The sequence below is a fragment of the Marinobacter sp. genome (assembly GCF_048259445.1).
Taxonomy (GTDB): Bacteria; Pseudomonadota; Gammaproteobacteria; order Pseudomonadales; family Oleiphilaceae; genus Marinobacter.
This window is the reverse complement of record NZ_JBLXHQ010000021.1, coordinates 1-84,482: the sequence shown is the minus strand read 5'-3', so window position 1 is coordinate 84,482 and position 84,482 is coordinate 1. Positions and strand designations below refer to the sequence as shown.

Annotated in this window: 80 protein-coding genes and 3 tRNA genes; 68 read left to right on the top strand and 15 right to left on the bottom strand. The window is 53.7% G+C overall.

Annotation, left to right across the window (positions count from 1 at the left end):
- The 21 genes from ACN0RL_RS14890 to nadA all read left to right on the top strand — a co-directional run bounded on the left by ACN0RL_RS14890 (position 1) and on the right by nadA (position 17,457).
- Positions 1–76: transfer RNA gene (locus tag ACN0RL_RS14890), tRNA-Lys, on the top strand.
- Between the two features lie 72 nt (positions 77–148).
- Positions 149–224: transfer RNA gene (locus tag ACN0RL_RS14885), tRNA-Lys, on the top strand.
- A gap of 282 nt (positions 225–506) precedes the next feature.
- On the top strand, positions 507–869 hold the full coding sequence (gene eutS, locus ACN0RL_RS14880) for an ethanolamine utilization microcompartment protein EutS (protein ID WP_417518156.1): 363 nt from the start codon (positions 507–509) through the stop codon (positions 867–869).
- Positions 848–1,402: a EutP/PduV family microcompartment system protein gene (locus ACN0RL_RS14875; protein WP_417518154.1), complete on the top strand. Its 555-nt coding sequence runs from the start codon at positions 848–850 to the stop codon at positions 1,400–1,402. The genes eutS and ACN0RL_RS14875 overlap by 22 nt, the downstream gene beginning before the upstream one ends.
- Before the next feature lie 24 nt (positions 1,403–1,426).
- On the top strand, positions 1,427–2,125 hold the full coding sequence (gene eutQ / locus ACN0RL_RS14870) for an ethanolamine utilization acetate kinase EutQ (RefSeq protein WP_417518152.1): 699 nt from the start codon (positions 1,427–1,429) through the stop codon (positions 2,123–2,125).
- Positions 2,126–2,139: 14 nt separating this feature from the next.
- Positions 2,140–2,964: an ethanolamine utilization cob(I)yrinic acid a,c-diamide adenosyltransferase EutT gene (eutT, locus tag ACN0RL_RS14865; RefSeq protein WP_417518150.1), complete on the top strand. Its 825-nt coding sequence runs from the start codon at positions 2,140–2,142 to the stop codon at positions 2,962–2,964.
- Entirely contained in the window at positions 2,961–3,944 is a 984-nt protein-coding gene (gene pta / locus ACN0RL_RS14860) for a phosphate acetyltransferase (RefSeq protein WP_417518148.1), read from the top strand. The genes eutT and pta overlap by 4 nt, the downstream gene beginning before the upstream one ends.
- Positions 3,945–3,967: 23 nt before the next feature.
- Positions 3,968–4,267: an ethanolamine utilization microcompartment protein EutM gene (gene eutM, locus ACN0RL_RS14855; protein WP_417518146.1), complete on the top strand. Its 300-nt coding sequence runs from the start codon at positions 3,968–3,970 to the stop codon at positions 4,265–4,267.
- A 90-nt stretch (positions 4,268–4,357) separates the two neighbouring features.
- Positions 4,358–4,678 carry an ethanolamine utilization microcompartment protein EutM gene (eutM, locus tag ACN0RL_RS14850; protein WP_417518160.1) on the top strand — a complete coding sequence of 107 codons (321 nt, stop codon included), beginning with the start codon at positions 4,358–4,360 and terminating at the stop codon, positions 4,676–4,678.
- 31 nt (positions 4,679–4,709) lie between these two features.
- Positions 4,710–5,015: a EutN/CcmL family microcompartment protein gene (locus tag ACN0RL_RS14845; RefSeq protein WP_417518144.1), complete on the top strand. Its 306-nt coding sequence runs from the start codon at positions 4,710–4,712 to the stop codon at positions 5,013–5,015.
- 60 nt (positions 5,016–5,075) lie between these two features.
- On the top strand, positions 5,076–6,467 hold the full coding sequence (locus ACN0RL_RS14840) for an aldehyde dehydrogenase family protein (protein WP_417518142.1): 1,392 nt from the start codon (positions 5,076–5,078) through the stop codon (positions 6,465–6,467).
- A 13-nt stretch (positions 6,468–6,480) separates the two neighbouring features.
- The gene (gene eutJ, locus ACN0RL_RS14835) at positions 6,481–7,326 is read left to right on the top strand and encodes an ethanolamine utilization protein EutJ (RefSeq protein ID WP_417518140.1); all 846 of its coding nucleotides are present in this window, start codon (positions 6,481–6,483) and stop codon (positions 7,324–7,326) included.
- Position 7,327: 1 nt separating this feature from the next.
- Positions 7,328–8,575: an iron-containing alcohol dehydrogenase family protein gene (locus tag ACN0RL_RS14830; RefSeq protein ID WP_417518138.1), complete on the top strand. Its 1,248-nt coding sequence runs from the start codon at positions 7,328–7,330 to the stop codon at positions 8,573–8,575.
- A gap of 33 nt (positions 8,576–8,608) precedes the next feature.
- Positions 8,609–9,907, top strand: a complete 1,299-nt coding sequence (gene eutH / locus ACN0RL_RS14825; protein ID WP_417518136.1) for an ethanolamine utilization protein EutH — start codon at positions 8,609–8,611, stop codon at positions 9,905–9,907.
- Positions 9,904–11,337, top strand: coding sequence for an ethanolamine ammonia-lyase reactivating factor EutA (locus tag ACN0RL_RS14820; RefSeq protein ID WP_417518134.1), 1,434 nt, complete (start codon positions 9,904–9,906; stop codon positions 11,335–11,337). Before eutH ends, ACN0RL_RS14820 begins: the two co-directional genes overlap by 4 nt.
- Before the next feature lie 15 nt (positions 11,338–11,352).
- Positions 11,353–12,717, top strand: a complete 1,365-nt coding sequence (locus ACN0RL_RS14815; RefSeq protein ID WP_417518132.1) for an ethanolamine ammonia-lyase subunit EutB — start codon at positions 11,353–11,355, stop codon at positions 12,715–12,717.
- Positions 12,718–12,727: 10 nt separating this feature from the next.
- Positions 12,728–13,672, top strand: coding sequence for an ethanolamine ammonia-lyase subunit EutC (eutC, locus tag ACN0RL_RS14810; RefSeq protein WP_417518130.1), 945 nt, complete (start codon positions 12,728–12,730; stop codon positions 13,670–13,672).
- Between the two features lie 73 nt (positions 13,673–13,745).
- A complete protein-coding gene (eutL, locus tag ACN0RL_RS14805; RefSeq protein ID WP_417518128.1) occupies positions 13,746–14,402 on the top strand; it encodes an ethanolamine utilization microcompartment protein EutL in 657 nt (218 codons plus the stop codon).
- On the top strand, positions 14,399–15,748 hold the full coding sequence (locus ACN0RL_RS14800) for a 4Fe-4S dicluster domain-containing protein (protein WP_417518126.1): 1,350 nt from the start codon (positions 14,399–14,401) through the stop codon (positions 15,746–15,748). The genes eutL and ACN0RL_RS14800 overlap by 4 nt, the downstream gene beginning before the upstream one ends.
- Before the next feature lie 24 nt (positions 15,749–15,772).
- A complete protein-coding gene (locus tag ACN0RL_RS14795) occupies positions 15,773–16,327 on the top strand; it encodes a BMC domain-containing protein (RefSeq protein ID WP_417518124.1) in 555 nt (184 codons plus the stop codon).
- Positions 16,328–16,395: 68 nt separating this feature from the next.
- The gene (gene nadA / locus ACN0RL_RS14790; RefSeq protein WP_417518122.1) at positions 16,396–17,457 is read left to right on the top strand and encodes a quinolinate synthase NadA; all 1,062 of its coding nucleotides are present in this window, start codon (positions 16,396–16,398) and stop codon (positions 17,455–17,457) included.
- Positions 17,458–17,459: 2 nt separating this feature from the next.
- Here the strand turns inward: nadA and ACN0RL_RS14785 are convergent, their stop codons facing one another.
- Positions 17,460–18,863, bottom strand: a complete 1,404-nt coding sequence (locus ACN0RL_RS14785; protein ID WP_417518158.1) for a M48 family metalloprotease — start codon at positions 18,861–18,863, stop codon at positions 17,460–17,462.
- A 243-nt stretch (positions 18,864–19,106) separates the two neighbouring features.
- Here ACN0RL_RS14785 and ACN0RL_RS14780 point away from each other — a divergent pair, with 243 nt between their 5' ends.
- Positions 19,107–19,334 carry a sulfurtransferase TusA family protein gene (locus ACN0RL_RS14780; protein WP_417518120.1) on the top strand — a complete coding sequence of 76 codons (228 nt, stop codon included), beginning with the start codon at positions 19,107–19,109 and terminating at the stop codon, positions 19,332–19,334.
- Between the two features lie 15 nt (positions 19,335–19,349).
- Complete coding sequence (locus ACN0RL_RS14775; RefSeq protein ID WP_417518118.1) at positions 19,350–20,429, top strand: AI-2E family transporter; 1,080 nt, start codon at positions 19,350–19,352, stop codon at positions 20,427–20,429.
- Between the two features lie 12 nt (positions 20,430–20,441).
- On the opposite strand, the gene ACN0RL_RS14770 is transcribed toward ACN0RL_RS14775, so the two are convergent.
- Positions 20,442–20,909 carry a peroxiredoxin gene (locus tag ACN0RL_RS14770; protein ID WP_417518116.1) on the bottom strand — a complete coding sequence of 156 codons (468 nt, stop codon included), beginning with the start codon at positions 20,907–20,909 and terminating at the stop codon, positions 20,442–20,444.
- 74 nt (positions 20,910–20,983) lie between these two features.
- On the opposite strand from ACN0RL_RS14770, the gene dapA reads away from it, so the two are divergent.
- Genes dapA through ACN0RL_RS14745 form a run of 5 tightly spaced genes read left to right on the top strand, consistent with a single transcriptional unit; the run spans position 20,984 to position 25,616 of the window.
- Positions 20,984–21,862, top strand: a complete 879-nt coding sequence (gene dapA / locus ACN0RL_RS14765) for a 4-hydroxy-tetrahydrodipicolinate synthase (RefSeq protein WP_417518114.1) — start codon at positions 20,984–20,986, stop codon at positions 21,860–21,862.
- Between the two features lie 47 nt (positions 21,863–21,909).
- Entirely contained in the window at positions 21,910–23,025 is a 1,116-nt protein-coding gene (gene bamC, locus ACN0RL_RS14760) for an outer membrane protein assembly factor BamC (RefSeq protein WP_417518112.1), read from the top strand.
- A 47-nt stretch (positions 23,026–23,072) separates the two neighbouring features.
- Entirely contained in the window at positions 23,073–23,789 is a 717-nt protein-coding gene (gene purC, locus ACN0RL_RS14755; RefSeq protein WP_417518110.1) for a phosphoribosylaminoimidazolesuccinocarboxamide synthase, read from the top strand.
- Positions 23,790–23,831: 42 nt separating this feature from the next.
- Positions 23,832–24,557, top strand: coding sequence for a TIGR04219 family outer membrane beta-barrel protein (locus tag ACN0RL_RS14750; RefSeq protein WP_417518108.1), 726 nt, complete (start codon positions 23,832–23,834; stop codon positions 24,555–24,557).
- Positions 24,558–24,608: 51 nt separating this feature from the next.
- Positions 24,609–25,616 (top strand): NAD-dependent epimerase, encoded by a 1,008-nt coding sequence (locus ACN0RL_RS14745; protein ID WP_417518106.1) that lies wholly within the window; start codon positions 24,609–24,611, stop codon positions 25,614–25,616.
- 44 nt (positions 25,617–25,660) lie between these two features.
- On the opposite strand, the gene ACN0RL_RS14740 is transcribed toward ACN0RL_RS14745, so the two are convergent.
- On the bottom strand, positions 25,661–26,341 hold the full coding sequence (locus ACN0RL_RS14740; RefSeq protein ID WP_417518104.1) for a Tic22 family protein: 681 nt from the start codon (positions 26,339–26,341) through the stop codon (positions 25,661–25,663).
- A 276-nt stretch (positions 26,342–26,617) separates the two neighbouring features.
- Between ACN0RL_RS14740 and ACN0RL_RS14735 the strand changes: the two genes are divergently transcribed.
- Entirely contained in the window at positions 26,618–27,403 is a 786-nt protein-coding gene (locus tag ACN0RL_RS14735) for a DUF1194 domain-containing protein (RefSeq protein ID WP_417518102.1), read from the top strand.
- Positions 27,404–27,536: 133 nt separating this feature from the next.
- Here ACN0RL_RS14735 and ACN0RL_RS14730 read toward each other — a convergent pair whose 3' ends face one another.
- On the bottom strand, positions 27,537–27,932 hold the full coding sequence (locus ACN0RL_RS14730; protein ID WP_417518100.1) for a glutaredoxin family protein: 396 nt from the start codon (positions 27,930–27,932) through the stop codon (positions 27,537–27,539).
- A 124-nt stretch (positions 27,933–28,056) separates the two neighbouring features.
- Here ACN0RL_RS14730 and ACN0RL_RS14725 point away from each other — a divergent pair, with 124 nt between their 5' ends.
- Complete coding sequence (locus ACN0RL_RS14725; RefSeq protein ID WP_417518098.1) at positions 28,057–28,740, top strand: cytochrome b/b6 domain-containing protein; 684 nt, start codon at positions 28,057–28,059, stop codon at positions 28,738–28,740.
- A gap of 44 nt (positions 28,741–28,784) precedes the next feature.
- Here the strand turns inward: ACN0RL_RS14725 and ACN0RL_RS14720 are convergent, their stop codons facing one another.
- The 7 genes from ACN0RL_RS14720 to ACN0RL_RS14690 form a co-directional block, all read right to left on the bottom strand.
- A complete protein-coding gene (locus tag ACN0RL_RS14720) occupies positions 28,785–29,252 on the bottom strand; it encodes a c-type cytochrome (protein WP_417518096.1) in 468 nt (155 codons plus the stop codon).
- A gap of 291 nt (positions 29,253–29,543) precedes the next feature.
- Positions 29,544–29,620: transfer RNA gene (locus ACN0RL_RS14715), tRNA-Val, on the bottom strand.
- A 54-nt stretch (positions 29,621–29,674) separates the two neighbouring features.
- Complete coding sequence (locus ACN0RL_RS14710; RefSeq protein WP_417518094.1) at positions 29,675–30,625, bottom strand: DMT family transporter; 951 nt, start codon at positions 30,623–30,625, stop codon at positions 29,675–29,677.
- 120 nt (positions 30,626–30,745) lie between these two features.
- Positions 30,746–31,834 (bottom strand): hypothetical protein, encoded by a 1,089-nt coding sequence (locus ACN0RL_RS14705; protein WP_417518092.1) that lies wholly within the window; start codon positions 31,832–31,834, stop codon positions 30,746–30,748.
- Between the two features lie 48 nt (positions 31,835–31,882).
- Positions 31,883–32,956 (bottom strand): hypothetical protein, encoded by a 1,074-nt coding sequence (locus tag ACN0RL_RS14700; protein WP_417518090.1) that lies wholly within the window; start codon positions 32,954–32,956, stop codon positions 31,883–31,885.
- Positions 32,957–33,081: 125 nt separating this feature from the next.
- Entirely contained in the window at positions 33,082–33,699 is a 618-nt protein-coding gene (locus ACN0RL_RS14695; protein WP_417518088.1) for a YceI family protein, read from the bottom strand.
- Entirely contained in the window at positions 33,686–34,426 is a 741-nt protein-coding gene (locus tag ACN0RL_RS14690) for a CDP-alcohol phosphatidyltransferase family protein (RefSeq protein WP_417518086.1), read from the bottom strand. Before ACN0RL_RS14690 ends, ACN0RL_RS14695 begins: the two co-directional genes overlap by 14 nt.
- 169 nt (positions 34,427–34,595) lie before the next feature.
- On the opposite strand from ACN0RL_RS14690, the gene ACN0RL_RS14685 reads away from it, so the two are divergent.
- From ACN0RL_RS14685 to ACN0RL_RS14670, 4 genes are read left to right on the top strand one after another with little or no spacing between them, the layout of a single operon-like run.
- Positions 34,596–35,603, top strand: coding sequence for a zinc-dependent alcohol dehydrogenase (locus ACN0RL_RS14685; RefSeq protein WP_417518084.1), 1,008 nt, complete (start codon positions 34,596–34,598; stop codon positions 35,601–35,603).
- Between the two features lie 10 nt (positions 35,604–35,613).
- Entirely contained in the window at positions 35,614–36,012 is a 399-nt protein-coding gene (locus tag ACN0RL_RS14680) for a 6-pyruvoyl trahydropterin synthase family protein (RefSeq protein ID WP_417518082.1), read from the top strand.
- A complete protein-coding gene (locus tag ACN0RL_RS14675) occupies positions 35,999–37,936 on the top strand; it encodes a glycosyltransferase (protein WP_417518080.1) in 1,938 nt (645 codons plus the stop codon). Before ACN0RL_RS14680 ends, ACN0RL_RS14675 begins: the two co-directional genes overlap by 14 nt.
- The gene (locus ACN0RL_RS14670; protein ID WP_417518078.1) at positions 37,867–38,883 is read left to right on the top strand and encodes a lysylphosphatidylglycerol synthase transmembrane domain-containing protein; all 1,017 of its coding nucleotides are present in this window, start codon (positions 37,867–37,869) and stop codon (positions 38,881–38,883) included. Before ACN0RL_RS14675 ends, ACN0RL_RS14670 begins: the two co-directional genes overlap by 70 nt.
- On the opposite strand, the gene ACN0RL_RS14665 is transcribed toward ACN0RL_RS14670, so the two are convergent.
- Positions 38,858–39,736 carry a RibD family protein gene (locus ACN0RL_RS14665; RefSeq protein ID WP_417518076.1) on the bottom strand — a complete coding sequence of 293 codons (879 nt, stop codon included), beginning with the start codon at positions 39,734–39,736 and terminating at the stop codon, positions 38,858–38,860. The genes ACN0RL_RS14670 and ACN0RL_RS14665 overlap by 26 nt on opposite strands.
- A 116-nt stretch (positions 39,737–39,852) precedes the next feature.
- Between ACN0RL_RS14665 and ACN0RL_RS14660 the strand changes: the two genes are divergently transcribed.
- Complete coding sequence (locus tag ACN0RL_RS14660) at positions 39,853–40,269, top strand: XRE family transcriptional regulator (RefSeq protein WP_417518074.1); 417 nt, start codon at positions 39,853–39,855, stop codon at positions 40,267–40,269.
- Between the two features lie 27 nt (positions 40,270–40,296).
- Here the strand turns inward: ACN0RL_RS14660 and galU are convergent, their stop codons facing one another.
- Positions 40,297–41,136 (bottom strand): UTP--glucose-1-phosphate uridylyltransferase GalU, encoded by an 840-nt coding sequence (gene galU, locus ACN0RL_RS14655; protein ID WP_417518072.1) that lies wholly within the window; start codon positions 41,134–41,136, stop codon positions 40,297–40,299.
- A gap of 315 nt (positions 41,137–41,451) precedes the next feature.
- Between galU and ACN0RL_RS14650 the strand changes: the two genes are divergently transcribed.
- The 11 genes from ACN0RL_RS14650 to prpD all read left to right on the top strand — a co-directional run bounded on the left by ACN0RL_RS14650 (position 41,452) and on the right by prpD (position 56,999).
- Positions 41,452–42,606, top strand: coding sequence for a ShlB/FhaC/HecB family hemolysin secretion/activation protein (locus ACN0RL_RS14650; protein WP_417518070.1), 1,155 nt, complete (start codon positions 41,452–41,454; stop codon positions 42,604–42,606).
- 115 nt (positions 42,607–42,721) lie between these two features.
- Positions 42,722–44,299 (top strand): glucan biosynthesis protein G, encoded by a 1,578-nt coding sequence (locus ACN0RL_RS14645; protein WP_417518068.1) that lies wholly within the window; start codon positions 42,722–42,724, stop codon positions 44,297–44,299.
- Between the two features lie 28 nt (positions 44,300–44,327).
- Positions 44,328–44,597, top strand: a complete 270-nt coding sequence (locus ACN0RL_RS14640) for a hypothetical protein (RefSeq protein ID WP_417518066.1) — start codon at positions 44,328–44,330, stop codon at positions 44,595–44,597.
- A gap of 1 nt (position 44,598) precedes the next feature.
- A complete protein-coding gene (gene mdoH / locus ACN0RL_RS14635) occupies positions 44,599–46,695 on the top strand; it encodes a glucans biosynthesis glucosyltransferase MdoH (protein ID WP_417518064.1) in 2,097 nt (698 codons plus the stop codon).
- Between the two features lie 44 nt (positions 46,696–46,739).
- Positions 46,740–48,326 (top strand): glucan biosynthesis protein, encoded by a 1,587-nt coding sequence (locus ACN0RL_RS14630; RefSeq protein ID WP_417518062.1) that lies wholly within the window; start codon positions 46,740–46,742, stop codon positions 48,324–48,326.
- A gap of 122 nt (positions 48,327–48,448) precedes the next feature.
- Complete coding sequence (locus tag ACN0RL_RS14625) at positions 48,449–49,129, top strand: GntR family transcriptional regulator (RefSeq protein ID WP_417518060.1); 681 nt, start codon at positions 48,449–48,451, stop codon at positions 49,127–49,129.
- A 32-nt stretch (positions 49,130–49,161) separates the two neighbouring features.
- Positions 49,162–50,052 carry a methylisocitrate lyase gene (prpB, locus tag ACN0RL_RS14620; protein WP_417518058.1) on the top strand — a complete coding sequence of 297 codons (891 nt, stop codon included), beginning with the start codon at positions 49,162–49,164 and terminating at the stop codon, positions 50,050–50,052.
- Positions 50,053–50,145: 93 nt separating this feature from the next.
- Entirely contained in the window at positions 50,146–51,276 is a 1,131-nt protein-coding gene (gene prpC, locus ACN0RL_RS14615) for a bifunctional 2-methylcitrate synthase/citrate synthase (protein ID WP_417518056.1), read from the top strand.
- 132 nt (positions 51,277–51,408) lie between these two features.
- Positions 51,409–54,021, top strand: coding sequence for a Fe/S-dependent 2-methylisocitrate dehydratase AcnD (acnD, locus tag ACN0RL_RS14610; protein WP_417518054.1), 2,613 nt, complete (start codon positions 51,409–51,411; stop codon positions 54,019–54,021).
- Positions 54,022–54,220: 199 nt separating this feature from the next.
- Positions 54,221–55,402, top strand: a complete 1,182-nt coding sequence (prpF, locus tag ACN0RL_RS14605; protein ID WP_417518052.1) for a 2-methylaconitate cis-trans isomerase PrpF — start codon at positions 54,221–54,223, stop codon at positions 55,400–55,402.
- A 112-nt stretch (positions 55,403–55,514) separates the two neighbouring features.
- Positions 55,515–56,999 (top strand): 2-methylcitrate dehydratase, encoded by a 1,485-nt coding sequence (gene prpD / locus ACN0RL_RS14600; protein ID WP_417518050.1) that lies wholly within the window; start codon positions 55,515–55,517, stop codon positions 56,997–56,999.
- A gap of 18 nt (positions 57,000–57,017) precedes the next feature.
- Here the strand turns inward: prpD and ACN0RL_RS14595 are convergent, their stop codons facing one another.
- Entirely contained in the window at positions 57,018–58,061 is a 1,044-nt protein-coding gene (locus tag ACN0RL_RS14595; RefSeq protein WP_417518048.1) for an ExeA family protein, read from the bottom strand.
- Positions 58,062–58,092: 31 nt separating this feature from the next.
- Complete coding sequence (locus ACN0RL_RS14590; RefSeq protein WP_417518046.1) at positions 58,093–59,001, bottom strand: XrtA system polysaccharide deacetylase; 909 nt, start codon at positions 58,999–59,001, stop codon at positions 58,093–58,095.
- 326 nt (positions 59,002–59,327) lie between these two features.
- On the opposite strand from ACN0RL_RS14590, the gene ACN0RL_RS14585 reads away from it, so the two are divergent.
- The 22 genes from ACN0RL_RS14585 to ACN0RL_RS14480 form a co-directional block, all read left to right on the top strand.
- Positions 59,328–60,734: a TIGR03013 family XrtA/PEP-CTERM system glycosyltransferase gene (locus ACN0RL_RS14585; protein ID WP_417518044.1), complete on the top strand. Its 1,407-nt coding sequence runs from the start codon at positions 59,328–59,330 to the stop codon at positions 60,732–60,734.
- A gap of 39 nt (positions 60,735–60,773) precedes the next feature.
- Positions 60,774–61,412, top strand: a complete 639-nt coding sequence (locus ACN0RL_RS14580) for an XrtA/PEP-CTERM system exopolysaccharide export protein (RefSeq protein WP_417518042.1) — start codon at positions 60,774–60,776, stop codon at positions 61,410–61,412.
- Entirely contained in the window at positions 61,412–63,001 is a 1,590-nt protein-coding gene (locus ACN0RL_RS14575) for an XrtA system polysaccharide chain length determinant (protein WP_417518040.1), read from the top strand. Before ACN0RL_RS14580 ends, ACN0RL_RS14575 begins: the two co-directional genes overlap by 1 nt.
- Positions 63,001–63,876: a polysaccharide biosynthesis protein gene (locus ACN0RL_RS14570; RefSeq protein WP_417518038.1), complete on the top strand. Its 876-nt coding sequence runs from the start codon at positions 63,001–63,003 to the stop codon at positions 63,874–63,876. Before ACN0RL_RS14575 ends, ACN0RL_RS14570 begins: the two co-directional genes overlap by 1 nt.
- 4 nt (positions 63,877–63,880) lie before the next feature.
- A complete protein-coding gene (locus ACN0RL_RS14565; RefSeq protein WP_417518036.1) occupies positions 63,881–65,236 on the top strand; it encodes a hypothetical protein in 1,356 nt (451 codons plus the stop codon).
- Between the two features lie 44 nt (positions 65,237–65,280).
- On the top strand, positions 65,281–66,276 hold the full coding sequence (locus ACN0RL_RS14560) for a polysaccharide deacetylase family protein (protein WP_417518034.1): 996 nt from the start codon (positions 65,281–65,283) through the stop codon (positions 66,274–66,276).
- Positions 66,273–68,099 carry a carbamoyltransferase gene (locus ACN0RL_RS14555; RefSeq protein ID WP_417518032.1) on the top strand — a complete coding sequence of 609 codons (1,827 nt, stop codon included), beginning with the start codon at positions 66,273–66,275 and terminating at the stop codon, positions 68,097–68,099. Before ACN0RL_RS14560 ends, ACN0RL_RS14555 begins: the two co-directional genes overlap by 4 nt.
- Positions 68,100–68,120: 21 nt before the next feature.
- Complete coding sequence (locus ACN0RL_RS14550; RefSeq protein ID WP_417518030.1) at positions 68,121–69,248, top strand: GNAT family N-acetyltransferase; 1,128 nt, start codon at positions 68,121–68,123, stop codon at positions 69,246–69,248.
- On the top strand, positions 69,238–70,353 hold the full coding sequence (locus ACN0RL_RS14545) for a FemAB family XrtA/PEP-CTERM system-associated protein (protein ID WP_417518028.1): 1,116 nt from the start codon (positions 69,238–69,240) through the stop codon (positions 70,351–70,353). The genes ACN0RL_RS14550 and ACN0RL_RS14545 overlap by 11 nt, the downstream gene beginning before the upstream one ends.
- A complete protein-coding gene (locus tag ACN0RL_RS14540; RefSeq protein ID WP_417518026.1) occupies positions 70,350–71,615 on the top strand; it encodes a glycosyltransferase family 2 protein in 1,266 nt (421 codons plus the stop codon). The genes ACN0RL_RS14545 and ACN0RL_RS14540 overlap by 4 nt, the downstream gene beginning before the upstream one ends.
- 35 nt (positions 71,616–71,650) lie before the next feature.
- On the top strand, positions 71,651–73,021 hold the full coding sequence (locus tag ACN0RL_RS14535) for an O-antigen ligase family protein (protein WP_417518024.1): 1,371 nt from the start codon (positions 71,651–71,653) through the stop codon (positions 73,019–73,021).
- Positions 73,021–74,175: a glycosyltransferase family 4 protein gene (locus tag ACN0RL_RS14530; RefSeq protein WP_417518022.1), complete on the top strand. Its 1,155-nt coding sequence runs from the start codon at positions 73,021–73,023 to the stop codon at positions 74,173–74,175. Before ACN0RL_RS14535 ends, ACN0RL_RS14530 begins: the two co-directional genes overlap by 1 nt.
- Before the next feature lie 2 nt (positions 74,176–74,177).
- The gene (gene asnB, locus ACN0RL_RS14525) at positions 74,178–76,067 is read left to right on the top strand and encodes an asparagine synthase (glutamine-hydrolyzing) (protein WP_417518020.1); all 1,890 of its coding nucleotides are present in this window, start codon (positions 74,178–74,180) and stop codon (positions 76,065–76,067) included.
- A gap of 17 nt (positions 76,068–76,084) precedes the next feature.
- The gene (locus tag ACN0RL_RS14520; protein WP_417518018.1) at positions 76,085–76,972 is read left to right on the top strand and encodes a hypothetical protein; all 888 of its coding nucleotides are present in this window, start codon (positions 76,085–76,087) and stop codon (positions 76,970–76,972) included.
- Positions 76,972–78,099, top strand: coding sequence for a glycosyltransferase (locus tag ACN0RL_RS14515; protein ID WP_417518016.1), 1,128 nt, complete (start codon positions 76,972–76,974; stop codon positions 78,097–78,099). Before ACN0RL_RS14520 ends, ACN0RL_RS14515 begins: the two co-directional genes overlap by 1 nt.
- On the top strand, positions 78,077–79,525 hold the full coding sequence (locus tag ACN0RL_RS14510) for an oligosaccharide flippase family protein (protein ID WP_417518014.1): 1,449 nt from the start codon (positions 78,077–78,079) through the stop codon (positions 79,523–79,525). The genes ACN0RL_RS14515 and ACN0RL_RS14510 overlap by 23 nt, the downstream gene beginning before the upstream one ends.
- A 60-nt stretch (positions 79,526–79,585) precedes the next feature.
- Positions 79,586–80,752 (top strand): glycosyltransferase family 4 protein, encoded by a 1,167-nt coding sequence (locus ACN0RL_RS14505; RefSeq protein WP_417518012.1) that lies wholly within the window; start codon positions 79,586–79,588, stop codon positions 80,750–80,752.
- An 18-nt stretch (positions 80,753–80,770) separates the two neighbouring features.
- Complete coding sequence (locus ACN0RL_RS14500; protein ID WP_417518010.1) at positions 80,771–81,706, top strand: glycosyltransferase family 2 protein; 936 nt, start codon at positions 80,771–80,773, stop codon at positions 81,704–81,706.
- Between the two features lie 692 nt (positions 81,707–82,398).
- On the top strand, positions 82,399–83,193 hold the full coding sequence (locus ACN0RL_RS14495; RefSeq protein WP_417518008.1) for a hypothetical protein: 795 nt from the start codon (positions 82,399–82,401) through the stop codon (positions 83,191–83,193).
- Positions 83,194–83,301: 108 nt separating this feature from the next.
- Positions 83,302–83,805 carry a transposase gene (locus tag ACN0RL_RS14490; protein ID WP_417518006.1) on the top strand — a complete coding sequence of 168 codons (504 nt, stop codon included), beginning with the start codon at positions 83,302–83,304 and terminating at the stop codon, positions 83,803–83,805.
- Positions 83,763–84,164: a transposase gene (locus ACN0RL_RS14485; protein WP_417518004.1), complete on the top strand. Its 402-nt coding sequence runs from the start codon at positions 83,763–83,765 to the stop codon at positions 84,162–84,164. The genes ACN0RL_RS14490 and ACN0RL_RS14485 overlap by 43 nt, the downstream gene beginning before the upstream one ends.
- Positions 84,165–84,300: 136 nt before the next feature.
- A partial coding sequence (locus tag ACN0RL_RS14480) for a hypothetical protein (RefSeq protein WP_417518002.1) occupies positions 84,301–84,482 on the top strand: 182 nt, incomplete at its 3' end.

Sequence of the window (84,482 nt, the reverse complement as noted above, 5' to 3'; positions counted from 1 at the left end):
GGGTCGTTAGCTCAGTTGGTAGAGCAGTTGGCTTTTAACCAATTGGTCGATGGTTCGAATCCATCACGACCCACCATATTCGATATTTCGGGGCAGTTTCTGAGCCACTCCGAAATCGATCAGGGTCCAGGCACTGGTCACAAGTTTTGGGTCGTTAGCTCAGTTGGTAGAGCAGTTGGCTTTTAACCAATTGGTCGATGGTTCGAATCCATCACGACCCACCATTTTTGAAGTACGAAACGGTTTAATTTAAAGGACTGCAGAAATGCGGTCCTTTTTTTTGCTCTGGATATTCCGGTAATCGCCCCTCCCTGAGTGATCCCTTCCTCCCCGTTCTTGAAAGAACATGCTGCCTGCACCGATATATTGATCAGTATCAATTCCTTAACTTGTTGCTTGCACACTGGCTGGCAATTAATCAATTGTAGACTACGATGAACGTATGTTCAGGTTCTACCTTGAGCGAATCAAACGTTCGAGCACCCTAAGAAGCGGGGCATTTTATAGTGTCTGCGAGCAGTTCTGGCGGATCAGCCGATATTGAACGCATTATTCAGGAGTATGTCCCGGGTAAGCAGGTAACCCTGGCACATTTGCTCGCGAATCCCACTGAGGATTTGTGTCAGAAGGTTGGTGTCGAACACGCAGAGGCGATTGGTATTCTTACCCTGACTCCCGGGGAAACAGCCATTATTGCCGGCGACGTCGCAACCAAGTTTGCATCGGTAAAAATTGGATTTCTGGATCGTTTTTCGGGAGCGCTCGTCCTTACCGGCAGTATCGGGTCAGTTGAGGAAGCATTGAGCGCCATTCTTTCTACGTTGGAGTCGTCGTTGGGATACAGAGTATGTCAGGCAACCCGGACGTAAATAGAAACGCACCGCACCCCGATCTGGCGAATTTTGTGCTGGTGGGTGATGTCGGAAGCGGAAAAACGGCGCTTACCCTGGCACTGCTCGAATCCAGTGATCAGGTCCTGAAAACCCAGGCTGTTGAGTTTCATCCCAGCCACGTTGTAGACACACCGGGAGAATTCATCAGTCGCCCCGCATACTATGGCGCATTGCTCTCCACCATCTCCGATATCAGTACGATCGTGTATCTGCAGCCTGCAAACAGCAGGTCATTCTCATTACCTCCGGGGTTGTTGCACGTTTACCCCGGCAAGCGGGTTGTCGGGGTAGTCAGTAAAACCGATTTACCAGACGCCGACTCGGAAGCTGCCTGTCGAATAATGGCAGATCACAATATTTCCCCGCCATATTTTCTGACTTCAACAGCAACGGGTGAAGGTGTTGATGCCTTGAGGTCTTTTCTGATCAGTTTGCAAGTACCGGATGCCAGTACAGGTGCCAACGAAGCGTGCGCTGAAAGCGCAGGCGTGGGCGAAAACGAATTTTGATACGAATCTGATAGGGGCCGGAATATGAAATCTCTGTTAACGGCTGAGACGATCAAGGAGCTTCACCGGAACGGGCAGACATCGGTGGAGATTACGCCGCAGCGAACCATTATTACACCGGAAGCCCGTGATGTTGCTAAAAAACTGGGTTTGAAAATCGTTGACGTTCCGGTCGGTAGCGAGCGGAAAAAGGACAGCACGTCGTTGGCGGGCAATAACCGCCACGATAGCCTGCAAGCGATCAAAAAGGCCGTCAGGGAAAAGCTGCCGGCCGCGCATCAGAACTCCAGCCTGTTGGATCAGTTGATTGAAAAAGCTCTGAAAGATCTGCAGCACCAGGAAGAGGAGGGCTCTTCCTGTGATCGAGAGAAGGCATCCAATGGTGTTGTTCTTGTGCGTGGAAGCTCTGTTAAACCCGGAAAGTTCGATGGTGCGGGTGGAAAACCCATCGGGCTGACCGATGTGATCGGTGCTGCCGACAACAGCTCCATCGCGGCCGGTTATATGCAGTGGGAAAACTGCAGCTTTCCATGGACCCTGAACTACGACGAAATTGATGTGGTGCTGGAGGGTGAGCTCCACATTACCTGTGGAAACAAGACACACATAGGTAAGCCCGGCGATGTGTTCTTCATACCCAAGGGTGCGGCTATCGAATTCGGGTCTCCCGGAAAAGTGCGGTTTGTGTATGTGACCTATCCGGCGGACTGGTCAGCGCAATAAAAGGGGTTGTATCGATGCCATCCTGGATTACCGAAACCAGTTTGCGAGCCGAGCATGGTCTGGCCCATGGCAGTGAAGTGCACCTGCCTGAAGGAGCCCGGCTGACCCCGTCGGCGAGTCAGCTTCTGGCCGAGCGCAAGATTCGCATCAAGTATATCGGTGAGGACGGTCGGGTATTCCTTCCTGATGAGGCTGAATCGGGCACTAGCCAGAAAGCCTCAGTGCACCCACTCACCAGCGCGAATGCGCGTCCGGGCAACCTTTGTTCTGTGTGCCACAGCCAGGTCGAAAAGAAAACCGAGTTGCTGACGTTGCTGGATAGCGAAAGGCTTGTACCTAAGACACATCCCAGAATCGCCCTGCGTGGAAAGCTTGATACGCTGATTTCCCAGACCGTGTGGGTACAGACCCAGTTTGCTGTGAGCTTTGAGAAGTATCCGGTATTGCGCCATGCGCTTGGAGATCTCCGTTCGTTTATGGGGAACCTTCTGCGAAGCGAGGTTACCGGCGAAGTTCAGACCGAGATCAGCATGGGCGAGCTGGGCGACGATAGCATTCACCGCATTTCCCATAACCCACTGAAATATCTCGGCCATGACCACATTGTTCCGGAGCTGAAGCACGGTGCGAATGTGTCCTTGCTGAATGTACTCAGGGCCATGGCCCGGGAGGCAGAAGTCGAGGCCTGTCATACCTTCCAGACGGACAGTTTTGATCTTACGCGTCCGGATATCGTTCAAGGCCTGAACCGGCTGAGCAGTGCCCTTTACGTTCTGATGCTTATGACTCTGGTGGTTGAATCAACCGGATCACTCCCTGAACTGGGAGGGATTTCATGATCAGAATGATGGAGCAGTGTCGGAACGCCTGTCGCAAAGCCCCCAAGCGCATCGTTTTCCCTGATGCACTTGATGTGCGGGTTCTGCACGCGGCAAACGAACTGCAGCAGCGGGGTCTGGCTGAGCCCATTTTTCTGTGTAACCCGTTTGAGCTCCGTGATTACGCTCACGATGCCGGCGTGGCGGTACCCTGTTTTTCTATTGTGGATCCGATGCGATCGCCCTGGATGGACTCGTTTATCAGCGCATACCTTGATGAAAACAAGGGAGCAGACAGCGATGAAGCCCGCAAGCTCCTGAGTGAACCATTGTATTTCGGCGCCATGATGGTGAAGCATGCAAAGGCGGATATCTGCATCGCCGGAAACGTGTCCACCAGTGGTGACGTTATCCGTGCAGCGATCAAAATCATTGGCGTCGAAGGCGGCCATAAAACCGTGTCCTCGTTTTTCCTGATGGCCTCTGCCGATGGTAGCGATTTCCGATTGTTCGCAGACGCCGGTGTGATTCCCGAGCCCACTGTAGAGCAGCTTTCGGACATCGCCATCGATTCGGCCCGCAGCTTCGAGATACTCACAGGCGAGAAAGCGCGGGTAGCGCTGCTGTCGTTTTCAACCAAGGGCAGCTCGCAGCATCCGGCAGCCCAGCGGGTAAGGGATGCGTTTGAGCTGGCGCACAGCCGCGATCCGTCTCTTATTATTGATGGTGAATTACAGTTTGATGCCGCAGTGGTGCCGTCGGTTGCCCTTAAAAAGGCACCCGAAAGCCCTTTGAAAGGTAACTCGAATGTTCTTATATTTCCGTCACTGGATGCTGGAAATATTGCGTACAAGGTTGCCCAGCGCTTGTGTAATTACATGGCGCTGGGGCCGATGTTGGAAGGTTTGGCAAAACCTATGCATGACCTGTCACGTGGCTGTACGGCCGACGATATTGTCGACATAGCCATCGTGGCGTCATGCCTGGTAAACAAAGAGTAGTAACACCCTGAGGAGAATTAACCATGAACGAAGCACTTGGAATTATTGAAACAAAAGGTCTGACAGCTCTGATTGAAGCCTCTGACGCGATGGTCAAGGCTGCCAGGGTTGAACTTGTTGGTTACAAACAGATTGGCAGTGGTCTTGTCACTGCGATGGTCCGAGGTGATGTGGCCGCCTGTAAGGCAGCAACCGATGCCGGTGCTGCGGCAGCGCAGAGATTGGGCGAGCTGGTGGCGGTGCACGTGATCCCACGTCCGCACGGAGACCTTGAGGCTATCTTCCCGATCAACCCTGCTGTGAAGTCTTTATCCGGTTCCTGAGTAAGTCAGGGGCCCTGACATAGGTTCATTCCGATGAATGCAGTCTGGAAGCAGGCTTCAGAACAGGCCACAAGGCATGAGGGTACGAACATGATGGAAGCATTGGGGATTATCGAAACGAAAGGTCTGACGGCTCTGATAGAAGCCTCTGACGCCATGGTCAAGGCCGCCAGGGTAGAACTTGTAGGCTATGAGCAAATTGGCCATGGCTACGTCAGTGCTTTCGTCAGGGGTGATGTTGCCGCCTGTAAGGCAGCAACGGACGCAGGAGCGGCAGCAGCACAAAGGCTCGGAGAGCTGATAGCAGTCCATGTAATCCCAAGGCCACACGCAGATCTGGAGACTATTTTTCCGATCAGGCCGAGAAAGGCGGCCGAGCCGGGAAAGCCGGTTCAGGGGAAGAAAACATAGGGCTAGGGTCAACTGATTTGGAAGATATCCCATGAGACTTGCAAAGGTTATCGGTCAAGTCGTTGCTACTGTCCGCAGCGAGCGTTTGGGGATGGATAAGCTGGCTTTGGTCAAGTTTATCGATCAGGACGGTAAGGAAGAAAGCTCAGTCATGGTGGCAGCTGACCGGCTGGGCGCGGGAGAAGGTGAGTGGGTGCTTGTGGTCAGCGGCAGCTCTGCCCGGATGTCTGTAGATGGCACCGGCCAGACACCTGTCGATCTGAGTATCGTGGGTATTATCGATGAAGTGACCGGGGGGTCGAACACCTGGTTTCAGAAATACCAGCGAAACTATTAGGCCACCTTTATCGGGCTGTTACCGGTATTCGGACAGCCTGGGGGGAGATGGAAGATGCAAATGGATGCTCAGCAAATTGAGTCCATCGTACGCCGCGTTATTGAGCAGTTGCACTCTCCGCAGCGTGACGGGGAAAGCTATGGCGTATTCAAAACGCTTGAGGATGCCGTAGCGGAGGCTCAGGGCGCCTGCAGGAAGATAAGATCGATGGCGCAGAGAGAAGCGATCATCGCCGCTATCCGGCGCACGGGAAGCGAACACGTCCAGGAATTGTCTGAACTTGCAGTCCATGAGACGGGTTATGGTCGGGTAGAGGATAAAATACGCAAACACCGGTTGGTTCTTGATAAAACCCCGGGAATTGAAGCTATTGTTCCTACAGCGGTTACCGGTGATCACGGCCTTTCACTTATCGAGAACGCTCCCTGGGGTGTAATAGCGTCCGTTACGCCTTCAACCAACCCGTCTGCAACCATACTGAACAACGCTATCAGCATGATTGCGGCCGGAAATGCCGTGGTGTTTTCGCCACACCCCTCAGCCAAGGCAGTCTCCCAGCGTGCTATTCAACTGATTAACCGTGCCTCTGTCAGCGCAGGAGGGCCAGCAAACCTCGTGACCTGTGTGGAGAATCCTACGATTGAAGCAGCCACCCGGCTTTTCAGTTTCCCGGGAATCCACCTGCTTACGATTACAGGCGGAGAGGCGGTAGTGAATGCTGCACGCAAAGTCACCGACAAGCGCCTGATCGCTGCGGGGCCGGGTAACCCGCCGGTTGTGGTAGATGAAACAGCAGACATAGAACGGGCCGCGATAAGTATCGTTCAGGGCGCCTCGTTTGATAACAACATCATCTGCGTCGATGAGAAAGAAATTATTGCCGTAGAGTCGATTGCGTCCGGCTTGAAAGAAGCCATGTGCCGGCACGGGGCTGCGGAGATCAATGCTGAGCAGGCCGATGCTGTGGCAAGGCTTGTTCTGGCCGGTTACCCGGGGCCGAATCCACGCCCTAAACCTGAATGGGTGGGGCGCGATGCTGAAAAAATTGCCGCCGCCGCAGGCTTCAACGTTCCGGCAGGCACCCGCCTGCTTGTTGTCGAAACCGGGCGGGATCACGCGTTCGCCACAACTGAGATGATGCTTCCGGTTATCTCGCTGATACGCGCCCGGGATGCGGACCAGGCTATTGACTGGGCTGTGGAGCTGGAGGCCGGCAACCGCCATACCGCAGCCATGCATTCGCGGAATATCGACAACCTTTCCCGCATGGCACTGGAAATCAACTGCAGCCTGTTTGTAAAAAATGGTCCTTGCCTCGCAGGCCTCGGCGCCGGTGGGGAAGGATGGACATCCATGACGATATCCACACCCACCGGTGAAGGCGTTACGAACGCCAGTACGTTTGTGCGCAAACGGCGCTGCACCCTGGTTGATTCGTTCAGGATCGTCTGACAAGGAGAGCGTAATGAGCAAGACAATGGCCGACGTTAACCGATTGCTGAAGAAGACTGCCGGCCTGATCAACAAGGACACCGAGAGCCCCTTTCAGGGAGAGTTCAGGGTTGGTGTCGACCTGGGTACCGCTGACATCCAGACGATTGTGCTGGACGCAGCCGGTAATCCCCTGGCGGGCTTTATGGACTGGGCCAATGTCGTCCGCGACGGTGTGGTGGTGGACTTCTTTGGTGCCAGCCAGATTGTCCGGGAACAGATCCGACGCGCCAGCGCTAAGCTGGGCATTCAGATTGAACAGGTCACTACGTCTTTCCCTCCCGGCACTGATTCACGCATCTCAACCAACGTTATTGAAGCTGCTGGCCTCGAAGTAGCAGGCGTTATCGATGAGCCAAGCAGCGTTGCCCGGCTGCTGCAGCTTGATCATGCTGCGGTGGTGGATATTGGCGGTGGAACCACAGGAACAGCGATTATTGAACAGGGGCAGGTGGTCTGCTCCAGAGACGACGCGACAGGTGGTCGGCATATCACATTGGCTCTGGCGGGGCACTTCGGCATGCCTTATGAAGAAGCCGAAGAGATGAAACGCACCAGCAAAGATCTCGCGCTGTGCAGGCTGGCATCGCCGGTCATCGCCAAAATGGCGGATATCGTGCACGGCCATATTGCTGACCACAAAGTGCCCGCTATTTATCTGACCGGTGGTTCTTGTGCTTTGCCTGGGTTCCTTGAGGTATTTGCGGCGGAGTTTCCAGGTGTTGATGTTGTGCTCCCGTCGCATCCGCTTTATCTGACGCCGCTGGCCATTGCCAGCTACTCAGAGGTGATTCAGGCCAGAGCGGCGAGGGTCGGATGATATGAACTCTACCGGACAGTCACAGGGAAACGCGTTGATTGAGGACATCGTCACCCGCACGGTAGACGAGCTCACGCCCCGAGGTCTGTTCAACTTTAACGCCCCGCGCCAGACATTGATGGGCGAGGGTGCAATTCTGAAAATTGGCGAGATGCTCAGCCAGCTGAGTGTATCTCATGTGCTGGTGATCGCCGACCGGATAGTTCATGAAAAAGGCCTGATGCGGAGTATGCAGCGGAGCCTGGAACGCGCAGGCGTTGCCTGCACGATCTATCCCGTTATTAATCAGGAGCCTGACGAGACAGTGGTGGCTAACGCCACTGAACTGCTTACTCGCAATCACGTCGACTTTGTACTGGGTTTTGGTGGCGGCTCCGCGCTTGACGCGGCCAAGGCTATTGCGCTGGCGGGAAGCTGCCAGAGCAGTTTGCAGCAAATGGCAGAGCCCGGTTTCAAGGGCCGCAGGGTTATCGGGTTAGGTGCTGTGCCCACAACTGCCGGCACAGGTTCGGAAGTTACCGACATCAGCGTGATCATGCGTGCAGACCGGAAGCATAAGTACGTGATCAAACAGGTCGACCTGATGCCGGATCTCGCCATTGTTGACCCAGGCCTTATGCTGAATTTGCCGCCTCTGGTCACAGCGGCTACCGGCATTGATGCGCTTACCCATGCCATAGAGGCTTATGCTGCACGCAGTTCCCATCCACTGGCAAAAGCCTTAGCTATATGCGCAGTACAGAGTATTGCTGAGGCCCTTCCGATAGTCGTAGGCAACGGCGGTGATGTCGCCGCGCGCCTGACCATGGCTACCGCGGCCTATAAAGCAGGGCTGGCATTCAGCAATTCCGGGCTTGGCCTGGTTCATGCCATATCCCACCAGATTGGAGCCCGCTACCGCCTGGCCCACGGTATTGCCAACGGAATACTCCTGCCCTATGTCATGCGGTTTAACGCCCTGGTATGCCAGCGGGATTACGCCGCAATTGCCCACATGCTGGGTGTGACCCGCACAGGCATGACAGAGCGGGAGCAATGCATGGCGTCCATCGATGCCGTCAGGCAATTGCTTTCCGGCATCGGATTGCCCGGAAACCTTGCGGGAACGAACATCAACCGGGATGACTTTGGAGCCATCGCAGCTGAAGCGCTGGAGGATGTATGTATCCGGGACAATCCGAGAGACGTTACTGAAGCCGACATAGTGCAGTTACTGGAAGACGCTTGCAGAACAACAACGAACGAATGATTTAATCCTTTGCTAGAAGGTGGAGAGACGAATATGGAAATGTTAAACCAGATCATTCTTTATATCATGATGACCTTCATGGTCATCGGCGCGCTGGACCGGGTCTTCATGCAGTTTGGTGGCTCCGGACTGGTTCTTGGCAAAGTCGGGCTTGGCCGGGTGGGGAAATCCATCTCCGGCGCCGGCAACGAGTTTGAGGAAGGCTTCCAGGCGATGGGAGCCCTGGCTCTTGCCATGGTGGGCATTATTGCCATGGCGCCGGTACTGGCCAAAATTCTGTCTCCGGTCGTTGTGCCTATCTATACCTTCCTGGGAGCGGATCCCGCGATGTTTGCCACTACGCTGCTGGCTAACGATATGGGTGGGTACTTTCTGGCGAAGGAAATGGCCACGGCAGTCGACGGCAGCATTAATTATGGTGCCTGGATGTACGCAGGCCTGATTCTCGGCGCCATGATGGGCCCGACCATTGTATTCACCATTCCCGTCGCCGTCGGCATCATCAAAGAACAGGATCGTCCTTATCTGGCATCTGGTGTGCTTGCGGGCATCGTGACCATTCCTATCGGCTGTATTGCTGGTGGTCTCGCTGCCATGGCGTCCACAGTTCTGATACCCGGCACTGAAGAGGCAATACAGTTCAACATGCCGCTGATCTTCATGAACCTGATTCCGGTCATTATTGTGTCTGCTCTGATTGCAGCGGGCCTGTGGTTTATGCCAGACAAGATGATCAACGGGTTTTCAATTTTCGCAAAATTTCTGGTCGCCTTTATCACCATCGGTCTTGCGGCCGCTGTGCTGAAGCAGACCCTGGGCATTACCCTCATCCCCGGAATGGATCCGATATTCATGGTTCCAGGCGACGAGCCGGGTATCGATATGCGAGCCATAGAAGTCATCGGTTCCATCGCCATCATTCTGTTGGGTGCCTACCCCATGGTTCTGCTGCTGACCCGCTGGTTCGAAAAGCCATTGCTGAAGATGGGTGGTGTGCTGAACGTAAATCCGACGGCGGCAACCGGCCTGATTGCCACCCTGGCCAACAATATCCCGATGTTCCAGGTAATGAAGGACATGGACAGCCGCGGCAAGATTCTATGTTCGGCTTTTGCTGTGAGCGCTGCGTTTACCTTCGGTGATCACCTCGGTTTCACCGCCGCCAATAAGCCAGACATGATCATGGCTGTCATCATCGGCAAGCTTGTAGGTGGCATCACAGCCGTTCTTTTTGCCATGTTTCTCGCAGACAGAATGATTGCGTCCATTGAAAAGAACGGCAAGCCGGGCGCAGACCTGCCCATCTCAGAGGAAGCGGAAGCGCAACCGTGAACAGAAAAACCGTACACAGTGTCGGTATCGATATCGGCACTACCACAACCCAGGTGATCTTTTCACGGCTCACCATGGTCAACCGGGCGCCTGTTACCCAGGTGCCCCGGTATGAGTTTGTGGAGCGGGAGATCTTTTTTCAAAGCCCCGTTAGCCCGACGCCCCTGCAGGAAGATGGAACGGTGAATGTGATCATGCTGCAGGAGTTCATCGATGATCAGTTTACGGCTGCTGGTATCGCACTCAGCGATATCGAAACCGGCGCCATCATCATCACTGGCGAAACCTCCAAAGTGAAGAACGCCAAAGATACGGTTATGGGGCTGGCTGAGCGGCTGGGTGATTTCGTGGTCGCGACTGCTGGCCCGAACCTGGAATCTGTAATTGCGGGTCGGGGTAGTGGTGCCGGGGACTACTCAAAACGCAACCATGCCCGGGTACTGAACATTGATATCGGCGGTGGCACCAGTAATTACGTGGTGTTTAACAGTGGGCGCGTAGAGGACACCGCGTGTCTCAATATTGGTGGAAACCTGATCAAAACCGATCGATCAGGAGCGGTAACCAAAATCCGTGAGCCGGCAAAACACGTTATTGAATCCCTGTTCGGCGAGGCACTTACCGAAGCCCGGATAAGCGCAGATCATCTTAAAAAGATCGTAAACTGCATGGCGCAGCTGGTAGTCGATGTCATTGTCGGAAACAGCTCAGAGCTGTGCCAAAAACTGATGATGACACCTTATCTGAAAGAGCCTGGTGAATTCGACGCTGTCTTCATAAGCGGCGGCGTAGGTACCAGCTACTACACCCTGAAAACCGGAGAGCTGGAACCGTTCCAATGGCAAGACATTGGCATATTGCTCGGCGGTGCATTACTGAATCATCCCACGCTGGCAGCCATGAACGTCCGGGTGCCTGCGCAGACCCAGCAGGCCACCGTCATCGGTGCGGGCGCCTATTCCATGTCGCTCTCCGGAAGTTCTATCTGGCTGAATGTTGATTCGCTGCCGATCCGCAACATACCGGTTGTAGAACCGCAGATCGACTGGCAGGCCACCGATTTGCCCCCGGTTTGCCAACAGATTATCGAAGCCGCGGAGCTTATGGATTTGCGCCTTCGAGAAGACAGCTACGCCATTAGCCTGGGCCAGGACATGCCCATGCTCTATCGGGTGGTGCACCACACAGCAAAAGAGATTGCAGAATATTATCAGCAGCATGGCAACCGCCAGGCGCCTGCAATCATCGTGACTGAAAACGATCTGGGCAAGGTGCTGGGGATGGAGCTACAACCCCTGATCGACCCTCAGAAACTACTGGTTATTGATGAAGTGCGTGCCGTTGCCGGTGATTACATCGATGTCGGCGAAAGTTTTTTTGGCGGGGAAGTTGTGCCATTAACCATCAAATCTCTGGCATTTCCTGCCTAGAGGGGGAGGTTTTTCATGAACTTGAAGACAACACTGTTCGGACAGGTTTATCAGTTCCGGGACGTAAAGGATGTACTCGCAAAAGCCAACGAGCTGCGCTCGGGAGATGTGTTAGCGGGTGTCGCCGCCGAAAGTGCCCAGCAGCGAGTCGCTGCCAAGCAGGTACTGAGCGAAATGCGCCTGGAAGTTCTGCGCGAGAACCCGGTTGTTCCTTACGAAGAAGACGCCGTAACCCGAGTGATTCAGGATGGCATAAACAGAGCGGCTTATGAGGATATCAAGCACTGGACTGTCAGTGAGCTGAGGGAATACATACTGTCGGATGTACCCAGCCGTGAAGACTATGAGCGGATGCGTAAGGGCCTGACTGCCGAAATGGTTGCGGCCGTTTGCAAGATATGCTCGAACGGTGATCTCATGGTCGGCGCCAAAAAGCTTTATGTGATTTCCAAGGCTAACTGCACCATCGGCACCCCCGGAACCTTCTCGGCCCGTTTGCAACCAAACGACACCCGGGATGATATCGACAGCATCATGGTTCAGATATACGAAGGACTGTCCTATGGCTGCGGTGATGCGGTTATCGGCGTCAACCCGGTTACTGAGTCGGTAGAGAACACCTTACGCATTCTCAGCGCCATCAAGGAAACCACCGACAAATGGAATATCCCGACCCAGGGTTGTGTACTTGCCCATATATCCAACCAGATGGCGGCGCTTGAAAAAGGTGCACCCGGTGGCCTGCTTTTCCAGAGCCTGTCAGGCACTGAAAAAGGCCTCAGCGAGTTTGGTGTCACCGTTGAGCTGCTGGATGAAGCCTATGAGATGGGCAAGCATTACTGCAAGCTCGCCGGTTCCAGCATGATGTATTTTGAAACCGGCCAGGGCACAGCGTTATCTGCAAATGCTCACCACGGTGCCGATCAGTTAACCATCGAAGCTCGCAACTATGGTCTGGCAAGGCGTTACAAGCCGCACATGGTGAACACGGTGGTGGGCTTTATCGGGCCCGAATATCTGTTCAATCACCAGCAAATTACCCGGGCAGCGTTGGAAGACCATTTCATGGGAAAACTGACCGGCATCTCCATGGGCTGTGACGCCTGTTACACAAATCACGCTGATACCGATCAGAACTCCAACGAAAACCTCACGGTGTTATTGGCCGCTGCGGGCTGTAACTTTGTGATGTCGCTCCCCTTGGGCGATGACATCATGCTGAATTACCAGACCACAGGCTTCCATGATGTTGCGACCGCCCGCCAGCTACTGGGCTACCGTCCGGCTCCTGAGTTTGAAGCCTGGATGGAGACAATGGGTCTGATGGAAAACGGCAAGCTTACCGCCCGTGCGGGCGACCCATCCATCTTCTTTGATTGAGGTGACAACCATGGACGAGCAAACAATTCAGAGTATCGTCAATTCGGTGTTGCGTGAGTTGGGTGAGAAGTCTGTCCCGGCCGGCCAGGTGACCCGTGTGCAGCCTGAAAGCGACAGTTCAAAGCAGAAAAATCCACCGGCCTACAAGCCTTCGGAAGCTGCTGGCGCCCAGTCCGCTGGCAATAGCCAGGGCGACGGCCTTGAAGACCTGAGCCTGGAAAAATTCGTTCACTGGAATGGTATTGAAAACGCCCATAATGCCTCTGTAAATAGTGATATGGTCAAGCAGACGGCAGCACGGGTCTGCCAGGGGCGCGCAGGCCCCAGACCGCGCACTCGATCGCTGTTACGTTTTCTTGCAGACCACTCCCGTTCCAAGGACACAGTCGTTAAGGAAGTGGCACCCGAGTGGCTGGAAAAGCAGAACCTCTGGGAAGTGCAGACTCAGGTTGCAGACAAAAGCGAGTATCTCCGGCGCCCGGATCTGGGCCGCAAGCTTTCTGATGAAGCAAAAAAAGTCATTGGGGAACGCTGCAAGAAATCGCCCCAGGTTCAGGTGGTTATTTCTGACGGGCTAAGTACGGATGCCGTCACCAATAACCTTGATGAAATTATCCCGCCTCTAATGAAGGGACTGGAGAGCGCCGGCTTTACCGTTGGCACGCCCTTCTTTTTGCGCTACGGCCGGGTGAAAGCCCAGGACGAAATAGGCAACCTGTTGCAGGCTGATGCCAATCTGCTATTGATTGGAGAAAGACCCGGTTTGGGGCAGTCTGAAAGTCTGAGTTGTTATTGCGTCTACAAGCCGACTGAGAAAACGGTTGAGTCAGACCGAATGGTTATTTCCAATATCCACAAAGGTGGCACGCCGCCCATTGAAGCAGCCGCCGTTATCGTTGATCTGACGCGTAAAATGCTTGAACAGAAAGCAAGTGGGCTAAACCTGAAACGCTGAAGCCAAGGGCTCAGGCGCATGGTTCGGGGTTCTTTGAAAAGGAATCCCGGCACGATAATAAAGGAGCACCATCATGGCAGTTCGGGACGAAATAAGAGCATCGGTACTGGCAACCCGTGTTATCGCATCGGTCGATGACGCAATGATGAAACAGTTTAATCTGAAGAAGGAGCAGCGTTGCATCGGCATGATCACTGCCGACAGTGATGACGTTACCTACGTAGCATTGGATGAAGCGACAAAAGCTGCACAGGTTGATGTGGTGTACGCGCGGTCGTTCTACGCCGGTGCTGCCCACTCATCCGGCCTGTTATCCGGAGAGGTGATCGGCATTATCGCGGGACCAGGGCCGGCTGATGTTATTGCAGGGCTTCAGCGGGCGCAGGAAGTTATCGAGAATGAAGCCTGTTTTTACTCCGCAAACGAAGAGGGCAGTATCGCGTATTTTGCCCACCTGGTATCCGCCACAGGAGGTTACCTGTCCAAAGAGGGTGGCATGAAACGGGGCGATTCCATGGCGTATTTGATTGCGCCGCCACTGGAAGCGATGTTCGGTATGGATGCCGCATTGAAAGCTGCCAGCGTTAAAGTGGCTACCTTCTTCGCGCCTCCGTCTGAAACCAACTACGGTGGCGGATATCTGACCGGTAGCCAAGCGGCCTGCCGAGCAGCGTGTGAGGCCTTCGAGGAGGCAGTTCTGGCGGTTGCCAGAAACCCTATTGATATATGAGTGGCTCGATTGACATGAACTCCCTTGTTGAAAAAGTCAGGAATGCAGGTGTCGTCGGAGCTGGCGGCGCAGGCTTTCCGTCGTACGTTAAAATGCAGGCGCGGGCGGATGTTCTGATTGCCAACGGTGCAGAATGCGAGCCTTTGCTTTACAAGGATCAGACAGTTATTCAGCGATTTTCAACTGAACTGCTTCAAGGCATGGCGCTGTTGATGGAACAGACCGGCGCAAGCCGGGGCGTTATAGCCATCAAGGAAAAGCATAAGGATTCGATATCCCATATCGAACCTCTCCTGCCAGAGAACATCGAACTGAAGCGGATGCCGAACATGTATCCGGCGGGTGATGAGTACGAGCTGGTTTATGAGATAACCGGCAAACGTATCCCGGCAGGTGGCTTGCCGAAAGATATTGGCGTGCTGGTTCAGAACGTCGAGACGCTGGTAAACATTGCACGGGCTGCGCAGGACCAACCTGTTACCCGAACCATGATTACCGTGCACGGAGAGGTCGAGCACCCGTTCACTGCCTGGTTGCCTATAGGTATGCTCTTTGCGGACGTTATCAGTCTTGCCGGCGCCATTACCTGCGATGATCCTGTGGTGATTGATGGCGGTGCGATGATGGGCAAGGTAGTTGACGATCTGAATACGCCGATTTCGGCGGTAAGCAGTGGTTTACTGGTATTACCCCGCGATACCAACCTTGTAAGAAGGCGTTCGGAAACCGAGGAGCAGTACAAACGAATCGGAAAATCCGGCTGCGACCAGTGCACGCTGTGCACCGAAATGTGCCCCAGATATTTGCTTGGCTATCCGATACAGCCGCACCTGGTTATGCGATCACTGCTCACCACCGGTGAAGTCAGTGAAACCCTGTCGGTACATGCTCAGGCCTGTTGTGAGTGTAATATCTGCACTTTATGGGCGTGCCCGGAGCAGCTGAACCCCCGCGATATCTGTGTTTCAACCAAGCGTGATCTCAAGGCCAACGATTTGTGGCTGACACCCCAGCAATTGCAGAGCCAGACTCGTGAGGTACACAGCATAAGGGAATACCGGGCAGTGCCATCGCAACGCCTTATCCGCAAGCTGGGGCTGGCAAAATATGACAGTAAAACGGCGTGCTGGAAAGACGTGGATACCGCGCCTTCCCGAGTTGTTATTCCATTACATCAGCGCATGGGGAAGGAGCCGGAACCGATCGTAAAAACCGGAGATACCGTCGCTGAGGGTGCGGTTATTGCAACAACGCCCGGCGATGGAATGGGCGTGCCACTGCATGCCAGTATCAGCGGCAAGGTGACATTAATGGACGGCTTTATTGAAATTAACGCTGTTAACTGACTCGGGTTCTGACAGGATTTGATCATGAGTAACAAAAGCGCGATCGGAATGATTGAAATGAATTCAATCGCCAAAGGCTATGCGGTAGGCGACGCCATGCTGAAAGCAGCCAACGTCGAAATCGTGTTCAACCGAACTATTTGCCCTGGCAAGTTCATGGTCATGGTAGCCGGTGATGTGGCCGCCGTTGAGTCCGCCATGTCTGCAGGGCTGGATATGGGTAGCGAAACCATTGTGGACGAACTGATCATCCCCAATGTTCATCCATCTGTTTTTTCAGCCATTAGCGGTACACGGGTAATCGAGGAAACGGCAGCACTGGGTATTATTGAGACATTCTCGGTTGCCACCATTATCGAGGCGGCAGATGCCGCAGTAAAAGCGGCTAATGTCGAGTTGATCGATATTCACCTTGCCATGGCGATCGGAGGTAAGGGGTTCCTGACACTCACAGGTGATGTAGCGGCCGTGACCGCAGCCGTTGACGCGGGCACAGACTACATCAAGAGTAAGGGACTTCTCGTGGATAAGGTTGTCATCCCACAGCCCCGGAAAGAGATCTTGCGGGACAAGTTATAGTCGGTACAGTGCTAGTGTTGCCTGAAATGATATACTCGGGCGCAGAAAGCAACTGAGAGTAGCTGTACATGACTAAAGCTGAAGACCGAATCCTTGTTCAGGAACACCTGGCCCATGCAGCGGAGCCGAAGCCGCTCAGCGCTGACGAAAAGGCGCGGCTTGAAGCCCGTATCAAGGCTGTCCTCAAGGAAAAAGACGCCGTGCTTGTGGCGCACTATTACACAGACCCTGACATCCAGCGCCTTGCTGAGGAAAGCGGTGGCTGTGTTGCAGATTCACTGGAAATGGCCCGCTTCGGGAATCAGCATCCGGCGTCAACCGTGGTTGTTGCCGGTGTTCGTTTCATGGGTGAAACAGCCAAGATTCTGAACCCTGAAAAGCGGGTGCTGATGCCTACGCTCGAAGCAACCTGTTCTTTGGACGTAGGGTGCCCGGCTGATGAGTTTTCAGATTTCTGCGATCAGCACAGCGATCGCACCGTGGTGGTTTATGCCAACACGTCGGCTGCCGTTAAAGCCCGGGCAGACTGGGTAGTAACATCCAGCTGTGCCCAGGCCATTGTGGAAGATCTCGACGCCCGTGGAGAAAAAATTCTCTGGGCGCCAGACAAGCACCTCGGTCACTATGTGCAGAAAACCACCGGTGCCGACATGCTTCTGTGGGACGGTTCCTGCATAGTGCATGAGGAGTTCAAACACCGCGGCCTGGAAGACCTGAAGGCCCTTTACCCTGATGCAGCGATTCTGGTTCATCCGGAATCTCCGGACGCTGTCGTGGAACTGGCAGACGTGGTTGGCTCAACCTCGCAACTGATTCACGCTGTGCAGACAATGCCTAATCAGGAATTCATTGTTGCGACGGATAACGGCATTTTCTACAAAATGCAGCAACTGGCGCCCAATAAGACGCTTATAGAAGCCCCTACAGCAGGCAACGGTGCCACCTGCCGGAGCTGCGCACAGTGCCCATGGATGGCCATGAACGGCCTGGAAAACCTGCTGAGCGTGATTGAGAAGGGTGATCAGGAAGTGCTGGTGGACGCGGTAACCCGCGAGAAGGCACTCAAACCGCTGCGTCGCATGCTGGATTTCACCGCGGGGATGAACCTGAAGGCTGCCGGCAACGCCTGATTCTAGCTGTTTCTGCGAACCTGAAGGCGGCTGGTGATTTCCCCCAGCCGCTCACTCACCACCTGCCGCTGGGCGGAGCCTGCGGGCAACTTCTCCTGCGCCTGGCGCAATTGCCTTTGGGCGGATTCCAGGTCGCCCATGAGCGCATCGTATTCTGCGCGTGCCCTGTGAACACCAACAATGTTCCTTGCCATGCCTTCGGCTTCTGCCAGCCTCAGCCAAAGATATTCCTGTTGCGGCATCCTGCGGGTCAGTTGCTTCAGGTATTCGGCAGCCTGGGTTCCCTTACCCGCTGCAATTTCCACATCCGCAAGAGTGGACGTGATCGGGTAGTTGCCAGGGTTTCTGCTCAGAGCGTCCTCGAGCAGAGCTCGCGCCTCGTCAAGCCTGTTCTCCTGGATGCGTATTTCAGCAAGCGTAACCTGCAAGGTTATCCGGCCCGGATTACTGGCCAGTAACTCGTTTATAATCCTGGCTGCTTTCTCGAACTGGTTGTTGCTCAGGTAGGCAACTGCCAGCCCGTAACGGATGGCCTCGTTGTTCTGTGCGTCTGGTTTGTTCAGGTAGCTTTCGAAGGTTTCAACGGCAATTTCGGGCGAGGGGGCATAATGCACTTGCAAACGGCTGCGCACCAGATGGTACTCCTGGCCGTCCCGAATGGTTTTTTCCGGGTACTGTTCTGCACGGTTGCGAGTGTCGGCAACCCGGTTCTGTGTCAGGGGGTGGGTTGAAAGATACTCAGGCATGCTGCTTCCCTGCAGCCGGTTCTGGCGCATCATGATCTCGAACATTTCGGGCATGCCTCTTGGGTCCATGCCGGCGACTGCCAGAATATCCAGACCTACCCGGTCTGCTTCCTGCTCATGTAAACGGCTGTAGGCCAGCATATTCTGTATGGCAAGAGCCTGAGTGCCGGCGATGGCTGCAATGCCTATATCAGACTGGGTTACTGCCGAAAGCACAATGCCGGCGATCATTCCTGCAATTGTGAGAGGGGCACTGGTTTCCTGTTGCTCCAGGCGGCGGGCAAAGTGCCGCTGGCTGAGGTGGGCAAGCTCGTGTGCGAGCACCGAGGCGAACTGCTGCTCCGTGGCTGCGTTGAGGAACAGGCCTCCGTTTACGCCCACAATACCGCCAGGTACCGCAAAAGCGTTTATGGCCGGGCTATCAATGAGTGCCAGGGTGAGATCCCGATTATCCAGCGGCGCGGAAGGCACAAGCTTGTAGATGATGGCACTCAGATAATCATAAACCAGTGGATCTGTTATGCGTGGCGCCGAGCGTCGGATCGACACCATTACCTGCTGCCCGATGTCGCTTTCCTGTTGTCCGGAAATAAGGCCACCACCGTTTCCTCCGATGCTCGGGAGCCCGATTTCCTGTGCCGTGGCCGCAGAACCGGACATCAGCGCAAAAGCGAAAGCTAAAGAGACGATAAACTTTCGATAGCAGCGACATTCTGTAAGGGCGGTATTCATGTAATGTTGTGAGCTCCTGATTCAACCTGCACCTGTGACAGCACAATGCGCTTGAGATTCCGGCAAAAAGTTCCGATCTTCTGATTAACAGGTATTGTGATGCAATACAGTATCACTGGAGGCATAATGCCGGCTTGCGAATTCCATGTCTTGTAATGGTGCAACTTCTCTATGGCTGATCGTACACTCGATGCGTCCGGGCTTCGATGCCCTATGCCCCTGCTGAAAACAAAGCTGGAGCTCAACGGCATGTCGCCAGGCGAGATGCTTGAGGTAATCGCTACAGATGCGGGCTCAGCCCGCGATATTCCGGCCTTTCTGAAGTTATCCCGCCACCGCTTGGTGAACTCCTCAGAAACTGAAGGCCGTTACCGGTTTGTGATAGAGTGCGGCGGTTAATTTCCGGAGTCCTTGATGTACAGAATTTTACGCGGTCTTGCGCATAAATACTTTTCAGATGAAGAAGCTGTCATTCTTTTTCTGATTCTGGTGGCAGGCACAGTTTTTATTATCCTGTTCGGTGCCATGCTGGCACCGGCGATCGCCTCCCTTATCATTGCCTTTATCCTGCAGGGGCTGGTTGCCCGCATGAATGAGCTGGGCGTGCCCGAAGGTCTCGCAATAGTGGGCGTATTTCTGGTGTTTCTGGGTGTATTGGTTGGCTTTATTTTTGGCCTGCTACCGCTTGTTTGGACCCAGCTCAGTAATTTGGCGGGAGAGGCGCCACGAATTATCGGGGAACTGCAGTCCTATCTGGAGCTGTTGCCTGAAGAATATCCCCATATCATTTCTGCCCAGGCGGTAAGTAATTTATACCAGCAGGTGAACACCGAAGTAGGGCATGTTACCCAGTGGCTGGTATCCTTCTCGCTATCCAGTATTCCCGATCTCGTTGCGCTGCTGATTTATATGGTGCTGGTGCCGATCCTGGTATTTTTCTTCCTGAAAGACAGTGAAGTCCTGCTTGGCTCCATTTCCCGCCTGCTTCCACCACAGCGCCCGATGATGCAGAAAATCTGGCACGAAGTGAACCTTCAGTGTGCCAATTATGTGCGGGGAAAAGCTGTTGAAATACTGATAGTTGGCGGCTCAACATACGTCGCATTCAAGCTTTTGGGCGTGCCTTATGCGGCTTTGCTTTCACTTCTGGTGGGCCTGAGCGTTGTGATTCCCTACATAGGCGCTGCCGTTGTGACCATTCCGGTTGCGGTGATTGCGCTGTTCGCCTTCGGGTGGGGCAGCCATTTTATCTGGGTAATGGTGATTTATGGAATCATTCAGGCGCTGGACGGAAATGTGCTGGTGCCGGTGCTTTTTTCAGAAGTGAATAATCTGCATCCGGTTGTCATTATTATTTCGGTACTGTTCTTTGGCGGTATCTGGGGCCTGTGGGGCGTGTTTTTCGCCATTCCGCTGGCGACCATGCTCAAGGCCGTGTTTTCTGCCTGGCCGGTGAAGGAGCCTTTCCCTTCAGCCGCGCCAGATCAGATGTGATGAGCGCTCTTGTCAGAGCGCTTTGACCGCCTCGAGCACCTCGTCTACGTGCCCGGGTACTTTTACTCCACGCCACTCCTTGCGCAGCACGCCATCCTGGTCAATCAGGAACGTGCTGCGATCGATACCCATGTATTCTTTACCGTACAGCTTTTTGAGCTTGATAACGTCAAATAGCTGACACAGTGCTTCATCTTTGTCGGAAATCAGGTGAAACGGAAACTCAAACTTCTTCCGGAAATTCTCGTGAGCCTTGAGTCCGTCCCGTGACACCCCGAAAATCTCTGTATCCTGCTCAGCAAACGCCTTCATATTGTCCCGGAAGTCCTGTCCTTCCGTTGTGCAGCCCGGTGTATCGTCTTTCGGATAGAAATAAATAACGACATTTTTGCCGCGCAAATCGGCCAGCCGAACGGTCTGGTCGCCCGTGGCTGCCGCCTCAAAGTCTGGTACCGCTTTATTCAGTTCAACAGATGACATGACATCTCCTTTAATTCCCTTGTGTCCGTTCGTGCCCAACATTACCATAACCGTTTTATTCGGACGGAGTTTTTATGATTACGGGTAGCCTTGTCGCACTGGTCACGCCCATGCATCCAAACGGTGACATTCACTGGGAGGATCTGGATAAACTGGTGGACTTTCATCTGGAGAACGGTACAGACGGTATCGTTGCTGTGGGAACCACCGGCGAATCCGCAACGCTCGATCAGCAAGAGCACTGCCGGGTAATTGGTTACATCATCAAACGCGTGAACGGGCGTATTCCTGTCATTGCCGGCACTGGCGGTAACAGCACACGTGAAGCCATTCATCTGACAACCGAAGCGCATAAGCTTGGTGCAGACGCCTGCCTTCTGGTTGTGCCTTACTACAATAAGCCGACGCAGGAAGGTCTGTACCAGCACTTCAAGACAATCGCCGAAGCGGTGCCTGGCATGAGCCAGATGCTCTATAACGTTCCGGGTCGAACCGCTTGCGACATGCTTAACGAAACCGTGCTCCGCCTGGCCGATATTCCGAATATTGTTGCGATCAAAGACGCCACCGGCAATATTCCCCGTGGTGCAGAACTGATTAAAGCCCTTGATGGACGCCTGGCTGTGTACTCCGGTGACGATGCCACTGCGGCTGAGCTGATTCTCGCGGGCGGGCAGGGTAACGTTTCCGTTACTGCAAACGTGGCTCCCAGAGGTATGGCAGATCTGTGTGCCGCCGCTATTTCTGGCAATCGCGAAGAGACTGATCGTCTGAACGAGCTTCTTATGCCGCTGAACCGCAAGTTGTTTCTGGAGGCGAACCCCATTCCTGTCAAATGGGCGCTTCAGCGTATGGGCATGATTGGTGAAGGTATCCGGCTTCCATTGACGCCGTTCAGTGAGAAATTCCACGCTGAGCTTGAAGAAGCCATGAAAGCCTCGGGTGTGCTCTGAGTTTGCAGATATCCACCCTGAAACAGTCCCATACAGAGAGTAGGCCGATGCCGGTTCTTTCAGGAACCCGTAAGTTTTTTGCACTCCGACACATGGCAGTTGCATCCGGGCTATTACTGGCCGTTGCGACGACCGGTTGCAGCCTGGTCGATGACCGATCAGAACGTTATGTAGATGCAAAGGAAGGCGACACCCTGATTTTGCCGGAAACGGCAGACACTTCACGTTTCAATCAGGTAATGCCCATTCGTGACATAAATCCGGCGGACGCCAGCAAAATGTATACGTCTGATATCCCGAAGCCCCCGGATATGACCTCGGAAATTCTTGACGAAAACTACGTGGTTCAAGAGCTCGATGGCCGGGCCTGGTTGCTGGTAAACGACGTTCCTGGCCGCATCTGGCCGGCGGTAACGGGTTATATGAACGAACAGGGGCTCGGTGTGGCCCATGACAACCCGCAGCTGGGCTTGCTACAAAGCGATCTGGCAAATTTCAGCATGCGCGCCCGTGCGCTTCTGGAGCTCTCCAGTGCGCCTGCCGAAGCAACCAAAGCGGAGCCAAAGGCGGTATTGCAGGTTCGTATAGCCCCGGGTGTGCGTCGCAAAACCACTGAAATTCAGGTGCGTAAGCTTACGTCTGAAGAAGACAGCTCCTGGCCGGCCGAGCTTATTTCCTGGCGTGGAGTCACCGATCCTTCCCCGGAAGAACTGTCGCTGCAGAAACGCGTGCTCGCGGATCTCGGCGAATTCCTGAAAGCCCGCGAAGAAAGCAAGTCGTTTTCCCGGGCGGCATCAGGGATGGTTTCCAGGCCGCTAGTGAAGCTTGTGTCTGAGAATGACACAGCAAAAGCGATAAGTATGGATCTCGATTACGGTCGTTCCTGGGCCGAGGTTAACCGGTCACTTGTAGAGTCAGATATTGCGATCGTTGATCTCAACCGAAGTGAAGGCTGGTTTTTCGTCGATTTCCGCACCGCAGATGAGCGCGACCCCGGCTGGTTCAGCTGGTTCAGTGATAAAGAGAAAGCCCGCCACACCCATACGGTTAACCTGGTCGAGCTTGATGGCCAGGTGCAGGTAACGGCTGAAACGGCTGAAGGCTATAGCGGTGTGCAGGGCGCTGAAGACCTGCTGACACAGCTGTTCAATTACCTATACTGATTCAGAAGGGGTGCCCGCGGTGCGGGCCTCCGTTTCGGAGACATATAATGGAAAAACGCGAAGAATTATACGCAGGCAAAGCCAAATCTGTGTTTTACACTGATGATCCAGAGCGTTTTGTTCTGGTCTTCCGGGACGATACCTCAGCGTTTGATGGCGAAAAGAAAGAGCAGCTCAACCGTAAAGGCATGGTAAACAACCGCTTTAACGCATTCATTATGGAAAAGCTGGAAGCCGCTGGCGTTCCGACACACCATGAAGGCTTGCTGTCTGCTACGGAATCGCTGGTGAAAAAACTGGACATGATTCCTGTAGAGTGTGTGGTACGAAACGTGTCTGCGGGCAGCCTGTGTCGTCGCCTGGGTGTGGAAGAAGGCCTTGAGCTTAATCCGCCTACCTATGAGCTGTTTCTTAAAAACGACGCTCTGCACGACCCGATGGTGAATGAGTCTCTGGCTGTCACTTTTGGTTGGGCAAGTGAGGCCGACCTCGCCCGCATGAAAGAACTCACCTACAAAGTGAACGGCGTACTGAAAACCCTGTTTGACGACGCCGGAATGCTCTTGGTGGATTACAAACTGGAGTTTGGTCGCAGCGGCGCAGAGATTGTTCTGGGCGATGAATTCAGCCCGGACGGCTGCCGCATATGGGACAAGGAAACCCGTAAAAAGATGGACAAGGATCGCTTCCGCCAGGGGCTGGGCGACGTTATCGAAACCTACGAAGAAGTCGGCCGCCGTCTGGGCATAGACTTCGATCAGTGATTAGCGATAAATCCAAACAGATAATAACGACACAGGTGCACTATGCGTAAATTGACCCTCGCGTTAGGAAGTTCTCTTATTCTGGCGGCCCCTCTTGTGCAAGCGGACATTGTTGGCCTCGGTGCAAGCGTAAGCTATTGGGATTCTGATTTGTCCGGAGATGTGGCGTCTGGCGGAAACTCTGTTGATGTGAACGACGAGTTACGAATGGAAGACGACGGCAATGCAAACGCCAGCATCTACCTGGAGCATCCGGTACCCCTGCTGCCAAACGTGCGCCTGGCTTACACACTGGTCCAGCAAAGCGGTGATGGCTCGCTTTCCAGCAACTACGGTCCATTTCCTGCCGGTTCATCAGTGCGCTCAGACCTGGATCTTGAGCAGCTTGATCTTACCCTTTACTACGAGATTCTCGACAATTGGGTCAACCTTGACCTTGGTCTGACTGTACGAGACTTCTCAGGGGAGCTGCTGTTGCAGAGCGGCAGCGCCGCAGACAGAACCGAAGCAGATGCTGTTTTACCCCTGGGCTATGTCGCTGCCCGCTTTGACCTGCCTCTGACCGGTTTGGCCGTTGGCGCTGAAGGCAACTTCATCAGCTTTGACGGCGACTCCATGCGCGACTTCAATGTGTATGGCCAGTACAACATTTCGCTTCTGCAGTTGCGGGCAGGCTATCGCCAGCTAGCGGTAGATTACGAAGACGGCAGCGATGCTTTTGATGTAAAAATCGACGGGCCGTTCATCAGCGCGGGCGTGGCATTTTAAATAGCCGCGCCTGTATCGCGGAAATCGGGGCTTTAAACAGGAGCGAAAGACTTGAAGATTCTGGTAACGGGCACGGCCGGGTTCATAGGTGCCGAACTGGCACTCCGGCTGCTTGAGCGGGGAGACGAAGTCATCGGTGTTGACAACGTCAACGATTATTACGATGTCAGCCTCAAAGAAGCCCGTTTGGCACGCCTGACAGGTCATCCCGGGTTCACCGAGGTGCGCCAAGACATTGCAGACCGATCTGTGATGGCAGATATCTTCGCAATGCATCGCCCTGAGCGAGTCGTGCACCTTGCCGCCCAGGCGGGTGTGCGCTACTCGCTTGAAAACCCCAATGCGTATGTGGACGCCAACCTTGTTGGCTTCATGAATATTCTGGAAGGGTGCCGCCATAACAGTGTGAAGCATCTGGTGTTCGCTTCGAGCAGCTCTGTTTATGGCGCGAACGAGGCCATGCCTTTCTCTGTCCACGATAACGTAGACCATCCCCTTAGCCTGTATGCGGCCTCCAAGAAGGCCAACGAGCTAATGGCCCACTCATACGCCCATTTGTATGGTTTGCCCATCACCGGCCTGCGGTTCTTTACGGTATATGGGCCCTGGGGGCGCCCGGATATGGCACCGTTTATCTTTACCAAAAAGATTCTCGTGGGTGAGTCAATTGATGTGTTCAATCACGGCCATCACAAACGCGATTTCACCTACATCGATGATATTGTGGAAGGCGTTGTTCGCACGCTTGACCAGATTGCGCAGCCGAATAACGACTGGAGCGGGCAAGCCCCTGATCCTGGTACCAGCAAAGCCCCGTACCGGATATACAATATCGGCAGTAACAACCCCGTGGAGCTGTCTCGATTCATAGAAATTATCGAAGAGCGAACGGGTAAAAAAGCACAGAAGAACCTGCTACCCATGCAGCCAGGTGACGTAGTAGCCACCTACGCCAATGTCGATGATCTGATCAGCGACGTAGGGTATAAACCGGCTACGGGAGTGGAAGAGGGTATAGGTAATTTTGTCGACTGGTATCGTGCATTCTACGAGGTTTAACCAGAAGGCTAGCTGAGTTCTGCCAGCCTTCTAATGATAGCTGGTTAGTTTACAGGCGGAATCATAACCACGTTGGCTGGGTTCAGAGCGCCAGTTTGCATGTCATTCACGATCGCACTAAGCGGATAAGCCTCCACCTTGAAAGCTCCTGCCACATCCGGAACCTGTTTCCCCAGGGCGTCGAGTGCTGCTTCTATTCTGTGAAATTCCAGGAATAGAGGGACCGCCAGCGTGCCATCGGATTGCTTCATGGTCATCACCTCACCGGACTCCTTGTGCTTGGCAATGAACACCGGAACTTCAGAAAAGCTTTTGCCGTTAGATATGCGTTGTGCTGCAGCTCGTTGTGTCGGGTTGGCGACTAAGGCATAGCTGGCGCCGTTAGTATTTTTGCTCAGTTCCCCGCTGTACAAAACTCCCAGTTCTGCGCGTACCACTTTTAAAGCAGTTGCGCCGTCGCGTTCAAGCTCGGCTTTGGCAATATTGGCCTCTTCCGGATACAGAAAAACCGGCACAAAGTCTGCCTGCTGTTGAGCACCCACAGCCAGGGCAGCCCCCGATGCTGTTGTCACGTAGTAAACAGGCACGGCATTGAGCGCGTTGATAACAGCCTCTTTGTCTGCCGGCTGCGCATTCGCTGCCACTGCCATAAGAAAGCACAGTCCAACCAAAATGCTCTGACACATTTTCATCGTATAAAAACCCATCAATCCGCTTGGTTTCATTCCATTGTCCTCGACTGGGTTAGTGCAAAAATTCATATATAGGATTTATAGCAGTGAATGCTCACTGCCGAAAGCAGACAAGGTTGAAGTATCAATTTGTGACGACATTTTTTACAACTTATTGCATGTGTGGATAGTCTTTTCCCAAGTGACATTATGTAACGTAATGTTACGAAAGCAAAATAAAAGGTTTGGCTCACCAATTGCTGGGATATAGCAGGGCTGATCATGGATCGGTACTCAATAAAAAATCCGGGTTTTATCAAGGGGAATGAGATGAAAACCACATATTTATTAAAGGGTGTGCTGTTGTCTGCGGTCTTTGCAACCACTCAAGCTATGGCCGCTCCGGTGGAGGTAGATTTGGAGCTGGTTCTGGCCGTGGATGTGTCTGGTAGTGTCAGTACCGCTGAATATAATGGCCAGAGAAACGGCTATATTGCAGCATTTAACGATGCCGCCGTGCAGGGCGCTATATTCGATACCGATGGTGGCAACCGTTTGGGCAAGATTGCTGTGACCTATGTTGAATGGGATGGCGGTCAGGAAACGCAGATTGGCTGGACGCTGATAAGCAACGCAACTCAAGCTGTGGACTTCGCTGATGCAATCGCTGCAGCCGATCGGTCTGGGAGTGGCTTGACCGGGATAGGTTCTGCAGTTGATTTTTCAACCGGCCTGTTTAGCTTTAATGATCCGACCAACGCTGCATTTACGGGCGCCCGTCAGGTTATCGATGTGTCCGGTGATGGCGAAAGAAACACAGGAAGTGATCCTGTGACAGCTAGGAATAATGCGCTGGCTGCCGGTGTGGATGCAATCAACGGCATCGCTATTGGCAGCGAATCGCTGCGCCAATACTACGAAAACAATGTAATCGGTGGAGATGGTTCTTTTGCGTTGTTAGCAACGAACTTTGAGGATTCCTTCACTGCAGGCATCAAGAAAAAGTTGTTCTTCGAAGTCACCGGAACAACCCCGGTTCCAGAGCCCGCCACCCTTGGCCTTCTGGGTCTTGGCATGATGGGTCTGTTCCTGCGTCGCCGGAAAATGGCTGCCTGAGAGTACCTGCTTTAAATAAACCGCTGTGGCCTTTGGGCCCAGCGGTTTTTTTCGTTAAACAGTAACGTTCAGTCGATGAAAGCAGTTGGCCTGTCAGCTTTATTGACACTTTGATGTATCGGTAATCCATAATTCATACAGGTTGGCCGAAACGCTCTTCCAGCCATGCATTAATATCTGAGGACTCGTACATCCACTGCTCACTGCCATCCTCATTTCTAATTCGCAAGCAAGGCACTTTCACGTTGCCGCCACCCTGTTCCAGTTCGGCCCGGTGGGTCTCGTTGTGCTGCGCATCCCGCTTCTCGATATTCAGATTCAACCGCGCAATCTGCTTCCGCACTTTTACGCAGAAAGGACAGGTCTTGAACTGATACAGCGCCAGGTGCTCACACGCGGCGTCTACTTTTTGCTGCTCTTCGGCGCTGCGCTCCAAGGGTTTTCCACCGCCAAGCTTTTCGCTCAACAGCACAAAGGGTGTCAGGATCAGGCGTAACGTCCGGAAAAAATAACGGATAACCACTCGCATTGAATAAACCTTTAATTTGATACATGACTATTTGGTGCACGAACTTCGGTGGGCAGTATAAAGCAAAACCGGTATGTTTCGGGTAATCTGCAGCTGTAAGTCATCGCTTTATAAGGAACAGGGAATGAAGTCGATCTCCTTGTGGGATTTGCCCACACGTCTGTTTCACTGGTTGCTGGTGCTCGCAGTCACTGGGTCAATCGTCACGGTAAACCTCGGTGGCACCTGGATGTTGTGGCATGAGCGCTTCGGTCTCACCATTGTGGGGCTGATCAGCTTTCGGTTGGCGTGGGGCTTTGTTGGCTCTACCTATGCGCGTTTTTGGCAGTTTATACCGGGGCCGACTGCGATATCAGCGTACCTGAAAGGTGAATGGCAAGGTTCAGGGCACAACCCTCTGGGAGCTTTGTCTGTACTGGCCATGCTTGGCTTGGTGGGGTTTCAGGCTGTTACAGGGTTGTTTGCGACAGATGCCATAGCCTTTAACGGGCCGCTCTATCGAGCGGTATCGTCCGGCTGGAACGACACGATCACGTCCTGGCACAAGCTGACAGAGTGGTTTATCTATGGTTTGATCGGTTTGCACATTGCCAGCGTGTTCTTCTACACGCTGGTTAAAAAAGACAACCTGATCAAGCCGATGATAAGCGGGCGCAAAATCGTCAGAGAAGCCTCAGGTAAAGATCGTACCGGTGGTGGCCTGGCGGCGCTGATTATTGCTTTCGCTGTGGCAGGGTTTGCAGTGTGGGTAGCGAACGGCGGGCTCCTGCCACCCCCTCCACCGCCAGCACCCGATCTGGGCTGGTAAATGGCGGAGGAGCAGGTTCTCTTTTTATCTTTACGCGCTAAGGCTTACTCGGCGCGGAAAGCGTCGTGGCAGGCCTTGCAGGACTTGCCTACTTCACTGAACTGGGCTGCGATTGCGGCTTTATCGCCGCCGTTTGCCGCAATCTCCTGAAGCTTGCTGGAAGCCTGGGCAAAGCCAATAGCCACTTCACGAGCCTTGTCCGGCTTATCAAAAAACTCCGGCTTCAGCTTGGTATTATCGTTCTTGTCCATAGCCGTGCCCGGGCCGAAGAGGGCGCCGAGACCGGAGTTGGCTACGGACGCAATGGCATTGGCGGCAGCGAGTATCTGCTGTTCGTTGTAGGCAACATCACCGTCGATGGCCTGAGCCTTGATCTTGCCCATGTTCCATGCGGCGAACGTAAATGCGCTCTGGCGAGTGTGAATCTGATCTTCCACATCCAGTTGGGCCACAACCGGGGTGGCTACGGCAGCGCTCAATGCCAGGGCCGCAAAAAATCCTGATTTACGCATGCTCTTATTCCTCTCTCATCTATGAAAATAATTAAATCGATTATACCGTGCCAATGATTTCACAAATATGGCGGGGTTTGAATCAGCACACTGTAAAGTTCGGGTAAACCCCCGCGACTAACATCATGGTAGTACGGTTTTTGCGGAATCTGGAAAAATTGGTGGTGAAATGTTTTGGGGAACAGCGGTAGCGGGGGAATGCGGATCAACAATTCATTGTCGAAAAGTGCGCGGACATAAAAAAAGCCAGTTCTCACGATCTCCGTAAGTCACTGACTTTCTTGGCAGAATTGGTAGGACCACCCAGATTCGAACTGGGGACCTCTACCATGTCAAGGTAGCGCTCTAACCAACTGAGCTATGGTCCTGTGTTCTGCAACGGGGCGAAATATACTGATTCTCCCGTATCTGGTCAACCTCTTTTACCCGGTTTTTCTTTTTCTCAGCGAGGCCCGAAGGGCTTTGCTCAGGGCGGTCCAGCGGTTAACAATCAATGCAGCGAAGATCAACCCGCAGCCGGCGAGCTGGGTTGACGTCATGGTTTCACCAAACCATCCGGCGGCGAACAGTGACACCCAAACCGGTTCCAGTACCAGAATAACGGCACCATGGCTGTGAGTGGACAGGCTCTGGGCATAGGTTTGTACAAGAAAGCGTCCGGCAGTTCCTATGATAGCGCTGGCGAGAACCCACCATATTAGCAGCGGTGGTGGGTTGCCGAACGTTGGCTGCCAGGGCTCCGAAATGAGTGACTCAACCAGAGTCACCATCCCAACAGTCAGCAGCGCAATGGCGGTAAGGGGCAGGGCGGGAATGCGGTGTTTTTCGACGGTTTCCCCCCGGCGGTTGATGACCGTGCGCTGATTGGCGGCCCGGGTGTTGAGTGTGAAATACAGCGCAAAGATTGAAGCGGCCACCACGAAGAACATCTGCCCCGCCTCGGGCTGGAAGCCGTTGCGAAGGGAGAGGAGCGCCAGTCCTGCTACGGCAACAGGAATGGCCAGCCAGGTGCTTGCCGGCTGAGCCTCCTTGAACGCGAGGCGCGCAATGATGGGAACAATCACCACACCCAGGCTGGTAATAAAGGCCCCTTCACCCATGCTGGAGGCATGGAACAGACCCATTACCCAGAAACTCATGGCAATGCCGAATACCAGCCCGACCCCCACGCCGCGTTTGATCTGATCGCGGCTCAGTCGTGATAGTGGTCGCCAGGCAAAAACCGCAAGAAAACCGCCCGCGATCAAAAAGCGTACGGCCATAAACAACAGCGGTGGCATTAGCAATATGGCTTCTTTGGAAAAGACCCAGCTCACAGCTGCAAGCAGAGTGACCGTTACAAGAAGAAGGTCGGATTTTTGAGCGTCAGACATGGTGTGGGAAAGTCACCAGAGTTGGGGAAAGTGGTGTATCCCGACAATGTATAGTTTGCGAAGTAAAAAGGAAAGAAGGCTCGTCCGTGAGCCCGCTGGAATCCCTGATATCAGTGGCTGTTAATTGTTAAGTGTCGAGTATACAAGTGAAGACATATCGGTCTGGTCTGAGCCAGGCACCTCAATATAGCGGTCTTTTGAGCCCCAGAGCTTCCACCAGGGGCGTTTGCTGTAACTTCTGCTGGCAAAGTCTACCTGCAGGCTGTTCAGGGTTGTGTTGTTCACGACTGGAACCGAGATATTACCGGTTTCCGAACCAAGAACACCGCCATGGGTGACACCCTCGTTCATCAATATCGGATAATGGTTGTAGTAGAAGCCGGCAGGAGCACTCTGGCTGGTTACCTTGCCGGCAAGGCTGAGGTTACTGGTGCACGAATCGATACCCTGCGCAGAGGTCGCGCCACAGGATGAATGCGCAGGTACAACGCCGTCATCCTTGCCTGCGATGAAGGGCTTGGTGATGCCCGCGTAGGGTGAACCACCAGCAACGAAGCGGAGCCTTGGAACAGAGTTGGGGCTCAGCGCAAGATTTCGCGCTGTATTGGTTTGCAGATCATTCACTACACCCAGTTTGCCCGGCTCAGGCTCTATGCCTGTGAACGCCTGCACCGCCGCACGAAGTGGCCAGTTATACCAGGTCGGGTTGTACGCAAGGCTCAGCGCCAGGTTGGCCAGATCGGTGCCGCCGCCCGCACCGGCATAGTCTATGGATGCGAGAATTTTCAGCGGGGGCAAGCCCTCGTTCTGTAGCCAACGCGCCTGATTTTCCAAAAGATACCGGGTGACCAGATCGCCGGTTGAGTGTGAGACAACGATGCAGTAGTTATTGCACAGTCCCTGCTGGCTTATCTCGCGCATCTGCGCATAGGCCTGTTGCGCTATCGACCCTTCTATTCGGCCGTCGCTTGGCCAGTCAATACGTGCTTCTGAGCGGGATAACCAGAATGTCTGCCAGTAATCCTCTCCGGCGTCTCTGATCGCCTGCAGATTGGCAGGTGGTGTATCAAGGTCTTCCATCTGAAAGCCGTGAACCAGAATCACATTGTGTCCGGCAAGCTGCGCCTGGGCGGTCCCGGCCATCATCGTGCTGGCGAGCGCCGTCGCCAGTGCAATTTTACAGGCAGTGCGGGTCTTTCTTGTTGTCATGATTGCTCCGTTTTGCTTGGTTTTTGTTTTGGCATCTCTTGTGGCACATCAGAACTTGTCAGCCAGCTGTTTCAGCAGAGCTGCACGCTGTTCCGATTCGGGATTTACCGCCGGAGTGTCATTGAGATCATCAAGATCCGGCGGCTCAAAGCTGTAACCGTCATCCGGGCCGAACGCATAGTGGGTGCGGTCGCCGGGCTTGGCAGGCAGTTGCCTTATCTGCAAGTTGCGCAGCTGGAATTTTCCATTGAATGATTGGTTGGCCAGCACCGTGCCGTGAGCTTTCAGGGAGATAGTGTCTGAGGTGCGGTCGAGCCGTTTCTCCGCCTGAAGCTGAGCGACAGGTTGCTGACCGTTGTAGAGCTGGGCAGACAAAGCATAAAAACCGGAAGCCTGTGGTGAAAAGGTAACGGGAATGACCAGGTTGTTGTTACTTAAATAGGTATCATCCAGCCCTTCAAAGTCGCCCAGATAGGGCTCAATGGTAAGGCTGGAGGCATGCCGCACAGGCTTTCCGTCAACGGTTGCTTCTACAATGAGACGGTATTCTCCAGGCTCCTCATCAGTGCTCAGACTGCCCTGGTAGTAGCCTGTCTGGGCTTCCTGCTCAAGCGTCGCGCTCCTGACCGAATCCCGGGATTCAGGGCGCTCAAGGCTCGCCTGCAGCGAATAACCCATGATTTGAGGCCCTTGCAGTGAGGCAACCACAAGGAGGTCCTCACCCCGGGTAAAACGGAACTTGTCGAGAGTGACCGTAAACTGGCCGCCGTTTTCCAGAGGCAGAGTCACAGGCTCGTAACGGTTGCCCTGATAGCCCTCCGCCTGAGCTTCGGTCAAAGGTACAGACCAGGGGGGGTAGCGGACAGACTGGGCATACTGGTCTGCTACTTTGGCCAGCATAAACCCGACCGGATTGTCTGAAGGCGGCTTTTGCTGCAAGCCGGCAGTAGTCTGAGAGGCTCCTTGCCCGGGGCCGGGCGTAGCCGTTTTCTGCTGGCGTCCATCCTCCTGGGCTAGTGTCTCCCAACTAAAACCGAAGCGGTTGTCTTCCGATAAAAGGTAGCCAGTGCCGGCCACAATGGCGGTTGCCGCTAAAACGACCACGAGCGCCTTTTGGGGCATTCGTCTATCCCTTTTTCTTGTTGTGTTGTCTGACAAATAGTCTGTCTATTGGTCAGCTCCGGCTAAAATATAGTCAAGAACTGCGGCGACGTGGATAATTTATGTGACCCGCCTCACAAACGCATTCAAAACCATCCGGAATCCTTTATCGCCTCGAAGCCGAACCGGAGATTTACCTCGTCCCCCACAAGTGCCGGGTCCAGTCCATAAGTCATGCCCCAGTCGCTGCGTTTCAAGGTGGTTTCAGCGCTGATGCCCAGGGTGTATTCTTCATGGCCAAACGGGTACTCAGCTGCCTTGTTCAGTGTAACGTCGAGCTCTACCGGTCTGGTTGTCCCGAGCATGTTCAGATCCCCGACGACGACCCCCGTTGATTCCCCCGTCGTTTCAAAGCTGGTTACGGTAAACGTAATGTCCGGGTACTTGCTGCTGTTCAGAAAATCTTTGTTGGTAAGATGGTCATCGCGCTTCTCATGATTGGTGAACACACTGTTGCTTTTGAATGCCAGCTTTCCGGAAATCAGTTCCCGGGTTTCTTCGTCGTACACAAATTCGCCTTCAACCTTCCGGAACATTCCCATCACCGGGGCGTAGCCAATGTGCATGATTTCGAAAACCATCGAGAAATGCTCATCATCCACTTCAAATTTGGCAGGCGCGGCATTGGCCACGTTCGCTAAAGGTGCCAGGACGATGCAGGCTACAAAAGCCGGTTTAAGAAAGAATGATTCAGACTGTTTCATGATGAAATCTCCTTTGATAAAGCCAGTACACGTCTGTCATAAACGACCAGAAAAGTAACAACAGGGCGGTTGCCAGCGTCAGGCCGACGAACACGGGTGGGGCCGGCGGCAGTATCGCAACCATCAAGGTAACGATTTGCCACACACAGATGGTTTTGCGCCGAAAACTGTCGGGCAGTGGATTGTTCAGCCAATCCAGCAGCGAAGCGGCGGCGACAAACAGGTAGCGCATCAGCCCCAGGGCGAGAACCCAGGCGCCAGCTTTACCGCTCACGATAACGGCGATACATAGTCCCAGAATAAGCAGCGCATCCATTTCCATATCGAAGCGGGCGCCGAACTCACTCCCGGAGTTGGTTGCCCTGGCAAGCTTGCCATCAACGCCGTCGAGGATCAGGGCAAGAAGAGCGCCAATAGCATATAGCCAGAGCCCAGAGTCAGGTGTGCTCGTGGGGATGAACGGAGCCGCAGCCACCAGCACTATGATCAGGCTGCTCCGGAAGAGCGTGGCGCGATTTGCCCAACCAAAATCCGCGTCGCGGGGCCAGCGTGTGAACACCGCAGCGCAAACAAAGCTGTACAGCAGGGTTGCGAAGATAATCATGAGCCAGGAAGATGAATACAGCCCCACAGCGACCACCATCCACAATGCTGTAAGCGCAGCTCCCCAGAGCAGGTCAGCCCAGGGCGGTATTATGAAAGGTTTCAGCGGCCTTTCAGAATCCATAATATAACTCCAGCGTATAGGCTTCGATGCATCACCTTCAGGCACCAATCGGTATCCGGCGAATGATTATGACTATAGTGTTCGGAACACGTTATTGCATACGACAGGAAGCCCGTTTCAGAGACTATCCGCATCAATCTATCAACAGTATTGACACAGGGAATGCAGGATGAGTTCCGACTTTAGTTGTCCATCAGAAAAAAACCTGTCCCGGGCTTTCTGGATAACCGGGCCCTGCGAAGGTCGTGTCCTCGAATCGCCTGTGGTTTCTGGCCTGCCGGATAGCAACGAACCCCGGGTAGTTGTACAAACACTCTGGTCGGGTGTCAGCAGGGGCACCGAATCTCTGGTGTTTAATGGACGGGTTCCGGAAAGTGAATTCGAGCGCATGCGAGCACCTTTTCAGGACGGTGGGTTTCCGTGGCCGGTAAAATACGGGTACGCCAATGTCGGAGTTGTGGTTGAAGGGCCGGACGGGCTTGTTGGTAAAACGGTGTTTTGTCTTTTCCCCCATCAGGCATGTTATTCAGTTCCGGCCAGTGCGGTGACACCAGTTCCCGCTGGCGTTCCGCCGGAACGGGCCATTCTTGCAGCGAACATGGAAACCGCCATCAATGGTCTCTGGGATGCCATGCCAGCGGTGGGTGATCGCATAGCCGTGGTTGGCCTTGGTGTTGTGGGTCTTCTTGTCAGTTGGCTGGCCAGCCGGATTCCCGGTACACGAGTGACCGCTATTGATACTAATCCCGCCAGGGCTGCGGTTGCAGAGGCGTTGGGGCTTGCGTTCGCAACGAGTTCTTCGGCGGATGATCACGATCTGATTATTCACGCCAGCGGCCATGAATCCGGCCTCAAAACCGCGTTGACACTGGCCGGGCAAGACGCCAGGGTGCTGGAAATGAGCTGGTATGGTGACAAACCGGTTTCCATTCCGCTTGGAGCCGCATTCCATGCCCGCAGGCTCACGCTGCAGTCCAGCCAGGTTGGTCAGATCTCTCCGGCACGTCAGCCCCGATGGACCTATCGCAAGCGTCTGGAACTGGCACTTGAATTGTTGCAACACGATGTTCTGGACCAACTGATTACCGGCGAAACGGTTTTTGACCAGATGCCAGAAACCATGAGCCGGATTCTTGCAATCGGCAGTGATACGCTCTGCCACCGCATAAAATACTGAGGAGCTCGTTATGTTCGGCCTTACAGTCCGTGATCACATGATGATCGCGCATAGCTTTAACGGTGAAATTTTCGGCCCGGCACAAAAAACACACGGTGCTACTTACGTGGTTGATGTCACGTTCGAGCGCCACCAACTGGATAGCGACGACCTGGTTATTGATATTGGCCTGGCCTCAGAGGTTCTCAAGCAAGTGCTGAGTGAATTCAACATGAAAAATCTTGACGATATCGAGGATTTCAGAGGCCGCAACACCACCACGGAGTTCATGGCAAAGAAAGTATTTGACCGGATGGCTACCGCCATTCATGCCGGCAGGCTGGGCGAAACGGCGAAGAGCGTGTGCGCTTTGAAGGTAACTCTGGCCGAGTCACACATCGCCTGGGCCAGTTACCATGCCGGAATCTGACACGGCCCTGCTTTTTATCGTGCCTGGGGATCCGGATCAGAACACAGGTGGTTATCGTTATGTAAGGAAACTGGTCGAAGCCCTGAACCAGGCCGGCACAGCGGCTGAGGTAACCGGATTGCCGGGCAGGTTCCCCAAGCCTGATGCAATTGCAACACACGCCATGGACAGCCTGCTCTCGCGGCTTGCGGACGGATCCCGGGTAATCCTCGACGGGCTTGCCATGAGCGCAATGCCCGATGTTCTGCAAAAGCATGCTGAGCGCTTGCGTCTGACCGCACTTGTTCATCACCCTCTGGCAGATGAAACCGGGCTGAGCCAGCACGAGCAGGGCTGGTTTTATGAGCGCGAAAAAATGGCCCTGCAAACTGTTCGCGACGTTTTTACGACCAGCGCGTTCACGGCCACCAGGCTTGCAGATTACGGTGTTTCTACCGGGCGCATCCAGACAGCCGAGCCTGGAGTGGAAAGCCCGGCTGGCAGCGGGTCGCCGAATGCCAATAAAACCAGCGCAATTCAGGCTCCGCACATTCTCTGCGTTGCGCACCTTTCACCGCGTAAGGCGCAGCATCAACTGGTGGAGGCGCTTGCCGGTTTAAAAGATCTGCAATGGCATTGCACCCTGGCAGGTTCATGCGACCGAGATCCCGCTTACGCGAGCAGAGTGCGGCAACAGATTAATGATTCAGGCCTGGACAACCGGGTTGATCTGGCAGGTGAGGTAGACGGGCATAAACTCGCCAGCTTGTACCGGCAAGCGGATATGTTTGTGTTGCCGTCGCTGTATGAGGGCTATGGCATGGTGATTGACGAAGCCATAGCAGCAGGCCTGCCGGTTATTTCATCGGATGGCGGCGCCTTGAAACAGACCGGAGACAGGCCGGGCGTGATGTTATATCGGGCAGGGGATACGAAAGCACTGCAAGCGAGCCTGAGAGCATGGCTTGGTGATTCAGTCGCCCTGGAACATGCCCGTGCAGTTGCTGAGGGCGAGTCCGGCAACACAAGAACCTGGGCGCACACAGCAAGCCTGTTTCTGGAAGGGCTCCAATACTTTGATCAGAACCACCGCGAGACCTATTTTCCGGACGAATGGCTAAAGGCCCGCGAGGCGGCAGATCATCGTGCGCGCTCCGTGGATCTGACGCATCAGCTGGAGCAGTGGTTGCAAGCGACACCCGGCAGCGACGGCCCACTCAGGATCGTTGATATTGGCACCGGACGTGGGTCAAATGCAGCCTATCTGGCTTCCGCGTTGTCAGTGCCACAGGAATGGCTCCTGGTCGATCAGGACGAAGGCTTGCTTGATGAAGCAGCCAGCAGGGCGCAGCAACTGAATGTGCCGAATGAAACGCTACAGCGCCGTTTGATGCCGGAGGATTTTCACGGATTTCTGCCTCATCACACATCTTTAGTGACCGCTTCGGCGCTTATTGATCTGGTATCTGAAGTATGGCTCGCAGCGCTTGTAAAAGAGGTAGTCTCTAAGCAGGCGGCCGTTCTGGTTGTGTTGAGCTATACCGGCAGGTTCGCGCTTTCTCCGACCCACGAACAAGACGATCTGGTGCGAGAACTGGTAAACCAGCATCAGCATGGCGATAAAGGCACAGGTGCCGCGCTTGGCCCGGATGCCGCCGCTGCGCTTGCAGAAAAACTGGCCTTAGGCAGTTACGAGGTACAAATAAAAGAAACTCCGTGGCGGCTCACCGGCAAAGACGCAAAGCTGGCTGAAATGCTGATGGCAGGCTGGGTAGCTGCGGCAAAACAACGAAGCCCGGATGCCATTGCTATTCTGGATGGCTGGTTTGCCACCAGAAAGCAGCAACTGGAAGCGGGCGAGCTGGAAATTACCGTGTGCCATCAGGACGTGCTCGGGCTTCCGCCGGCCTGCGCTGCAACAAAAACACCCAAACGGCCAGCATGACGTTTCTCCGGGGCACAGGCACTCGTATCGCATTTAAATGGACGGCGACTGCTCTGGTCATCCTGGCGGTGCTTTTGTTTGTCGATGGGGAAGCACTGGTCAGTGAAATTGCGCGCATTCCCAAAGCCGCGATGATTGCCGGGGTCGTTCTGGGGGTTGTCCAGGTGTTTCTGTCGGCCTGGCGGTGGCGATACACCGCCGGGCTTCTGGGCCTGCCGATACCCTATATGCAGTCCGTGCGGGAGTACTATCTGGCAACTTTTACCAATCAGGTTTTGCCCGGCGGCGTTCTGGGTGATGTTAATCGGGCACTTCGCCATGGCGCTGATACTGACAAGCGGCTGGCAGCCGCCCACGGGGTTGCTATCGAGCGTTTGTCCGGGCAGGTCGTGTTGGCAGCTGTGGTTTTAAGCGGCCTTACATGGTTGTTTGTCACGGGCAGGATTGTTGGCGCAGACCCAGGCCCTGATTCTTCAGGCTATCTATACTGGGTGCTGGCGAGCACAAGCGCCTTCATTTTTCTGTTGTGGTATCTGGCACGCAGAAGCGATCGGGTGTGCAGATATTTTGCCACTCTGCGCGGCGATCTCACACGGGCCTTGCTCTCCTGGCCGGCCTTTCCATTGCAGGTGCTGACGTCGCTGCTGGTGGTGGCCAGCTATCTGGCTGTGTTCCTTGTGCTGGCAACCGGCGCGGGTTATCTGGCAGATCTGTCTTCAGCAGCTGTCTTGGGGGCTCTGTGCAGCCTACTCCTGTTGAGCATGGTGATACCGGTTACCGTCTCAGGCTGGGGCGTCCGTGAAGGCGCAGCCGTCGTTCTGTGGCCAATGGTGGGCTTGCCCGCAGAGCAGGGTGTGGCCCTGAGTGTGGCCTATGGCGCTCTTATATTTGTCTCCAGTTTACCGGGCGCTCTGTTCCTGTTCAGTTCGCCGGCAAGGCAACGCTGAAATCCAGATCAAACAACATGTCGGTACCCAGGTTTACGAATCGGGAAGCAGGCCTGAGCGCGTCATCAAGCAAGTCAATCTCCGGCAGGGAAAAGGCTGGCCTGCCACTGCCGATAATCATGGGTGCCACCATTACATGAAGCCGGTCGAGCAAGCCGGCCTGCAGAAAAGATGAAACGGTCATGCCCCCGCCTTCAATAAAAATCTTCCGCAGCCCGAGATCAGCAAGAACCTCGAGAATACGTTTCGGGTTTGCCGGCTCTGTTCCACTGCCCAGGCAAGGAATCTCTGTTACCGAATTCCGGCTGTAACCGGCAATTCTCCCCGGGATATAGTCGCCAGCAACCAGGCGCAATGTCGGTGCTGCTCCGTCGGTAAACAGGTGGTGGGTTTCAGGTACTCGGCGATTGCGGTCAATCACAACCCTTACCGGGTTGTCACCGCTGGCGCAGCGCACGGTAAGCTGGGGGTTGTCGGTAGCTGCCGTGCCGGCGCCGACGACAACCGCATCGGAAAGCGCTCTGATTCGGTGCAGGTGCGTAATCCCGTCACCACCGTTAATGAAGCGGGAATGGCCTGTAACCGTAGCGATCCGGCCGTCGAGACTTTGGCCGAGCTGACCGATAACGTGCCAGGCTGCAGATTCAGCAAGTGGACGGCACAAGGGTAAAAAAACACTCAGTAATGCTCGCGCTTCTTCTGTAGCCGGCTGCAGCAGGCGCCATTCTCCGTTTCTGTTCAGCTTGAGCGCCGGCTCTTCGGAGCCGGACCGCGCAAGCGTTACCCCCGAGTGGTTCTCTGCTCGCAAAATCAGATTCCAGGCAGCTTCGGTGTCCAGAGCTTGAGAAGTCATAAGTATCCTGCGTGATTGCGTTCAAACCAGTATAGGCAGATTGTGCACAAAGCTATATGTACGTTACATTTCCTGATTAACTCACTTTTCCGAACAATCTTGCAGAGGCGAATACCATGCGTTACCTGCAGACATTCAACCGCCGGCTACGGCAGATGCGCGAGGCAGGGCGCTTATCCTGTCAGGATGTCGCCGAGATCTGCGGTGTGGAAGAAGCACAGGTAATAAGCTGGGAAGCTTCGGATGCCAGGCAGCGCGCCTATCCGGATCTATCGGCGCTGCTGGATTTCTGCATAAAAACGGACACCCCGCTGGAAGATCTTCTGGACCTGACAAAACCGGGAGACGGTGGACAACTGGAATTGCCGGGGCTGGTGTTCAGCAACAGCGATGATCTTTCGGTGGCGCTGAAGGAGCTGGAGCAGGAGATAGAACGGGTTCAGCTTTCGGAGGAAGAGTCAGAGCTGCTGCGCCGGTTCCGCAAGACAACTGCAGAGAACCGGCGCATGATTTTGCAGATTCTGGGCACCTGAGCAGCAGAGCGCCCAGTTTGCTGCCCGTTACTTCTGTTTCTTGTAGATGTTTTCGTAAACGTAGTTAGTGGCTTCTACAAAGCCGTCAATGCTGCCGCAGTCAAAGCGCTGGCCTTTGAACTGATACGCCAGTACGCAGCCATTTTTTGCCTGTTCAAGCAGCGCGTCCGTAATCTGAATCTCACCGTTTTTACCCGCCGGCGTGCGTTCCAGAATGTCGAAAATATCCGGTGTCAGAATATAACGCCCGATAATCGCCAGATTGCTCGGGGCATCCTCCGGCGATGGCTTCTCAACCATGTCTGTAATGCGGTACAGGCCGTCTTTCATGGACTCACCGGCAATCACACCGTACTTGTGGGTTTCATCAGCGGGCACTTCTTCAATCGCAACAATCGAGCAGCGGAACTGGTTGTAAAGTTTGACCATTTGCGCCAGAACACCGTCTTCGCCTTCGCCTGGCCCGATACAAAAGTCATCTGCAAGTATCACTGCGAACGGGTTATCACCCATCAGATTCCGACCGCTCAAGATGGCATGGCCGAGCCCTTTCATCTCAACCTGGCGGGTAAATGCAAAGGTATTGTGGTCAATCAGCTCGCGGATCGAATCAAGCAAGCCTTCCTTGCCGGAGCCTGCAATCTGGTGTTCCAGCTCGTAGCTGATGTCGAAATGATCTTCGATAGCGCGCTTGCCTCGCCCGGTAACAAATCCGAACTCATGAATGCCGGCTTCGGATGCTTCTTCAACGCCATATTGCACCAGCGGCTTGTTAACGATGGGCAGAATCTCCTTCGGCATCGCTTTGGTAGCCGGCAGAAAGCGGGTGCCGTAACCGGCAACTGGGAAGAGGCACTTTTTGATCATCTCGTTCATCCTTTGGTGGGATTCGTAGCGTTTCCATAATTTAGTGGGAGTTTACCAAGTTATTTGTCTGAAAGGAGAGGGTGCGTGGGATTCATCAGGTTTTGTAATTGCAGTGTCAGACTGCCGAGTTTGTATGGTTTGCCCGTTATACCTCATATCTAACATAAAAATGTCGTCATAACCGACTGTTTTTCAATACATTAAAATTGTAATTTTTGGCAATTGCTACTGGATTCTGCCAGTGCGTTTTTTTACAGTGGTGATCTGTTTTAAAAGCACCGTAATTCAGATTTTATACTTCAATGAGGCTTTTTTGTGGGACGCAAACTGCTGGCCGCCCTGATTATTGGTATTTGCGCCGGCCCGGTGTCAGCAAACAATGCAAGAACGCCTGCAGATTCCCCTCTGTGGGATCTTTATCCTGCAGATCTTCTGCAGTCAGTCACCCGGTACGTTGCTTCCCATATGGAGTTTTCCGGTGACTCCAGCCAGACCAACGACAAGGCGGATGGCCGTATAAACCTGACGAGCAGTAATCTGATCTGGTCTCAGCATGTCCTCGGGCTTGATTTCAGTGATTCCGTTGCCCGGGAGGGCAGTGCCGAATCCACAACACTTGCGCTGCGATACGCTTTTCCTCTCGCGGGGAACAATTTCCGGATTGATCTGGAGAACCGGGATTATGCCGGCGCGGTGAGTGGCTCCGGGCAGCGTTATGACACCCGAGGGGAACGCCGTAACCTGAAGGTGACGGGTAATCGTTCGCTTTGGTCGTGGCAGGGCATTGAAGTCGACAGCGTTTTTTCGCATTCAAGCGGCAGTAGCAGTGCGTTTGAAGATGCTGTTTGGGTAGAGAGTTCCACCCATCGGCTCTCAAGCTTTGGCCTGCAGGGCTCGGCTTCACGGAAGCTGTTCGGTGGGTTTTACGCAACAACCTCCTTGACCGCCGTAGGCGGTCTTGATTCGGAAGAAACCGTGAGCGCATCCGGCCGCAGCAGTGATGCGGATGGCTTTCACCGGTTAGCCGTAGCGGCATCTCTCAGCAGAGAAGTGCTGAGCTGGAATCTCGGGCTTAACGGGCGCTATCAGTTTGCCCCTGAAGATCTGCCATCCTCGGAATACCTTCGTATTGCAGGTCCGGGCCTGATGCGGGGCTTTAATGGCCAGTCGGTGCGCGTGGCCGAAGGTGGCTGGCTGCGGATGAACGCACGCAGCCCGGGTTATCACTGGCCTTTTGTCTCCGAGCTCAATTCAACCATTACATTTTCCCTGCTGCAGGGCTGGGCACCTTACACGGCAACTCAGTCGGACCGGTTTGGCAGCACCAGTACCGGTGAGATTTCTCTGCAGCTCTACTCCAGAGATTTTCGGGCCGACCTGAGTGTTGGCCAAATGCTCAATGCTTCCAATGAAGCCTTGCTGATGCCCACCAGCCCCGATCTTTCCTTTTCGGTTACTGTCGGTATCTGACCACTTATCCTTCTGCCATTTCTCCCCTTTTCGACTCCTCGTTACTAAGATGTCACTTGAGGCCTGCCGTACAGCGGGTGTTACATTTGCAGGCTTGTTTACAAGGAGTTTCGCGATGACTGGATCACGGCTGCCCGTGTTTTTCACGCTGATTACTGTGATTACGCTTTCCGGTTACGCCCAGGCGTTCGGGTTCAACGATGTTGCTGAAAAAGCCAAAACACTGGCCGGTGAGGCCTATCAGAAACCCGCTCAGGCTCCCGATTTTCTCCGAAACCTCGGTTACACGGAATATCAGGCAATCCGCTTCAAGCCCGAACAGAGCCTCTGGCGTTCAGGAGGATCACGTTTTCAGGTGATGATGATTCCTCAGGGCAGCTTTTATTCCAACGCGGTCAGGCTGAATGTGATTGATAGTGCAGGCGTGCGCCCGATCGGGTTTGATAAAGCTCTTTTTGATTATCCAGACCCGGAACTTGCGAAGCGCATTCCTGCCGATCTTGGCTATGCCGGATTTAAATTAACCTATCCCTTATCCGGAAAGGGCGTATCCGGAAAGGGCGTATCCGGAAAGGGCGCACAAAACCAGTTTCTGGTGTTCGGTGGAGCGAGTTACTTTCGTGGTGTGGGCGCTAACCAGAACTTCGGGCTCTCCGGCCGGGGAATAGCGGTGGACACAGGCTTGCCATCCGGCGAGGAGTTTCCGGCCTTTACCGAATTCTGGATGGAGCACCCGAAGGCAGAAAGCGATGTAATGGTGGTTTATGGTCTGTTAAACGGCCCAAGCCTTACCGGAGCCTACCGCTTTGAAATCCACCCGGGCAAAAGCACGCGAATGGACGTTACAGCTCAACTGTTTACCCGGGACGACATCGAACAGTTGGGCCAGGCGCCGCTTACTTCCATGTTTTACTACGGTGAAAATACGCTTCGCCCGCGTGGGGAGTGGCGGCCTCAGGTTCATGACTCGGACGGCCTGTTGATCAACGACGGCAAGACCGGTGAGTGGCTATGGCGGCCGCTCGTGAATCCTGCCGGGCTTCAGATGAGCTATCACCATGTACAAGGCCTTGATGGCTTTGGCCTGATTCAGCGTGATCGGGAGTTTGATGATTTTGAGGACAACGAAGCCCGCTACGACCGCCGGCCGAGTATGTGGGTAAAGCCTTCGGGTAAGAATGATGACGGCTGGGGTGAAGGCGAGGTGGTGCTGGTTGAAATCCCGTCAGGCGCGGAGTCCAACGATAATATTGTGGCCTTCTTCAAGCCGGGCCAGGCGGTGAAAGCCGGAGAAAGCCGCCGGCTGACCTATTCTGTGATATTTGGTGAGCCGGAAATCACCGGGCAACCGAATGGCCGTGCTGTGCGTACATTTGTTGGCAGCGGAAATGCAAACAAAGATTCGGCTGCGGCTCTGCGGCTGATTGTTGATTTCAAGGGCGGTGAGCTCGCCGGATTGCGCCCGGATGCGACGATTGTCAGCGACGTCAGCGGCGGAGAGGGCGTAGAGGTGATCGAACACTTTGTGGAATATGTCGAAAGCAAAGATGTATGGCGCCTGTCGATTCTCGCAAAGCCGCCGAAAGATCAGCCGCTTACCTTGCGGGGTTTTCTGAACAAGGATAGCAAGCCCGTTACGGAAACATGGACGTATCTCCTCGGGCCTTCAACGGACCTTCGCGGAAATCTCTAGATAGGCCGAGAAAGGCAGGGAGACAAACATGGAAGATATTTCCTTCCAGCATGTATTCAGCCGCGTTTACAATTATTTGTGTGAGGCCGGCGTCGAAATGACCAGCCAGCGGTGCCGGCAGATGCTGCAGCTCATTGACGATGCCATGGCGGAGGTCGGTGAGGACGAGGGCGGCCACCGGCTCCTGAAAAATGCTATGGATCGGCTGCCTGACTACTTCTCTATCCCCGAAGCAAAGATTCCCACTGCAGCGCCGCCTTTGTGCCGGGGAAGCATTGGATACCGCGGGCGTGGGTAGCATGTCAAAGGAGAACCCTGCCAAGCACCCCTGGCGAATCGTTGCGAACGTTCGTCGCGCACTATTGATGCTCTTCGTATTTGGCCAGACTGCCATAGCATCGTATTACCTGCTGTGGGTGTTGCCTTACCACGGAGGCACACTTCTGGAAATCGGCATGCTGGTGCTTTTCGCCATTCTCTATGCCTGGATTGCCGTCGGGTTCTGGACGGCGGTATTCGGTTTTGTAATCCGGCTGATGGGTGGTGACCGCCACTCGATACTCAAACGTCACACAGAAACCGAACTGCTGGCGACACCCCTGGCAAAAACAGCCGTGTTGTTGCCCATTTACCATGAGCCGGTGCACTGGACTCTCAGTGGTTTGAAAGCTGTGTATCGTGATATTGAACGTACCGGCCAGATCGAACACTTCGAGTTCTACATACTCTCCGACAGCCGAGACCCTGATGTCTGGCTTGAAGAGCAGGTGGCATGGAACAACCTGGCCAGGGAACTGGGTGGAGAAGGGCGGATCTTCTATCGCCGGCGCCCGGTGAACCTGAACTACAAAAGCGGCAACGTTGCCGATTTTCTCCGGCGCTGGGGCAAAAGCTGCAAATATATGGTGGTGCTGGATGCGGACAGCCTGATGAAGGGCAGCACCATTGTGCGAATGGTTCGCCTCATGGAACGTGAGCCCGGCGTAGGTATCCTGCAGACCAATCCCAATATCATCAACGGCCAGTCACTGTTTGCCCGGATTCAGCAATTTGCGAACCGGTTTTACTCCACCCTGTTTGCCAATGGGCTGGCAGCCATCCAGATGGGTGATGCTGCATTCTGGGGCCACAACGCCATTCTTCGAATCGAACCTTTCATGAAGCATTGCGGGCTGCGCAAACTGCCGGGTATCGGAATCTTCGGCGGCCCGATCATGAGCCACGACTTTGTCGAGGCGGCGTACATGGGGCGTGCCGGCTACGAAGTGTGGCTGGAGCCCGGATTGGGCGGCAGCTATGAAGAATCGCCGCCAACTCTGGCCGATGAGCTTGCCAGGGACAGCCGTTGGGCCAAAGGTAACCTTCAGCACCTGTGGATTATGCTGCGGGAGCCTGGCCTCCGCTTCGCCCATCGTATGGCGTTTCTCAATGGCATCATGGCTTATGTGGCCTCGCCGCTGTGGCTGGGATTCCTCATTCTTACCACGATTGCCGCCGCTGATATGACACTGTCGCCAATTGACTATTTTCCCGAAGGCTATCAGGGCTTGTTCCCGCTCTGGCCTGAATGGCGGCCGGAGTGGGCCCTGGGCCTGGCGATGAGCACACTGGCGCTGCTGTTCCTGCCGAAGTTCCTCGCCATTCTGGACGCGGTGATCCATCGGTTCACCAAAGAGTTCGGCGGCTTTTTTCGCCTGTTCTGCAGCGTAATGCTGGAGATTATTATTTCAGTGTTACTGGCGCCGGTACGCATGTGGGCACACAGCCGCTACGTTGTTTCGGCCTTACTGAACGTTTCGCTGCAGTGGGCGGGGCAGAACCGCACTGAGGAAACCGGCTGGAAGGAAGCCTTTATAACCCAGCTGCCCGGCATGGTGTTGGGTGGAGGCTGGTCTGCATTTGCCTGGAGCCTCGACACCATGTTTTTCCTGTGGTCGCTTCCCGTTGCCTTGCCGTTGATTCTGGCGGCGCCGACTGCCGTGTATCTCAGCCGCAATTCGTTCGGTCAGGCCCTGAAAAAGCGCCGCTTGCTGCTCATACCGGAAGAGAGCATCAGCATGCCGTTGCTCGAAGATGCCGTTCGGTACCGCGCCCATGAGCCCGGGATCTCCAACCTGACACCGCTGGAGCAGGCCGTTCTCCGGCATGATCACAATCGCCTGCACCAGGCGCTTGCCTGGGATCACCGGCTCGGTTCGCGCAAAGCGGAGCTGGAGTCTTGCGTGGCGCGCTGTCTTGAGCAGGGCCCGGGTGCGTTGTCACGTTCCGAAATGAGCCAGATTGCCAGAGATCGTCAATCACTGAAGACATTACATGAAGGAGCGTGGCGCGCGCCGCCCGGAAGCTTCTGGGGCCGGTGTATCGGGCAACTAAGCGCTCAGGCCAAAGATACCTGAAAGCCTCAGAACGAGGGGCGGAGTGGATAAGGAGCAGATAAGCTATGGATCGACGTACGCTGATGAAAACCCTTTTAGTCGGGCTTGGAGCCAGCGCGTTGCCGCTGGCGCCTCTTGTATGGGCGCAGGAATCGGCGTCTGCCATCGGCAGCAGCGAGAAACCTTTCAGCTATGCCTGGCTGAAAGGCCACGCGCGCGAGCTGGCCGCTCAACCCTACATCTCACACGAAGGTGAGCTACCCCAAAGTCTGAAGCAGTTGTCATGGGATGACTACCAGGCTATCCGGTTCCGTAAGGATCATGCGTTATGGGCCGACAATGATGCTGCTTTTCAGGCGCAGCTTTTTCATCTCGGGTTGTATTTTCAATCCCCGGTTACCCTCCACGAAGTCATCGATGGCAAGGCTAAAGAGCTTCGCTACAATCCGGAGCTTTTTGATTACCAGGGCGAGCAACCGCTCGGAGACCTACCGGGTAATCTGGGCTATGCGGGCTTTCGCCTTCACTACCAAACTGACTTTTCCCGTGATCTTGCAGCGTTTCTCGGAGCCAGCTACTTCCGCGCCGTGGGATCCGACATGCAGTACGGCATGTCTGCCCGAGGGCTTGCCATTGATACCGCCATAAACGGGGAGGAAGAGTTTCCGCGATTCAGTGCCTACTGGCTGGAAAAACCTCAGCCGGGCAGCCAGGTTATGAGGGTATGGGGCTTGCTTGATTCGCCCAGCACAACCGGTGCTTACGCCTTTGTGTTCGATCCGGGTAGTAATATGGTGATGGACGTTGATGTGGCGTTATATCCGCGCACGGAAATAAAAAGAGCCGGCATAGCACCTCTTACCAGCATGTATCAGGTTGGTGAAAATGATCGACGCATGGGTTACGACTGGCGCCCTGAAATCCACGATTCCGACGGCCTGGCGATGCTTGCAGGCAGTGGTGAATGGCTGTGGCGACCACTTCAGAACCCGGCTCACCTGCGCTTCAACAGTTTCAGTGATAACAACCCGCAGGGCTTTGGTTTGCTGCAGCGAGACCGCAATTTTGACCACTATCAGGATGACGGGGTGTTTTATGAACTCCGCCCCAGCGTGTGGGTGCAACCGAAAGGCGAGTGGGGCAAGGGCAGTATTGATCTGGTTGAAATTCCGACCGTCGACGAAACCTTCGACAATATTGTTGCGTTCTGGCATCCGGAAAAGCCACTCAAGCCGGGGCAGGAGTATCTGTTTTCCTATCGCCTCCACTGGGGCGAGCGAGCGCCAGTGCGTCCGCGAGAGCTCGCGACGGTGCAGGCAACCCGCACAGGGTTGGGCGGCGTTATCGGCCAGAAGCGGGAATATTTCTCCTGGCGCTTCGCTGTCGATTTTGCCGGTGGCATGCTCGAGATGCTGAGTGACAATGCCGAGGTGGAAGCCGTGATCACTGCCAGTCGGGGTGAGGTTGAAATAACCTCTGCGCGTCCATTGTCTGCAATCAATGGTTACCGGGCGATGTTTGATCTGGTTCCGGATGATTCAGAGGCACCTATTAATATCCGCATGTTTCTTCGCCTGAATGGCGAACCACTCACCGAAACCTGGGTTTATCAGTACACGCCGCCGCCGGTCTCCGAACGCAGGCTTTACTGATGTGCCGGTCATTCTTAAAAGGATAGCGGCGGGATTGTTAACAATATGAACTCGGGATTGTTGACAATAAGCGGTATCAGGCGTAGATTTCTCCGACATAACGTCAATATTGTCGACAAACTATGTCAGATATCATTTCGCAAACTTACACCCGCGCCGACGAAGCCTTTGATTGTCTGCAGACGGCAATTGTAAAAGGGGAGCTTGCGCCGGGGGACAAGATCGGTGAACTGGATCTCTGTTCCCGCTTTGAACTGACGCGTGGCCCGCTCAGAGAGGCACTCGGACGTCTCGAATCCCGCGGGCTTCTGGTTCGTCGCCCCCATGCCGGTGTGAAGGTCGTCTCGGTAAGTGCCTCCGAGTTGGTAGAACTGTACCGGATACGGGAAGTCATGGAAGGCCTTGCTGCACGTCAGGCCGCCGAACGCATGACTGATCAGGAAATTGCTGATCTCCAGGCCACTCTTGATTCCCACGAAACCATGATCGAAGAAGCCCATGGGCAGGCCTATTATCAGGCCGAAGGGGATTACGACTTCCATCACCGCATTGCCACCGGCAGTCGAAATACCAAACTGGCCCAGATGCTTCTGGGCGATCTCTATTACATGGTGAGGATGTACCGCTATCGGCTAAGCACCTCTGCCGGGCGCCCCCATCGTGCGCTCGGCGAACACCGCCGTATTGTTGAAGCCATAGCTCAGCGTGATGGTGAGCTCGCAGAATTTCTGATGAAAAGACACATAAACGCCGCTCGTAAAAACATCGAGAAACAGATTCAGGAAGGCGTTCTGACTATTTGATGACACCAACCATTTAAAGAGAGGGAATAAGTATGTCCAGCAAGCTCTCCCCGGGCGCGCGTTTCCGCAAGGCCCTGAACGACAACAAGCCCCTGCAAATTGTAGGAACAATCAACGCCTATGCTGCCATGATGGCGGAAAAGGTAGGGCACCAGGCTATCTATCTTTCTGGCGGCGGCGTTGCGAACGCTTCTTACGGTTTGCCGGATCTGGGCATGACCAGCCTGAACGATGTGGTTGAAGACGTACGCCGCATTACCGCCGCAACCGACCTGCCATTGCTGGTTGATATTGATACAGGTTGGGGCGGAGCGTTCAACATTGCACGCACTATCCAGCAGATGGAACGTGCCGGCGCGGCGGCTGTTCACATTGAAGATCAGGTAGCCCAGAAGCGCTGCGGGCACCGCCCGAACAAAGAAATCGTCTCCAAAGAAGAAATGGTTGACCGCATCAAAGCCGCTGCAGATGCACGGGTAGACAAAGACTTTTTCATAATGGCCCGTACCGATGCCTTCCAGAAAGAAGGCCTGGAAGCTGCCATTGATCGCGCAAAAGCCTGTATCGAAGCCGGCGCCGATGGCATTTTTGCTGAAGCGGTAACCGAACTCGAGCACTACAAGGCGTTCTCTGAAGCCCTGGGTGACGTGCCACTGTTGGCCAACATTACCGAGTTTGGCGCCACGCCGCTTTATAACCGCAAAGAACTGGGCGAAGCCGGTGCCAGCATGGTGCTCTACCCGCTGAGCGCTTTCCGCGCCATGAACAAGGCTGCTGTGACGGTTTACCAGAACATTCTGGAGAAGGGCGACCAGAAAGACGTGGTTGATCTGATGCAGACTCGTATGGAATTGTACGATTACCTGAACTATCACGATTTTGAGCAAAAGCTGGATCAGTTATTTCAACAGTCCAAAGGCTGATTCAGATCCTGATAACGCATTGTGTTGACCACCGGGGCTCGATAATCAAGATGACGAGCCCGGTAATTCAAAAAATATAAGGGAGAGCAATCCATGGCTGAAGCAAAAAAACTAGGTGGAGCAGGCCTTCGCGGCCAGGTAGCCGGTGAAACCGCATTGTGTACTGTCGGTAAAACCGGCACCGGCCTGACTTATCGCGGTTACGACGTGAGTGACCTGGCAGACAACGCTCAATTTGAAGAGGTGGCCTACCTGCTGCTGCGCGGCAAACTGCCGAACCAGCAGGAACTGGATGCCTACAAGAAAAAGCTTCAGAGCCTGCGTGGATTGCCCGCTGCACTGAAAACAGTTCTTGAGCAAATTCCTAAAGACGCTCACCCCATGGATGTGATGCGCACCGGCTGCTCCATGCTGGGCAATCTGGAAACCGAGCAGGATTTCAGCGAGCAGGACGACAAAATCGACCGCATGCTGGCCCTGTTCCCGGGCATCATTACTTACTGGTATCGATTCGTTCACGAAGGCGTGCGCATCGAAACCGACAGCGATGTGGACTCCATTGGTGGCCACTTCCTGGAACTGCTGCACGGCAAAAAGCCCAGCGAGCTGCACGAGCGGGTAATGAACGTATCCCTGATTCTGTACGCCGAGCACGAGTTCAACGCCTCCACCTTCACTGCGCGGGTGTGCGCTTCCACGCTGTCTGATATTCACAGCTGCGTAACCGGCGCCATCGGTACTCTTCGGGGTCCGCTGCACGGTGGCGCTAACGAAGCCGCCATGGAACTGATCCAGAAGTTCCAGAGCGCTGAAGAAGCCGAAGAAGGCCTGATGGGCATGCTGGCGCGCAAGGAAAAGATCATGGGCTTCGGCCACGCGATCTACAGCGAATCCGATCCCCGCAACGTGATCATCAAGAAGTGGTCTGAAAAGTTGGCTAACGAGGTGGGTGACACGGTTCTTTACCCCGTATCCGTGCGTTGTGAAGAAGTCATGTGGCGCGAAAAGAAGCTGTTCTGTAACGCTGATTTCTTCCATGCCTCGACTTACCACTTCATGGGCATCCCGACCGAGCTGTTTACGCCAATCTTTGTTATGTCCCGCGTATCTGGCTGGACTGCCCACGTGAAAGAACAGCGTGCCAACAACCGTATTATCCGCCCGAGTGCGGATTACACGGGGCCGGATCACGCCGAATGGCTGCCGATCGACAAGCGCGCATAATTGAATGCAAATCACCCCTCTCCCTAACCCTCTCCCGCAAGGGGAGAGGGAATAGTGAATTTACTCCCCTCGCCCCTTGCGGGAGAGGGGTTGGGGGAGAGGGGGCAACACAACAAATTCAGAGTACCGCCCATGAACACAAACTACCGCAAACCGCTTCCCGGCACCGACCTGGATTATTTCGACACCCGTCAGGCTGTTGAAGATATCCAGCCCGGTGCCTACGACAAACTCCCGTACACCTCCCGAATCCTCGCCGAGCAACTCGTTCGCCGCTGCGATCCGGATGCATTGACCGATTCACTGAAACAGCTCATCGAACGTAAGCGCGATCTCGACTTCCCCTGGTACCCGGCCCGTGTGGTCTGCCACGATATCCTCGGCCAGACGGCTCTGGTGGATCTGGCTGGCCTGCGTGATGCCATTGCCGAGAAGGGCGGTGATCCCGCCAAAGTAAACCCGGTGGTTCCCACGCAGCTGATCGTGGATCACTCTTTGGCCGTTGAACATGCCGGCTTCGAGAAAGACGCCTTCGAAAAGAACCGTGAAATCGAAGACCGCCGCAACGACGACCGCTTCCACTTCATCAACTGGACCAAAACTGCGTTCAAGAACGTGGATGTGATCCCCCCGGGTAACGGCATCATGCACCAGATCAATCTGGAGAAAATGTCTCCGGTGGTGCAGGCCCGCGCCGATGGTGAAGGCAAGAAGGTAGCTTTCCCGGATACCTGCGTAGGCACAGACAGCCACACGCCAATGGTGGATGCCCTGGGCGTTATCTCCGTGGGCGTTGGTGGCCTGGAAGCCGAGAGCGTAATGCTTGGCCGCGCCTCCATGATGCGCCTGCCAGATATTGTGGGTGTTGAGCTTGCGGGCAAACTGCAGCCGGGCATTACCAGTACAGACATGGTTCTGGCCCTGACCGAGTTCTTGCGAAAAGAGCGTGTGGTCGGTGCCTATCTGGAATTCTATGGTGAAGGCGCAGACAGCCTGACCATTGGCGACCGCGCGACCATCTCCAACATGACCCCGGAATACGGTGCCACCGCAGCCATGTTCTACATTGATGGCCAGACCATCGACTACCTCAAGCTGACCGGCCGTGAAGACGAGCAGGTAGCCCTGGTAGAGCAGTACGCGAAGCACACCGGCCTCTGGGCAGATGCCCTGAAAACCGCCGAGTACGAGCGTGTTCTGAAGTTTGATCTCTCAACCGTTACCCGCACACTGGCGGGCCCCTCTAACCCGCACGCGCACCTGCCGACCTCCGAGCTGGCTGAACGCGGTATTGCCGGAGCATGGGAGCAGGAAGAGGGTAAAATGCCGGATGGCGCCGTCATCATCGCCGCCATCACCAGTTGCACCAACACCAGCAACCCCCGCAATATGGTGGCTGCCGGCCTGATTGCCCGCAACGCCAACAAGCTGGGCCTGACCCGCAAGCCCTGGGTGAAATCCTCTCTGGCGCCGGGTTCCAAGACCGTCAAAATGTACCTGGAAGATGCCAAATTGCTGCCCGAGCTGGAAAATCTCGGTTTCGGCGTGGTGGCCTTTGCCTGCACAACCTGTAACGGCATGAGCGGTGCACTGGACCCGGTTATCCAGAAAGAAGTCGTTGATCGCGATTTGTACGCCACGGCTGTGCTTTCAGGTAACCGTAACTTTGATGGCCGCATTCATCCCTACGCCAAGCAGGCCTTTCTTGCGTCACCACCTTTGGTAGTGGCCTATGCCATTGCAGGTACTATCCGCTTTGATATTGAAAAGGATGCGCTGGGTTACGATAAAGACGGCAACCCCATCACCCTGAAAGACATCTGGCCGGATGATGCAGAAATCGACGCCATCGTGAAACAGTCGGTGAAGCCGGAGCAGTTCCGCAGCACCTACATACCGATGTTCGATATCACCCGCGATGCCCAGGCCAACACGAATCCGCTGTATGACTGGCGCAAGATGAGCACCTACATCCGCCGCCCGCCATACTGGGAAGGTGGCATGGTTGGCGAGAAGCAGCTCAAAGGCATGCGCCCGCTGGCGGTGCTGCCGGATAACATCACCACGGATCACCTGTCGCCATCCAACGCTATCATGATGGACAGCGCCGCCGGTGAATATCTGCACAAAATGGGCGTGCCGGAAGTTGACTTCAACTCCTACGCAACCCACCGCGGCGATCACCTGACCGCCCAGCGCGCTACCTTCGCCAACCCGAAACTGTTCAACGAAATGGTGTTGGATGAAAACGGGAACGTGAAGCAGGGCTCTCTGGCACGCATCGAGCCGGAAGGCAAAGTTACCCGCATGTGGGAAGCCATCGAAACCTACATGGAGCGCAAACAGCCGCTGATCATCATCGCAGGAGCCGACTACGGCCAGGGTTCGTCCCGTGACTGGGCAGCAAAAGGTGTTGCCTTGGCAGGTGTTGAAGCCATAGCGGCTGAAGGCTTTGAGCGTATTCACCGTACCAACCTGGTTGGCATGGGTGTTATGCCCCTGCAGTTCGAGGAAGGCACTACGCGCAAAACCCTGGATATTGAAGGTACGGAAACCTTTGACGTGGAAGGCACGGCTGCACCCGGTGCAAAGCTGACGCTGGTAATCCACCGCAAGAACAACAGCACCGAGCGAGTGCCTGTGATCTGCCGACTGGATACGGCTGAAGAATTGTCGATTTACTCTGCAGGTGGTGTGTTGCAGCGGTTTGCTGAGGACTTCCTGCAGTCGGAAGGAGCTGCTTAAAGGAGCTGCCACAGGATGTGGCAGGCTTTATTGCCCCCTCTCCCCAACCCCTCTCCCGCGAGGGGCGAGGGGCTTAACTGCGCCGCCCATTAGCCAGGGGGTAGAGCTCCCCTCTCCCCTTGCGGGAGAGGGGCTGGGGGAGAGGGGGAAAGGCCACTTCTAAACACTGAAACCAAAACAAATCAGCCAAGGTACCTCCATGCCAAACAAGCCCCAAATCAAAATCCCCGCTACCTACATGCGTGGCGGCACCAGCAAAGGCGTTTTCTTCCGCCTTGAAGACCTCCCTGAAAAGGCCCAAACCCCGGGCCCCGCGCGGGACAATATGTTGCTGCGAGTTATCGGCAGCCCGGATCCCTACCAGAAGCAAACCGACGGTATGGGCGGCGCTACGTCCAGCACCAGCAAAACAGTCATCCTGAGTAAAAGCACCCAGCCGGATCACGATGTCGATTACCTGTTTGGCCAGGTGAGCATCGACAAGCCCTTCGTGGACTGGAGCGGCAACTGCGGTAACCTCACCGCAGCCGTTGGTGCCTTCGCGATCAACAGCGGCTTCGTGGCCAAAGATCGGATACCGGAAAACGGCACGGCAGTCGTCCGAATCTGGCAGGCCAATATCCACAAAACGATCATCGCCAACGTACCCATCACCAACGGTGAAGTGCAGGAAACCGGCGATTTCGAACTGGATGGCGTAACCTTCCCGGCCGCTGAAGTTCAGGTAGAGTTCATGGACCCGGCAGACGGCGAGGGCGCCATGTTCCCCACTGGCAATCTGGTGGACGAACTCGAAGTGCCAGGCGTTGGCACCCTGAAAGCCACCATGATCAATGCCGGCATTCCGACCGTGTTCATCAATGCGGACGAAGTCGGCTACAAGGGCACGGAGCTGCAAGACGACATCAACAGCGATCCCAAAGCCCTGGCGAAGTTTGAAACAATCCGAGCCTACGGTGCTGTGAAAATGGGGTTGATCCAGAACATTGAAGAAGCTGAATCCCGGCAGCACACTCCGAAAGTAGCCATCGTAGCGCCACCGGCCGACTACATGTCATCAAGCGGCAAGAAGATCGCTGCAGGTGATATTGATGTGCTGGTACGTGCGCTGTCTATGGGCAAACTTCACCACGCCATGATGGGTACAGCTGCAGTCTCAATCGCAACCGCAGCAGCCATTCCCGGAACGTTGGTGAACCTGGCAGCCGGCGGCGGTGATCGTACCTCGGTCACATTTGGCCATCCCTCAGGTACGCTGCAGGTAGGTGCAGAAGCAAAAGAAGTGAACGGCCAGTGGACTGCCACTAAAGCCATCATGAGCCGCAGTGCCCGCATTCTGATGGAAGGGTGGGTGAGAGTACCGGATGAGATTACCGGGTGATAGCTTCTAGCAGTAAGTAAAAAAGAAACAGGCTATTGGCTCCTTTCGATCTTCGGGCGTTAAGTTTGCTAGGCTGTAGTAAGCAGACACCCAAATCGAAGGAGCCGGTGCTATGTCAGCCACATTCGATCTCAACGAACGCCCTGATTACGACGAAGCCCTCCAGAAAATCGCCGATTACGTCCTCACCTATAAAGTAAAAAACAAAGAAGCCTGGAACACGGCGCGCCTTTGCCTGATGGATACGCTCGGCTGCGGCCTGCTCGCCCTGCGCTTCCCGGAATGCACGAAGCACCTCGGGCCGTTGGTGGAAGGCACGGTGGTTCCTCATGGCGCCAGAGTTCCCGGTACGTCATTCCGGCTTGACCCTGTGAAAGCCGCTTGGGATATCGGCTGCATCGTGCGCTGGTTGGATTATAACGACACTTGGCTGGCAGCCGAGTGGGGGCATCCTTCGGACAATCTGGGTGGCATTCTTGCTGTAGCCGATCACCTGTCGCAAAAACGTGTGGCAGAGGGCAAGGAACCGCTCACCATGCGCGACGTTCTGGAAGCCATGATCATGGCTCACGAAATTCAGGGAGTGCTCGCTCTGGAAAATTCCTTCAACCGGGTAGGGCTGGATCATGTCGTACTGGTGAAAGTTGCGTCCACAGCAGTCACCGCCAAACTCATGGGTGCCAATCGAGAGCAACTGCTGTCGGCGCTTTCCCACGCCTGGGTTGATGGGCAGGCGCTGCGAACCTACCGCCACGCACCCAATGCCGGTTCACGTAAATCCTGGGCAGCTGGTGATGCCACATCACGGGCAGTTCGCCTCGCGGATATTGCCATGCGCGGTGAAATGGGCATTCCCAGCGCCCTGACAGCGCCCCAGTGGGGCTTCTACGATGTGCTTTTCAGTAAAACCAATAAAGACCAGGCTCTGAAGCCGGAAGACAAGCGCGAGTTTGCATTGCCTCAGGATTTCGGTTCTTACGTAATGGAAAATATCCTGTTCAAGATTTCCTTCCCGGCAGAATTTCACGCCCAAACAGCTGCCGAGGCGGCGGTAACGCTTCATCCACAGGTAAAAGACCGGCTGGAAGAGATCGATCGAATCGTTATAACCACCCACGAATCGGCTATTCGCATTATTTCGAAGCAAGGCAAACTGGCAAATGCAGCAGACCGCGACCACTGCCTGCAGTACATGGCGGCTGTACCGCTGATCTTTGGCAGTCTCACAGCAGAGCAATATGAGGACAGCTTCCACGAAGCTAACCCGCTAATCGACACGCTGCGGGACAAGATGGAAATCATTGAAGACGAACGTTACACCAAGGAATACCTGGAAGCAGATAAACGCTCTATCGCAAATGCCATCCAGGTGTTCTTTAATGACGGCTCCAGCACCGAGAAGGTTGCAGTGGAATATCCCATCGGCCACCGCCGGCGCAGAAAAGAGGGCATTCCGCTGTTGGAGGAAAAATTCAAAGCCAACCTGGGTACCCGTTTCCCGGGACAACAAAGCGGGCAGATTTTTGATCTGTGCAACGAACAAAAAAATCTCGAAAAAACATCGGTACACGAATTTGTGGAGCTGTTCGTTATCTGACGAGCGCTCTCACCGACACTACTTCCGCCCGGGCGATAACGGCTTCACGTTATCAGGCGCGCCAAAGCTTTGCCTCAGGGACGTCTGTTCGTCGGGGAAGGCGTTGGCCAGTCTGCTGTCAATCCGCTCCAGAGCTTCAGCCATGCGCGTAAGAGCATTGGTTACGCCAGATAAATCACTGGTGCTGTGCTCGCTTTGCGCCTGAGCTGCCGGGTGTTCCCGCTTACGGACTTCGGCTGTTTGGGGCGTATTCGCTGGCAGTTCGTCGCCCAGCAAATCCTTGCGAATGGATTTGAGATCGTGGGGATCAATGAACGGCCGGTCTTCGGAATAGGCGCACATCATCATGCCATCGCACAGCTTGTTGATCAGCCGCGGAATGCCTTTGCTAAGCTTGTGGATTTCGCGAACGGTGTCACCATCAAAAAGCTTGTTACCGCCGTGGCCGGAAACCAGAAGCCGGTAGTCAATGTACTCAGCGGTTTCTGCCAGCGTCAGACCTTCCAGATGGAAAAAGAGTTTTACCCGTTGGGCAAGCTGTGGAATATCAAGAACCGCTTGCTTCAGCTCCGGCTGGCCAAGCAGAATAACCCGCATGGAAGGCCCGCCCATGCTTTCCATTCCAGCCAGCATGCGGATGTCTTCAAGGTTCTCCCGCGTAAGGTTCTGCGCTTCATCAATGGTTAACACCACCGGTGTGCCGGCGGTAGCCATTTTTTCCAGGTAATCGGTAATCTGGAACAGCATGGCAACCTTGCTGTCGTCCTCTACTTTCATACCGGCTTTGCGAAGAATCAGGCCAAACAGATCCTTCGATTCCAGATTGGTATAGGCAATATTCAGCAGCTTCAGGTTGCCCTCAAGATTACGGATCGTCTTTTTTAGCAGGGTTGTCTTGCCCGAGCCGATCTCACCGCTGATAACCACAAAGCCTTCAGAACTCCAGATCGCTGACGACATGTAAACATAAGCCCGGGAATGCTGCTGGCTCATGTAAATGAAATCGTCTTCCGGCGTGATGCGGAAGGGGTGTCTGTGGAGACCGAAAAATTCCAGATACATATTCAGTTCCTGTTCAGCTCTTTGCCCTGAATCAGGCGAGGCGGATCATCTGATCGCTGCGCAGCAGGGTTTTGTCTGGTTCGTAGGCATTGTAACTTTCGCTCACGGTTCCGAACCGGAAATCCCCAAGCAATCGCTCGAGGCGATCGTGACACTTATCAAGATTAGTATAATGCCGGAAACGAGAGAACCAACTTGCATTATTGTAACGTGGCTGATCCGGGTCTACCTCCCAGGGGTGCAGATAAAACATCTGCGGCCGCTCGCCGAAGCCAGACGCGTTATTGAAAAGATAGCGAAACACCGGGTAGGGGAACTGGCGGAAATAGCCCCCACCGGCCGCTGGTATCGAAAGCCCCAGTACATGGGCGGTCGTCAGCGGAAACTCCCGGATAACCGAGCCGTTTGCCGTTTCGATGGAATAGGGTGCGGTTGGCGAGCCCGGTATGCCGTAACGGTCGTGCCGGACGGGGAAAATACTCGAATCCCAGGTAAAACCCGTCTCGCTCAGAATATCCAGTGCCCAGAGTGATTCACGGGTAATGGAGTAACTTGCGGCACGATAACCCTCGACCGCTTTGCCTGTAATGTCTTCCAGCAGAGCTTTGGAGCGAACCGTTTCTTCACGAAATACGTCCTGCGTCTGATTATAAATCAGCTGATGACTGTACCCGTGGGAGGCAATCTCGTGGCCATGCTCAGAAAGTTTGCGGATGAGCGCAGGAAATCTTTCGGCAACCCAACCTAACACAAAAAACGTTGCCTTCACTTGGTGCTTGTCAAACAGGGAAAGCAGGCGCTCCGTATTCTGTTCCACCCGGGAGGGCAGAGAGTCCCACTGGTCTGGACGAATTACGCCAGACAGCGCAGCAACGTGGAAGTAGTCTTCTACGTCTATGCTCATGGCGTGCAAGGGTGAGGATGGATCCGTTCCGGGCATGGGCTCTCCTGTCCAATGGTGCTGATAGCTAAGAGTACTGACCAGCTGTTGACACCGATGGTTCAATTTTCACCTACTGACCGTGCAAATACAATTCTCGAAGCGAGTAATTCCCCGGAGCCAGGAAAAACAATGTAAAACTGTGTTACCAAAAGATACAATGAGTTGAGATTACACTTTGGTCAGCGCAAAATGGATCAAAGGGTAAAAGGAACCGGTGGCAAGGGGTCGCTCACTGCTCGGCTGAGTGTTCGCCGCCGGAGATTCAGATGTTGGTCTGTCACACGGTGTTGTAAAGTGTTGGTCAGACGACAAGGAAGTTCTGCGTGTCTTATATACGGTTTCGAAAACACTACCTTCATATTCCCTATCTGGTGCTCGCTGCGCTGGAATTCGTTGTTCTATACGCAATTTTTTCCTTTCTCGGGTTTCTGCTTTCGGTTGCGGGCGTCGGTTATCCCTCTGTTGAAACAAACATCCTGTCGGCGAGCCTTTTTGCATTAATCCTGAGCTGTGGAACGCTTGCTATGGGGGGCTATCTCGCCATGGTTCAGGAAAGCGTGTCAGCCCTGTTTTTCCGCACCCTGGTAGCCTACTGTTTTGTGGGCGGCATAGGGCTGAAACTGCTCTATCTGGTGCTCCCAACCGCAAACCCGGGTAGTACCAATCTCTTCTGGGCGGTTATTCTCGCGTCTCTGGTCGTGATTCTGCTGCGGCTTCTGTTTCTCTGGGTTGTGGATCTGAAGCAGCTCGTGCGCCGCGTGGTGATTTTTGGGGCGGGCGATTTCGCAGCTACCCTTCTGGATGAACACGAGCGCAACATGCGTGCACTGGGCGTCGAAATCATTGGTTGCATCGCTGACAACCCGAATGGCGCGGTTGCCGCTGATAAGCTGTTGCCCACACCCTACGATTTTTATCAGTTCTGCAAGCAGAATCGGGTTTCTGAAATCGTCATCGCCCAGCAGGAGCGCCGTCGTAATGAAGGCGGGTGGCTACCGGTACCAGAATTGATGGAGTGCAAGCTGCGCGGCATAGCCATAACCAATGGCATCGACTTCTATGAGCGCGAACTGAAAAAAGCCAAGCTGGATATGGTGCATCCATCCTGGATCGTGTTTTCCGAGGGGTTCAAAGCCTCAAAAACCCGCGACTTTGCCAAGCGATCTCTGGACCTGTTGATCAGCCTTACGCTGCTTGCCGTGATGCTGCCGTTTATTATTCTCACGGCCATTGCGGTGTTTCTGGAAACCGGGCGCCCCATCCTGTACAGCCAGACCCGAATTGGAATGCTGGGCAAAGAGTTTCGCATCTATAAGTTTCGCAGCATGCGCCAGGATGCTGAAAAAGATGGTAAAGCGCGCTGGGCATCGGCCAACGACAATCGCGTTACCCGGGTCGGAGCATTTATACGCAACACGCGCCTGGACGAACTGCCGCAGATCTATAATGTAATTAAAGGCGAAATGAGCATCGTCGGACCTCGCCCGGAAAGGCCGGAGTTTGTTTCCGAGCTGAAAGAAAAAATCCCGTTCTACGATACCCGGCATTATGTAAAACCTGGCTTAATGGGCTGGGCGCAACTTAAATACCCCTACGGCGCATCGGTTGAAGACGCCCGCGGCAAGCTGGAGTACGATCTGTACTACTCCAAAAATCACAGCCTTTTGATGGATTTTCTGATCATGATCCAGACCGTGGAAGTGATTCTTCTGGGCAAAGGCGTTCGATAATAAACAGACGAAGTAAAAACAAGGATTTGGAGAGCGTTTATGACTATTACTACGTTAATGCGGGCGGGCCTGATTGCGGTTCTCGGGCTGTTTATCACAGCTTGCTCTGGTTTGCCGTCGTCTGCCGAAATGCCCCCGGCATCAGAGCTGGCGGCCGATCCATACGAAATTGGAGTAGGGGATACCGTCTCCATTCACGTTTGGCGCAATCCCGAGTTGGGCCAGACCATTGTGGTTCGCCCTGATGGCTTTATCTCCCTGCCATTGATGGGCGACGTAAAAGCTGAAGGCAAAATGCCGGAAGACCTGGCCGCTGAAATCAGCAATACCCTGGGTGAGTATATCCGCACCCCGGAAGTAACCGTGATGGTTACGGACCCGCTCAGTAAAGAGTTCCGGAACCGCATCCGGGTGACCGGCCAGGTTGCTTCGCCGCAATCTGTTGCCTTCCAGCCCGGCATGACCGTTCTGGACGTTGTGTTGATGGCCGGTGGTGTTACCGATTTTGCCGCTGACAGTCGGGCGATTCTGCACCGCCAGATAGAGGGTGAGTACAAGAGCTTTGGTCTCGACCTTGAAGCCATTCTCACCGATGGCGACATGCGCACCAACCACAGTCTGCAGCCGGGTGACGTTATCAGCGTGCCCCGTAAGCAGCTGTTCCGGGGCGAGCTCTGATGGATATACAGTTCATAATTGATACCCTTCGTGCCGTAAAGCTAGAGCTTTACAGGCACAGGCTGGCAGCGGTCATCATTTTTATGACTGTGACAGCCGGGGTGTTGACGCTGGGCTATGTAACACCGAAGAGCTACACCTCTCAGGCTGTTTTGTACGCAGACCAGTCCAATATCCTGCAGCCGTTGCTCCGCGGCCAGGCTGAGGTTACCCAGCTTGATCGCATCAACGAAGCCAGGGAAATGATGCAAAGCCGTTCGTTTCTGGAGCAGATTGCTCTGGACACCGGCCTGATCAGAGGCGGTGAAACGGATGCGACCCGTAACGGAAAAATCAGCGACCTGCGCAAACAGGTAGGCATTCGGGTCTCGAACCGGAATTTTCTTGAGCTTAGCTACACAAGCGGTAGCCCGGACGAGTCCTTTCAGGTTCTCAGCGCCGTGCTGAACCGTTTTGTTGAGCGCACCGTGCGCAAAAAACGTTCCGAGAGCCAGGGTGCCTTCGAATTTATCGATTCCCAGGTTAAAACCTATCAGCGCCAGCTTGAAGAGGCTGAGGAGCGGCTGAAGGAATTCAAATCCGGTAACCAGGATGGCACCGAAAGCAGTGTGCTCGCCCGAATTGAAAACCTGCGCCGGGACATTGAAAATCTCAAGCTGGAAATCCAGCAAACCGAATCCGAAGTCCAGCTCACGCGCCGTCAACTCGACAGTGAGCAGCCAGTACGTCGCATCACCGTCGATCCAGGAAAATCTTCCGCCGAGCGACGGCTTGCAGCTATGCGCCAGGAGCTGGATTCGCTGTTGTTGCGCTACCACGAGCGTCACCCGGATGTGGTAAGCGTTCAGGATCAGATTGCTGATCTCGAAAAACGCGTTTCAACACAAACCGATGACGATCGTGATGGCGGCGTGACCGAGGTCATGGAAAACCCGGTTTATGAAAATCTTAAAATCCAGCTGTCCGACAGCACGACGCGGCTGACTGTCCAAAAAAACCGTTTGGCATCACTTGAACGGCTTCTTGAAGAATCTTTTGTACGCTCCCAGCGCGTTGCAGAAAACCAGGCGCAGCTTTCCGAACTCACCCGGGATTACGATGTTACACGGGGCGTCTACGAAGACATGCTCCAGCGCCGTGAAAAAGCCAGACTGTCCATGACTCTGGACGTGCAGGGTGAGGGCGTAAGCTACAAAATCCAAGAACCGGCTTCCTATCCAACGCACTGGGATGGCCTGCAGCTTTATCAGGTCGGCCTTGCCGGCCCCTTCCTGGGCAGCGCTATGGTGTTGGGCTTGCTGGTTATGCTGGTCATGTTTGATCAGCGCTTGCGCTCACCTCGTGCGCTGCAACTGGCGTTGCCGGAGTCGATTCCGGTGTTGACCACCATTCCCCATTATCGCAGTACCTGGAAAGACCGCTTGCTGCGCAAGGACGTTCTCTCAATTCTGGTCCTACTGGCGATTTTCATGACAGCGTATCTCGCTGTGCTGGTTTTCAGTGTCATGGGTATTACGCCGGAGCAACTGATCAATAAAGCCAGCGAATTAACCGGATTTGTGTCCGGGCAATTGGGCGGGAGCAATTGATGGACGATAACAAACTCTACAATGCGCTTCTGAAAAGCCAGGATGAACGTCGCCAACTCGAACGTGATCGGGGCGAAGCCAAGGCAGAAGATAATTTCCGCAAAGAGCGGCCCTATGCCGGTTCGGAACGAGACAAGCCGGCTTTTGCGCGCCTGGAGACCGATCGCCGTGAGCACCCGCCCACGGTTTATGATTCGTCGGTGTCTCTCGCGCTGATTGGCAACCCCAACCCGTGGAGCCGCGAACAGCTACGGGAGCGGAAAATAATCTATTCCGGCATGCCTGATAAAGGCGTAATGGATGCTTACCGGGAACTTCGTATTCAGTTGCGTAATCGTGCAGGTGAGGGCAACTTCACGGTAATGTTCAGCAGCCTGGGTAATGGCCCCGGCAGCCTTCTGACGGCTTTCAACCTGGCCGCTGCGTTCGGGCTGGATTCCCACAGCTCTGCGTTGCTGGTGGATTGCGATCCATACAACAAGGACCTGCCAGGGCTGGTTTCAACACCTATGGAAGCCGGTGTTACTGATTTTGTTGGCGACCGCTCGCTGACCATCAAGTCCATTATTTACCCCAGTGGTGTAGAGCGCCTATCAGTCATTCCTGCGGGCACTCAGGCGTCTTCCGCCGTTGAGTTGTTTTCGGCCGTACGCATGCGCGAACTGATTACCGAGCTCAAGGCTCGCTATCCGGACCGTTGTATTGTGCTCAATGCGCCGCCTTTCCGGGAGAATACGGAAGCACGGATTCTTGAGCGCTTTGCAGACCAGATTGTCTTCGGTGTTCCTTTCGGAGAAGTCACGGGAGAAATCATTGCAGATTCGGTAGATGCACTCGGGTCTGATAAATTCTCTGGCCTGATTTTTCAGGAGTAGCCCCATGGAACGCAGAGCAGGGAACGCAAGCCGATTCAGCATCACCCTTCTATGTGCAGGTGTTGTCTGTGCAACCTTGCCGTTCGCGGTAACAGCGCAGAGTTTCAGTGACAATGTCAAAACACTCTCCGGTTCGGCTTCGGTGTTTACCGGCGTAAAACACACCCGGACAGACCTGGGAGCGTCAACGGACACCGATACCGAGCCCACGCTCGGTATCTCCGGGCAAATAGGCGGCGCTCTGGAAAGAGGCGCCAACTCGCTGGCTTTGCAATATGGCGGAACTCTGGAGACCGATCAGGATGCATCCGGAGGAGGCCTCAGTGACAACACCTCCATTACCGGTGCTTCGCGCTATGCGTACTTTGATCCAGGCAGCCGCGTTGATTTCAACCTCGGGCACACCGTCAGCTCCGTGCGCAACGACACAGGATTTGTCGTCGACCCCTCAAGCTATGACACGCAGAACACTCTGAGCGCGGGTGCGGGCCTGCGGTTTTATCCGGGTGAGCTTTCAACGTTGCGCTTTTCTGCGCAGGCAGGGCGCAGCTTTGGTGAGGACACCCTCAACGACGAGGAATCCTACACCGCTGCCAGTGAATTTTCACGAAGGCTGAGTGAGCGCTCTACCGGTGGCCTTAACGTCAGCCGCAGCTGGACAGATGAAGATGGTACCGATATCACCATCGACACCGCACAGCTGGTATACAGCCTGGAGATGGAAAACGGTTACCTGAGCATGGGTGGGGGTGGTAGCAGAGCCGATAGTGAATATGTCGGCGGCACCACCAGCGAGAATGAAGCGGTAACCGGGTTCCTGGAACGCGGTTGGTACACCACCGACTGGCGTACGTCGATAAAATACGATCGCAGCCTGTCTGACAGTGCCACCGACCTTTCCCTGAATGTGCCCCCGGATTTTTCTTTCCTGCCGGATACCGTGAAGTTGCGGGATCTTTCCGTCGTCGATTCGCTGTTGATTACCCACAACACCCAACAGCTGTGCGATGCCTGCAATCTTGGGGTGTACGCGGAGGGTTCTATCCTTGAATCGCAGCTATCCGGAGCTACTACCCACGAGTACCGTGTGGGTATTAATCTTGGCTTTCAGCTAACGGCACTGCAACGACTGAACTTCGGATACAGCTGGGAAGGCGATGCAGGAGAAGAGGCTGACACCATAGATGACCAGATTCATCGCCTCAACACGAGCTGGACGCGGCAGCTGGCAGAAAACACCACCTTCGGGGTTCAGTTCAATCAGTCGTACCTGCGCTCGCGGCTGGCCAGGAATGATGAGGACCAATTCGAGTTGCGCTTTGTACTGACTCATGGCTTTGCAATGAGCGGACAACGTTGATCGCTGATTTCAGGTCGGGACAGGAATCATGGTGGAAAGGAATCATGTTTGAGCAAAAAAAGGAAATACGCCTTCCTCCGGAGACACCGCCGCAACTGATCGTGGTGATCGATACCGAAGAAGAGTTCGACTGGAGTGCGGAGCCAGACGCCAATGAAAATAGGGTGTCTGCCATGGCGCACATTGATCGCGCCCAGAATATCTTCAACGAGTACGGCATTTGCCCCTGCTACGTGATTGATTACCCGGTAGCCAGCCAGCCCCAGGGCTACGGGCTTTTGAAGCAGTTTGCAGAAAAGGGCCAGTGCGAAATCGGAGCGCACCTTCACCCCTGGGTGAATCCACCCCAGGAAGAAGCGGTTACGGTATCAAATATGTACCCCGGTAATCTTCCCGAAGCCCTTGAACGGGAAAAACTCCGGATACTGAGCGAAACCATTCAGCAGAACTTTGGCAAGGCCCCGGTTGCTTACAAAGCTGGTCGATACGGTTTTGGGCCGAACACAACGGGCATTCTTCAGGAACTGGAATTTGATATTGATCTGTCTGTTTGCCCACCTCTGGATTCCCGCGCAGACGGCGGGCCAGACTACCGCCGGTATAACGCTCACCCGTTCTGGTTCGGTGGCTCGGACAGACCCATTTTAGAGATCCCCTGCACGGGAGGGTTCATCGGTTGGGCGAGCCCGGTAGCCGTTCCTCTATATGAGGCAGCACTCAGGCTGCGAAAATTCAAAGCGCCGGGTATTCTGGCGCGGATCGGTGCGGTGGACAGGCTCATGCTGTCACCGGAAGGTTTTACGCCGGCAGAACACATCAAACTTACCAGGGCGCTTTATAAACAGGGCGTGCGCACGTTTACCTGGAGCTTCCATAGCCCCAGCGTTGTGCCGGGCCACACGACTTATGTTCAGAATGAAGCCCAGCTAAAGGCATTTCTGGACAGCTTTCGACAGTTTTTCGATTTCTTTTTCAATGAATTAGGCGGGCAGGCGTCGTCGCCCACCCGCATTCGCAAGTATATGGAGAGTAAGGCATGAAGGTGCTCGGGATATCCCCGCTAGACAAAGACTCAACCGTCTCGATTGTAGAAGATGGCAACATTCTCTTTGCCGCCGGCGAAGAGCGGTTTTCCAGAGTCAAACAACAGTCAGGCTTTCCACGCCTGGCACTGGAGAAAGCGCTTTCATACACCGGCCTCTCCATGAGTGATTTTGACCAGGTGTGCTACCCATTCCTGACCTGGGAGAACGAGCAGAAGCTGTTCACAAAAAACCTGGAAGACGAAAAAGCCTTCATCAAAGCTTTCCAGCCGACAGATCTGAGTTCACAGATCAAGGAGGCGCTAAGCCGTGTGCCCGATCGCAGCGAGCCCATTCACGGCCTTGAGCATCCGAATGCCATTATGGAGAAGGGGTTTCTCCACAACTCCTATTACAACATGGCAGGTGTTCAGAAGCTGGCCTCCAACAACGCCGCCTTGAAGTCGTCCAAACAGTGGGGCGAAGGCGCGACCGAATCCTTTCAGCAATGGGAAAAAGAGTTAACTCAAGGCTTGGGCGAAATGGGCTGGACAGGATCCGTAAAACGGATGGATCACCATTTGTCTCACGCCGCAAACAGCTTCTTCTGCAGCGGCTATGAGCGCGCCCTGTGTGTGACTCTGGATGGCTACGGCTCCGGCCTCGCCGGTTCGGTAAGCGAAGCCCGTGATGGCAAAATACATCGCCTGCACGGCCTGCCATTTCCCAACTCCCTCGGCACACTTTACGAACACGTTACCTCCAGCCTCGGGTTCAAACCCAGTCGCCACGAAGGCAAAATTGTCGGCCTGGCTTCCTATGGTGACCCAAGCATTCTAGGGGATATTCTGTTATCCCGGATCCAACAGACACCGGGCGACTTCCGGGTATATGAAGCCAACAACGTCTACTTCTCCCGATACCTGGCATCCAGGTTCCCGAAAATCGATGTAGCTGCTGCCTACCAGTATGTGCTGGAAAAAGTCGCAACCAACTACATTCGTTACTGGGTAGAGAAAACCGGGATCGACACCATTGTGCTGTCTGGCGGCGTAACCGCGAACGTAAAACTCAATCAGCGCATTTTTGAAATCGAAGGCGTGAACAACATCTTCGTGTACCCGAATATGGGTGACGGAGGTTGTGGCACTGGCGCTGCGATTTATCACAGCTGGCCGGGCGGGGTTAAACCCTCAATTACTAACAGCTACATGGGGCCGGACTATTCCGAAGCCGAAATCGAAAAAGCTTTGAAAGCCGAGAATCTTCAATACCGTCGGCCGGAACATCTTGCAGCAGAAGTTGCAGCGCTGATTCACAGCGGCGAAGTGGTTGCCCGGTTTGACGGACGCATGGAATATGGCCCAAGAGCCCTTGGTAACCGTTCCATCCTTTATCATGCCCGTGAGCCGGAAGTGAACCAGTGGCTCAACAAGCGCCTGGGCCGTACCGAGTTCATGCCGTTTGCACCGGTCACCCTCTATGAAGCGCGTGAGAAGTGCTACCACAACATCAAAGGGGCGGAGCACGCTGCGGAATTCATGACAGTCACCTTCGACTGCACCGAATTCATGCGTGAAAACTGCCCGGCTGCTGTTCACGTAGATGGCACCGCCAGGCCACAGCTCATCCAGCGCGAAGCCAACCCGGGTTACTACGACATTCTGAAAGAATATGAAAAGCTCAGTGGTATCCCCAGCCTGATCAACACCAGTTTCAACATGCATGAAGAGCCCATCGTTAATTCGCCGGAAGATGGCGTAAGAGCCTTCATTCAGGGCGCGTTGGATTACCTTGCGATAGGGCCATTCCTGGTAAAACACCCGAACCCGGGGCATTGATCTGGTAACGGATGTAACGCCATGACAGCAGGATTGCTGACAGTGACCACAGAGCCAGCCGCTGCTTGCGCAACCTTGCGTAGCGAATGGCTGGATCTGGAACATCGTGCACAACCCACGGTGTTTCTTTCCTGGCAATGGCTCGGGCACTGGCTGAGTGTCTACAAGCCAGATGCTCTGGTACTTCGCGTGATGGAAGGGGAGCGCCTGATCGGTCTCGGGCTGGTGGTCGAGACCGATGAGCGCCGCCACGGAGTTCTGAAATCCCGATGCCTGCGCCTGCATCAGACCGGCCATAAATTGCTGGACCAGATCTGGATAGAGTACAACGGGTTTCTGGCCGAGCGGGGCAAAGAAGACGCTGTAGCAAAAGCCAGCCTGGAACACCTTTGCAGTGCAATGCCTGGCTGGGACGAGTTTATTCTGGGTGCCATTGATGCCGATGAAGCGGATAGATACGCCCAAATAACGGGCCTCTACAAACACCTAAGATGGGAAGCCCCCTGTTATGGGGTGGACCTTGATGGCTTGCGCCGCAGCGGTGGTCACTACCTTGATACGCTTTCACGCAATACCCGCCATCAAATTAACCGATCCCGTCGGCTGTACGGCGAACGCGGTGAAGTGAAGTTAGTACGCCCGGATTCAGTAGAACAAGCGCTGGCGGTGTTCGATGCAATCGGCCCCCGGCATCTTGAACGCTGGGGGAATGGCCCTGATCAGAGCGGGTTTGCCAACCCGGACTTCGTACGATTTCATCGTGAGCTGATCCGTGAACAGTGGGCAGAAGGAGGCGTTGACCTGATTTCTGTGATGGCTGGGGACGAGGAAATTGCCTTTTTCTATAATCTTCTGCATAACCAGGTAGTGTATTTCTATCTGGGAGGCATGGCCGTAGAAACCGATAACCGCCTGAAGCCAGGGTTAGTGGGCCACAGCCTGTGTATTGAAGACTATCGCCATCACGGCTTTCATTATTACGACTTTATGGGCGGGGATGAGCGGTACAAATCCAACCTGGGACACTTTCATCGCAACCTGGTTCAGATCGCATTGCAGCGCCCGCGCTTCAAACTGAAGCTCGAAGACGTCGCGCGGCGGGCAAGAAACCGCTGGCTCGGGGAGGCAGGTGCAGGCTATGAGCGCTGATATCCAGGTTCGGGCTTCACGCTTCAATGTTTTTCCGGCGAGTGAATACGACCACTATGTGGCAAAACACCATGAGGCAACGCCTTATCACAGCAGTGCATGGCTGCAGGCAACCGAGAGGGCCTATGGCCATACCGGCTGGTTGATTACCGCGCACCAGAACGGGAACTTATGCGGCGTGCTGCCGCTGGTAGAGGTAAAGCCACCTATGGGAAGCGGCAGCCTCGTTTCTCTCCCTTTCTGCGATCTTGGTGGCGTAATTGCGGACAATTCTGACATTGGTGAACGGCTGATTATCGAGGCCAACGCACTGGCAAAAACGAATCGCATCAAAACCCTGGAAATCCGCGAGGGCGGGGCGGCACTGAATGCCGAAAAAAATGCCTCTGGTGAACAAAATGGGCCGAGCACTGAAGCGCTACCGGGTAACACAAAAGTACGAATGCTGTGTGATTTACCTGAAAACAGTGAAGCCTTGTTCAAAAGCTACAAGCCCAAATTGCGCAGCCAGATTCGCAAGGCGGAAAAAAACGGGCTAAGGGCCGAGTTACGCACAGAACCGGATGCCGTGAACCTGTTCTATGACGTATTCAGCCAGAACATGCACAGGTTAGGTTCGCCGGTACATAGCCTTCAGTGGTTTCAAGACCTCAAAGCGGCCTATGGTGATCTAATGCTGATTTGCGTGGTTTTTCAGGAGGACAAACCGGTAGGTGCGGGTATCGTACTTCTCGGAGGCAAGCAGGCCTGCATTCCCTGGGCGTCGACTCTGGAAGAGTTCAACCGCTTGGCGCCTAATATGCTCCTGTATTGGACACTGCTCAGCCACGTGTGTGATCTGGGATACACCTGCTTCGATTTTGGCCGTTCCACTCTGGGTGAAGGTACGTACCGCTTCAAAAAACAGTGGGGCGCGCTGCCTTATGAACTGGTCTGGACAGACTATTGTAACGGCGAGCCAAGGCCGCCCATGCCGGATTCAAGCAGTAACGGGGTATCCACGGCCTCCCGGCTTCGGCCCCTGATTGAAAACATCTGGCGGCGCCTGCCTCTGCCGTTCGCCAACTGGCTTGGCCCCAAATTGAGACGATACATCACCTTATGACGTTTGTACTGATACTGACCCTGCTTTGCCTCGCCGTTCCCGTGTACGTGTACTTCGGGTACCCGGCCATACTATGGTTGCTCACGCGCGGCCTGCCGGAGACTACCCACCGCCGAAGCGACCAAACGCCGTCGGTGGCATTGATTATCTCCTGCTACAACGAAGCTGACGTAATTCGCGAGAAACTGCAAAACGCCCTGCAGCTGGATTACCCGCAAGAGCTCCTCCAGATTATCGTGGTATCAGACGGCTCCGACGATGGTACGGACGAAGCGGTAAAAGAGTTTGAGAACGATCGAATTATACTGATTCGCCAAGAAGGCCGGCTGGGGAAAACCATGGGCATAAACCTGGCCATGGAACAAATCACAGCTGATATCACCGTATTCAGCGACGCCAACGCCATGTATGCCAGCGATGCCATCAGCAAGCTGGTACGCAACTTCGCAGATCTCGATGTGGGTTACGTGGTAGGCGCAGCCCTTTACACCGATGGCAACGAGGGCGCCAGCGCCCGCAATGAAAACCTCTACTGGCGCTACGAACTGGCCATCAAAGCCATGGAATCCCGCCTGCACTCGGTAGTGGGCGGCGACGGCGCTATTTACGCCATTCGCACCAAACTCTGGGAGCCTTTGCAGCAGCAGGACATCAACGATTTCGTAAACCCCCTGCAAATCATCGCAAAAGGCTACCGGGGCGTGTTTGATGCGGATGCCAAATGCTTCGAAGAAACCGCCGGCGATTTCGACCGGGAAGTCGCCCGCAAGGAACGCATCGTAAACCGCAGCATTCGCGGCCTGATACGGGTAGGGCAGGTAATGAACCCGGCCAAATCCGGCGTGTTTGCCTTTGAGGTAATCTCCCATAAACTGCTGCGCTGGTTGATTCCTTTGTTTCTCGTAATCGGTGTCGCAGGCAGTGCTCTGTTGGCCGCCAAGGGAGTTTTACTGTTTCAACTCATCACTTTTGGGTCTTTCACTTTGTTAGCTCTTGCGACAGTGGGAAACCTCTCCAGCCAACGAAATGATCTCCCGGTATGGCTGTCCGTTCCCTATTATTTTGTTTTGGTGAATGTCTATTCTGTGCGCGGGGTGCTAAGCGCTGCAAGGGGCGAAACCCAGGTTACCTGGAGCAGCGCAAGGCCAGCACTACATGCTTGTTCTGAGACAGTCTCCCAGGGTTCGGCGAAGCGGCTCGTCTGGTGGGTGGCAGGTCTACTGTTACTGTTACTAAGTTTGGGTTGGGGGTATTCGGCTTGAGCATCTACGCCTGCAATTCGGGGGCAAGCTGAACTATGTCTAAGATAGCGCTTGTGTTCTTGATGGTGTTTATCGGCTGTGTTGTCGCCACCTTTGCTTATAGCGGGGCTTCCTCCTTTGTCCTTTATCAGTTTGTTTATTTTTTGAACCCTGACTACAGGTGGTGGGCAGCAGAGATACCGGGGATCAGCTACTCCTTTATTGCTTCCATTCTTATGCTGATATCTCTCGGTATCGGCTATCGTAAATATGCCACGCTGGCGCCGTGGGGAGAGCAGACTGCCTTCAAGTGGATTATAGCCCTGTTGCTGTATCACTACCTCGTTTATTTCTGGGCCCTAAATCCGGCTGTGCATTACCAGTTCACGTTTCAATTTACCAAACTGGTAGTTATCGTTTTTGTTGCTTACAAACTGGTCAATTCACCCAAAATTCTCGATGTTTCGATATGGGCCTATCTTGTAGGTGCCACTTATATTGGTTATCTGGCGACTTCTGTCGGACGGGGAGCGGGGGCTAGAGTTGAAGGTATCGGCATGGTAGATGCGCCCGATGCTAACGATACAGCGGCAGCTCTGGTACCCGCTGCGGTCTTTCTCATGTATTACGCGTGGATGGGCAACAAAAAAGTGAAATTGCTCTGCTTTTTCTGCGGAGCCTTAATAGCGAATGGCCTGGTTCTGATCAACAGCCGGGGATCATTCGTTGGCGTTGTGGTTAGTGCGGGCCTTTTCCTTTTGTATATGATGTTTTCCCGTTACCGAAAGGAAGGTCAGCGCGCCATGGCGGTTGTCATTATTATCCTTGGGATAAGTGGCGGGCTCTATGTTGCCGATGATCAGTTCTGGGATCGGATGCGCACCATGGAGAATGTAGAGGACGAAAGCACAAGCGGCTCGCAACGCATTAACTACTGGTTGGCCGCATTGGATATTTCGAAAGACTATCCCTTGGGTGCGGGGATCTATGGTTTTAATTTTCTTTCCGACGTTTATCTTCCTCCCGAATATCAGGGAGGAGAGGGAGGGAAAAGTGTACATTCGCTCTGGTTTCAGGGGTTGAGTGAAGTAGGGTGGCCTGGTATCGGACTCTTTATTATCGCACTGGTCTCATTATTCGGGCTCTCCCGAAAGGCAAAAAAATGGGCGCTTGAAAATGACGAGAATGTCTCTTATTTCAAATTACTCGCGCTTGAATGTGCATTGTTGGGCTACTTGGCAGCTGGCAGCTTTATAAATCGCTTTCGCGCTGAGATTCTGTATTGGATGATTCTGTTTTTGGCGATCGGGATCAATGTGTATTTTCTGCAACGCAAGAAAGCCGAAAAAGCGGCGGAATTTAAAACTCAGAGAGATGCCCAGTCCAAAACACCAATCCCAAGCTATAGTAAGGAGCCATCGCGCTGATGCGACGTCTGAACATTCTGCAGTTCATTACTCCCGCTGGCTTTTACGGCGCGGAACGCTGGGTGCTGGCCCTGGCGAATAATATCGACCGGTCCAGCGTGACCTGCGACCTTGCAGTTACACGCGAGAGTAAGCAACAGGATCTCACCGTGGCGGAGGTTTACCCGCAATCTGTTGGCGAAGTTCATTACCTTGATATGGCCGGGCGCTTCGACCTACGTGCTATTAACCAATTGGTGGATGTTATTCGAAGCCGGCAGATCGATGTCATTCATACTCATGGTTACAAATCCGATATTCTAGGGCTGTTAGCAGCAAAAAAAGCAGGTATCCGCTGCGTTAGTACCCCCCATGGTTTTTCCGGCAAGGTAGGCTTCAAGTTGGGCGCGTTTATAAAGCTGGGAACCTTCATGCTGCGATACTTTGATGCCGTAGTACCTCTTTCTGAGGAGCTCATGGGGGATATGAAGCGCTTTGGAGTGCCAGAGAGTAAAACCCGATTTATCCGTAACGGCGTCGATCTGATAGAGATCGATGCCGCTACGCAGGAGCTGGGTCCCCGTGACACACAGCTGGTTTACAAAAACATCGGCTACATCGGGCAGATGATTCCACGAAAGGGGCTGGCGGATTTGTTGACGGCATTTGACAGTCTCTATGCCACGGATCAGGCAGTGAGACTTCAAATGCTCGGCGACGGCCGACAGCGCTCAGAACTTGAAGTTCAGGCTGCGTCCTTGAAAAGCGCCGGCGCAATAGAGTTTCTGGGCTTTCGCAGCGACAGGCTTGCCTTGCTGGCGCAGTTCGATCTTTTTGTAATGACTTCATCTCTTGAAGGCATACCCCGCTGTCTTATGGAAGCCATGGCGGTAGGAGTGCCGGTCGTTGCCTACGATATTCCGGGAGTGGATCAGTTGGTGAAGCACGGCGAGACCGGTTTGCTTGCGCCTCTGGGCGATGTTAATGCCTTGGTGGACTGTTGCAATCAGGCGCTCACAAACCCAGAGTTGGCCCGTCATCTGGTTGCCAACGCCCGAGCGCTGATCGATAAGCGTTTCTCCGCTGCCCGCATGGCTCGGGAGTACGAAGCCCTGTTCGCGCAACTGGTGAGTCCGGACCAGCCAGAATCTTCTCCCAAGAATGAGGCGAGCTAGACATGTGCGGACTGGCAGGTTTTTTCCGTAGCCCCTCGACTCCCTATCGAGAGGCTCATCGAGGTTGGCTGGAAGCCATGGGGCAGGCAATCATCCACCGTGGACCGGATGCTGGCGCGGTCTGGCTGGACGATCATTTGGGTATGGTACACCGTCGCCTGAGTATCCTGGATCTCAGTGAAGCCGGCACCCAGCCCATGGTGTCTCGATCCGGACGCTATGTCATCGCTTTCAACGGCGAGATCTACAACTATGTAGAGCTTCGACAAGCGCTGAATACAGCCGGTTTCACCTTCCGTACCCAGACGGATACCGAGGTTTTGCTGGCCCTATTTGAGCACAAAGGTGTCAACTGCCTTAGCGAACTCAATGGCATGTTTGCGATTGCTATATGGGATACAGAAGCAAAACAGCTGTTTCTGGCCCGGGACCGCTTGGGCAAGAAACCTTTATATTACTACCAGGAAGGCGGCCAGTTTGCGTTTGCCTCTGAAATCAAGGCGTTAATTCCTGTCCCGTTTATTCGAACAGAGCTTCGCCAGGATGCAGTGAAAGATTTTTTTGCCTATCAGTATGTGCCGGATCCGAAAAGCATCTACAACAATATTCACAAGCTACCTCCCGGTCACTGGCTGATCACGAACGGCGAAGGCTGTGAGCTGCAACAATACTGGGACCTGTCTTTTGCCAACCCGAGTAGTGCAAGTCAGTCTGAGCTGGAAACGGGGCTTTACGATCTGATTGATGACGCTGTTCGTCTTCGTATGGTCAGTGATGTACCTCTCGGGGCCTTTCTCAGCGGCGGGATCGACTCCAGCGCTGTGGTGGGCCTGATGGCGGGCCACTCCAGCCAGCCCGTGACCACATGCGCAATCGGCTTCGATTCAAAGCGTTTTGATGAAGTGCAGTGGGCTAAAAAAGTGGCGGAGCAGTTTCATACCGATCATCACGAATTTACGGTGAGGGAGAATGTAGCTGGCAGTCTTTCCGGCATAGCCCGTTATTTCGATGAGCCCTTTGCGGATCCCTCGTTTGTGCCCACTTATTTCGTGTCAGAGCTGGCGCGTCAGAAAGTCACCGTTGCGCTTGCCGGTGATGGGGGCGACGAGAATTTTGCGGGCTACAGCAAGTACCGTACGGATCAGATTGAGAACCGACTTCGCAATCTTTTCCCTGGGCCCCTGCGCCACAGCCTGTTCCCTGTGCTGGCAAAGATGGCGGGGGGATTTGGTACGCCCACGACCCGCAAGGCGCAATCGCTGCTCGGAACCCTTGCCATGGAGCCCGACCGTTCATTTTTCGTGACCAATAGCTTTTTCCGGCAGAGCGTATGGGACGACCTGGTTCGGGGCGACCTGAAGCGTGAGACCGAGGGATATGATCCTGCCGATATTACCCGTGCCCATTACGCAAACGCGGATACAGATGATCATTTAGGTAAAATTCTCTATACGGATATCAAGACTTACTTGCCGGGGGATATCCTGGTCAAAGTGGACCGGATGAGCATGGCCAATTCTCTCGAGACCCGGGCGCCTCTGCTGGACTACCGGGTAGTTGAATACGCCGCCAGTATTCCATCTGCTCTCAAACTCAACGGAAAAGAAAAAAAATACATTCTGAAGCACGCATTCGAAAAACTGCTTCCGGAAGACGTGCTTTATAGAAAGAAAATGGGGTTTTCAGTGCCTCTGGCTCAGTGGTTGAGAAGCGAGATTTTTGAACTCGCGGATGCCGTCTTCCGCAGCGATGATGGCGGGCTCGCCCAGTGTTTTGACATGCACAAAGTCCGCAAACTTTGGCAGAATCATCAACGGGGTCAGGACCAGAACACTCAGGAGCTGTGGAGTATGCTGGCCTTTGAGCTTTGGTGGGGGGCGTACCAACGATGAGAAGAGGTAGCCGTGCTATGGTCGAGCGCGCCGATAAGAGCATTCGGAGGCGGTCCGAAAGCTGGCTCGAAGGCCTGGCTGCCATCAGCCTCGTGGTTGCTGTTGTGCTTATGGTAATCAACATCTACGGGTTAACCCAGCCCATCCGGAAACCCGGGTTGGGCGTTACCGATCATGACCAGCTTCGGTTTATTCCGCAGCAGGTCTGGAGTTATGAGGATAGTCTCACGGCGATTAACGGGCTTGATGCCACCTTGCCAAATAGTAAGTTGGCGGAAGTAGCTAACCGGATAATTAACCAGAGCTTGATACATCCTGTCTGGGATCAAGTGGACCCGGTGGAATACCGGCAATTGATTCCCATTTGGGAAAACTACTTTCTTTGGGGTATTGGTATGTTCTCAGGGCTACCCCAGTTCGAGCGTTACCACTACGCTGATTATGAGCGAAACATCAAAAGGGGCATCGGTATATGTGGGGACGCCTCTACAATACTATCGAGCGTACTCGACCAGTATCAAATTCCCAACCGCATTGTATCTTTTGGTGGGCATGTCATAGTTGAGTATGAACGGGAGGACGGAAAATCGCAGCTCCTTGATCCTGATTTTGGTGTCCCACTAAAACTTACCCTCGAGGAGCTGTTAGAGCGCCCTGAGCAGCTGCGGGAACGATACTTTAATGCCGGGTACAGCAGCGCTGAAATAGACGATTTGATTAGTATTTATCAAACCAATTTCGTGCTCTTCGACAACACCTATCACTTTATGACTTTGCGCTATATTTTCGAAAATGTGAGCTACATAGCGAAATGGGTATTCCCTTTGTTACTAATCTTGCTGTCCCTTGGCTATTTGGTCTGGCTTAGGCCAAGACACAGTCCCAATAACGGAAATTCGCAGTGATGACCGATAAGCTGCGACCAACACGCATTCTGCATATAACGTTCAATATGGGTATCGGTGGCACGGAGCAGGTTATACGCCAGCTTGTTTCCACATTGGCAGCTACCGATTATGAAAATCGAATTTTGTGCATTGACGGTAGAGTAGGAGAGATCGGTCAGCAGCTTAGATTGGATGGTATAAAAGTAACTTCCTTACAGCGGAAATCAGGATTTGATTGGGATCTGGTTCGAGGCATACGAGAACAAATCAGAAGCTACGGTGCGACGGTAGTGCACTGTCATCAATACACTCCGTGGGTTTATGGCTGGCTGGCGAGCCTGGGCACAGGAGCAAAAATCGTGTTCACCGAGCACGGACGCTTCTATCCGGACCGGTACCGTTACAAGGCTATCCTGATCAACCCACTGATGGCATTACTAACTTCCAAAATTATCGCCATTTCCTCCGCGACGAAACAGGCATTGTCCCGTTATGAGTTTATTCCTGGGCCCAAGATTCGGGTTATCTATAACGGCATTAAATCGCTGAGCCGGGACCAAAATGCTGCAGACGAGCTTCGGCACAGCCTGGCAATTGCAGATTCCGACTTTGTGATGGGAACCGTCGCGAGACTTGACCCAGTAAAAAACCAGGCGATGATGCTGGAGGCGTTTGCAATGGTTCTGGCCAATAATCCGGGCTGCTGGTTGCTTATGGTCGGAGATGGCCCGGAAAGAAAGGCTTTGGAACAACAGGCGTATGACCTCAACATTGCCCACAGAGTTGTGTTCACCGGCTTTATCGAAGCCCCTGTTAACCACTTGGCTGCGATGGACCTGTTCCTCCTATCTTCGAACACTGAAGGCACATCCATGACCTTGCTGGAAGGGATGAGCCTGGGGTTGCCAACTGTGGCAACAAGAGCTGGAGGAACGCCGGAAATCGTTGTGCAAAACGAAACAGGCCTACTAACACCTGTGGGCGATGCAAATGAATTTGCTAACGCGATCAAGAGTATGATCGCCGACGAAGCGTTACGAACGAGGCTAGGCGTAGAAAGCCGGCAGGTGTTCGAGCGCCGGTTTTCCGCTGTTTCAATGGCCACTGCTTATTGCCAGCTCTATGCTGGGAAATCCAATGTCTAAAGTTCGAAGGGCCGTTATTTTTTCGTCGGCTTCCCAGTATGTCGTGCGGCTAATTGGCTTGGCGACTACCATGATTATCGCGCGTTTATTGACTCCCGATGAAATCGGAACTTTTTCTGTCGCCAGTGCTATCGTGATGATTATTGCAGAGTTCAAGCTGCTGGGTGCCGCAGACTACCTGGTCCGTGAGGAAGAATTGACTGAGGAAAAAATCCGGCGTGCACTTGGATTAACCGTGCTGATCTCCTGGAGTTTGGGCTTGTTTATCATGGGTGTGGGGCCTTTGGTTGCAAGCTACTATGAGCTGGCTCCACTTGCAGTTATATTTTTGATCCTTGCCACTACTTTTTTCCTTGGCCCATTTATCAGTATTCCGATGGCTCTGGTCGCCCGGCGATTTAACTTCAAGATTTTGCTCGCAGCTAACATTTTAAGCTCGATTGCTGCTTTGGTTGTGACGGTGACTTTAATCAATCTAGGTTTTAGTTTTTATTCGCTAGCTTGGGGGCATGTAGCCAAAATTCTGGTGGAGTTTCTTGTCGTCACGCTTACCAAAGGCTTCCCCACCTATTGGCGCCCGATGTTTTCAAACGTTGGGCTAATAGCCAAGTTTGGCATTTATAACTCACTAACCAACCTCCTCACAAAGGGAGTTACCGTAGCGCCGGACCTCGTTATTGGCAAAATGGGTACGACGGCTCAGGTTGGCATGTTCTCCCGTGGGCAAGGCTTCGTCACTTTTGTGTCAGGCACGTTGATGTCAGGCGCAGCGCCTGTGGTATTGCCTTTTCTGTCCGATGCCAAGCGATCGGGAACTAACCTGATTGAGGCTTACACTAAGGCAACCATGCTGATGTGTGCGTTAGTTTGGCCCGTATTGGCTGTCGCTTCGGTAGCTAGCCTTCCGGCGATCCGTATATTTTTCGGCGATCAATGGGACGCTGCAGCGCCAGTCGCCTCAATCCTAGCAATCTGGCTAATACTTCGCTCCACACATCACTTTGCTAATAACCTTTTGATTGCCTCAAGTAACGAGCGGGCTATGCTCGAAAAAGAGGCGTTTCTGTTTGTTGCCATTTTTGCTTTGGTGATTTTCGCCTATCCGATAGGTTTTCTGGCAGTTGCTTATTCTTTTCTGATCCTTGGTATTCTAGAGACCGTTATAGTGACCTGGCTCCTGGTTCGGGTTCTTGATTTAAGCGTTTTTTCGTTTTATCGGGCATTACTGCCTAACTTACTGATATCGCTGATTTGCGCGGCGGCAACCTTCGCTATCTCGATTTGGATTCCGTTTGAGGCTGAGCCGGCCTGGAAGCCGATAGGTGTAGTAGCCTTGTGTTTACCACCCATATGGCTGTTATCGTTGAAGGTTTTGAGGCACCCGTTGTACAAAGAAATTGGCTTTACAGCGAAGCGAAAAGTTTAGGGTATCCAAGAGCTAGCGCACAAACAGCGCAGGCTAGAGTTTTCAGGGAGTGATCAAATAATGCGAAAAATCCTCTTGGTCAGCGAGATATTCCCCCCCACGCACGGTGGAAGCGGGCGCTGGTTCTGGGAAATATACAGCCGCTTTCCAGAGGGAAGCGTAGCTTGCCTGGTAGGAGAGCATCCAGATGCTGAGACAACCGATCCTGCTTTCCCTCATCCCATATATCGTTTTACTCTGAACAGCTCCGAATGGGGGTTGCGTTCAATTTCTGGATTGCGTTACTACCTGAAAGCCTGGAACAGGCTTAGGAAACTTGTAAAAGGCGAAGGCGTTGCGCAGATACACTGTGGGCGGATTCTCCCCGAGGGACTGGCCGCAATGTTCATTAATCTAACCCATCGCGTGCCTTACACCTGCTATGTTCATGGCGAAGATGTGGAAGTGGCATTGACCAGCCGCGAACTGAAGCTGCTGACTCAGCTGGTGATGAAGCGCGCCGAGCGGATTGTAGCGAATAGCCAGAACAGTCGCCGTATTCTCACGGAGAAATGGCAATTACCGGAGCATAAAGTCGTGGTTATGACGCCGGGTGTGGATGTGGATAAGTTCACGCCAGCCACCGGTAGCCAGCCACTCCAAAAATGGGCTGGCAAGCGGGTTATCCTCACGGTGGGACGACTGCAGAAACGCAAGGGCCAGGACATGATGATCCGTGCATTGCCAAGGTTAGAAGCCCGGTTTCCAAATTTGCATTACTGCATTGTTGGTGATGGGGCGGAAAGAGAACCTCTGATCAGATTAGCTGCCGAGTTGGGTGTCTCTCACATGGTTGAGTTCGCCGGTGAGATTGACGATGCGGAAATGGTCGAACACTATCGTCACTGCGATCTGTTTGCACTGCCCAACCGACGTATCGGTAATGATGATGAAGGCTTTGGGATGGTTCTCCTGGAGGCTCAGGCCTGCGGGCGGTCGGTATTAGCCGGAGATTCCGGAGGAACCCGAGAAACTCTGGAGCAGGGCACCACCGGAGTACTTGTAGACTGCACGGCCCCGGAACCCATAGCTGTCGCCCTGCATCAGCTGCTTCAGAATCCGGAGAATCTCCAGACAATGGGGTACGCGGGCAGGCAGCGTGTAGAGGAATGCTTTAGCTGGAATAGCTTGGCAGAAAAGGCCAGGCGTCTGTTTTTATCGAGTTGTGGAGTATCGGGAGGAATGTGAGTGAGGGAGACTCTGTCCGTGGACAAAATATCCGTTGTTATACCTGTCTACAATCGAGCAGATTGGATAGGCAAGACTCTAGATCGAATTTTCAGCCAGAAGCATGATATATACGAGGTCGTGATATGTGACGATGGCTCTACGGACGCACTTACAGAAGCGCTGCAGCCGTACAGCGCAAAGGTAAAACTAATAACGATTACGAATAGCGGCCCCGCAATTGCAAGGAAAACCGCTATTGAACATGCTACAGGTGACTGGATTGCTCTTTGTGACAGCGACGACTTCTGGTTAGATAACCATTTAGCGTACTTCCTGAAGGCAGTTAATCTATTTCCTGAAATGAATTTTTATTTTTCAGATTTTCACGCATCAGATGCCCCGGAGCGTTCCAAGCTTGAAGGCGCCCCTTTAGGGTGGTTAGCAGCCCTCGATAGCGAAGAGACCTCTAGCACTGACTACTTAAAGTGCAACAAGAAGCTCTATGCCGCGTTACTGAAATTTCAGCCTTGTTTTCAGTCAGCCTGTTTATTTCGCCGTACTTTGTATGAGCAAGTGGGAGGTATTGATCCTGCAGTATCCCGCTGGCCGTCGGAAGATTTCCATCTGACATTAAGGCTTGCCGCCATAGGTAGAGCGGTTATATGCACCATTCCGACCGTAATCATTAACAAGCATGAACAGAACTTTTCTGCGGATATTCTCGGGAACTTCGAAGGTCGGATAGATATTCTCGAAAAAATTATTAGGGACTCTTCCGTTGAGGCAGATCTGATCCGACAGACACAGGCTGAGGTAGAAATGTCCAATCTTGAGCTATTTCGACTATATTATTGGCATAATCATTATCAGGGCATGTTGGAGCGATTTCGACGGACGCCCAAAAAATACCTAATGACCAAAGACTATCTTCGATTATTAAAAAGAATTGTTACTCAGGCATTTTCGAAATAACCCTATTTCTAAGGAAGGTCTGATTAGCACCCGAATTCTGCCATTTCGGAGGAATTTGGGCGCACTGGTCCCACTCCAGCAGACATTTTTCACCAATTACTAAGTTGGTGAACGCGGCCAGCAAGTGCAAACGACTATTCTTTTTTGCCAGGCCAAACCGGTCCGCAATAGCCGACTTTGCTATTGCTAAAAACCTGCTCGATGCACCGGAATGGGAGTTCCGCTTTGGTTTGGGCGCAGATTTTGAGCTTTTTGGCTTTCGGTTTACGATCATCCAGCTTCTTTTGAGTAGCGGGGCGCTTTGCTATCGTGGCCTGAACTCACTTCAGTACTCCGCTAAAAAAGAGGGATTACCGATCTGTTTGCGCTATCCTAAGGCATTACTGGCGCTGACGGAGAACGTTTGGAACTGTCGCTCTTTAAAGTTCAAGTTTTAGAGTGATTTTTTTACGGGGAGGTCGGGCGGAACAAGTGGGCCGCTTTGAAAGAGTAATCGGGCTGTTGGCTGTAATGCCGCTAACTTAATAGTGTCAGTTGTGGTCGATACCCCTCTAAGACATAACGGGGCGGGCGAGAGGAATGGAGCAGAGGAGAGTCCCATGGTGAATACATTAGCTGATTCTCTTTGTGAGGAAATGCTATGCATGCGTTTGCCAGATCGTAATAGCAGTTATTGAATCTGGAGTTTAAATATGATGATTGGAATTGTTATACCTTTAAAGGCTAAGTCTGTCTCTCGTAATTGGGATGTTACCTTAAAAAACCTGGCGATGACTTTGAAATCCATTGACTCACAAACATGTGATTTCTTCGAGGCGATAGTTATTGGACATGATCTGCCGGAATATTTTGATCAGTCAGACTCCTGCTTTAATAAAGTGAAGTTTTTACACTTTAATGACTTTGCGCCCCCTCAGAAAGGATCAGACGAAGCACAGAACCAACTGAATTACGAAAAAGATAGATGCTCCAAGATACTTAAGGGAATACAAATCTTAAAAAAACACCATTCTGGAATTACACATTGGTTCGCTCTAGATGCAGATGATTTGATTCACAAGAATTTTGTAAAAGTCCTCCAGAAGTATGGACCGAAAGAAAATATCGTTCTTGATAAAGGATATTTTTACTATAAAAGTACTGGACTTATCAATAAAGAAGATAGTTTTAGCTCGTATTGTGGGTCTAGCTCTGTTCTTTCTGATTATTTTTTTGATATTCCAAGCGAGGAAAAGGTTGTTGACTTTCGATCAATTCCATTTGGCTCAGTATCGCATGTCCATATGCGAGATTATGTAATTCGAGAGGGCCATAGTGTCAAAATCCCAGCGGAGCGTCTAATAATGTATGTCAGAGACAATGGTGAAAATATTAGCAGTGGGGTTTACTGTAATACCGCATACAAGAAGTTTAAAAAATACATCAAAGTACTATTTAAGTATAAGTTTTTTGGTAAATCTTTGAAAGCGGACTTTGGAATAATTTAATGTTCTTCGTCACAAATAGCAGTGAGATTTTGCTCAAGGAGACTCTGAATAAGTCTCAAAATCAGTGATAATACGGTCATCGTCAACCTCGCAGGATTCGTTGCCGCCATGGATCAAATCACTTTCTCTGAATCCGAGTGCCAGACCAAGAAGCGCAAGACATGCCGCGAAATTTATCTGGCACGCATGGACAAGTTGATTCCCAAGAGGCAGCTTGAGAAGAAGGTAGCCCGATATTATTCCAATGGCCAGACTGGCCGCCCACAGTATCCTTTGCCCACCATGCTGCGGGTTCACTGGATGCGGTTATTTTATAACGTCCGCGACTCGGCCATGCAAGATGCGTTGCGCAAAATCGAATCCATGCGGCATTTTGTTGATCTGAAGCTGGACCGCCTGCTGGACGAAACTGCGATTCTCAAGTTCCGTCATTTCCTTGAGCGGCAGGGACTTGGAAAGGGGCTGTTTGATGGAGTGAACAAGCATCTGGGGAAAAATGGTTTGATGTTTTGTGAAGACAGCATAGTGGATGCTTTCAGCAATTCGGCCCCAAGCTCCACGAAGAACGAATGCACAGGACTAGAAAAGGCAATCAGTGGTGCTTTGGTATGAGGATGCACATCGGCGTTAATGAGACTTTCGGCTTGATTCACAGCATCGACATGAATGCCGCCAACCTCCACGATATTGTGCCCGCAGTCAACCTTATTCATGGTGACGAAAAGCGTGTGTTCGGTGATTCCGGTTGTTTGGGGATTCAAAAACGGAATGTGCATAATAATCGCATCAACGTCTTATGGTTCATTGCCAAGCGAACTGGTACTCAAAAGAAGCTGGATGATCGTAAACCGAAAGCCAAAAAGCTCAAAATCTGCGCCCAAACCGAAGCGGGACTCCCATTCCGGTGCATCAAGCAGGTTTTTAGCAATAGCAAAGTCCGCTATCGCGGCCCGACCCGGCCAAAACAGTAGCCGTTTGCACTTACTGGCCGTGCTCGCCAACTTAATGATCGGTGAAAATTACCTGCCGGCGTTGGGCCAGTCCAGTGTGCGCCCGAATTCCGTCTGAATCGTCATAAAATTATTGTTCGAGTTAAAAAGAGATTTGGTGGAAAAGCAGGCGTTAATCAGGCCTTCCTTAAGCTTTAAAGATGACAGGAAATTGGTAACCGTCCGGCCAACCCATCTTGAGCGTGATGTCGAAGCCTTCAAGATAGTGTCCACTTATTCTTTAGTGGACACTATCTATGAACAATGTAAGCGTAACCCGCCCTTACCGAACACGTCGCC

What these genes read in the sequence shown, in the direction of transcription:
- ACN0RL_RS14770 (WP_417518116.1), bottom strand. Translation starts at nt 20,909, where the DNA reads ATGTCATCTGTTGAACTGAATAAAGCGGTACCAGACTTTGAGGCGGCA.
- pta (WP_417518148.1), top strand. Translation starts at nt 2,961, where the DNA reads ATGATCAGAATGATGGAGCAGTGTCGGAACGCCTGTCGCAAAGCCCCC.
- prpC (WP_417518056.1), top strand. Translation starts at nt 50,146, where the DNA reads ATGGCTGAAGCAAAAAAACTAGGTGGAGCAGGCCTTCGCGGCCAGGTA.
- ACN0RL_RS14495 (WP_417518008.1), top strand. Translation starts at nt 82,399, where the DNA reads ATGATGATTGGAATTGTTATACCTTTAAAGGCTAAGTCTGTCTCTCGT.
- ACN0RL_RS14800 (WP_417518126.1), top strand. Translation starts at nt 14,399, where the DNA reads ATGAGTGGCTCGATTGACATGAACTCCCTTGTTGAAAAAGTCAGGAAT.
- ACN0RL_RS14685 (WP_417518084.1), top strand. Translation starts at nt 34,596, where the DNA reads ATGAGTTCCGACTTTAGTTGTCCATCAGAAAAAAACCTGTCCCGGGCT.
- ACN0RL_RS14535 (WP_417518024.1), top strand. Translation starts at nt 71,651, where the DNA reads ATGTCTAAGATAGCGCTTGTGTTCTTGATGGTGTTTATCGGCTGTGTT.
- ACN0RL_RS14530 (WP_417518022.1), top strand. Translation starts at nt 73,021, where the DNA reads ATGCGACGTCTGAACATTCTGCAGTTCATTACTCCCGCTGGCTTTTAC.
- ACN0RL_RS14830 (WP_417518138.1), top strand. Translation starts at nt 7,328, where the DNA reads ATGAACTCTACCGGACAGTCACAGGGAAACGCGTTGATTGAGGACATC.
- eutQ (WP_417518152.1), top strand. Translation starts at nt 1,427, where the DNA reads ATGAAATCTCTGTTAACGGCTGAGACGATCAAGGAGCTTCACCGGAAC.
- ACN0RL_RS14750 (WP_417518108.1), top strand. Translation starts at nt 23,832, where the DNA reads ATGCGTAAATTGACCCTCGCGTTAGGAAGTTCTCTTATTCTGGCGGCC.
- eutH (WP_417518136.1), top strand. Translation starts at nt 8,609, where the DNA reads ATGGAAATGTTAAACCAGATCATTCTTTATATCATGATGACCTTCATG.
- asnB (WP_417518020.1), top strand. Translation starts at nt 74,178, where the DNA reads ATGTGCGGACTGGCAGGTTTTTTCCGTAGCCCCTCGACTCCCTATCGA.
- ACN0RL_RS14570 (WP_417518038.1), top strand. Translation starts at nt 63,001, where the DNA reads ATGGACGATAACAAACTCTACAATGCGCTTCTGAAAAGCCAGGATGAA.
- ACN0RL_RS14700 (WP_417518090.1), bottom strand. Translation starts at nt 32,956, where the DNA reads ATGCCCCAAAAGGCGCTCGTGGTCGTTTTAGCGGCAACCGCCATTGTG.
- galU (WP_417518072.1), bottom strand. Translation starts at nt 41,136, where the DNA reads ATGATCAAAAAGTGCCTCTTCCCAGTTGCCGGTTACGGCACCCGCTTT.
- prpD (WP_417518050.1), top strand. Translation starts at nt 55,515, where the DNA reads ATGTCAGCCACATTCGATCTCAACGAACGCCCTGATTACGACGAAGCC.
- dapA (WP_417518114.1), top strand. Translation starts at nt 20,984, where the DNA reads ATGATTACGGGTAGCCTTGTCGCACTGGTCACGCCCATGCATCCAAAC.
- ACN0RL_RS14490 (WP_417518006.1), top strand. Translation starts at nt 83,302, where the DNA reads ATGGATCAAATCACTTTCTCTGAATCCGAGTGCCAGACCAAGAAGCGC.
- ACN0RL_RS14815 (WP_417518132.1), top strand. Translation starts at nt 11,353, where the DNA reads ATGAACTTGAAGACAACACTGTTCGGACAGGTTTATCAGTTCCGGGAC.
- ACN0RL_RS14545 (WP_417518028.1), top strand. Translation starts at nt 69,238, where the DNA reads ATGAGCGCTGATATCCAGGTTCGGGCTTCACGCTTCAATGTTTTTCCG.
- ACN0RL_RS14740 (WP_417518104.1), bottom strand. Translation starts at nt 26,341, where the DNA reads ATGAAACCAAGCGGATTGATGGGTTTTTATACGATGAAAATGTGTCAG.
- ACN0RL_RS14680 (WP_417518082.1), top strand. Translation starts at nt 35,614, where the DNA reads ATGTTCGGCCTTACAGTCCGTGATCACATGATGATCGCGCATAGCTTT.
- eutJ (WP_417518140.1), top strand. Translation starts at nt 6,481, where the DNA reads ATGAGCAAGACAATGGCCGACGTTAACCGATTGCTGAAGAAGACTGCC.
- acnD (WP_417518054.1), top strand. Translation starts at nt 51,409, where the DNA reads ATGAACACAAACTACCGCAAACCGCTTCCCGGCACCGACCTGGATTAT.
- ACN0RL_RS14580 (WP_417518042.1), top strand. Translation starts at nt 60,774, where the DNA reads ATGACTATTACTACGTTAATGCGGGCGGGCCTGATTGCGGTTCTCGGG.
- ACN0RL_RS14510 (WP_417518014.1), top strand. Translation starts at nt 78,077, where the DNA reads ATGCTGGGAAATCCAATGTCTAAAGTTCGAAGGGCCGTTATTTTTTCG.
- ACN0RL_RS14665 (WP_417518076.1), bottom strand. Translation starts at nt 39,736, where the DNA reads ATGACTTCTCAAGCTCTGGACACCGAAGCTGCCTGGAATCTGATTTTG.
- ACN0RL_RS14875 (WP_417518154.1), top strand. Translation starts at nt 848, where the DNA reads ATGTCAGGCAACCCGGACGTAAATAGAAACGCACCGCACCCCGATCTG.
- mdoH (WP_417518064.1), top strand. Translation starts at nt 44,599, where the DNA reads ATGTCAAAGGAGAACCCTGCCAAGCACCCCTGGCGAATCGTTGCGAAC.
- ACN0RL_RS14705 (WP_417518092.1), bottom strand. Translation starts at nt 31,834, where the DNA reads ATGACAACAAGAAAGACCCGCACTGCCTGTAAAATTGCACTGGCGACG.
- ACN0RL_RS14730 (WP_417518100.1), bottom strand. Translation starts at nt 27,932, where the DNA reads ATGCGAGTGGTTATCCGTTATTTTTTCCGGACGTTACGCCTGATCCTG.
- eutT (WP_417518150.1), top strand. Translation starts at nt 2,140, where the DNA reads ATGCCATCCTGGATTACCGAAACCAGTTTGCGAGCCGAGCATGGTCTG.
- bamC (WP_417518112.1), top strand. Translation starts at nt 21,910, where the DNA reads ATGCCGGTTCTTTCAGGAACCCGTAAGTTTTTTGCACTCCGACACATG.
- ACN0RL_RS14540 (WP_417518026.1), top strand. Translation starts at nt 70,350, where the DNA reads ATGACGTTTGTACTGATACTGACCCTGCTTTGCCTCGCCGTTCCCGTG.
- ACN0RL_RS14735 (WP_417518102.1), top strand. Translation starts at nt 26,618, where the DNA reads ATGAAAACCACATATTTATTAAAGGGTGTGCTGTTGTCTGCGGTCTTT.
- ACN0RL_RS14515 (WP_417518016.1), top strand. Translation starts at nt 76,972, where the DNA reads ATGACCGATAAGCTGCGACCAACACGCATTCTGCATATAACGTTCAAT.
- ACN0RL_RS14560 (WP_417518034.1), top strand. Translation starts at nt 65,281, where the DNA reads ATGTTTGAGCAAAAAAAGGAAATACGCCTTCCTCCGGAGACACCGCCG.
- ACN0RL_RS14575 (WP_417518040.1), top strand. Translation starts at nt 61,412, where the DNA reads ATGGATATACAGTTCATAATTGATACCCTTCGTGCCGTAAAGCTAGAG.
- ACN0RL_RS14675 (WP_417518080.1), top strand. Translation starts at nt 35,999, where the DNA reads ATGCCGGAATCTGACACGGCCCTGCTTTTTATCGTGCCTGGGGATCCG.
- eutC (WP_417518130.1), top strand. Translation starts at nt 12,728, where the DNA reads ATGGACGAGCAAACAATTCAGAGTATCGTCAATTCGGTGTTGCGTGAG.
- ACN0RL_RS14780 (WP_417518120.1), top strand. Translation starts at nt 19,107, where the DNA reads ATGGCTGATCGTACACTCGATGCGTCCGGGCTTCGATGCCCTATGCCC.
- ACN0RL_RS14625 (WP_417518060.1), top strand. Translation starts at nt 48,449, where the DNA reads ATGTCAGATATCATTTCGCAAACTTACACCCGCGCCGACGAAGCCTTT.
- ACN0RL_RS14710 (WP_417518094.1), bottom strand. Translation starts at nt 30,625, where the DNA reads ATGTCTGACGCTCAAAAATCCGACCTTCTTCTTGTAACGGTCACTCTG.
- ACN0RL_RS14775 (WP_417518118.1), top strand. Translation starts at nt 19,350, where the DNA reads ATGTACAGAATTTTACGCGGTCTTGCGCATAAATACTTTTCAGATGAA.
- ACN0RL_RS14505 (WP_417518012.1), top strand. Translation starts at nt 79,586, where the DNA reads ATGCGAAAAATCCTCTTGGTCAGCGAGATATTCCCCCCCACGCACGGT.
- purC (WP_417518110.1), top strand. Translation starts at nt 23,073, where the DNA reads ATGGAAAAACGCGAAGAATTATACGCAGGCAAAGCCAAATCTGTGTTT.
- ACN0RL_RS14785 (WP_417518158.1), bottom strand. Translation starts at nt 18,863, where the DNA reads ATGTCCGGTTCTGCGGCCACGGCACAGGAAATCGGGCTCCCGAGCATC.
- ACN0RL_RS14845 (WP_417518144.1), top strand. Translation starts at nt 4,710, where the DNA reads ATGAGACTTGCAAAGGTTATCGGTCAAGTCGTTGCTACTGTCCGCAGC.
- eutM (WP_417518160.1), top strand. Translation starts at nt 4,358, where the DNA reads ATGATGGAAGCATTGGGGATTATCGAAACGAAAGGTCTGACGGCTCTG.
- ACN0RL_RS14645 (WP_417518068.1), top strand. Translation starts at nt 42,722, where the DNA reads ATGACTGGATCACGGCTGCCCGTGTTTTTCACGCTGATTACTGTGATT.
- ACN0RL_RS14725 (WP_417518098.1), top strand. Translation starts at nt 28,057, where the DNA reads ATGAAGTCGATCTCCTTGTGGGATTTGCCCACACGTCTGTTTCACTGG.
- prpF (WP_417518052.1), top strand. Translation starts at nt 54,221, where the DNA reads ATGCCAAACAAGCCCCAAATCAAAATCCCCGCTACCTACATGCGTGGC.
- ACN0RL_RS14695 (WP_417518088.1), bottom strand. Translation starts at nt 33,699, where the DNA reads ATGAAACAGTCTGAATCATTCTTTCTTAAACCGGCTTTTGTAGCCTGC.
- prpB (WP_417518058.1), top strand. Translation starts at nt 49,162, where the DNA reads ATGTCCAGCAAGCTCTCCCCGGGCGCGCGTTTCCGCAAGGCCCTGAAC.
- ACN0RL_RS14690 (WP_417518086.1), bottom strand. Translation starts at nt 34,426, where the DNA reads ATGGATTCTGAAAGGCCGCTGAAACCTTTCATAATACCGCCCTGGGCT.
- eutM (WP_417518146.1), top strand. Translation starts at nt 3,968, where the DNA reads ATGAACGAAGCACTTGGAATTATTGAAACAAAAGGTCTGACAGCTCTG.
- nadA (WP_417518122.1), top strand. Translation starts at nt 16,396, where the DNA reads ATGACTAAAGCTGAAGACCGAATCCTTGTTCAGGAACACCTGGCCCAT.
- ACN0RL_RS14520 (WP_417518018.1), top strand. Translation starts at nt 76,085, where the DNA reads ATGGTCGAGCGCGCCGATAAGAGCATTCGGAGGCGGTCCGAAAGCTGG.
- ACN0RL_RS14565 (WP_417518036.1), top strand. Translation starts at nt 63,881, where the DNA reads ATGGAACGCAGAGCAGGGAACGCAAGCCGATTCAGCATCACCCTTCTA.
- ACN0RL_RS14485 (WP_417518004.1), top strand. Translation starts at nt 83,763, where the DNA reads ATGCACAGGACTAGAAAAGGCAATCAGTGGTGCTTTGGTATGAGGATG.
- eutL (WP_417518128.1), top strand. Translation starts at nt 13,746, where the DNA reads ATGGCAGTTCGGGACGAAATAAGAGCATCGGTACTGGCAACCCGTGTT.
- ACN0RL_RS14840 (WP_417518142.1), top strand. Translation starts at nt 5,076, where the DNA reads ATGGATGCTCAGCAAATTGAGTCCATCGTACGCCGCGTTATTGAGCAG.
- ACN0RL_RS14590 (WP_417518046.1), bottom strand. Translation starts at nt 59,001, where the DNA reads ATGCCCGGAACGGATCCATCCTCACCCTTGCACGCCATGAGCATAGAC.
- ACN0RL_RS14595 (WP_417518048.1), bottom strand. Translation starts at nt 58,061, where the DNA reads ATGTATCTGGAATTTTTCGGTCTCCACAGACACCCCTTCCGCATCACG.
- ACN0RL_RS14720 (WP_417518096.1), bottom strand. Translation starts at nt 29,252, where the DNA reads ATGCGTAAATCAGGATTTTTTGCGGCCCTGGCATTGAGCGCTGCCGTA.
- ACN0RL_RS14555 (WP_417518032.1), top strand. Translation starts at nt 66,273, where the DNA reads ATGAAGGTGCTCGGGATATCCCCGCTAGACAAAGACTCAACCGTCTCG.
- ACN0RL_RS14640 (WP_417518066.1), top strand. Translation starts at nt 44,328, where the DNA reads ATGGAAGATATTTCCTTCCAGCATGTATTCAGCCGCGTTTACAATTAT.
- ACN0RL_RS14660 (WP_417518074.1), top strand. Translation starts at nt 39,853, where the DNA reads ATGCGTTACCTGCAGACATTCAACCGCCGGCTACGGCAGATGCGCGAG.
- ACN0RL_RS14630 (WP_417518062.1), top strand. Translation starts at nt 46,740, where the DNA reads ATGGATCGACGTACGCTGATGAAAACCCTTTTAGTCGGGCTTGGAGCC.
- ACN0RL_RS14550 (WP_417518030.1), top strand. Translation starts at nt 68,121, where the DNA reads ATGACAGCAGGATTGCTGACAGTGACCACAGAGCCAGCCGCTGCTTGC.
- ACN0RL_RS14795 (WP_417518124.1), top strand. Translation starts at nt 15,773, where the DNA reads ATGAGTAACAAAAGCGCGATCGGAATGATTGAAATGAATTCAATCGCC.